The organism is Nodosilinea sp. LEGE 06152 (genome assembly GCF_015207525.1).
GTDB lineage: Bacteria > Cyanobacteriota > Cyanobacteriia > Phormidesmidales > Phormidesmidaceae > Nodosilinea.
In genome coordinates, this window is sequence record NZ_JADEWR010000008.1 from 57,672 (window position 1) to 170,874 (window position 113,203).

The window sequence follows — 113,203 nt, forward strand, 5'->3', positions numbered from 1 at the left end:
CGCCTGGGAGCCGATGCCCGTCAGGAGAATACCGTTTTGCTGAGCCAGTCGGTTCTCAACCAGGGACGGGTTGAAGGCCGAGTTTGGGGTGAAATCGACCTGACCAGCCTGCAGACGATGATGGCCGAAACCGCCACCGCGCTCAATTTTCGGGTGACATTAGTCGATCGCAATCATCGGGTACTGATCAGCACCGATTTAGAAGAACCCTGGGGCACTCTGTTTGACCTCCGCCAAACCGGCGACGTTATTCACCTCAGTGATGACACCTATCAGTGGTTGCCTCGCTTGGGCAGTAACCTCTACGCTGTGCGCTGGCGAAATTCCCTGTTTGTGCAAGAGACACCCCTGCCGGCGATCGCCGACTGGACGTTGATCATCGCGTCAGCGGCCCAGCCTCAGGTCTATCGCGTGCAGCAGGAGCACACCAAAAGCCTGCTGATTTTGATGGGGGTGACGGGGATGGCGCTGGCCATTGCCACCTGGCTCAGCCGGCGGTTTGTCGATCCGATCGTTGAGCTGGCCCAGGTGACCACCAACCTGCCAACCCAGGTACAGGAGCGGCGGGTGGTTCACTGGCCCAGCAGCCCGGTACTGGAGCTGCGATCGCTGGTGCAAAACTTTCAGCAGATGGCCACCACCCTGACCCAAAAATTTCAGGAACTGCAGCAGGCCAAGCAGACAGCCGAAGTGGCTAACCAGGCCAAAAGCGAATTTTTGGCCAACATGAGCCACGAGCTGCGCACGCCCCTCAACGCCGTGCTGGGCTTTACTAACCTGCTGCGCCGCCAGCCCGATTTAGCCCCGCACTATGCCGAGCTAGACCTGATTAAATCGAGCGGCGAACACCTGCTAGAGCTGATTAACGATGTGCTCGACCTGGCCAAAATTGAAGCGGGTCGCCTCACCCTCAACACTACGGCCTTTAGCCTGCCGGATTTGATTGCCAACCTGGAGAGCATTTTTTCGCTGCGGGCCAAGACCAAGGCGATTCACTTCACCATCGAGCGCGGGGCTGACCTGCCGCAGTTTATTCAAACCGATGAGCGCAAGCTGCGCCAGGTGCTCATGAACCTGCTCAACAACGCAATCAAATTTACCGAAGCGGGCCATGTCACCCTGCGAATTTTACAGGCAACTGCCCCCGATCCGCAAACTTACAGACTGCGGTTTGAAGTGATTGACTCTGGCCCTGGCATTGCCCCTGAGGAGCTAGGGCTGTTGTTTCAGGCTTTTTCTCAAACTAAAACCGGGCGGGTTAGTCAGGAGGGCACCGGCCTGGGGCTGCGAATTAGCGATCAGTTTGTGCAGCTGATGGGGGGCACGATCGAGGTGCATAGCCAGCCCGGGCAGGGGTCACAGTTTAGCGTGATGGTGCCGGTGCAGCGGGCTACCGCCGATCAGCTGCCCTCGCTCCCCCTGGTGCGTCAGGCCACGGGGCTGGCCCCTCACCAGCCGCTCTACCGACTGCTGGTGGTCGATGACCAGTTCAGCAATCGCCGGTTGCTGCGGCAGTTTCTAGTCGATTTTGGGTTTGAGGTGCGCGAAGCCTGCAACGGCCAAGAGGCGATCGCCCAGTGGCAAACCTGGCAGCCCCACCTGATCTGGATGGATATGCGCATGCCGGTGATGGATGGCTATGAAGCCACTCGCCAGATTAAAGCGCAGATGCAGGGTCAGGCCACCGCCATTATTGCGCTCACCGCCAGCGTTTTTGATGAAGAAAAATCGCTGGTGCTCTCGGCGGGCTGCGACGACTTCATTCGCAAGCCCTTTCAGCCAGAGGTGATTGTCGATAAGCTGGGGCAGCACCTAGGGGTGGAGTTTACCTATGCCCGGCTCGAGACCGATGTGGTAGTGGACGCACCTGGGGCTGTTGACCTGCCAAAGGGTAGTCTAAATGAGATGCCTGCGGCCTGGCGCGATCGCGTCTACCAGGCCGCTACCCAGGCCGACCAGCAAACTCTACTGCGGCTGATAGAGGCCCTGCCACCCGCTCAAGCGGCCGTTCGTCAAACCCTGCACCGCTGGATCCACAGCTTCCAGTTTGACAAACTTATGACCCTCACCCTCGGGGACGATGAGCACCACCTGCAGCCTTAAGCCCGTTATTCTAATTGTCGATGACATCCCCGACAACCTGCATCTGCTGACGCGGGAGCTATCTGCCCAGGGGTACGAAACGCGGGGTGTGCTCACCGGCACCATGGCGTTAACGGTGGCCCGATCTACCCCCATCGACCTGATTTTGCTCGATATTATGCTGCCCGATATGGACGGCTACACCGTCTGTCAAACCCTCAAGGCAGACCCAGCCACCGAAGCGATTCCGGTCATTTTTCTCAGCGCCCTAGACGAGGCCCTAGACAAGGTCAAAGCGTTTACCGTGGGCGGTGTTGACTACGTAACCAAACCCTTTAAGACCGTTGAGGTGATGGCCAGGGTCAGCACCCAGCTGAGCCTCAGGCAGGCCCAGCTGCAGCTACAGCAGTTTAACCAGGAGCTAGAAAACCAGGTGCAGCAGCGCACCCACGAACTGGGTACCACCAACCAATCGCTGCAGGCAGAAATTCAGGTGCGGCGACAGGTCGAACAAGACCTGCGCAATAGCGAACTGCGCTACCGGCTGATTGCCGACCACATGGGCGACTTAGTCTGTCTGCACGACCCGGCCGGGCAGTTTCTCTACGTCAGCCCGTCGGCTCAAACCCTGCTAGGCTACGCCCCCGAAGCGCTCGTCGGCAAATCGCTCGCCGACTTTTGCCACCCCGACGATATGCAATACGTGCAAATCTACTTCCAAGCGCCCCTAGAATCTGCTCAGGTAATGCCCCTCTGCTACCGATTTCGTCGCCAGTCGGGGCGCTATCTCTGGCTTGAGACCCTGACTAAGCCAGTACTCGACGAAACTGGGCAGATCACAAGCACGGTCACCAGTTCCAGAGATGTTACCCGCCGGGTCAAAATTGAGAAGCAGCTGCGCTACGATTCGCTCCACGACGCGCTCACCCACCTGCCCAACCGTGACTGGCTGGCCAAGCGCCTGGAGCTAGAAATTATGCAGTGCCACCGCTACAGCCAGACCTGCTTTGGCCTGCTGATGATCGACCTCGATCGCTTTAAGGCGGTCAACGACAGCCTGGGGCACCTAACCGGCGACAAATTGCTGATCGCCGTAAGCAGCTTGCTCAAGAGCTGTGTTCGCGATGTCGATATGGTGTCGCGCTGGGGCGGCGATGAATTTGTAATTTTTCTAGACCGAATTACCGATTTAAAAGAAGCGATTCAGGTGGCAGAACGGATTAAAACCGTGCTTGAAAGCCCAATCGAAGTAGACGGCAAAATCATTTTCACCTCGGCTAGCATTGGCATTTTGATGGGCAACAACGCCTACAGAACCAGCAACGAAATTTTTCGCGATGTCGATATTGCGCTGCACCGGGCTAAGGCTTTGGGCCGCAACCGCTACGAAATTTTTGGCCTCGAAATGTATCAAGAAGCGATCGCGCTGCTCAACCTGGAAAACGATCTGCGCCTAGCGATTCGGCAGCAGGACTTTATCACCTATTACCAGCCCATTATTTCGCTATCCGCCCAGGCGCTGCTGGGGTTTGAGGCCCTGGTGCGCTGGCAACACCCCAGTCGGGGGCTGATTATGCCGGGCGATTTCATCGACCTGGCCGAAGACACGGGGCTGATCAAAGCGGTTGGGATCCAAGTTTTGCGCCAGGTGTGCGAAACCATTAAGCAGTGGGAAAACGACTACTCCCTAGACCCGCATTTTCGCATCAGCGTCAATGTGTCGGGGCAGCAGTTTCGCGACGCCAACTTCATCGCCACCCTCGATCAAATTTTGGCTGAAACCGGCGTGCGAGGCGATCGCCTCAAGCTAGAAATTACCGAGCGCGTTTTGCTGGAGCAGTCGGGCAGCATTGCCCAAACCCTGGCCGAAATTACCGCCCGAGGCATGCAGCTCAGCATTGACGATTTTGGCACCGGCTACTCGTCGCTGCGCTACCTCAGCCAGTTTGCCGTCCAAACCCTCAAGATCGATCGCTCTTTTATCCACCAAATGCAGCCCCGCCGTCAGGGCATTGTGCAGGCCATTGTCGACCTGGCCCACAACCTGGAGATGGACTGCATCGCTGAAGGGGTGGAGACAGAAGAGCAGCGATCGCAGCTGCTGCAGCTCGGCTGCGAAGCCGCCCAGGGCTACCTATTCTCTCGCCCTCTGCCGCTGGCGGCGGCCAGCGAAACGCTTCAGCGCTGGCTCTATCCAAAGGGTGAGAGGGGCTTGGCCTGACCGCGCTAGCTGCGCTTGGGCCAGCTGTTGGCGCGAATGTTTTGCGCGGCTAAGTGAACGGTTTCGGCAATGCGGCGATCGCGGGTTTCGGCCCGCTTAGCGCTGGCAATCCACTCCAAAATGCCGCGCTTAGCCGATCGAGGAAACGCCTCAAAATTGGCCTTGGCTGTGGCGTTAGCCGCCAGCGCCGCCGCCAGATCCGCTGGTATCTCCAGCCGCTCGATCGCATCGAGCTTTTCCCACGAGCCGTCTTGCTTTGCCGCCTCAAGTTTAGCTAGCCCAGGGGGCATCATCAGCCCCGCCGCCGTCAAGGCCTCAATGCGCTGTTTATTCAGCGCCGACCAGCCGGTACCCGGCTGGCGCGGGGCCATCCACAGCATGGTGCGCTCGTCGTCGAGCCTGTTGGGCTTGCTGTCAATCCAGCCAAAGCACAGCGCCTCCTCGACCACATCGTTGTACGAGACGTAGGGTTGGCCGGGCTGTTTTTTATAGGTAATCAGCCAGATTCCCTTGCTGCGGGTGTGGTTTGCCGCCAGCCAGTCGCGCCACTGGGTACGGCTTTCAACCTGAACGGCATTTTCGAGTGGTTCAGCGACCATGACGGCAACGGAAAATCGGGTTTTCCCTATTCTAGGGCCACCCTTTTCTGACAAGGCCGCTTCACTCCCTCCCGCTGGCTCACCTAGCCCCCACGCTCGGCCATGGTAATGCGATCGCCCAGTTGTCGAATGGTCTGGGCCAGATCTAAATCGCGCTTGAGCAGCTTTTCAATTTTGGTGTAGCTGTAGAGCACGGTGGTGTGGTCTTTACCGCCAAAGGCATCACCAATTTTGGGCAGGCTGAGGTCGGTGTGTCGCCGCATCAGGTACATGCCCACCTGGCGGGCCTGGCTGATCTCGCGTCGCCGAGACGAGCCTTTGAGGTCGTCTACCGAGACGCCAAAATGCTCGGCGACGGCGGCCACCACGGCCCCAGGAGACGCCTCGATCTTATCGGCGGGCGGGTTGAGCACCGCCATCAGATTCTCCACAGTCATGGGCAGGCCCGAAATCGAGGTGTAGGCGATCGCGCGAATCAGCGCTCCCTCCAGCTCGCGAATGTTGGAGGTGTAGCTGGCGGCAATGTACTCGATCGCCTCGCGGGGAATCTGCACCTGCTCGTACTCTGCCTTCTTTTGCAGAATGGCGATGCGAGTTTCGTAGTCGGGGGCCTGAATATCGGCAATTAGCCCCATCGAGAAACGCGAGATCAGTCGGTCCTGCAGGCGCAAAATTTGGTTGGGGGGGCGATCGGAGGCCAGCACAATCTGCTTGCCCGCTTCGTGCAGCGTATTGAAGGTGTGGAAAAACTCCTCCTGGGTGTACTCCTTGCCCTCAATAAACTGAATGTCATCCACCAGCAGAATATCCACATCCCGGTAGTGGGAGCGAAAGTGCTGCATACTGTCGCGGCGAATGGCGGTAATCAAGTCATTGGTGAACTGCTCGGTAGACACGTAGGCCACCCGCGCCTGGGGGGCAATTTCCTGGCGGTAGTGGCCAATCGACTGCATCAGGTGGGTTTTGCCCAAGCCCACCCCGCCGCACAAAAACAGCGGGTTAAACTCGCGCCCCGGCGCTTCGGCCACGGCCAGGGCCGCCGCGTGGGCCATCCGGTTGTTGGCCCCCACCACAAACCGCGAAAACACCGCTTTGGGGTTGAGGTCGTTGTAGTTTTCCTGGGCGGGGGCCGGCTCAACTACCGCAGCCTGGCGAGCGGGCGGTGCGGGCCGCGTTGGCAGGGATGGCGACTGGGTGGGCCAGTTGACTTCGGCCATGGGCAGCAGGGCAGCGGAGGCATTCTCCCCCTCGGGCACCACGGTGACCTGAAGCTCAATGGCCTTGCCCAAAATATTGTTGACCACTTGGGTAATGGTGCCCGCGTAGTGCTTTTGCACCCAGTTGCGGGCAAAGGGGTTGGGGGTTGAAATCACCAGGGCGCGATCGCTCAGCGTTTGAGCCTGGGCGGGCTTGATCCAGGTTTCAAAGGTGGGGCGGCTCAGCTCCACCTGAAGCTGGCTCAGCACCTCTTCCCACAACCGATTTAGGGCCTGATCCACGGTTTACCTCTTAAAGAACCGCTGCCCAAGGGCAGACATATCGCAGGGTTAGTCAATCGGGCCACCACCTCCAGCCCGTTAGCATTCTGACACCAGAACTGGGCACCAGAATTGGGTTTTCCAAGAGGTGTAGCCGCTCTCCCGAAACCTGACCTCAAACTGGAGCAGCCCAGCCGTGGCGGCATCGGGGATCTTTAGGGTACTAGATATATGGCTAAAAAATGTCCCTGATTCCACATATAGCGTTTTGACAAAAATCGGATCCCGTTGTGCTCCAATTGAGTCAGACGCCAGAGGCATCCTGCTGGTCTATTGAAGCACAGGTCTCCAGCCCGCGGGGCGCATGTATACAATGACTACAGTATTTATAACTGCCCCCAACTCATTCTCCTTACTCTGCGAGGGCCGAGACCATGCCAGACCCCTCCCAACCGCCCCAGCCCCAGCCCTCAGGGCCTGCGACCCAGGTGTTAACCCTGGGGCATCCGGTGCTGCGCCAGGTAGCTCAACCCGTGGAGTCATGGGCTGACCCACTGCAGCAGCTCATCGATTGTCTGCTGCAGACCATGCAAGCGGCCAACGGCGTCGGCATTGCCGCCCCCCAGCTGGGCCACTCGCTGCGGGTTCTGGTGGTGGCTTCGCGCCCTAACCTGCGCTATCCCCACGCCCCCCTGATGGAGCCTGTGGTGATGATCAATCCCCGATTGGTAGCTGCCAGCGATGAGCTAGAGCTGGGCTGGGAAGGCTGCCTCAGCGTACCGGGGGTGCGCGGCCGGGTGCCCCGCCATCGAGTCATTGAGGTGGAGTACTGCGATCGCTACGGGCAACCCCAGCGCCAGGTGTGGGAAGGCTTTGTGGCCCGCATTTTTCAGCACGAGGCCGACCATCTAGAGGGCAAGGTATTTCTCGACCGGGTGCAGGCAGAGACCGATCTGATCTCGGAGGAGGCCTACCAGGCGATAGAAATTGCTGAACTGGGTTGATGCAGCGGTTTTAGCTCATTTCTGAAGACTATCCAATAGAACCAGGACTATCCTCAATCGTTCAATTACCCTGGTACCTCTGGCTAGACAACCCTGGCTAGATATGCTGGCTAAGCCAAGGCCAAAGGAGGCAGCTTGAGTTCTGATTTTCAACCCCGGATCGTCCGGATCGATATGCTGGACACCGACTACGCCAAAATCGCGGCGGGGGAAGCCATTCCCGACGACAAAAAACAGCGGCTCTCCCAGGACAGCTACGACTTCAACCGCCTGGGTAAACACATTGCCCGCTATCGCTACGGCAACCTTGACCAGCAGGGCCAGGACGACGTTCTCTGCACCCTGGGCACCACCGCTGGGCTGTTCACCCTGGCCGATACCGAAGCCATGAACGATCGCCTCCGCCAGACGGGCCGCTTCTACCTCACTCCCGGCGAACGCCAGCAGGTAATCAACTGGCTCGTCGACGAGTTAGGCGTCGATTTAGAGGCCGAATAAGCCCATCTCCTCAGACTATGAGCCTGCGGCGCGTAAGCTGTCCGTCTGCTTACCCATGCCCAAGTAGGAGGAATGCCGTGGCAGCAAAGGTGGACGCCAAAATTTTGGAGAACCCTTCTCCTCTATCTCCCTCACCCCACCACATCCATAGAATTTTCTCTAGCAAGAGAATAGGTCGGTGCCCGATGGGGATAACTCAATGTAAACGAGTGTTTCAATCAAGTTACAACCCGTGAGGGTGGCCCAAAATGCCCAAAATCCCGTGATACGATTCATCCGTAGCTTTTTGCAATAGTGGAGTAGGCACCCTTGGTACTTCGGGTAGCAGTAGTAGGATCAGGTCCGGCAGGCTCCTCGGCAGCCGAGACATTAGTTAAAGCCGGTATTGAAACGTACCTTTTCGAGCGCAAGCTCGATAACGCTAAGCCCTGTGGTGGGGCTATTCCCCTGTGCATGGTTGACGAGTTTGACCTGCCGCCTGAAATCATCGATCGCCGCGTGCGCAAGATGAAGATGATTTCTCCCTCCAATGTGGAGGTCAACATTGGCAGCACCCTCAAGGATGAGGAATACATCGGCATGTGCCGCCGCGAAGTGCTGGATGGGTTTCTGCGCGATCGCGCCGCCCAGCACGGAGCCAAGCTGATCAACGGCACCGTTCACACCCTCGAAATTCCCACCACCGAGAATGGGGCCTATACCCTGCACTACACCGAGCACCGCGAGGACGGGCTGGTGGGCGACAACCGCTCGCTCCAGGTGGATCTGGTGATTGGGGCCGACGGGGCCAACTCGCGGGTGGCCAAGGCGATCAAGGCCGGGGATTATAACTATGCGATCGCCTTTCAGGAGCGCATTCGCCTGCCCGACGACAAAATGGCCTACTACGAAGACCTGGCTGAGATGTACGTGGGCAACGATGTCTCCCCCGACTTCTACGCCTGGGTGTTCCCCAAGTATGACCACGTCGCGGTTGGCACCGGCACTATGCGCGTCAACCAGGCCAAGATCAAAGGCCTCCAGGCGGGCATTCGCGCCCGCGCCGCCAAGCGCCTAGAGGGCGGCGAAATCATCAAAGTCGAAGCCCACCCCATCCCCGAGCACCCCAGACCCCGCCGCGTCGTCGGTCGGGTAGCCCTGGTAGGCGATGCCGCCGGTACCGTCACCAAATCCTCCGGCGAGGGCATCTACTTCGCTGCCAAGTCGGCCCGCATGTGCGCCGAAACCATTGTGGAATTTTCCAATAGTGGTGCTCGCATTCCTACCGAAGCCGACCTCAAGGTCTACCTCCAGCGCTGGGATAAGCAGTACGGCATTACCTACAAAGTGCTCGACCTGCTGCAGACGGTGTTCTACCGCTCCGACGCCACCCGCGAGGCCTTTGTCGAAATGTGCTCTGACATGGATGTGCAGAAGCTCACCTTCGACAGCTACCTCTACAAGACCGTAGTGCCCGCCAACCCCCTGGTGCAGATGAAAATCACCGCCAAAACCGTGGGCAGCCTAATTCGCGGTCATGCGCTAGCGCCAACTCGGAGCTGGTAGCGCCCCAGTAGATCGCGATCGTTCGGTTCCTTTCTAACCCCTTGAGAGATTGGCTTTGACAAATATTTGTCAAAGCCAATTTTTTTGGTGGCGGTCTCATTCGGTCTGCCATTCTTGCTCAGTGCTAGAAACCAGCCTCAAGATCTGCTACGGCTCTAGCACCGCCCTGTTTGGGGTGCTAGCCACCCACCGCCCCTAGATCGACCCAAAGTAGCGAGGCCAAGAAACCGGGTTTCTAGGGTGTCTGCCAGAGTTGACTGGCGATCGCCTAAAAGAAACCCGGTTTCTCTTTCGGCGTCTTAGCCTCTCTCATGCCAGTCCCAGGCTTTGCCGCACGGCCTGCCGCACCTCGGCACACAGTTCGTACATTTCTTCTGCCACCTCTTGGTCAGCGGCGAAACCTGGATAACGAACTTCAACAGCGAAGTCAGTTAGCAGTGCTAAGGCTGGGCGAAAACGCTCCCACTCAGGCTCTGCAGGATTAAGTAGCGTTAGCAGAGCCGTCAGGTCATGGATTTTAGGGAAGGGAATGTCAGCGGCCAGCAGCCTTGCTTTGAGATATTTTTCGACACACTGCTGGGTGTGGAAACAAACGGCATCGTAATTTGGCATTTGCTTAACCTGCAATTCTCGGCTAGCTGTGCCAAAATCTCCCTCTGCCTTGTCAATCCACTCTTGTAATGTTGCTGTCATACAGCACTTTACCGTTGTTAACGATATCTTCTAAAAAAAAGTCCTGCATGGCCAAACGCTGAGTCAAGTATTCAGGAGTTCGCACCAACAAATCAAGTGCAAACCCCGGTCTAACCTGACAACGGATCTCTGCTGCTTTGCGAGCCGGATAGCCATCAAAGGGCAAAACTACTAGTAGATCGACATCGGAGTCGGCAGTGGGTTCGCCGTAGGCATAGGAGCCAAACAGAATGATGCGATCGGGGTTGAACTGCTCGGCGATTTGCCGACCCAGTGCTTCGATCTGCTGCATATCAACCATGGGTGATCTCCAGCTCCTTCACCAATTCTGCCATAGCTGCCAATGCCAAAACCTGGGGAGAGACCCTAGAGACCATACGAATAATGGCTTTGGTGAATCTAGATTCACCAAAGCCATCTCTTAACTATTAAGTCTCTGCCAGATCTACTTATTTACCCATGCCCAGCTGCTGGGCTTTTTGGTAAACCTTGCCTTCGGTCAGCAGCGAAGGGGCAATCACCACCTCTACCTGCTGCATTTCTTTGAGATCTTTGGCTCCCAGGGTGCCCATGCTGGTTTGCAGCGCCCCTAGAAAGTTGTGGGTGCCGTCGTCGAGCTGAGCCGGGCCGCGCAAAATTTGCTCTAGGCTGCCGGTAGTGCCTACCTTAATGCGGGTGCCCCGAGGCAGCACCGGGCTGGGAGTCGCCATCCCCCAATGGAAACCGCGACCCGGCGCTTCGGCGGCGCGGGCAAAGGGTGAGCCAATCATCACGCCATCGGCCCCACAGGCGATACATTTACAGATGTCGCCGCCGGTGACTAGACCACCATCGGCTACGATCGCCACATAGCGGCCAGTTTCGGCAAAAAAGTCGTCGCGTGCAGCGGCGCAGTCAGCCACCGCTGTCGCTTGGGGAATGCCAATACCCAGCACCCCCCGCGAGGTGCATGCGGCCCCTGGGCCAATGCCAACCATCACGGCAGCGGCTCCGGCTTTCATCAAATTGAGGGCGACCTCGTAGGTAACGCAGTTGCCCAAGATCACCGGCATGGGCATTTCGGCGCAGAAGGCGGCCAGATCAAGGGGGCTGATTTCGGCGGGCGACAGGTGGGCCGTAGAGACCACCGTGGCCTGTACAAACACCAGGTCAGCCCCCGCCTCGGCCACGGTAGCGCCAAAGCGGGCGGCTCCGGCCGGGGTTAGGCTCACCGCAGCAATGCCGCCGCCCGACTTAATTGCCTGAATGCGCTGAGTAATCAGCTCGGGCTTAATCGGTTCAGAATAGAGAGACTGCATCAGCCCCACAAACTCGTCTTTGCCCACCGAGGCAATTTGATCGAGAATGGGGTTGGGATCATCGTAGCGGGTTTGAATGCCCTCCAGGTTCAGCACCCCCAGCGCCCCTAGTTCCGACAGGCGAATCGCCATGTCTACATCGACAACTCCGTCCATGGCGCTGGCAATGATTGGAATCTCGCGCTCAATGCCGCCAATCTGCCAACGGGTGTTGGCCAGGCTTGGGTCCAGGGTTCTTGGCCCTGGTACCAGGGCAATTTCATCAATGCCGTATGCTCTGCGGACTACTTTGCCGCGACCAAGTTGTATATTCACGTCCCTCTTTACCCTCTGGGCCAAAACCATTAGGTTAGCCTAGCAAAAAAGATTTCTCGCCGTATAGTGATTGGGCTAGAACCCAGCTAGCAGTGGGGATACAGCGACGGGTGATAAGATTGTTCAGACTCGGGCCAGAGCACTACTGAGAGCACTATTTTTAGCGGGGAAAAAGGGTTGTGAATCTGTCGTCGCTGACGTTTTTGCGCAAGATGCGATCGCCCAATCGCCAGTTTGCCGTCATTGGCCTGGGCCGCTTTGGGCGGGCGGTGTGCGGCACCCTCAACAACCTGGGCTACGAGGTGCTGGCCGCCGATACCGACGAACGCCGGGTCAGCCAAGCCCTTACTGACCAGATTGCCGCCCACGCCCTGCAGCTCGACACCACCCAGCCCTCGGCTCTGCGCGAGGCGGGCATCACCGACTTCGACACCGTGATTGTGGCGATCGGTAACTATGTTGAAGAAAGCATTATCACCACCCTCAACCTCAAGGAGGCCGGGGTTAAGAATGTCGTCGCCAAGGCATCGTCAGAGATCCACGGCAAGCTGCTCGATCGCGTTGGGGCCGACCATGTAGTCTTTCCTGAGCACGAAATGGGTTGCGAACTGGCGCGATCGCTCACCACTCCCGGCATTCTCGATCGCTTTGAAATCGACCCCAACCACTGCATTGCCGAAGTGATTGTGCCCAAGGCTTTCGACCAAAAGACTATTGTTGACCTCGACCTGCGCAACCGCTTTGAGCTCACCCTGCTGGCCATCAGCCAGGACAATGACCCCGACCAGTTTGAGATCAACCCCAGCCCGGTTACCCGGCTGAAGGCGGGCGGGCTCATGGTGGTGATCGGCAGCAACAAAGGTTTAGAACGTCTACCGGTATAGCCCATGCGAGTAATTGGTTTAATTAGCGGTACCTCCGTCGACGGCATCGACGCTGCTTTGGTAGACGTGAGTGGGGAGGGATACGAACTTACCCTTACCTTAATCGACGGGCTGACCTGGCCTTACCCCGCCGAGCTGCAGCAGCAGATTTTAGCCCTCTGCTCTGGGGAAGCCGTCAGCCTAGAGAACCTAGCTCGTTTAGATGATGCCGTGGCCCACAGTTTTGCCGATGCGGCTCAGGCGCTAATGGCCCAGGCTGGCCCCGCTGAACTGGTGGCCTCCCACGGGCAAACGGTATTTCACCGCCCAGTGGGTCGTCCGGCCCTGATGCACCAGGGGCCAATTCAGCTAGGTTATACGCTGCAGCTGGGGCGTGGTGCTGTGCTTGCTCAAACCCTAGGCCTACCGACAGTCAGCGACTTTCGCCAGGCCGACATTGAGGCCGGTGGCGAAGGAGCCCCCCTAGCTCCGGTGTTAGACCTCTGTCTGCTTAGCCACCCTACCGAGCGGCGCTGCGTGCAAAACTTGGGCGGTATTGGCAATGTCGCCTACCTGCCCCCATGGGATCGCCAGGGCAAGCCGCCCAAGGTGCTGGGCTGGGATACTGGGCCGGCCAATTCTCTCATCGACATTGCCATGCACACCTTATCTGAAGGCACGCTCACCTACGATGCTGACGGAGCCTGGGCCGCTCAGGGGACACCTTGTCTGGCGCTAGTCGACGACTGGCTTGAGCACCCCTACTTCCTGCAGCCACCGCCAAAATCTACCGGGCGCGAGCTATTCGGCTGGGAGTTTTTTCAGCGGTGTCACCAGGCAGCTCAGCGGCAGGGCCTGAGTGCCGTAGACATCATAGCGACGCTAACGGAGTTTACCGCCGCTTCGGTAGCCCGTGAATATCGCGCCTTTTTGCCGGCTCTGCCCGATCGCGTGCTGGTGGGCGGCGGCGGCAGCCACAACCCGGTGTTGATGGCTCGTCTCCAGGCCCGGCTGCCGGAGTGCCCTGTGCAAACCACTGACGAGGTGGGGCTGTCGGCCAGCTACAAAGAGGCGATCGCCTTTGCCGTGCTGGGCTACTGGCAGCGCCAGGGCTTCCCTGGTAACCTGCCCACCGTTACCGGAGCCAGTGGTCCCAGAGTCCTTGGACGCCTTAGCGATCCCCTGCAGAATCCTTAAGCCCTGGGGTTATCCAGGCTCCGTGCCTCAGTCTGAACAATAGGGCGTATGCTTGAGAAGCACAGAACCAATGAACAGTGGGCCAGGCTGCCAAACAGTATCAGGGGGACGTTAATGGCTGGGGGAGCGGTGTGTGGTGCATAGCTTTTTAATTGAGCCTGGCCGGTGGACCCTGCAAGGCAGCTGGATGGAGCGCGATCGGCTGCCTACCCCAGTCAAGGGCAAGATCTTGATCGCCTGGAGTCGCGACGACTGGTTCACCATGATTATGAAGCTGGCCATACCCGATGCCCAGCCCGACGAAATGGCGCTTCAGTACCGGGGCCGACTGACCAGTGGCGACTGCCAATATACCTTCGTGCTGCAGCACAGCCTGCTGGGCCGGGTCGAGGGGGAGGGCTGGGTCGCCCCCGACTCTATTATTCAGCGGTACTGGGCGCTGGGCGATCGCCAGCGCCGCACTGGGTTTGAGACCCTCTACCGCCTCGATAGCGATCGCTACCACCTCTCCAGCGGCATTATGACCGGGCACTACCTGACCAGCGCCATGGAAGCAACTCTACACCTGCAAAGCACGCCTCCCCTGGGGCTCTAGCCCAGATTGCCACTATCGTCGCCTGGGTTAATACCCGCAATAGAATGTACTACATTGGAAACAATGTCTTTTGGCTGTAGCTGGGCATATTAACTCTATCCCAGGGCTGAGAAGTTAACCTAACCCTGGAAAGAGATCGGGGTGTACAGAGCGTTGGTAGATGGGTCGCCATTGGCTTACAGGTCGAGTTTAGGGGAGGCGAGGGATCTTGTCCTACCGTCAGCGGAGGCTCGTCGCTGCGGTTGGGTAACTTGGCTGCGTCAGCCTTTAACCAGTCCATCCCAAGAGCGAACTCTGTTCTGCCCGTTAGTTGTCTATCAATATTGTTTCGCCCACTGACCCGCCCGCGACTATTGGCTAGTACCGTTTTATGGCTGACTCAAATCTGGGCTGTAAATTAGCAAACCGCTACGAACTGCTAGAACCCATTGGTCAGGGGTCGATGGGTCGCGTGTATTTGGCCGAAGATTTGCTGTTGGGCAGCGTTAAGGTAGCTGTAAAGCTGCTGTCCCAAACCATGCCCGGCGAAAAAATGCGCGATCGCTTCATGCAGGAGGCGATGACCTGCGCTCAGCTGGGCCAAAAGAGCATTCACGTGGTGCGCGTTACCGACTACGGCGTTAGCGACGAAGGGGTGCCCTTCTATGTTATGGAGTACCTGCAAGGGCAAAGCCTGAGCCAGCTAATCAACCTTCAGCCCCTGCCCGTGCCTCGATTTTTGGGCTTAATTCGGCAAATTTGCCTGGGTCTTCAGGCTGCTCACGACGGCATTATTCTAAAAACCCAGCCCGATCCGGTGCCCATCATCCACCGCGATATCAAGCCCAGCAATATCATGATTGTGCAGGACCCCACCCTGGGGGAGCTGGCCAAGATTTTAGACTTCGGCATCGCCAAGCTCATGCAGATCGACAGCGACCAAACCAACTGCTTTATGGGTACTCTGGCCTACGCCTCCCCCGAGCAAATGGAAGGTCGCGACCTAGACAGCCGATCTGACATCTACAGCCTCGGAGTGATGATGTTTCAGATGCTCACCGGCCATCTGCCCCTGCGGGCCAGCAGCCACACCTTTGGCGGCTGGTATAAGGTACACCAAACCCAGTCGCCAAAGCGCATGGTCGAGGTGGCCAGCAACATAAAAATTCCTAAGCTGCTCGAAGACCTAGTCATGAGCTGCATGGCTAAGCCACCGGAGGACCGCCCCCAGAATACCCAAGACCTTTTGCAGTCCCTGGAGCCGCTCCAGTCACGCTACGTCAACGGTTTTCGCATTAGTCAGCGGATTGGTACGACCCTCAATCGGGTTCCCGTTACCCGTCAGCCTGCCCCCGCTGAGGTGGTTAAAGAGGACCAAGTGTGCAAGCTGACCGTATGGCCTGCCGCTAAGCCCATTGCTGAAATTGTCTTTCCCCACCCGCTGCCCACCAGCAATGGCGCTTTAGCAACCCTTTGGGCCATGATGCCCGACGCCGAGATCAATCGGCGGTTGGTGAGCACTCGCTACAACACGTTTATCTGCACCATGGCCCCCCACCCCATGATTCTGTGGCTCACCGTTCTCTACAGCAGTGCCCATGGAGCCCGCTGGCTGCCCTGCTATCTCGACCTCAAAACCTCCCTGGGACAAGATATAACCGGTTTGCTGGGTCAAACCGGGGCCTACAAGCTGCTGCTGTTTGCCCTCGAAAATCCGCGCCGCTGCGCCCACGTGTTGAGCTGTAACGTCTCTGAGCCCCAGCGCAGCTTGCTACAGGAGTGGGCGTTAACCGCGCGCAGTCGGCCTTCTACCGGGGCCATTACTACCAGCCGTGACCTGTTGCGCAACGAGCTGCAAACCAAGCTCAAAGCCAAGGTGCTGCAAAAGCTAGAGTCTATCTATGTCGATACCGGCTCCAGTCTCTCCGATTGACTGGCCCCACGGACTTTTAAGCCCTCCTAATTGGGAAAAAACAACACCGGATGCCAGCTGCACCGCAGAATCTCGCGAGTGAGACTGGGAGACGACCACCGGAGAATACCGTCAATGTTGCGAGAGCAGGTGGCGATCGCGCTAATGTCGTGGGTTTCGGCGGCTTTCATGATTTCTTCTAAGGGGCTGCCCTCCACGACTGTGGTGTTGACCACCAGATTGAGCTCCGCCAGCTTCGCCTGCAGCTGGTCAAGCTCCTGCTGGGCTTGCTCAACGGGGCGATCGCCCCTCAGCTCACGGCGCATGTGGTCGTCAATTACCCACAGCAGCCGCACCCGCTCCAGCACCGACTCAGGATTGTTCTTGACCTGATGGTGAATTTTCTGAATTATCTTTTTCCCCCCCTCGGTACCGTTGTAGGGTATCAGCAGGTAGCGAAACAGGTGGGCACAGCGCAGCTCTAGCTCAGCCGTCGTGTAGGTAGACACCAGCTGGGGCCGCAAAATGATCATTGGCACGCTCGTTTTTTCGGCCAAGGCAGCGGTGGTGCTGCCAAACAGCTTCTCCTCCAGCAGCGTGCGGGTTGGGGAACCCAAAAAGATCACATCAGCCCGGTGCTGCTTGGCTAAACGCAGAATACAGTCGCTGGCACGGCCTAGCTGCACCTCGACGGTGACCTCAATGCCGACAGGAGCCTCCCGCAGCAGTTCCTGCAGGCGCTGCCGAACCGGCTCCAGCTTTGCCGAGTCCTGCCGCGGAATTCCTGGCCCGCTCTCCACCGACACGCAGTGTACAAACACCAGCGACTTAAACCCTCCAGCGGCCAAACTCGGCACAAACTGCGCCAGCCGGTACATGCCATCGGTAAAGTCGGTACAGATGAGCGCGCGCTGAAACATAGTTCCCCCGTTCAGGTGCAACAAAACTGGTCAAGTCTGCAATAGTCAACAGCTGGTCTCCTTAAGGCCACCACCTAGCTCAACCCTTGAGCTCGACGATTGAGAGGGGGTGTCGCTTCCCAGCCCATCACTAGCGGTGAGGCAGTCCCTCCCTCTTAACCATAGCGTTTGACCGAAGCGTTTTAACCCCGCTGAGCAACCTGAAACGCTGCTACCAAAGCGCACCAGTCTCCTCATCCATAGCCAGCAGCAGACTGGGGCAAAGAACGCTGAGGTTTAGCTTGGACTGGGTGCCGTTGGTCAAAGGCCACTGCTGTGGAGAAGGCGCTGACCAACCTTGACCACAGGTGAGTTTGCCTACAGTCTGGCGTCAAGTTGAGGGGCAGGGCCACTTAGCCCTGGTGCCCTAAAGGGCTGAGTTTTTCAAATACTGGCCAGCATTGTCTGGAGTATGACTCGACAGACTATCTAAGCTGTGAGGGCTATCTGAGAAGGTGCCTAAAGTTGTATCGCTTTAGCTGTTGCCAGGCTCAATGCCTGAGCCGCTGGTTGAGAGCATTGAAGCTGACGCCCCGACATCCCCGGCCTGATTTAAGGTAACCCTGCGAGAGAGGGAGGTCGTCGTCTTCATGCTGTTTCATGAGACTGTGAACAGGTTTAGAGACTAAATTTGAGGATTTGGCCCAATGCCCCATTCATGCTTGAGAAAGTGTTTATACATACTTTCTCGCATCATCATCTGCTCGTACAGCTTGACTAGAAACTGCTGAGCTTGCTCACGACTCATTTTGTCAACCTGAGTCTCGAACGATCGCAGACTAAACTGTTGCTCCAAAGAGAGTTGCATCGGTTCGTTCATGGATTTACTCCAGAGAGAGAGAACAACACCCCAGTTGAAATCGGTAGCCCAGACTCAGCGCCTGAGTCACTTCACCCCAAGCCTTCAGCCAGCCTTCCACGCTGGGAAACCAAGCTGAATGAATGAGGATTCTTGACTGGAATGGGTTTAACCACAACGCCAACCGCGATCAATGCGCGATGGTTTACAAATTATAACGATCATTTGACAAAGATCCAGTTGTTGGCGTTATGAGCGAATATAACAATTCATCCCCGTACCGTCATCTACCGGCAGAGAATTTATAACTTGTAGCAATGAAGGCTGAGTAAAAATGCTCAGGGCAAACTTCTTAATATATTCTTCGTTTGAGCAGATATTGCCTAGGCCTGGGGTTAACCTATCGACACATCTACGCAAAATCAACGGTTTGGGCGGCCAGCAGCGCTAGCCGCCTGCACCATTTCAAGTGCAGCAGCCTGAGCCTGAGGGCAGATCTGTCAACCTCAAAAGATTTACCCCTAGAAAGAGGGATATTAAGGGGCACAACCGAGCGATCGCCCTAAATTTCGGTACTGAGATTGGCCTTGGCCTCGACGCTGCTTAACGATGGCGTTACATTTACCACCACCACCGTAATGTTGTCGCGCCCCCCCCGCTGCTTGGCGGAGTTGACAAGTGCTGTGGCCGCTGCCTCGCAGGCGCGAATAGACTTCAGGTGTGAGGCAATCAGGTGGTCCGACAGTTCTTCGGTTAGCCCATCGCTGCACAGCAGCAGGCGATCGCCCCCCTGCACCTCAATGGGCTGAATATCAATTTCACTCAGGTCATCGCGCCCCAGGCATTGAGAGAGCACGTGCCGCCAGGGATGACTGCGCGACTGGGCCGGGGTTACCTCGCCGGCCCGAATGGCCTTAGCAATCCAGGTGTGGTCTTCGGTCAGCTGCTCTAGGTGATGGCCTCGCAGGCGATAGAGGCGGGAATCGCCCACGTGGGCACACCAGGGCTGGGGATCACTGTCGCGAAAGGTAACCAGCACCACCGTGGTGCCCATGTCGGCCCGCTCTGGGTGTCGCCGCTGATCGTCAAGAATAGCGTTGTTGGCCTGCTTTAGGGCCTGCTCCAGCAGCAGAGCTGTGGCAGTTTCGATATGCCAGTGTTGGTCTAAAAATGTCTTGATGGCGGCGGTGGCCAGGCGGCTGGCCTCCTGGCCACCGGCGTGGCCCCCCATGCCATCAGCGACGATAAAAAAACGCCCCTTGGGGTCAATATAGTAATCGTCCTGGTTGCTGGTGCGCAGCAGCCCTGGGTCGGATAGTCCTGAAAAAATGCAGTCCACCATGGCAATCTCGGACTAAACCATTAGGGCAGGCGATCGGCCCGGTTAATCTTGAACACCGATCGCAGAAACGCAATACCGGTGCCCACCGCCAGCACCCCGGGTATTACCGCTAGCCAGATAAACTCTGACAGCAGCAGGCCCGTAGCCGAGAGGGTAAATGCGCCCAGCAAAATGGCGTAGTTGTTGGCCATCGATACGCCGCTGATTCGACGCAGAGCGCGATCGGTCTCAATGGAGCGCACCCGCACACGAATATCACCGCGCTCTAGCTTGTCAAGGGTGTCTTCAATACGCCGGGGGAGGCCCAGGGCAGAGGTGCTTACCTGGGCGGCCTGGCGGCTCAGCTCACCCAGCAGACTGTTAGCACCATCGGTCGAATTGCCATTAGACATAAGCTGTGCAGCAAACGGCTTAGCCGCTTCCATAAAGTTGAACTCGGGGTCGAGCCCTTTGCCTACCCCTTCCAGGGTAGAAAAAGCCCGCATCACAAAGGTAAAGGTGGCCGGAAAGCGAAAGGGCTGATCGTAAGCGACCGCATACAGGTCGTCACTGATGGCATTGATGGACTGCTCCTCAAAGGGCTTGTCCATGAAGTTATCCAAAATATACTGGATAGAGCGGCGCACCGGGCTCATATCCTCGATCTCAGCCAGCGCTCCCAGCTCCACCAGCGAATTCATCACCTGCTCAGCGTTACGCTGGGCTATGCCCATAAATGTATTCATCAACCGCTGGCGGGTCAGGGGCTGCACCTGACCCATCATGCCAAAGTCATAGAAAATGAGCGACCCGTCGAGGCTGACGGCAATGTTGCCGGGGTGGGGGTCGGCATGGAAAAAGCCGTTGTTTAGCAGCTGGTGTAGGTAGGCCTGAGCCCCTAGGCGGGCCAGGCGGCTGCGATCGAGTCCGGCCGCTTCTAGGGCATCGTAGTGGCTGATTTTAATGCCCGGCATGTACTCCAGTGTGACCACCCGCGAGGAGGTCAGTCGCCAAAAGACCCGGGGCACGTTGACCCAGTCTTCGCCTCGAAAGTTGCGGCGAAACGTGTCGGCATTGCGCCCTTCGTTGAGGTAGTCAATTTCTTCCCACAGAATGCGGCAGCACTCTTCGTAAATACCAAGCCAGTCGCGGCCTTTTCCCCAGCTGGGGTGGTTTTGAAAATAGTGGGCAATGCCTTTAAGAATCGAGAGGTCGATGGTGAAGAGCGATCGCAGCCCCGGTCGCTGCACTTTTACGACCACCTCTTCACCGGTGTGCAGCTGGGCGCGGTGCACCTGACCTAAGCTGGCGGCAGCAAGGGGAATGGGGTCGAAGGTGCGATAGAGAGTGTGGATGGGCTTACCCAGGTCAGCCTCAATAATGTCGCGGGCCTGCTCATAGCTAAAGGCGGGCACCCGGTCCTGTAGCTTAGACAGCTCCTCTACAAACTCGATCGGAAAAATATCGGCACGGGTTGAGAAGAGCTGACCCACCTTGATGAACGTCGGTCCTAAATCAAGCAGCGTTTCGCGAATCCACACGGCGAGCTGATGTCGCCGGGCCGCCTGAGCATCGGGGGTCATAGCGCCGCCATAGCTCCAGGCTTTGCCGTAGAGCCAGCGGGCCCACAGCAGCCGCAGCACAAAGCCCCAGATATCGACAAAGCGGCGCTGACGCGAGTAGCGACCCTGGTTCCAGCGGTAAGCCTTCTGACTAAAGGGCAAACCCTTCTCGTCGAGAGACGACTCAATGCCAATTGCACTAGCTAGGGGCAGCGGCGATGCTGCTGCACCCCCAACCACAGGCTCGGGAGGCAGCGGGTTTAGAGCCTCACCATTGACCTCCAAACCATGCCCCAAACTGCCCTCCCCACCAACTTGGGGGGAAGGTAGCTTGGGCGACGCAGACGAATCGGAAACAGCAGACACTCAGGCTCCTAGGCAAGGAAAACGGGGCGACAGCAGCGGCCTCAAATCTCTATCTCGGCACAGGGCAGCGGCTCGGGGCGATTGAATCCCCGACGGGGCTTGGGGTAGTTCTAAACCTGGGTAGTTCGATACTGCTGCAGGGCGACCCGTACCTGAGCAATTTCGGCCCGTAATGTATCGATGGTGGCCTGCAAATCGGTCGCCGCAGCACCCGGAGCAGCGCTGGAGTAGGTGACTCCGGCTTCGGCCTCAGCCTGCTGGGCTCGAACCATCACATCTTCGGTGAACTGCCGAAAGTATTCCCGCTGCTCGGCGTCAAACTTGCCTACCAGGCTGAGGCCATCGGTCAATAACCGCTCGGCTCGCTCATTGATGGCATCGGCCAGAGCGCGACCGACGTAAAACGCGTGCAGCACAGGGCTACTCATGGTAAACCTCAGGGAAACGGGTCATGTAACGGAAATATTAACTGTAGAGAATTATAACGTTCTTATTCATCTAACATCGGGCAGATATCCATGTAAATTCTGGCTSMSTKACNNNCYGWWCKYTTWGCTNGANNCCGGGNCWGNGGGCSGNRGGTKRCCSAGGNTNSKCKCGSTGNAGWGNNGMGCCGSKGYCRCNCCSKCCKTNCSGASCMGTCNANRKGSAGNNSCCTMKAGSSGAGGCGGGGGAGCCAGCGGCGCTGGTGCTGGAGCCGGTTCGGCACTGGGTAGAGGGGCTGGACTAGCCGGTAGCTCTGGGGCAGGCACCGGCTGAGTCCAGGGCTCGACCGGTGCCTGCCAGGGTTCTTCCCAGGATTCTTCGGGTTCGGCAACCGGGTCGGGAGTGGCCTGAGGTTGAGGCACGGCAGGCGGGGGCGCAGCAGGTTCCTGCGGATTGGGGGCAAAGTCGGGAGCAGGCTCAGACCCGGGGGGCGGTGTATTGCCGTAGTCGGGGCGATCGCGCAGAGCTGGAGCATCGTTCCAGGGTTGCCAGAGTTCGCCGCTATTCCAATCGGGTAGGGGTGGAAAAGACTGATTGGGGTTGAGCCGCTCTGGGCTGGCAGAGCTGGCTGGCTGCAGCCGGGCATAGAGACCGAGACCAAGGCCGCTGGCGGTAGCCACCAGTCCAGTTAAGACCAGGGCGGTGGCGGTGGCAGATCGCTGCCGGGCGGGGAAGCCAGCGGTGCTTGCCGGAGGCCGATCGCCGTGCCAAGGCTGCGGCGCTAGCTGGCTAACGGGAGCTGGGTGGCCAGACACAACCACAGTTGCTTGCCCAGTTGAGGTCGGAGCCGGCACCTCCTGGGGGAGAGCGGGGAGTGGGGCAGTGGGCGGTGGGTCGGCAGGCAGCTGAGCATCGGCGGGCAGCAGCGCCTTCCAGTCGGTCAGAGAAATGCTGGGTAATTGGGGAGCGGTGGGGCTACCGGCCTCTAGGGCTGCATTTAGACTGGTCGGCAAGGCCGGGTGACAGCGGCGCAGCTCTACAGCGAGAGGAGCCTGGGTAACCTCGGCCCGCTGCCCGGTCAGCAAAAAGTACAGCAAGTAACTGAGCCCTCGTACCAGGGCCGATTCTGCGAGAGAGATGGAATGACTCGCTGCTGAGCTAGCGTCAGGCAGGGTCGATTGAACTAGGTCAAACCCTGTAAAGGTAATGGTTTGCGCTTCCAAGACATACCAGACCTGATCGGGGGTGAGCCGCAACCCAGCCCAGCCCAGGGGCCGCAGAGCCTCAAGTACCTCGATGAGCTGACGCAGGATAGCTAGGCTGGCCCGAGGCGGTAGGGGAGCCTGGCCGGTGATGAGGCGATCGAGCGGCACACCGGCCGGGTTGGCCAGGGTTTGGTAGCAGACACCCTCTTCTTCAAACCCACTCAGGTGCTGCGGTAGAGCTGCGTGTTTAAGCCCACTCACCTGATCGAGGTAACGGTAGAAGGTCTGCCGCTCAGAGGTATCGGGTAAACGTTCTGGATTGCGGCTGCCCAACACGCGCAGCTGTACCCACTGCCCCCGAGACACATCCATAGCCAGGTACAGGGGGCCAACGGCGTCATCAGCTACCCACGCGTCGATTACGTAGGTACCATTTTGCAGGGCGGTGCCCACGGCTAGGGTCATAAAAACAGGAGCGGTCAATTTCTTTGCCACTGTAACCCGTTCTGTAGTGAGTTGGCCCCCTAAGTGAATCGTCTACACCCACAAGACGATCGCAGGGGGGCCGACGAGCGAAGGAATGGGTTACCGCGCGCGAAAAAAATGCCCCCGGCGGGTAGCCGGGGGCGGTGTGGTGCTCTCATTATTGAGTGGGCCTATAGACCGGCTAGCAGCGCCCGGTAGAGGTCTTTGACGACCCGGCCCACTGTCTTCATGACCTTCTGCTTGTGAGCCATTTTGGTCGGTAGGCTGTGGTAGAAGTCGGCGTGCTGCTTCAGGTAGTGAGGGCCGCAGATAAAGCCCTTGCCCGAGGGGATGACGATTTTAGACTTGACGTGCAGGAATAACGCTGACCTGGGCTGAGACGGCCCGGCGGGCTTACGTTTTTCGAGCTGGCCAGACTGGTAAAGGCGGGTGCCATTGCCCAGGGCCAGGCGGAAGGCATTGAGCGATTTGTTTCGCCGGTGGCGTCGATCTGACTTGGTGGAGGGAACCACCAGACGGATGGGCTTACCGTCGACGTCAAGGAACTGGTGGAAGGGGAAGACGCGGGCCAGGATGCTGGCGCGAGTCATGACGCCAAAGCCAAACAGCTCAAAGACCTTGTGATAGGGCTCAAATTCAGGTTTCTCCAACAGCTGGGAAATGCGCTGCTCGATGGGGTATTGGCGGCGCTCCATCTCGCAGACCTGGGCGGCTAGGGTACGCGACAATTCCGACAGCCCGCAGCCGATAGATTCCGACAGCTGCGCTTCGCGTTCGGCCTGAAAGCGGGGGGCGATGTCCTCTCCGGCGATGAACCGCCACAGGCCAGTAGGCTGTGACGCTAAAAACTTGCGGTTCTGCTGGGGCTTGGTACCGTTGGCCGTGCGGCAGGCCTCGGGCCACTCACGGGCGAGCAGCTGCCACAGGCGGCGCTGATGGTTGCCCGCCATACGTGAAATGAAACTATGGTCTAGAACGGCCTCTCTAAGATCTTCGGCGTACTCACTCAAAAAAGCTTCAGGGTTGGTGTAGTTGATGGCTCCGTAGAGAGCCAGAAACGCGCCGTCATAGCGGTCGGTTTTGCTGGTGATGCCCGAGAGCATTTTCAGCGCGGCCATACGCCTGGGGTTAACCCGCAGAACGGTTTTCTCATTGGCCTGCAGGAGGTCTATCCAGATTTTGGAGTAGTCACCGGTAGGCTCAATGACATAGTGACTGCCAAGCTCTAGCAGCGTTTGAAGGCCGCTGATGTTGCTGAGCAAAGTCACCGGAGTGTAGGACCGGGCAAATTTGGCCAGGTCGCTGGGGAGCTGCGAACTGTCAACAGTGCAGCAGAGAATAGAGGTCTTAGCAACCTCGACTCCAACAATATTAGGCATGGTCAAACTACCTGTGGCGTTGTTCGTTTAGGCTCCGGGCCATGGGCCGCGTCTAGCACGTCATTCTTAGCCTGGTGAGTGTTGATCAACCTGTGGTTGGGCTAAGGGCCGTGTAGCAACATTCTTAGAGCTGAAAAAACAGCAACGGGTTACAAGCTCCGGCCCAGAGACGGAAAGTAACCAGGGTGCTGGGGTTGGAAGCCAGCACCGGGCAGTTACCCCGCGACGGCCAACAGGCCGTTTCGTCCTTCAGGACTCGTCAGGCGGGGAAAATAGGCTCGATTTTGGCCTTGGCTAGGGCGTCTTGCCACTGCTGGAAGGTGGCCTGTGGGTCGGGGGTCTGCTGCATGAGCATCGCCAGGGCCTGGCCGATTGCCTCAAGGTCTGCACCCTCGGCCAGGTCGAGGGAGAGATTTAGCGAGCGCTCGGGCCTGGGCCGTTGCCCAAAGTATTCGTCGGCTTCCTCGTCGGTGAGGTCAAACTCGGGGTGGTAGCCCTGGGCCACCAGCGTGATTACTTCGAGGGTGTCGGTGACGGTGGCGATCGCCGTGGCCAGGTTGGCGATCATGTCCCTGACAAACTCGGTGCTGGGGCCATGGTTGTCGGGGTGGCGCAGAGCGAGCTGTAGGTTGGCGATGAGCATGAAGGCGCGGGCCGGGGTGGTGGCAAACTCGATTAGCTCCTGAGAGTGAGCTACTCGATCGATGATTTCTTCAGGTGTCATGGGTTGGGGGGGTGGGGGCTTAGAGTACGTCGGGTGTCCAGTTGTCGCTGACATCGTCGTCGTCGGGAGGGTCGAGGTCGCCGGCAGTGGGGGTGTCGTCGGGGTCGCCTTCAAAAAACTGCCTCAGCATGCTCTTGCCCAGCTCCCACACCTCAGGGCTGACGCTACGGCCATCGTCGGGAGTGAGCCAGGCGGGAAAAGGGGGCGTGCCGCCGGCGGCCGCCGGCGAGTAGACAATGTGGGGCACCGAATGATGCTGCTCGGCCCGCAGCTGCGCCAGGCGGGACAGGGTGCCGGTGATGAGGTCGCGGAGCTGGTCGCCGGGGGTGCTGCTGACGGTGTCTATCGCGGCCTTCGTCCAGCGCTCGAAGGTGGCGGCGTGGTCCTGTGGGTAGGGATGATATAGAGCAGCTTCGTTGGCAGCCAGCTGCAGGGCGATATAGAGGACGGCGATCGCGTCGAGCAGCTGGGGCGTGTTGTCGGCAAATTCGTCGGGGTCGAGCACCAGGCGCACGCTCTCAGCAGTGGCGTGCAGGCAATCACTCAGGTCTTTAGGGTTCTCATATAGGCCGTTGTTGAGGCAGTTGAGGGTATCGAGCAGCTCGCGGATAGCGTCGGTGCTCCAGGGCGGTAGAGAGTAGGGGCGTCCGGTCATAGATAGAGGGTTTCCTTTTGGGTTACGTTGGGAGTGGCCCCCCGAGGGGGGCCATGGTTCGGTGGTTCCTTTGGTGCTGCTGAGTCTATTGGTGGCAGGGCGGGGGAGTTGTAGGCTGGAATCTCATGCTCCCTGGCTCGGCCTATAGGCGGGTGCGTCTGCTGCGGGCGAGGTTTTCCCTGCGCGAGGGTTGGCCTGGGGCCGTGCAGCTGCTATCCGACTTCTACCTATGCGGAGGGGGTGTTGCCCTGGCCCCTGGTCCGTGGCCCTCGCCGGTGGTCTATTCAGTAGTGGGCGATCTCCTTGATTTCAAATTGGTCGCGGGCGTCGGGGTTGGTGGCCTGCAGCTGCCGGATGAGCGCGCCGGCGTGCGATTTATACAGGAAGGTGGCCACCGGGGTGAGCTGGTTGGTGCGCGGGTTGCGGTGGACCACCACGTAGGGGAATCTGGGTATCTTTGAACTATCAATTTGCACTCTCGTGGGCTCCGCTACGGCGGGGCTTTTTTGTTGGGTCGGCATAGAGGAAGCGAGGGCGATCGCCCGCGGCGAAACTCTGACTGACAGGGGTGGCCAGGGCAGGAGTTACACCTACCGCCGCCTTCTATCGGCGGCCCGCTCGGCTGACCAGGGAAACCGGGGTAATGCTGTAAACCCCCGGCGCAGTTCTCCGGCGACGCTGACGCATCACACGGGCTATTGTATATCCAATAAATCAAGATGTATAGTCAATGTGTGAGGAGAATCAGTATCTTGATTGCCTTTTATTGGCTATACAATGGAGCTTAGTTAAGTCATGGCCTACGACAATGCCCAAAGCCAAGCACTCCAAGTGGGGGGAGATGAAGACAGATCGCCTACCTCCACAACGCATGACCCCAACGGGATTGGAGAAGTTGAAGGCGAACGCGGCCCAACAGGGACTATCAGTGGCGGACTACCTGGAAGTGATAGCCCGCTCGAATCAACAGTTGTCGGGGGAATCATCGCCCGGCTGATTCAAGACGCTAGGGAGCGGCTGGGCGAAATGGAGGAATGCGTAACCTGGTATAGGCGAGAGGTCGCCAAAGCCCAGAAGCGCCTTGACGAACTCGAAGACCTAGCTAAACAGCTATCAGGAGAAATTCCGCCCGAGGAATAGACAATAAGAAGCCCCAGGGGTGCGATCGCATCTCTGGGGCTTCGTTGTATGCATGTATGCAGGGTTGCTCAGTAGCGATCGCGCTCAATATCCCACAGGGCCTTTTCAGCGCACCAGTGACCATCTTTGCCGGGGTTGTTGTTGGCCACCTTCAGCACCAGGCGGTTCGAGATTTCCCGGTCGTAGGTGTAGCGATCGAGCTTCAGTAGCAGGGCCGTAGGTACATCCAATGCCCTGCGCGGCGGTTCTATCGGCCTGGGCCTGGTCGAGGCCTTCGGCAGGGGCATAATCGACGGCGGCGGCGGTTGGTTAGGGTTTGCCTGAGATGGAGTGGACGGGGAAGCTTCAATCCCTATCGTTGTCAATGGCTCTGCCGGGGGTTTTGGTGTAGTTTTCCAGCTTACGGCGTCGGGGGCCAAAGGCGTCGGGGGGCGATCGCTCCGGTAAGCAGCCTTGCCGCCGATGACCGTTACCCCAGTGGGCAGCTCTGTTCTAAAAACGGGCGTTCTAACGTGCTTGGGACGTGGCGTGGATTTTGTAGCAGCTTTTGGTTTTGGCGTACTGCCCGATCCAAAGAAGGGTCTGCTTACCCGGCCTTCTAAATAGGCCTGTCGATGCCATGCCCACCAACCGCAGAAGCCGTAAACCACGGCCTGCATCGTTATTAATTTCCAGTCCATTTCATCAACTTGCACTCGGTAGTCTCAAAATGCCCATTATTCGAGAACGCTACTCCGATGACTGGCCACAGCGGGCCAGAGTGCTGAAAGATGCGGCCGGGTGGACCTGCCAGCAATGCGATCGCCCCTGCCGCAGGCCTGAAGAGAGCTGGGCGGAGCTGGAGCAGCGGGCGATTGCACTGGGATGGGGCCTGGAGTTGCATCGGCCTGGGCGCTTCGTGCTGACGACAGCCCACATTGACCAAAACCCGGCGAACAATGACCCGGCCAACCTGGCGGCGCTCTGTTCGTCCTGTCACCTGCGCCACGACACACCCCACCGTACGGGCAACCGGCAGCGGAAGCGGGAGTATTTCGGCCAGCTGCCCCTACTGGGAAACGATGATGGCTAAGCAGTACCACCAGACCAACCTACTCGTCGAAGGCCTGGCCGATCGCATGGTCGACGACATCATTAGCAAAATGACCGAGCTGGGGATGAGCCATGAGCAGCAGCGCCACGCGGCGATCGCGCTGATGGTGCAGCACACCCTACAGCAGCTGCAGCACATTCCCCAGCGCTACCGGGAGTTATTTCTAGTCCTTCTCACCGAAGCGGTGCTAAAGGATGATTTACCAGCAGATGCACCCACGCCCCTCGGGGATGGGAGCCCCTGAAACTACCGCCCAGGCCGCCGCGCCAAAGACCAAAACTAAAAACGCAGCAGACATCACAGCTGCCACTAAGCCGACGCCAATCAGCACCCGCTCTAACCAATCGATTACGTCCATGCCGCCCGACTGCCCAAACATCGTCCCCAGCTTAGACCATCCCACCGGGTGGTACTGCGCAGCCAGCTGCGGGGGCAACTGTCACAAGGGAACCGATTCATCAACGACCGCAGAGAAGTTTAAAGAGCACGCCCGGCCAGCGCCGCCGAAGCCCTTCCCCGGTTCCACAATTGACTACCTTGGGGCCAAGATGACGGTGTACCACTCGGGTACTACGGATGATTCCATTTGGCTCATGCCGCCGGGGAGCACCACGGCGCTGGTCTACCAATGGCCACCGATCGCGCCCGATTTCGACAGCAGTTTCGACAGCGTTTCCGACAGTGCGAATCCTCGCGGTTTCAGCGATTCTGAGATAGAGGAAGGAGCGATCGCGCCATTTTCCGACAGCAGCTTCGACAGCGTTTCCGACAGTGCGAGATTTCGCACTGTCGGAAAGATTTGGCAGGAGTGCGGGCCATACCCTAGCAAGGGATATACCTACTACCGCTATCGGTGGGGCAAGGGCGATCGCATTGAGGGCGTGCGTCACATCCCAGGCGGTGCGCTCACTCGGTTAGTAGTGGCTAACCGGGCCTACCGGGTGCACCAGGCGGTGCACGTCGAAGGGCGATCACACGCTGAGGTGTTGGCGATGATCGACAGCTGGCGAGCTGGTAAAAAATATGCTCATTGAAGTTCAAAAGCAGGTTCCCATCTACGGCGGTTGGCGGGGTGTAATAAATGGTTTAGTCGGCGAAACGGTTGCCCAGGGGAGAGCCTATAGCGTCTCGATTGCCCCTCCTCCGTTTACAGATGAACCCGTGGAAGTTTACCTACCCGCCGCCTGGCTCAAGCCGGTGGATGAGAAGCGTAAATGATGCGCTTGAGGTCGTTGATTTGGCCCTCGGTCATTCGGGTGCGATGGGCCTTGAGGGTGGCGATCGCGGCTTCAATGGCGGCCCTGGCGCGGAAGGCCTCGGCGAGGGTATCTCGTTCGGGGTTGGGGTTGCTGCTAGTCATGACCTGTACCGGGGCGGGTTCCGTTCCGCATCTGGAAGGGGTGCGGCCAGTCGCCGCAGCTGGCCAGCTGCAGGTAGCGCTCGATGTCGTCTAGGCGCTGCTCAAGCTGGCGATCGCGGCTGATTTGCTCAGTATCGACCATGCGCAATGCTTCGATACCGACCAAACATATCTCTACCTTCTCTTTGAGCTGGGCGAGCAGCACAACGGCTTTCGCGCCGTTGGTTACAACAGCCCGCACTGCCACGATCGCAGCCGTCAGCAGGGATAGAAATAGCGGGATAGCGACTTCAAGCGGCATGGCTCAAAAGGTGAGGGGGATATGGTTCGCGTCGGCGATCGCCTGCCATTCAGCAGCAGCTGTGCCATCGGGGGAGGATTGCTCAACCAGCAGGTTGTAGATGCCCTGCAGCGCTTCCTCATTAGCGGCGATCGCTGCCAATTTGAGGTCTTCGCGCCAGGTCGCGGGCAGTGCCTCAGACCAGGCGCGGAACGTGGCCGACTTCAGCAGCGCCAGGCGGAAGGCGGGCCAGTCGGGGAGCGCTGCTGAAATCGGCTCCGGTGCTAGCTCAGGCGGGGTGTAGGGTTCCCAGCGTCCCGCAGCGTATTCCTCTAGTAGCGTCGCTTGCCCAGCCGGAGGGTAGCCGCTAACGTCTGGGCCGTCTTCAGTAAGTGGAATGACGTGCTCGTAGCCGTTGATTGTGATGAGAATTTGAGCCATCAGACTTTTCTCACTCGCTTATAGAGCACTGATACTGTGATACGAACCGCCCCGGGTGAGCCCGTGGCAGCAACCCACAGGCGGAAGCCGATTATTCCGCTTGGCACGTTATGCAAAGACTTAGCCGAGCTAGCCACAGTTAAATTAGTGCCTGCTTGATCTAAGTTCTGAGATTGACCTGAGAGGGTAATGAAGGCGGCTCCGTTAGTGGTTGAGTCTGAGGCTGGGTCTCTGATGTTGAGTTGGTTTCGAAGGATGTAGTAGTTGCTGGCGTTGGCCGTGGTGTTGATCCATGCCACACCCTGAAATCCCATCATCAAAATAGGCCCGGTAGGATCGGGTAGGTCAGCCGCTACTGAAACAGCCGTGAAAAGGTTGCCAGTTCCCGAAACGCTAAACGGCCTGCTGTTGGTCTTTATGCCTACCCAGCGCAAAACGTCGGCGTCCCATTCCCATTGCTCAACGGAAGCTCCAGAAGATGTCACTTCCCACCACTTGAAGCCAGCGTGAGGGGTAAGGGGTTCTGTCGAGCCAACATAATGCCAAGGTCGATCGATGGCCGCATTCAGAACGGCGATCGCCTGGGCCTGGGCCGCGTCGCTGGTGGCGAGGGTGGCGATCGCGGCGGCCTGGTTGCCGGTGGCAGTGCCCAGAGCGGCGATCGCTGTGTCTTGGGTCGCGTTGCTGGTGACGAGGGTAGCCAGGTCGGTGGACAGGGCGGCGATCGCCCCGGCCTGAGATAACTGATTAAGTTGAACTACTGACAGCGATTCCCCCGTTTCTATCAAACCCTGCTCTAGGCCGGCGATCGCACCGCTGTAGTCGGTGGGGGTGCCGTCGAAGGTTGCCGGGGGTTGCTCGGTGTCGGCGCGACCAATGTAAAACTTTTGGTCGGCATCACTATAGGCCATCTCGCCAAACAATAAATTTGGCGGTGGGCCGCTGGCGATCGTTCGTCTGGCCCTTAGCCTAAAGTCCGCCATAGGTGCCCCCGTCAATCAGCTGCGCGGGTTCATCATCTTCGGTGTTATCGACCCATTCGTCGACGCTGACTTGCCAGTTAGCCACGGCATAGACGCGGGTGCGGCTGCTAAACCTGACGGCAAAGCGCCGTACCAAAAAACCGGCGTCGGTTAGCAGCTGGGGCGGGGTGAAAATCACCATACGCGGCTTTGGGTCAGAGTAGATCTGCTCAAAGCCATAGCGCCCGCCGCCATCGTAGAAGATGGCCAGGTTGATGGCCCCGGTGCCAGGCCAATCACCATTCCAGCTCTGGCGAATGCGAAAGAGGTTGCCCAGGGCCTGCTGGGGTAGCTCTCGCCACTCCAGCAGGTCAGGGGCTACGGTGCCCAGGTTACGCCAGGCCATTGGTCATCCTCTCGGGCCATACGGGCCAATTCCAAAACTTCAGCGTCCCAACCCTCACCGCCCCAAACGGGGACAAAATTGCTCTTGCCGGTCTGGGGCGGCTCCTCTGCGGTGGCATTGGAAGGCGGTGGTACCTCGGGGGGCAGCTCAAGGACTACCCCCGTAAGGTGGCCCCACTGGTCATACTCCCAATAGCGGGTCATGCCTCGGGCTTTGGCTCGGGCTTTGGGCGGGTGGTTTTCGCCTCGGGCTTCGGCTCGGGCTGAGCCTCGGGTTGAGATTGGGGGGCATTAGGCCCTCGGTTGAGGTGGCCCATGTACTTGCGTACCGGGCTAAGGCGCTGGCGCAGCTCTCGCCACTCTGGGGTGTTGTAGACCTGGTCAGCGGGAATAGGGGTAAAGTCGTCGGGCATGGTGTCTCCTGAGGGGTTAATGAACGGGCAGCAGTATCCCGGCTTCGTTGCTGGCGAAGGGAATGCCGTTGTCGATGACGTAGTTTAAGTTTTCGGTCGTCACGTCTAACCAATGGTCGGGATTGATGCCCTGCTCTAGCAGGCATTCCAACAGCGCTTCCCCTGGGAGGTCATCCGTTAGGGTGCGCTGCAAAATGTCTTGCCGCTCGGCCAGCATAGCCGCTTCGACTGCCGGGTCTAGGTTCGGGTCTTCCCGAAACCAGGTCATGAAGGGATCTAGAGCATCAATTCCGTTTGCCATGGTTATGCCGCCTCTACGCCCACTTTTTCACGAGACAAGGAGACGCGCTTGACGGCGGAGCCTGCAAACGCGGCCAGTACCGCCGCCTTGATGTCCAAAAAGGCTTCCATTTGGTCATCGGTGTCAACGTCGGCCCCCATGGGGCAACTGGTTCGCGTGCCGCTGTACTTGAGGTATTGCAGGCCGGTAACATCACTGGTTTCAACGTTGACCACGCGGGTGCCGTTGCGGAAAAAGACCAGCCGGGCGGCGCTGAACTTGGGCAGGTTGATCAGGGTTTTTGTACCCAGGGCTTCGGCTACGTTCGCGTGGGTGCTGGCGTTGATGTACTGAGCCAGCGTGCTGTAGCTCTCCTGGCTGCAACGAGCCATACAAACGCCTGTTGCTCCAGCTTCTGCTGTGAAGGGCATCACATAGACCGTTTTACTCAGGTCGCGTGGCCCCTGGGTACCAATTCGGCTGGGCCGGGTGGCTTTGGTCTGGATATAGTTGATGTAGTTGTTCAGGGCGGATTGAAGCTGTGCGCCCCGTTTGATGTCGGAAAAGCGATTGGCCATGGTTAGGGTTCATAAACTGCGGTGATTCAAAGCTACCCAGCTATAACCGGATAATTTTTTGGTGGATAGCTGTCAGCTTTCCAGAAAATTTCAGCCAATAGGAAGCAAGCGCCGAGGAACCAGGCCAAGCGCTAGGCAACCAGGGCAGACGGCCACAGGGAGGTGCGGTCTACCAGTGGAATCGGGTGCCTCAAACCCCACACATGAAGCAGAGCATATTGAAACCGCACGTCTGCGATCGGGCGCTTGCGCGGCAGTCGTCGTGAATCACCGTAGATGTAGTCCAATGGCGGAATAGTCGGGAATGCCGCTGCTGGAGCTTTGTTCTCCTTCACGTTGCATTTATCAGCGTCATAAGCATCGGTGTTGATATCGAGTACTTGGTTCACTAACTGAATGCCTTCGGCTTCAGTGCGGCAATATAGGCAAAGTTGATACCCTTTTGACTTGTCGGTGTAGCTTACGGTTACTTTCCCTTTTCTCCAAATATAACCAGAGCCTAAAGCGAAATTAGAGTTAATTCGAGTAGCAAGGGCTTGGGCAATCGCTGGGGTGATTTGGTCATAGTTGTATTGCATTAAGCGAAACGAAATTTCGCCTGAAACAGGGGTATAACCTGACTCAACATCGGCCAAATCTTCTTGAAAGTAGAGAAATATTTGAGGCTTGTACTCACGTCTTTCTACAGCGTCGCCTGCGGGAATGCCGGTGATAGGAACTTGGATGCGTTGGAGTCGCACGCGCTCAAACAGTAGCCAGCGGAGCTGGGTCATGATTAAGCTGTCGGTGTCTTTGTGTTTACATGCCCAGGCCAAATGGCTTTCAGAGGTGGCCAAATCGTCATCTAAATCGCTTTGGTCAGCGCCTCTAAAGTGCGTCACAATTTCACGATTCATCCAGCGACGAACTACCCCCTGAAGGTGCTCTTGTTCACTGAAGTCAGCGGGTAGTGGCATTAGTTTGGCCTCTCTGCATTGGCGGCGGTGATGGCGGGCGCAGCACTGGCGGCGGCTTCGGTGGCCAGCTGAGTTTCTACAGGTTCATTGGCTAGCCAGGGGTCTGGAATAAAGTCAACCACTGACTCTCGTAGGTGTCCGAAGTTCTCAAAAGCTTCGCCGGTTTCCTGCTGAATCTCTAGAACATTGGACGTGGCCATAGTGGCAGAGCTAACAATATCATCGGCTCTCTCCATCGTTCCGGTGAGTTTGTCAAAGCGGCGACGCATCCGATGTTGCGCCTGGGCACGTTCACTCATTGGTTTATAAGCACGTTCTCCAACTACACCGAAACGGAGTAAGGCGTTACCGATTTTTCCGGTATTTTCAGCCACCCATTCAAGTAAATCCTGCGTAGCATCTGAGATGCTGCGAATCGACCAGATGACCATAGAAGTGCTTTGCACAATGCGGTTGGCCTTGCGGTAGCTGTCGATCGCGCCATCGACAAAGGCATCGCCGAAGAAACGGCGCACATAATTGTTTACGCTGGTTCCAACGATTGAACCTATATCTAATTGGTTGCCTTCTTCGTCATCAATTCCGACAATATTTAAGCCCTGACCTATTAAGTAGAAAAACGTTTCTCCAATGTCGCGAGACAACATTGAAACGTTGTGCATAACACCGATGAATGTCAGCACATCAAGCACTTTTTGCATTTGTGTAGCCTTCCAGGCCTTCTCGGCAAAGTCACCGATCGCCCCTAACTTGGTACGCATTTCGACCAGGAAAGCGTAGAGACCTGCAAACCCTTGGGGGCCGGTTTGGTTCCCCTCAATGCGTACCAGGCGCTGAGTTAGATCGGCAATCTCGGCGGTTTGGGCCGCTTGACCTGCCAAAATGGGGCCGTTACACCGGCAGCCAGTCTCGGGGGGCAGCGGTTTTGGTGGCGTTGGCTCAGCCGGTGGCGTTTGAATAAAGCCACCTGGCTTCGTGGGGTCTTTAATGAGCTGCCCCGCTGGCACAGCCAGAAAGGGCACGGCCCACCAGGGGAACGACGCGGTTTCTTCTTCGGTGACGGTAGAGGTTTCACCCGGCCTCAGATAGTCGCCGTTTGGCAGCTTGATGGTGTTAGGGTTGTCGGTCGGCGTTGAGATTTCATAGCCCCGCTCCGTGCCGGTGATGGTTGTACCACTGGGCAGCTTGATAGTTTCACCGGGCTTGAGCTTGGTCAGGCGATCGCGGGCGGGAGTCGCTGACGGTGTGCTCGCTGGGGTGTTGTCAGGAGTCGCTGTCGGCGCGGCGGTGGGGTCGGGGTTGGCCGTGGGGTTCTGTTGCGGAGCTGGTGACTGTAGCGGGTCGCCAGCTGGTAATGAGGGGCCAGGCGCGGGCGCTGCGGGGGCAGCAGTCGGCGCTGCCTTGGGACGAATGGCCGGAGCTTGGCTAGCGTTGTTGTTGGGGGCCGGGGCCGTCGCTGGGGGCGTATTCGTCGGGCTGGCCGCAGGGGGGATATTGTCGAGAGGGTTATACGGGCGGGGACGAGGCGCTGTGGGCTGTGTAATAGGCGGGCCTAGTGGATCGCCTCCGGTGTCTGGTTCACCATTCCAAGGTGTGACGGTTAAGCCTGTGACGGAAAACGCGCTTTCTCCGTTGACAGAGTTGATCCATTGGAATGAACTTCCGCCCAAATTCAAAAAAACTTGGACAGAATTTCCAGCAGAATTTCTTACTGTGCCAGGGTAGCTAACGCCATAAGATTCGCCAAAAGGTCCAGGGCCGGGTGTTACTTGCCGTGTTAGGCCGGAGACAGGGCCGTAGACATCCATAGAGGGAATTACCCCTTCGCGTGGACTTCCTCCCACGCTGTAGCGGATTCGATAGTTGACGCCCGGACTTTGGCCGCCTGTGAAAGGGGGTTCTCCATAGGTGGTCTCAGTAGGAGAAGCAATCGCCCCGCCTGCGACTTCTTCAGGTTGTAAAAAGTCGCGCAGCAGGCCAGCACCAGCGCCAATCAGTCCCGCTCCAGGGATGATCCCTCCGGCTGCTTTTGCTAAAGCGCCGCCGACACCGGGGATGCGGCCTAATACACTCGGCGTTCTACGGCCCAGTTCGGCCCCGATGGCGGCCCCGCCTAACTGCCCTGCAATAGGAGAAGCGGCGGCAATAAACGGGTTTCCAGTACCTAAAGAGCCAGCACCCACGGCCAGGCCACCCGCCAGGCCCACACTAGAACCGACTGCGGCTCCACCTCCGGCAAACGCCGCCTCCGCCCAGCTGCCACCTGTGGCCCTAGTCGCACCAGCAGCCAACACCCCACTCAAACCAGCACCGATCATTGGGGATGCCTGCAACGCGCCACGGGCGACGGTGGTAGGGGTGGCCGCACGGGCGGCGGCGGTGGCCTGGGCGAGGGTACCGCCAGCGGCAGCGGCCGCATTTTTGGCAGTAATGGCGCTAGGGGGGCGATATCCTCCGCTCAATCTTTGGCTAAGCGATACCGGAGCCGTTGCGCCAGCCGCTGGCGGGGTATATCCCCTGACCGCAGGCTGACTCGCAGCCCCGGCCCTAACTCCTTCGCTTAAAGCTTGGCTACGAGACGTTGTACCCGGATCGACATAGCCTCCGGTGGGTAACGGGCGGCCACGATTGATCGGAGGGCTGGCCGTTGGGATGGTGTTAACTCGGTAGACAGGGCTAGCTTGTGGGGTTGCACTGGCAGGCGTATGCGTTTGAGCCGTAGGCACACCCATCCCGGTTGTGGCCTGCAACCAGTTGTACATGGAGCTGACGCTCATCAGTCAACCTTATACGCAGCGGGGATGGGAGCTTCTTGGAATTCTTTAACGTAGGTCCACAGCTTGCCCGTGCCAGTCACATAGGCAGGGTCTAGGATGAGTGAGACCCGACCGATCAGGCGGATCGTGCCATCAGCGGCAGTCACCACGTTGACGTCGCAGACCCGCTCTAGCAGCGCCCCAGGCAGCTCCTGATAAGTAAGGGCTGAAAATAAGTTGTTGAGCGTCAGCAGGCCGTGAGCAACGTATGCCTCTAACGTGCCGATCGCCGGGGGCATATCGGTGCTGCGGATGAAATCGACCATGATGTTTGCTACGAGAAACTAGACCAGTTCTAGGCCCATCGCACGCGCGACGACAAGATGAGCTTTTGGGTAAAAGTCATTAATAATAAAAACTGCTGTGATAGCCATCCTTAAAGGGTTGTGGGCATAATCACAAGTAGTTTATGAGGCGGTCTTTTGATGCTTTTCCTGTTAGCCAGGTAATTCATCAAAAGATTGAATCTGAAAAATTGGCAAAAAATAATCGCCACGGCAAAGCTTCAATTTTTACCGACGCTGATTTAGTTAAGCTACGTAAACAAATAGAAAATCCTAAGCACCGGCTGATGTTCGACATCGCCCGATGGACCGGGGAACGAATGGGGGCCGTGCGCCAGCTGGATGTGGCAGACGTTTATGATCTCTACGGCAGGCCCAGGACGTTTATCACCTTCAGAGCCCGCACGAGGAAGGCCACGCCGGGGGGTGTACGCAGGACCAGGGAGTGTCCGACCCATCCAACCTTAGGGGAGCTCCTGACGGCCTATGAGCAGCCGATCGATGGTCCACTCTTCCCCGGTGAACTTGGGCCGATGTCATTTCAGGCCTGCGACAACTTTTTGAGGCGAGCACTGGAGCGAGCTGGGCTAGACCATAAGGGCTACAGCACCCACAGCTTTAGGCGCACGCTGATCACGCGGCTGTCTGAAAAGGGGGTCGACCTGAAGACCTTGCAGTCGATTACAGGGCATCAGGATTTAAAGGTTTTGGTCGGGTACGTGGAAGCAAACCCACGGCGGGCGCAGAGGGCGATCGCACTGCTATGAGCAAGGATGACTGGCTACATTTTTTGGTGATGGTGGGTCTGGTGCTGACTTTCTATGGATCGCTGGCGTTCATCCTGATCGCCCTACAGCCAGCCTCATAGGGGTCAACTGTACCCAGCTGGAAAATTGCACTCACTAGAATAACGTTCTTAACCCGTTCAGAGGTGGGGTGTGACAATATCTTGTGCCCTGGCTAAGACTGGGGATAACGCTGAGCCAGCAAGGCTTCGGCCTCGGCTGGAGTGGCAATGTCGCCGTTGAGCTGAGCCGCAAACAGGGCCTCTAGCATGGGTCGAAACTGAGGCCCCGGCCGGTAGCCCAAGGCTTTGAGTCGGTTGCCGTCGATCAGGGCCGGAGTGACAGACCACTGCATCAAGTGACGCCAAATTGCCGGACCCAGGCAGCGGGGGTGGCGGGCACTGGCCAGCAGCAGGGTGGCGGTATCGGCTTGACTAAACGCGGCATAGAGATCGCTGGGGGCTGGGGCATTGGCAACCAGGGCCTGCCAATGCTGTTCTCGCTCGTCGAGGTGGGCGAGGCGCTCCAGGCTGCGATCGCTCAGGTGTAAGTCAGCGGCCAGGGGCGATCGCGCCTCAGCGGGCACCGCCGCCAGCAGCCCCTCCAGCCGCAGCAGCCAGGGTGGCTCCATCTCGGTCCAGTCGAAGCGCTCTAGCCAGCGGCTGAGGCGGCGCAGCTGCTGCCACAGGACCGGGGTCATCGCCAGGTCGTCGTGCAGACAGCGCAGGGCCTGAAGCTGGTCGAGCAGGGCCAGGGCCGTCTGCCAGTAGGGGGCTTCGAGAATGTACTTCAGCTCGTTTTTAAGCCGCGCCTGGAGGGCGGGGGCGCGCCTGACCTGGCGCTGCATCTGGGTATAGGCACCGCTGGCCAGGGCGTGGCGAATGTAGCCCTCGGTTTGGCTGTCGAGGCTGAACCCAAGGCGTACCGCAAACCGCACGGCTCGGTAGATACGGGTTGGATCTTCAATAAAGCTGTTGGCGTGCAGAACGCGGACGATGCCCTGCCGCAGGTCCATCAGCCCGCCAAAGTAGTCGAGCAGCTGCCCGGCACCGGGTGGGGTCAGCCGCAGGGCCAGGGCGTTGATGGTGAAGTCGCGGCGGTACAGGTCTTGCTGAATGGAGCTGGCCTCGACCTCGGGGTTGGCCGCTGGGTAGGGGTAAAACTCGGTGCGGGCCGTGGCGATGTCAATCATCAGCCCGGCCAGGCTGTGGTTGAGATCTTTGCGCCACACTAAAGATGCCGTTTGAAACCGCCCGTGCACCTGCACATCGACTTCGGGAAAGTGCTGCTCGATCACGGCGGCCAGCTCAACACCAGCCCCCACCTGGACAGCGTTGAAGCCACCATCAACCACCAGATCGAGATCAGGTAAGACGGTCGAGGCGCGATCGCTACAGATCAGCAGATCGCGCACCGCACCGCCTACCAGGTAGAGGTGCCAGCCTCGCTCCTGGGCGGCGGCGGCAATCTGCCGCAAAATATCCTGCAAAGCAGGGGACAAACTAGTTTCTAGCGTGTGCTGCAGGGTGGCCGCTGTAGGCCGCTTCGGTAGCGCCTGTTCGGCGGTGGTAGCTGACTCCTGGTGGAGGTGGCGCAGCAAATCGGTGCGGGTAACAATGCCGACTAAGGCCTCCTCGCGCAGCACCGGCAGTCGGCCAATGTCGTAGGTCACCATCAGGTGTTCGATCTCGGCTAGGGGAGTGTCGGGGGCGATGGTTTTGAGGTTAGTGGCCATGTAGCCCTTCACTGGGGCATGGCTAAAGCCATGGTGGAGAGCCAGATCGAGATCCCGACGGGAGATCACGCCGACCAGGCGATCGCCCTCATCCACCACCGACAGGCCCGAGTGGCCGTAGCGCAGCAAAATGCGCTGCGCCTCGCGAATCGTGGTCTCGGGGCGAATGGTGCGCACCGGCGACGACATTAAATCGCGGGCGGTGGGCTGGGGGGGCAGCTGCGATCGCGCCTGCGCCAGCAGCCGCTGCACCACCGCCTCCGGTTCAGCCGTGGTTAACGCCGCCGAGGCCGCCGCCGGGTGCCCACCGCCGCCCAGGGAGGTCAGCAGCGCGCCCCAGTCCAAGCGATCGCCCAGACGCCCTCGAGCCCGAGCAATCAGAGTCAGCTTTTGAGGGATAGACTCCTCCGCAGCCCGGCTGGAAACTGGTTCTTGTCCCCGGCCTGACGACGTAGAAGACCCGTTTTGCTGGTCTAAACTGGACGGCTTAGCGCCGGGATAGTAGGCCCCAAACAGCAGGGCGTCAGCCTCGGCCAGCGACATCAGCTGCTCAGCTAGCCCCGATAGCCCCGGCAGGTAGCGATCGATTTTAAGCAGCACCCAGGCTAAGCTATGGCCCTCCACCGTCTCTACCCGGAGCGCCGCCAACGCCTCTGCCAATAAATCCTGCAGGGTTGGGCTGAGCCCCGGCTCTACAAAGTCGGCAATTACCGAGAGGCTGGCCCCATGGCTCATCAACCAGGCTAAAGCGGCGGCATCGCGGGCAGTGGCGGTTTCGTACAGCAGCGAGCCGGTATCGACATGAATGCCCAGGGCCATGACCGTAGCCTCGGCCACGGTTGGCTCAACATTCTGCTGCCGTAGCGCTTCTACGACCAGCGTAGTCGCGGCCCCTACGGCCTCAATAATTTTTTCCTGGGCGTTTTCCTGCGCCACTGTACCCTTTGTTCTATTCGGCTCACCAGCGGCGGGATGATGGTCATATACGACGATGGGCACCTGATTTTTTGCGGCCTGGGTAATCCAGCCTGCTGCTGGGCCAAACCGCTCGGGCTGCTGTGCATCGACCAGGGTGAGGTGGCGAATCTGGCTGGGGTCAACCGCCCGTCGCTCAATCAGCGGATACTCATCGCGGTGAAGGGCTAAAAACCGCTGCACCGTGGGATGACTGCCCCCGGTCAGCACGATCCGCCGCCCCGGCTGCAGCCGTGCTAACCCCACGGCCGCCCCCAGGGTATCGAAGTCGGCGGTGGCGTGACAAAGGACTATGTCCATGCTTTTGGGGCCATATCTTTTCGAGCCATACTTTTCGCAGGGGCCTCTTTCTGATAGCGTACTGGTTAGGGTAGTGTGGCTATTAACCTGGTCTTGGGCTGTTTGCCGGGTTGCTTACCGCCGTCTCCGCTGCTGTGTTTGAGAGAGTAAAGATAAACCAATGGTAATTCTGTTTCAACTCGCGCTGTTTGCCCTGGTGCTAATGTCTTTTGTGCTGGTGGTGTACGTGCCGGTGGCCTACGCCTCCCCCCAAGACTGGGATCAGTCTAAAAGATTGATTCTGTTTGGCTCTATTATTTGGGGCGTGCTGGTGGTCGTAGTTGGCGGCCTCAACTACTTTGTGGTGTAGATACTAATTACTTATGGCGGTATTTGAGGGCACGTTAGTTTCTGCAGGGTCTCCCCGATTTGCCATCGTGCTGGGCCGGTTCAACGATTTAGTCACAGGCAAACTGCTGGAGGGCTGCCAAGACTGCCTCAAGCGCCACGGTATCGACGTAAACCCCGAGGGTACCCAGGTGGACTACGCCTGGGTACCGGGCAGTTTTGAGATTCCGCTGGTGGCGCGACAGCTGGCGCTCAGCGGGCGCTACAACGCCATTATTTGCCTAGGGGCCGTCATTCGCGGCTCTACTCCTCACTTTGACTATGTGGCGGCAGAAGTGGCCAAGGGCGTGGCTGCCGCCGGGTTTCAAACTGGGGTACCCATCATTTTTGGGGTACTCACGACCGACACCCTGCAGCAGGCCCTAGAGCGGGCTGGCATTAAGGCCAACCACGGTTGGGACTATGCCATGAGCGCCCTGGAAATGGCCAGCTTAATGGGGCAAATTCACTCGGTGATGGGCAGTGGTGACGGCAACGGCATAGCCCGCCTGGGGCCTGGAGTTACCGTATCGGCTCAGCCGATTATCGCTCCAGATGCTGGCTCGGTCTAGGCCCAGAAAAATTTCAAGAAATTGTTGACATAGTCACAGTTTTTTGAGATTCTAGTCAAAGTCAAAACCAGCGAACGAGAACTTCCAACTCTGGTTTTTATGCGGGTATAGCTCAGTGGTAGAGCGTCACCTTGCCAAGGTGAATGTCGCGCGTTCGAATCGCGTTACCCGCTTATCTAGTCTTGATTTCCAGATTTGAGTCACGGCCATAGCACGATTCTGACTCAGTGTAAAAATCATAGATGGTTGCAACGAACTATACTTCCACAAGCTCATCGGTGGTAAGCAACACAGAAGGGATTAGGACCGAGCAGCACTCCAGATCTGACACAGTATTTTGAAGGTTTAAGTGTACAATAAAGCAATGCGGGTATAGCTCAGTGGTAGAGCGTCACCTTGCCAAGGTGAATGTCGCGCGTTCGAATCGCGTTACCCGCTTGTTAAATTCCTAGCGCCGTCAATTGCTTCTATAGCTTTGATTTAAGCGATGCGAAATCCGATTTAGTAGACCTCAATTCACGCTCAGGAAAACTGTAGGGGCGTAGCATGCTACGCCCCTACGAATCGGATTATTCATTCAAAATTTGTTTTACGTGATAGCCGTTCCCTGAGCGAAGTCGAAGGGAGAAGTCGACGGGAACGGCTATAGCTATGCTAAAGTCCTGGGCCGACACTATTACCCATGGCCCGCAGTGGGCAGAACAGTGCCTCAGGACGGTGTCCCCGCAGCCAGTAGGTTTCCATCTCGCCTCGGCCTTTGATTGAGATACAGCCTCGCTTTTCAAGCCGGTAGTGGTCTTTGAGGCGATCGTAGGTGGCGGCGGTAACCTGAATCTGGCCCGGCTCGCTCGACGACTCCATGCGGCTGGCCACGTTGACAGCGTCGCCCCACAGGTCGTAGATGAATTTTTTGGTGCCAATCACCCCAGCGACCACAACGCCTGTGTTAATGCCAATGCGAATCTCGATTGGCTCCCCCGACTCGGCCTGAAACGACGCGGTGACCTGCTGCATGGCCAGAGCCATTTCGGCGATCGCCTCCGCGTGGTCTTCTTTAGGCGTGGGCAGCCCTGCCGCCACCATGTAGGCATCGCCAATGGTCTTGATTTTTTCGAGCCCCAGCTGCTCGGCTAGGCTGTCGAAAGCGGAGAAAATTTGGTTGAGCAAATCGACCAGCCGAATCGGCGACAGTCGGTTGGAGAGGCTGGTAAAGCCCACAATATCGGCAAATAAAATAGTCACTTCGTCGAAGTGCTGGGGAACAGAAGCTTTGGTCTGCATGAGTTCCCCAGCGATCGCGGCGGGCAGAATATTCAACAGCAGCTGCTCGGCCTTTTGTTGTTCGGCAGTCAGCTTTTCGTTGCTAACCTGCAACTCACCCAGCATGTCATTGATCTGCTGGCCCAGATGGCTGAGTTCATCGGTGCCGGGCACCGCTACCCGCTGGGTGAGGTCGTTCGAGCGGCCAATCTGCTGCACCTGCTGGCTTAACCCCAATAGCCGTCGCAGAATGACGCGATCGAGCAGCAGCAGCATGCCGCCCGTGAACACCAGGCACGAGCCCAGCAGCGACCAGCCCAGGTAGTGGCGGCTCACCTGCCCCTGGTAGTAAATATCGCGGGGAAGCTTAACCTCCAGCAGCGCCTGGGGCTGGCCGTAAACGTTGGGCCAGAGGGCGTACCCTGCCAGGGTATCGGCTGACTGAATGCGCACCAGGGTAGGAAAGTTGGCCAGGTCGGTCGAACTATTGAGTGTTGCCAGAATGGGTCGCAGGGCCTCTGGTAGCTCACTTTCCGAGGGCGAAGCCTCAGCGACGGGGTACAGGCGCAGATCAAGGCGGGTGCGCAGAGCTAAAGACTCCACCACAGCGGGGCTTAAGTAGCGCCCCATTAGCAGGGCACCTCGGGCAGGGCCCGTGGCATCGCTGCGCAAAATCGGCTCTACCGTCACCAGAACGAGCTTGCCATCTACCGTCATTAGCCCCTGATGGTGAGCGGCTAAGTGCTGGAACTGCATGAGCGGGCTGGCAGGCGTAAGCTGCGAGGTCAAATCGGCTGGAAGGGATGAAAAAGACCGGTTTTCTAGGTCGTAGCTGGTGCCGTAGACAATCGACCCGTCGCGGTTCACCACCGCTACCAGGTTGAGCTGCAGGCTCTCAAGGGCATATTTGCTCAGGTTTGACTGGATGTAGTCTGGATCGCCATCCAAAACGAAGTCATAGGTATCGTTCCAGGCGGCCCAATCCTCGGTGAGGCTTTGCAGCTGAGCTAGGTCGCCTGCTAGTACTTCGTCAACCCGCTGGAGGTTGCGTTGGGCATCTTGCTGCTCTAGACGGCCATAGCTACGCTGCAAAATGGTCGAAAAACTGCCAAACAAAATTACCATTAGCCCCAGCAGGGGCAGGGTAGTCAGGAGCAACGTTTTATGGCGCAGGTTCATGGAGGGGCCGTGGGGTGGGGGGTGGCACCCCTCAAAAGTACCTATAGGGTGCCCAGCACAGCGCAGCGGAACGCTGTCCCTTACCAATGCTTTGAAATAAATGGAGGTTTTTAGCTGTCTTTGTGAGGCTGAGTGAGCTATAGCGTTACCGAACTTAATTTGCGGCTATTGAAGTAAATTCTGTAGGGTTATGGGGTATTGCTGGCTGGTGGGGAAAGGAGCGATCGCGCCCCCAAAGATGCGTAAAAATCTTTCCCCTGGGGGTCTGGGCGTACCACCGCCCCGAAACGGCGTTAAATTTTAGAAAATCTCTCAGGCGACCCCATGCCCATTGTTCTGCCGCTGTTTGCTAAGGCTTTTTTTACCCTGTTCGTCGTGATCGACCCGGTGGGGCTAACGCCTTTGTACCTGGCCTTGGTGAGCGATCGCACCGAGGCTGAGCAAACTCAAATCGCCACCCGCGCCGTGGTGGTATCGGCGATCATCCTGCTGGTCTTTGGGCTGACGGGGGCCTACGTGTTGCACAATCTGGGCATTAGCCTGCAGGCGTTTCAAATTGCGGCGGGGTTTCTGCTGTTTAAGATTGCCCTCGACATGATTTTTGTGCACCAGGAGCGCGAAACCGAGGCCGAAGCCCAGGAGGCCGAAGTGCGGCAGGACGTAAGCGTGTTTCCCCTAGCGATTCCGCTGATTGCTGGGCCGGGCAGTTTGGCCAGCATTTTGGTCCTGTCTCGGGAGTCAACCAACTACTATCTGGGGCTGAGCGTGGTGCTGGCGGCGGCTGGGGTTGTAATTTTGTTGTGCTACGTCTTCTTGCTGCTGTCCCAGCCTTTGGGTAAGGCCCTGGGCCAAATTGGCATTAACGTCGTCACCCGCGTGCTGGGGGTGCTGCTGGCGGCGCTAGCAGTGCAGTACATGCTCGATGGGATACTCAGCGTGCTACAGCTGCCGCCCGCCCAGGCCTTTGGCCTTGATACTGAGCTGCCAAAGCTGTAAATGACAAGACCCCGAGATTTTGGCCAAAATCTCGGGGTCTACACCTGCACCTAGCCAGTGGGTCGCTAGGCTAGCAGCACCTGCCCAGCGGCATTGACCCCAGCACCGGGGGTGAACTGGTCGTAGCCCAGGTGGGTCAGCGTGGCCTCTAGGGCGGCGACAGCGGTGAGAATATCGCGATCGCCCACAAAGCCTAAGTGGCCAATCCGAAAGATCTTGCCCTTCAGGTGGTCTTGCCCCCCAGCCAGAACAATATCAAACTGCTTTTTCATCACTGAGCGAATTTGCTCGGCATCTACCCCCTGGGGCATGACGGCGGTGATGGCCGGGCTGGCGCAGTCGTCGGCCCCAAACAGCGGCAGGTTGAGGGCGGTCATGGCGGCACGGGTAGCTCGCTTTTGGCGATCGTGGCGGGCAAAGATCGCCTCTAGCCCCTCTTTCTGCATCATGTTCAGAGCTACTTGCAGGGCAAAGAACATATTGACGGGCGGCGTAAAGGGCGTGGTGTTCTTGGCCGCGTTTTTGCTGTAGGGCTTGAGATCGAGGTAGTACTTGGGCAGGGTCGCCGTCTCGTAGGCCTCCCATGCCTTGGCGCTGACGCTGACAAACGCCAAACCGGGCGGAATCATATAGCCCTTCTGGGAACCCGAAGCCACCACATCTAGACCCCACTCATCCACCGGCACTGAGGTCGCCCCTAGGCTGGTCACCGCATCCACCATAATCAGCGCGCCGTGGGCCTTGACGTGGCGGTTAATGGTCTCCACATCGTTGAGCACCCCGGTGGAGGTTTCGCTGTGGGTAACAATTACCGCTTTGATGTCTTTGGCGGTGTCGGCCTCAAGAGCCGCTTTGAAGTCGTCAGGATTTAACGGCTTGCCCCACTCGGCGGTGATTTCATGGGCATCGAGGCCGTAGGCGCGGGCTACCTCACCCCAGCGTTCGCCAAACTTGCCATTGTTGCCCACCAGCACCTTGTCGCCCGCGCTGAGAAAGTTGATGATGCCCGCTTCCATAGCCCCAGTGCCGCTAGCCGCCAGCACCAGCACATCGTTTTGGGTCTGGTGCAGCCACTTGAGGTTCTCGGTGACCTCCGCCATAATCGCGCTAAACTCACCGCTGCGGTGACCCATGGGGTGTTTGGCCATAGCCAACAGCACCTGCTCGGGTACAGGGGTCGGCCCCGGAATCATCAGCATCAACTTGTTATCCATGCCTTACTACCCAACTCTGCGATCGACGAAACAAACCTTCAGCTTACCAAGTAAGGATGGGAGGTTTTGCATTTCTTCGCGGCATTGTAAGAGTGTTAGAGAATTTTGGTTTTTTGAATTTAGAGCAAATGGAGGCTTGAGAGGCGAAGTCTTCCGGAAAGGGGTAGTTATCTTTGTGGTATATCAACGAGCTTAAGACTGAATCTAGTCGGGGCTCGATTGCACAGCCACGGGAAATGCTAAAGCTGCACGGTCAGATCCTCCGGGTCGATTCGCGGGAGATGACTGGCGGCAATGACCTGGAAGCCACGATTGAAGCCAGCATTCGCACAGCCCGCTGTTTCTTGGTGGTAGGCAGCATCGATGCTCTGAGTTCTCAATGGGTGCAGCGAGAACTAGGTATTGCCCACGCTACAGCCCAACAGCGTACCGACGGCTATAAAGTCATCTCTATAGTGCTGTCCGGAACGCCGCTGGGGTCGCTCAAGCCCTTTTTCCCTGGCGACCCGTGCACATTGAAGTAAGCGATCGCCCCAACGGTCTGGCCGAGGCGATGCCGCAAATCTCGGCGGCGCTGGGCCTAGAGCTACTTGTCGATCGCAAGCCCGGACCAACGCACTAGTGAGGAGAACGATTTATGGAGTCTTGCCCATGGGTTTTGTGGTTGCGCATCACGCTATGGGCTCAGGGGGTGAGGGTATGCTGTTAGCAGGGCAGGCGGGTAGAGTCGCCACCGACGGTATCGTCCCCGGTCCAACATTACGTCAACGATATCCCTATGAATTTTTCTGCCCTTAACCGTCCCCTATTTTTGGCCGCCAATTATCCTCCTCACAGGGCCTGGAAGTTCTGTTCCCTCTGGGTTGGCCTGACGGTTTTGGGCTGTGGATTAGCCATGATTAGCGTTCCCGCTGAGCCAACCCGAATCACTCCCTATGTTCTGGGAGCTGCAGTCGGTCTCTTACAGGGCTCAATGCTGCGTTTGGGGGCTTCGGGGACGGTGCGATGGACTCTGGCCACTGTGTTAGGGGTAGTGCTGAGCAGCATGGTGCGGCCTTACATTGCCTTTCACAGCAGCTTAATCATGAGTGGAGCCGTTGGGGGAATAATAATTGGTGGTATTCAGGGGCTAGTATTTTATACCCAGATTCCTGGTATGGCCTGGTGGGTTTTAATTCAAATCATTAGCGGTGCGGTTAGTTGGGGGCTGGGCTGGTTTATTTTGGGTTCTGTTACCCGAGCTATCGGCCACACAACCACTGGGTTGATTTTGACGAGCTCTGTTGCGATCGCCATGATGTGGGGTATTTCTGCCACCATGACAAGCATGGTGATGTATCGGTTGCTGGCTCTACGCCATGGTCGCCGTGCGCCATTGCCACCCCCTAAATCATGATGGGTCCGGGCGTTGCTGTTGTCTCCCTCGGCCCGATGCAGGTAAGCGTGAATCAGGCAGGAGTTGCGATCGCAATAGAGCTAAACCAACTCGTGGGCGGCATCCCGCTCCCCTGCTTTGGCGAGGGCTAACGCTTTGGTATGGTCACGGGTCATAACGTGTCCCCTTCCTCGGTGCTCCCGATAGGCTAGCGCTCTAGGGAAACCACAAACGCCTGATGCTTTAAGGACTGAAGCCCTAGCTGCGATACCGTTAACACCTGAGCCATATCTCCCTGAAGAATGGCCTTTGCCGCAAACCACAGCCTCGGAAAGCGGCGACTATGAATCACCCCGTCAGCCCCAACTGGCAACGTTTGATAATCGCCATCGTTGAGCGCATACCAGTCAATTTTGTTCTCAAACACCTGCCAGACCAGGTACTCTGCCACCCCGTTGCGCCGATAGGCCTGTTTCTTATCGCCCAGATCAATGGCCGCACTGCTGGCGGCAATCTCAATCACCAGCTCCGGCGAACCTTCTAAGTAGCCATCTTCGCTGAGCCGAGCCTGTCCGTCCGCCAGTTCATCTACCAGCAGCACAATGTCGGGCTGGGGCTCATTATCTAGATCAAGGCGCACCGTGGGTTCAATGCCTGAGCGAGTGCCAGGGGTAAACGCAACGTAGGTGCCCAACCAGGTATCTAACCGACTGTGGGGCTCGGCGTGCTGTTGAAACCGCAGGGGCGAGGCCACATAGACGACTCCTTCTATCAGCTCGGCTTTGGTCACAGCAGCGGCGGCATAGCGGCNYKTMWMYTMKRSRCRRKYKMSGWGMYCRCNMGMYWTCTMAKGRKSKMGYMTGMSRWCTTNNSKGCTGGCGGGTAAGCGAGGAGCCGTCATAGCGATGAACCAGAGGCAGTAGTTTTATCGTAGGGGTATAACCAATGGCCTTGGCTACACCCTTTACAATTAAATCTGTTGTCGGGGGAGAAAGAGCCGTGGCTGTCGGCTTCTAGCGGTGTGAAACAACCTCACGGCGCGGGCTGCCTGATAGCAGCACAAAGCTTCTGTCCTCTGCCCATGCAAAGCAAGGTTCATTATGACCTTACCCCTGACCCTCTACCAGCTCTCTGCTCAACCCATTACTGCGGAAAACTTTACCCCCTTTGGCCAAGTCATCTTCCCCAGCCCCGATGAGGCTACCTTTGGCCCCGCCGATGCCCAACTCAAGCTGGATGCTGGCATTCCCCGCTTCTACATCATGACCCTAATGAATAGAGGTATGCGGTTTCGCACCATTACTCGGCACCAGCGCTGTACTCAGTGCCTGGGGGCGCTGGAAGGCAAGGACTGGCTGATAGCGGTGGCCCCACCGGGGGCGGCTGAGCAGCCCGACCCGCAAGCAATCCGCGCTTTTCACATCCCCGGTAACTGTTTTATCAAGCTGGAGGTAGGCACCTGGCACGCGGGGCCATACTTTCGCCATTCCGCCGTCAGCTTCTACAACCTAGAGCTGAGCGATACGAATGAGGTTGATCACCAGACCTGTAATCTGGCGGGGGAGTTTGGGTTGGAGTTTGAGATTATGGATGGGTAGGGGGTAGACGAGTGGATGGAGCTTGAACTACCCATCTACCCATCTACCCGCCTACCTATCCACTACCGAGCGATTTGCGAAGCAATCCGTCCCGGAATCGCAGCCTCAACCGCCTCAGCTACCAGGGGTGGCAGCACGTAGGCGGTAGCCTGCTTGATGACGGGCGATCGCAGCCCGTAAGGCACCTTACCCAAGTCAGCTTCGGCGTACTGGCGGCAAAATTCTGCCAGGTCGGGGGCGGCTTGGCTAGGCGAGAGATCATTAAAAATAAAGGTGAGCTTGCCGGGGGCGGATAGAGCAGCATTGCAGGCGCGATCGCAGGCGGCCATGCAGCGCACTGGCTGAAGGTTAACAGCACCGTCCTCTAGCTCGGACGCTAGCTGGTCGATCAGGTGCTGGCCCCCGGTGGTGTCTTTCGCCCCGGCCTCAGCGGCGGGGAATTTGCACAGGGCACAGACAAACAAGGTGGGTTGGGTCATAGGTGTTGGCAAAAGATACTAATGGACTGCGCCAGCCATCGCTACGGCCTCGGCGCTGATGAAATAGGGCAGTTAGGGCTGAGGAGCCAGGTTAAACTCGGCGGCGCGATTCCGGGACGGATCGCTTCGCGAATCGCCCAGCTGGCGAAAGCACTCCGGCGGCGGCACTGCCCATCCCTGTAGGTAGGTGATGTAGGGCGGCGAGTCGGCCAGCAGCAGCAAGATTACGTCCTGGGCGGGGTCGTAGGTGGCAACGGCCTCGTCTAGGGGTAGCTGCTGGTCAGCAGCCAGCGACAAGTCGCGCCAGTAGCTGGCCAGACCAGCCTGGGCGACAAAGCGTAGGGTGTAGGCTACGGCGGTGCGGCTCCAGTCTACTGTGGCGGTGACGTCTGCCACCTCGCACACCACCATGCCTCGGCCCTGGTTCAGAAACCCCTGCCAGGCGGTATGGCCAATGGGCAACCAGTACTCGCGAATAAACAGCGGCTGCCAGTTACCGAAGCAGCCCTGCCACACACTGTCATGACTACGCATCGGCCTAACCCGTGGGAAGTTGGGTTAGAGCCGTAGCTAAAAAGAGTCCTGGGCTACAACACTCCAGGACAGACAAAACTTTACAAGCAGTCATCTGTACCTCGCAGATGGAAAGGAAGGGGAGATCCATCGGCGGGCATTCTGACTCACTCAATTTTGGATTCGCGATTGTTAGATTTTTGGTGTCACGGTCCGCCAAAATCTAAAAATCCGCAATTCAAATTGGCTCACAGCTGCGGGACAGTGGCAGCTTTTCACTGCGCTTTCCCCGTTTCCTTTAGCGGCTGATCCCCGCTAAAACCGACAGAGTTGCATAGTAGCACTTTGGCGACAGACCCTGTGCAGCCGGTCTAGATTTTTGACCGGCGACAACAAACCCTGTAAGCTCTGGCACTAACGGCCCTGAGGAGCTTGGCGGCGACGGTAGGCGGCCATATAGACCACATTGTCACCAGCGCGGTGATCGCTGTGGGCGGCAACCAGCCCAGCCGCTTTGACCTGCTTGGCCAGGGCCACAGGCAGACTAGAGCCTGGTTCGGGAGGAACCCACAGCTGTTTGAAGCTGACAATGAGTTCCGCCTCAGGAGCCCAGTCCTGCTGGCGCACCCAGCAGCGATCGCGATCGCATCGAACAACTACAAAGTCTGGCACATGGTCATCTTGCCCCTTGAGGCGCACCCGTGACCCTGGCCGAATTGTTAAGGAAGCCATAGCGCTGCACCTAAAGTAGGCTAGCCGTTATAGATCCAACAATAGTTCATTTGAACTGATTTTTGAACGGGAGATATACAAAAAAATAATTATTGAGTTCATTCTAAAAGATAGTGCTGAGATTTGGGGTTAACGGCCAGCACCACGGTATTAACTCCAGGTTTAGAACCCTCCGAGGCTAACGTTTCCAGGGCTAGTGTTTGTGCCAGACTAAAGAAGTCGTCGGCTTTGGTTGTCTATGCCCTTTCAGACTGCCCCGCTACCGCTGGCCAACGTGCTTCAACAGCGCCGCGATCGCCTGGCCGAGCTGCATCCCAAGCCGGTACTGCTGTGGTCAGGGCAGTCGGTGGCCCGCAATTTTCCGGCCAACGTTTATCCGTTTCGGGCCAACAGCCACTTTTTGTACTTTGCTGGTCTGCCCCTGGCTAACGCTGCTATTCATCTGGAGGGGGGGCGATTGACCTTGTTTATGGATAACACCTCCCCGGAAGCGGCTCTATGGCATGGTCCAACTCCCAGCCGAGACACCCTTGCCGCCGAAATTGGGGCTGCTGCGGCTTATCCCTACAGGCATGTAGAGCGCTATCTGGCCGAGTCTGCAACGCTGCCATCCCAGGCCGCGTCTGACCCCGACTTTAGCCAAGCTTTGATAGAAGCCCTGGTTGCCCTCAGGCTGTACCACGACGACGAGGCTCTGGCGCAGATTAAACGTGCCGCTGCCGTGTCGGTAGCGGCCCACCGGGCTGGCATGGCCGCTACCCCCCAGGCCACCACCGAAGCCGAGGTGCGAGCCGCCATGGAGCAGGTGATTATGGCTGAGGGCATGACCTGCGCCTACAACAGCATTGTCACCGTCCACGGCGAAGTGCTGCACAACGAGCAGTACCACCATGCCCTGACGGCGGGCGATCTGCTGCTGGCCGATGTCGGGGCCGAAGCCCCCAGCGGTTGGGCCTCAGACATCACCCGCACCTGGCCGGTATCGGGCCGGTTCACCGCCCCCCAGCGGGATATTTACGACGTAGTGCTGGCGGCCCACGATGCCTGCATTGCCGCCGCTCGGCCGGGGGTAGAATACCGCGATCTGCATCTGCTCGCCTGCCGCACCCTGGCCGCAGGGCTGGTCGATTTGGGCCTGCTCAAGGGCCACCCCGACAGCCTGGTTGAACAAAACGTCCACGCTCTGTTCTTTCCCCACGGGGTGGGGCACCTGCTGGGACTAGACGTGCACGATATGGAAGATCTGGGTGACGCGGCGGGCTATGCCACCGGACGGGTACGCAGCGATCGCTTTGGGCTCAAGTTTCTGCGGCTCGATCGGCCCCTGGCGACTAACATGGTGGTCACCATTGAACCAGGGTTTTACCAGGTGCCCGGCCTTCTAGACCCGGCCCGGCAGTCGGGCCAGTACAACGACACCATCGATTGGGGCCGCCTGGACGATTTTCAGCAGGTGCGCGGCATTCGTATTGAAAACGACGTGCAGATTACCGCGACTGGCTGCACCGTCTTAACCGCCGCACTACCAACCCAAGCCGCCGCCGTCGAGGCTTTGGTAGGCGGCGTGTAGAGACTTTGATGAATGTTGGCTAGCCGGTTGCTAGGGCCAGAGGTAGACTGACTTTATAAAGGCTTAGCTTTTCTGATGCTATTCCATCCCTCTAACGGCTGATATGATTGCAATGAGCAGTTTTTAACCGTTCCCTATGAATTCTGTAAATCTCACGGCCCAGTCCCAGCCTAACCTCAGGGTTGGTTTAGGTCGGGTGCTAGTTGTCGAAGACGAAGAGCTAATTCGAGAGACGGTAGCCCTGGGGTTGGCCGAAGAGGGGTTCGACATTTTGCTGGCTGAAGATGGTCTAGCCGCCCTCGATATGCTGGGAGGCACCTCGGTGTCGAGCCGCACAGACCGACCGGAAATTAACCTGGTAGTGCTCGACCTGATGCTGCCCGGCATGAATGGGCTAGACCTGTGCCGACTGCTGCGTCACCAGGGCATCGATGTGCCCATTCTGGTGCTCAGCGCCAAGGGCACCGAAACTGACCGAGTGGTGGGGCTTGAAATTGGTGCTGACGACTATCTCACCAAGCCCTTTGGCATGCGAGAACTGGTTGCCCGCTGTCGGGCACTGCTGCGGCGGCAGCGGGGCAAGTCTACTGCCGAAAAAGACAACGTGCTCAAATTTGAAGACATTACGCTGCATCCCCAGGAGTGTCGCGTTTTTCTCCAGGGCGCAGAAATTAATCTTTCTCCCAAGGAGTTTCGAATTTTAGAGCTATTTATGGGTCAGCCTCGGCGGGTCTGGTCACGCGATCAGATTATTGACCAGGTGTGGGGGCACGACTTTATGGGCGACAACAAAACTGTAGACGTGCACATTCGCTGGATTCGCGAAAAGCTGGAGGTTGACCCCAGCCATCCCCAGTACCTCAAAACGGTGCGCGGCTTTGGCTATCGCCTGGGCTAGGGCTCAGAACCTAACGTTTTATTAAGTAAGGCTGAGTGATTACTCCGAGGCAATTTAACTTCAGCAACAAATAAACCCGCAACCTAAATTCTCGTTTAGGCTATGTAGGCAGGGGTGCATAATCGGGCTGCGTGCCAGGGTCTAAGTCATGGCCGTTGGCCGTCCAGGTTTACCTGCCAATGCTTTAGACTTGGTGTAACGTCATGCCGCTCACGATTTTAATTGCGGAAGACGACGAGGGCACTCGCCTTTCGCTGTGTGACTATTTGGAGCTTGAGGGCTATTCCGTACTGATGGCCAGCCACGGTGAAATGGCGCTACAGCAGGTGTTTAGCCATCAGCCTCAGCTAATTATTACCGACGTCGGTATGCCTGGGCTAGACGGCTACGCTTTAGTGCAAAAGGTGCGTCAGTTTCCGGCCTTTCGGCTGCTGCCGGTTATTTTTCTAACTGCCCACAACCAAATTCAGGATCGCATCAAGGGCTACCAACTAGGCTGCGATCTATACCTGCCCAAACCCTTTGAACTGCAGGAGATTGGGGCCATTGTGCGCAATTTGCTGGAGCGATCGCAGCTGATTCAGTCGGCGTGGATTCAGCAGGTAGCGCTGAGCACTGCTCAGCAGCGCGCCCTACAGACCAGCGACACGCCTTCCGAGGTGCTCACGCAGGCTGTTCCGGAGGTGGCCGTTGCCTGGTCGCCCCCCTCGGCCAACCTGGTAACTGACTTTACCGCTCGCGAGCAAGATGTTTTGGCGCTGCTGTCGGACGGGTTGTCGAATGCCCAAATAGGCGATCGCCTGTTTTTAAGCCCCAGAACCGTCGAGAAGTACGTCAGCAGCCTGCTGCGCAAGACTGAAACCAGCAATCGCTCGGAGCTGCTGCGGTTTGCCATCAGCCACCACCTGGTGCCCTAGGCTTCAAGGGTTCATCCTATGGAATAGTCGTCCTGGCTGTCCAAAGGTGACCAGAATGCCTACCGGCAAGTGGATTGAGCAAAATCCCTGCTCCTAGTAGCCGACATACCGCAGGCGCACCAGCTCCAGCTCGTGCTAATCATTCGTATAACGCTTTAACTGTGGCGCGTTTTTTAACCCCAGTTCTGCTGTTGCTGCTGCCGCTGGCTAGCTGCCGCCTGCTAGCCAGCCCCAATTCCTCTGCGGCTCGGCCATCTGCCGACGTGGTTGAGTCGGCTCAAACCGCTGCCGATACCCTGGTGGTGCCGGGGCGGCGAGTTGGCCCTGTAACCGCTGAAACCAGTCGGGCCGAACTGGCCGCTCGCTACGGCGAGGCCGCCCTTGAAGATGCTTCTATTTCCGTAGGAGAGGGCACCACAGCCGCTGGGACTGTAGTAACCCCTGGCCCCGACCAGCAGTTTGCAGTGGTGTGGCAAGACGTCAGCCAAACTCGGCCTCAGCTAATTAGAGACTTTGGCCCCGCCTGGCAAACCCCAGAAGGGCTAGGGATTGGCATTCCCTACTCAGAGGTGGAAGCTATTTTGGGCAACTTTCAGCTCTACGGCTTCGCCTGGGACTACAGCGGCACTGTGATACTGGAAGGAAGTCAGCTAGACCAGTACGACGGGTACCTGCTGCTACGGCTTGAACCAGCGGCAACAGCCATCGAGCAGCACCCTGAGGCTTACCAGGCGGTGATGGGCGACCAGCTGTTTGCCAGCGACGACCCTAGCCTAGACAGACTAGAACCCTCAATTTCTGAGATGATCGTGTACTTTGACGCCCTGCCCTAGCTCAACAGCCCCTAGCCCGACAGACCGCTGCGGGTGGGGTAGCGGCGCAGCAGTGCGAAAAACCCCTGCCCGTTGAAGCTGCGCGGATCCATACGGTTGCCGGAGCGATCGATAGCTTGGTGGGTAGTAATGCGGCTGTCGGGAATAGTGGTTTGAGCCAGCAGCCAAGCCAGGGAAGCATACTGGGCCTGGGTGTAACCGCTGTGGCTGCGGCGGTTGTTCATGCCGTCGCCTGGGGTTTCTAAAGAAATATGGTAAGCAAAGTTGTTGACTGAGGGGGGAAAGGCCGCGTTGGTGCGCACGGTTTCTGGCCCGTTGGGGCCGTTAAAGACCGAGTTGCCGGCCCCGAAGGCTCGTTTCTCAGGGGGCACGATGTAGTAGATCGTGCCGTCGCGGCCAATCAGGGCGTGGTAGCTGACCTGATCTTGGTCGCGAGGGTGATGGGTGCGAAACAGGTTAATGGCGCTCTGGGCTGAACCTACGGTCTCGTGCAGCACGGCAATAAAATCGTTTTGCAGAATGCGCCCGTCAATGTCGGTGGCATAGCGATCGCCGTAGTTAGAGGGGTCAGCCAGGGCCGTAACCTGACGCGGTGGAGCCGCCTGAGCTTGCAGGTCGGATTGGGTCAAGTCGCTGTCGCCCGGCGGCAATGACTTGATAAGCTGTAGCGATGTCCCCGCTGGGGTCTGGATGGGGGACAGACGGCTGACCGTTAGTTGGGATGGCAGCGGTTTCGCCGCCTGGGCCGAGGCCAGCCCCACACTCAGCAGCGCTATTAAAAATCCTGCCAAACCAATCCAAATCCAGCGACGAGCCACGGCGGCTTCCCCCAGTGCAGTGAGCTAGTTTCTTTTGTAGCGCGAAATGAGCTAAATGAAAGCCTCTCCCCCAGTCGAATCGCCAGCAGGCTCAGTGCCGATTTAAGATGCCCAGCGATCGAGGGCGCGCTTGCCGCCCCAGCGGGCCACAATTTCGTCGTCGTAGTTGTCGGCAATGCGGATGACGGTGGTGACGGAGTGGTTCAACCCTCGGCGATCGCAGGTTTCGCCGACCAGACTGTGTTCAAACACAATGTCATCTTCGGCGTCGTAGGCAAAGCGGCCAAAGTAAATGCCGTTGTTTTCGCGCAGCAGGTAGTAGCTCAGTTCGGCGGTGAGCTGAATATTAGTCACAACGTAGGACCGAGTTGTGATCAGGGTTTCATCCTGATGCCAGGGCACAACCCGAGTAGACGCGACGGCTGAGCCCAAATTGACAATGAACAGGGGCTCATCTTCAAAGACCACCAGCGATTCGCCAAACAGCTCGTGCATCCAAGGCAAAATACGATGGTAAACCGCCTCCTGGCCGGGGGTTCTAAACTCCATAACACTCATAGCGAGGGCGAACAGCAAGACCTCAGCCGTAGGCTAAAGCCTTAACAGATTATCCTTAGAGCAGCCCTAAAGAAAAGCCATCTAGGTATTGTCTTACCGTTGCTTTAGAAAGGGAAAGCCAGAAAAATCTGAGGAAATGCCCCGCGATCGCCCCAAAGCGGCCAAAAGCAGGGCAGGACTAGCTCTGCGGTAGGCTTTGAGTGGTTTTACCCGGGTTATTTCTTAACGTATTGGTAGCGCCGCCCCCCGGCCCTCACGCTGTTATACCTACCTGTACCTCTACTTCGTCACCCCTATGGCCTGCATTGTGTTTACCGACCTCGACGGCACCTTGCTCAACGGTGAAACCTACGCCTACCAGGCGGCCCTGCCCACCCTGGACAAACTCGCGGCCCTGGGCATTCCGGTGGTGCCCGTGACCAGCAAAACTCGCCAGGAAGTCGCTCAGCTGCGCCAGGATGTGGGGTTGCGCGACCCGTTTGTGGTTGAAAACGGCAGCGCCGTCTATATTCCCACCGACCATACTCGCTTTGCCCTGCCGCCGGGTGACGATGTGGACGGCTACCGAGTGCTACAACTGGGCTGCAACTACGTCACCGCTCGGGCCGGGCTAAAGGCGATCGCTCAAGATTTGGGTCGTCCCCTCAAGGGCTTTGGCGATTGGAACGTTGACCAGGTGGTACAGCTGACGGGGCTGTCACCCAGCGAAGCGAAACAGGCCAAGGCCCGTGAGTTTACCGAGCCCTTTATGACCCCCAAGAATGTACCTGCCGATCAGCTGCGGGAGGCGGTTGAGGCGATGGGCTTTCGGGTGGTGATTGGCGATCGCTTTTCGCACCTGATTGGGGCCGAGGCGGGCAAGGGCAACGCCGTCCACCAGCTGGTGCAGCTCTTTAAGACCAAAAATCCCGAGGCCCAAACCATTGCCACCATTGGCCTAGGCAACAGCCCCAACGACCTCGACATGCTCGAAAACGTCGACTACCCGATTGTGCTGCCCGGTGCCCACGGCCCCCACCCACAGCTGGCCGACCGGGGCTGGCCGGTGGCCCTCGCCCCTGCCCCCGAGGGCTGGGCAATGGCCGTGGAGGATGCTTTGACTCAGATTGCCTCCTAGCTTCAAAGGTTTGGCCACCACAGCTATACGTTTTTTTGAAGCTCCTGTAAACCTAGTGCTGCAGTGAGGCTGCGATCGCCCCAGTTCGGTAGGGTAGCTAAAAACGGGTTAGGGCCATTGCTAGTCCGCGTAATCTGGCGCGGCAATCTGGCACAACAGTTCGGGCAATCTGAAATCAACGATTTACTGGGGAAGATTGGCAGCTATGAACGTAAGTTGGAGCGATTTGCTCACCGCAGCCCTAGCCATTGTGCCGCTGCTGCTGCTGGCAACCTCAGCCTTTTTGGCCCTGGAGTGCCTGTTTGCCCTGCTCAGCCGCACTTCCGGTGCGACCCTACCCTCACCGACTGCCGATCGCTCTCTGGCAGTGCTAGTGCCCGCCCACAATGAAGCAGGCGGCATTGGGGCAACTCTGGCCACCATTACCCCTCAGCTGCGGCCCGGCGATCGCCTGGTAGTCATTGCCGATAACTGTACCGACACCACCGCTGCTGAGGCTCGTGAAGCAGGGGCCACCGTAATCGAGCGGCAGGACTCGACCCAGCGCGGCAAGGGCTATGCCCTCGACTTTGGCCTCCGCTACCTAGCCGCCGATGCGCCCAATGTCGTAGTTTTTGTCGATGCCGACTGCACTCTGCATCCCGGCGCATTGGCCGCCTTGGCTAACCAAGCCCAGCAGGCCAACCGCCCCGTACAAGCCGTTTATCTCATGGAGAAGCCCACCAATCCTGGGCTTAAGGACGGTATTTCGGCCTTTGCCTTTAAGGTCAAAAACTGGGTGCGCCCGCTGGGGCTATACGGCCTGGGGCAGCCCTGCCTGCTGACGGGCACCGGCATCGCCATGCCCTGGTCAGCGGCGACCTCGGTGAGCATCGCCAGCGGCCACATCGTCGAAGACATGAAGCTGGGTCTCGATCTGGCCCTGGCTGGCCATGCGCCTCAGTTTTGCCAGTCGGCCTGGGTGACCAGCCGCCTGCCCAGTGGCGACCAGGCCGCCACCACCCAGCGCACCCGTTGGGAGCACGGCCACCTGCAAATCTTCACCGAGTACGTGCCCAGGCTGCTGGGCCAGGCTATCAGGCAAAGACGCCTGGATCTACTAGCCCTGGCCCTGGAGCTATCGGTGCTGCCGATTACGCTTCAGGTGGTGGCTGTGGTCGCGATCGCCCTCTTGAGCCTGGTCATCGCCCTGGCTGGCCTCAGCTGGCTGCCCGCCTCCCTGGCCCTGGCGGCCCTGGCCTGCCTAGTCATTGGCATTGGACTGGCCTGGGTGGGCTACGGCCGCGCCGACCTATCGCTGCAAGACATCCTGGGGGTGCCTGCCTACATGCTGAGCAAGTTTTCTATCTTCTCTAAGTTTTTGACCAAGCCCGAGCAAACCTGGATTCGCACTGAGCGCGACGGGTAGAGCGGCTAAATGACCTGACGCAGGTTAGCGAGACGATTAAAGCTGCCCGGACCGCATTCTTTCTCAAACTCCTGCACAATCCAGTCCTGGCGCTTGCCGATGCGCTTGGCGCTTTTTTGCAGGTACTCAAAATACTCCAGCATTTGGGTAGGGGTGGGCCGAGGGCCAAAGATGGAGCCAAAGCACCAGGCATCCTTGGGTCGGCGACCGCAGTGCTCCCAGAACGATCGCTCGGCCCAGGTCGGTGCGTTGCGGCGCATGTAGGCCCGGCGGCGATGGCTGTGAAACAGCTCCACCAGGGTAGGAATATCGTTGATCTGGTGGGCCTGGTCAGCGGAATAGATCTCCACCATGTCTTCCAGGTTGAGCGGACGCTCGGTGATCCACTGGTGGCCGCAGTCGGGACACTTGGCGATAAACGACAGCACAATCCGCCCACACTGGGGGCAGGGCTTTGTCGGTGGGGGCTTGCTCTCGCCACCGCCGTCTTTTTTCACAGGCAGGTGGTAGTCTTTGATGTCTTCGGGAAAGCCGAGGCGCTCCAGGTTGCCCGCCTGGTCGAGAATCATGCCGTACAGCTTGCCCGTTTGGGGCGAAATCCGCATTACTCGGCCAATCTGCTGCAGGTGCAGGGCGCTCGACTGGGTAGGCCGCAGCATTAGCCCCACCTCTACGCTGGGCTCATCAAAGCCGATGCTGATGACGTTGCAGGAGGTAAGCACCAAAATTTTTTCTTCCCGCAGGTCGCTGTACATGCGCTTGCGGTCTTTAATTGGGGTACCGCCCTCGACTGTGTCGGCGGTGATCCCGGCGGCTTTAAAGGCATCGGCGACGTGGCGGGCGTGCTCAATATCCACACAGAAAGCAATCGTGCGCTTGCCGGGGCAGAGGCGCTGCCACTCGCGCACGATTTTTTCGATTAGCTCGGGGCGATCGCAGGCATTCTTCAGTCCGGCTTCGTCGTAGTCGCCCCGCACAGTCTTGACTTCCTTCAGGTTGGCCACTCCGTCGGGGGGCATGCTGTAGTACTTCATGGGGGCCAGAAATCCCCGCTGCTGCAGGTCGCTGGGCACCGGAGAGGCCACCAGAGTATCCATGTAGTCGCCCAGCTGTTCTTTACCCAGGCGCTCGGGGGTGGCCGTCATCACCAGATGCACCGCATTGGGAAAGGTCTTGAGTACCTTCTTGCCGACCTGGCTAAACAGGGTAATGTGGCCCTCGTCGTAAAACACCACGTCGGGGTTTAACTGCTTCCACCACTGCCGCTTCGACATGGTTTGAATACTGGCGATCTGAATGGGGGCCTCGCGGTTTTCCTCCCATCCCGCTTTAATGAACCCACAGTGCAAACCGAAAGACTGCATTTTTTCGTAGGTCTGGCCCACTAGCACGTCTAAGTGCACCAAAAACATTAGCCGCTTGCCTGCCCCTTCCGCATGGGCACAGATCTGCCCGCTGATAACGGTCTTGCCCGCCCCGGTACCCGCCACGATCGCCACTCGCTTGTGCCCCTCGTTGAGCTTGCGGTAGAGGTCGTTGATCAGATCAACCTGGTAGGGGCGGAGTTGGGGCGGCATTGGGAACGTTTTTGGATTTTGAATTCTGAATTTCGGATGGAGACCAGCGACCAAAATCGCCAATCTAAAATCTAAAATCCATAATAAACCAGTACTATCACCCGGCCCCGTAATCAAGCGCTACTGGGCCAGAGCGTTATTATGCAGGTAACGAAATTCAGCAACGGCGCTTGAGGATGGAAACTCGCAGGCTGGGCAACACCGATATTGAGATTACGCCGCTGATCTTTGGCACCTGGCAGGCGGGCAAGAGCGGCTGGGTTGATATCGAAGACCAGGCCGTCATCGATGCCATGCAGGCGGCCCTGGATGCGGGCATTACCACCTTCGACACGGCGGAGGTCTACGGCAAGGGCTATTCTGAAGAACTGGTGGGCAAGGCTTTGAGCGATCGCCGCGACCGGGTAGTGCTCGCCACCAAAGTCTTTGCCAACCACTTGAAGCACGACCAGGTGATCGAGTCCTGCGAAAATTCGCTCAGGCGGATGCAGACGGAGGTAATCGACCTGTACCAGATTCACTGGCCCGCCGGAGCCTTCAATAGCGACGTGGTGCCCATTGGTGAGACCATGGGGGCGCTGAACCAGCTGAAGGAACAGGGCAAGATTCGGGCAATCGGGGTGTCAAACTTTTCGCGATCGCAGCTTGAAGAGGCGATGACCCATGGCCGCATTGATAGCCTGCAGCCGCCCTACTCCCTCTTCTGGCGTGGGGTCGAGACCGAACTGGTGCCCTACTGTGCCGAGAACAGGCTCACCGTTCTGGCCTACTCGTCGCTGGCCCAGGGGTTGCTGACGGGCAAGTTTGGCCCCGACCAGCAGTTTCCCAAAGAGGATGTTCGCAGCAAAAACAAGCTGTTTCAGCCCCCGCTCTATGACAAAGCCCAGGCGGCCTTAGATCGCCTGCGACCAATCGCCGATCGCCACCACACCACCCTGGGCAACCTGGCCCTAGCCTGGCTGATCGCTCAGCCGCAGACCACCGCGATCGTTGGGGCACGTAATGCCTCCCAGGCGAAGGAGAATGCCCAGGCGACTGCGGTATCGCTCTCCGCCGATGATCTGGCTGAAATCGATGCCATCAGTCGCACTGTGACCGAGCACCTGCCCTCCGACCCAGTGATGTGGAACTTTGGGTGAGGCTATTTCTGTCCCTCGCGGTTGACCCAGCCAACTCCTAAGTTCGGCTAAAAAGCGCCAAATGTTTCTTAGCCCGTCGATGGCTAGGCGGACTACAGCGGCTAGACTAACAACATCCGCCTCTGCTAACCCAGACCTGGCTGCTTGCCCCGCCAAACCACGCAAATTCCTGTCTTTGGCCGCGTTTACAGCGCTTTGCTCAATGGCTGAACAAAACGATGTGCAGGCCTTATCCATTGACTCTGAGATACCGTAATGGACTGGCTACTCAACCCGTTGAACTACGACTTTATGCGTCAGGCATTGTTGGCCAGCCTGTTGGTGGGTATTCTCTGCCCGGTGGTGGGCACTTATCTGATTGTGCAGCGCATGGCCATGCTGGGGGATGTGGTGGCCCATGGGGTGCTGCCGGGGCTTGCGATCGCTAGCTTCCTCAACCTTCCTATTTTGCTGGGGGCTTTTGCTATGGGCCTGTTTAGCACAGCCGTCATCGCCTGGATTCGCACCCAATCGCGCATCAAGGTCGATACCGCGATGGCGATCACCTTTTCCACTTTTTTTTCCCTGGGCATTACGCTGCTGACGGTGTTTCGCAGTCGGGTTTCCCTAGAGCAGCTGCTGTTTGGCGATATTCTCAGCATCAACGCCGCCGATGTTTGGCAAATTGCTGCGATCGCCGGGCTGGTGCTGGTCGGGGTCGGCCTATTTTACAAAGAGCTGCTGTTCTTTACCTTCGACCCCCTTGGAGCCGAAGCCCTGGGGCTACCCGTCAACCGCATCAACTTGGGCCTGATGGCGGGCATTACCCTCGCCATTATCGCCGGCATCAAAACCGTAGGTGTGATCCTCGTTGTGGCCCTGATGGTGGGCCCCGCCGCCACCGCCTACCTACTGGTCAAAGAGCTGCACTGGATGATGGGCTTAGGTGCTACCCTGGGCGTGCTATTTAGTGTGGTGGGTATGTACAGCAGCTATTATTTGGATATACCCTCAGGACCTGCGATCGGCTTGACCGTGTTTATTGGGTTCCTGCTGGCCCTGCTCTTTAGCTCCCATCAGGCTATTTTGGTGCGCAATTTCTATCGCAAGAACTAATGCTGCGTTTCTTTCCTACCCTTGATTCTCCTACCCTTGATACAGGAAACTCTTAATTCCTCTTTTGTCACTTCTAGAGAAATCCCTCGCACACACTGCTGTCGTCCTCTTCTTACGTCATTTATGTCATTGTTGTGCCAATTCCAATAGCCTCTAACAGTTGTTTGGCACTTTGCTCCCAACTTATAAAGCTTATTCCTCCAGGGCTCAAACTGTCTGGATTAGCATCAAAAACTTCTAACCACTCTTGAATTAAGTGAGCTAACGATTCGGGGGTTCCTTTAGAAAAGTAGTAAGCGTTCTCCCCTGCAACCTCGCGAAAAACAGGTATGTCGTTAGCAATAAGGGGAAGGCCATGACGGGCGGCTTCAATGATTGGCAAACCATAACCTTCGTCCTCAGAAGCCGCTATTAGTGCTGAGCTTTCACAATAAATTTTCTCTAAAAACTCATCGCTTACTTCTTTTAACCAAAATAGGTGCGTATTGAGCTTTGAATGACTAGACAGGAGACTTACAAAAGTTTCCATCAACCACCCCTGCTTGCCAACAATCACAAGATTCACCTCTAGCCCCTGATTCCATAAAGTTTCAAAGGCGTTAAGAACAAAAGGATGATTTTTTCGTGGTTCTATAGTACCTACCATTAGGAAGGTCTTTCTAGACTTTAAACATTGAATAATCTCTTTAAAGTTTGTTGGCAAGCCTAGGGTAGGAGCCGACTTAGAAATATCAGCTCCGAGACTAAAAGAAGAAACATCAAAGGGAAGACAGCGCTTCTCCCCAAAAGCTTCTTGCCAATTAATTAGATCATGTGATACCGAGCGAGAAATACACACGGGGTTATTGAACATAGTTATAGTTAACAGCCAGTTTTTGTATACCTCTTCAGCGCCTTTCGGAAAACAATTAGATAACTTTACGGGCAAAAGATCATAGACTACAAAATGTATCTTAATTCCTCTTCTATAAAGTGTTTTTAAGTAGCTAGCCTGCGCTGGAATTACAAAAGGTTGCAGATCAAGACCAAGAAACACATCGCCAACTTGAAACTCAATTAATTCATCGCATAAAATTTCTTGAGGACACTTCAAAAAACGCATTGTGAAATTTCGAGCATATCGGTATCCTCGATCACCTATAGTTGAGTAGACGGGTTCAACACGATATTGTGGAGGAGGGTTTAGAAGAAGTTCAGACAGAATGCTACGAGTCACGCGTTGAATTCCGGTCTTAGCATCCTGCTGCACAAGCTCAGAGATATCAACAAAAAGCTGACGTGCTGATTTCTTACTAGGAAGGGATTGCGAGATCGACTCCGCTATAAAAAACAAATTATGTTTTGGAAGAGTAGAGATATCTAACTGAGCAATTGAATCAATAAGACTATACCTACTTACTTTTGCATCAAGGTAGAATCTTTCAATGGTTTCATAATACTTTTTGGCACACATTTCCGGAGAGTGATTGTGTGAAACGACCTCTTGCGCCCTAGAAGCGATTTCCCCTCTTAGATTTGAATTCTTCCAAAGCGTCTCAATGGCATTTTTGAGTTCGCTTTCGTTAAACTCATCCTCTAGCATCCACACAGCATCTCTAGGAATCTCAGCCATCGAGCCATGGGCATTGACAATAGTAGGAATACCGTGGTTCATGCAGTCAAGAACGGCTGCCGATGTTTCACCTCGAGACAAAGTACGAAGCTGTACTGCAAGATCACTAAGATTCAAATAATCTTGAAAGGTTTGTCTATCTACCCAACCCGTGATATGAATTCTGTTCCGCAAGCCACTTTCGTTGATCCTTTTAAGTAAACTATTGCTATAGCTATCTGACTGAATCTCCCCAACAAAAACGAGATGACAGTTTTTGTCATCAGACAAAGCAGAGGCTAGCCAAGCCTGTAATAAACAGTGATTTTGTTTTATTTTGCCTAGTACACCGAAACAGGAAACGACAAAATCATCTGCACTAAAACCCAGCTTAAGCTTTTTAAGATAATGTTCACTTTTTTGAACTGGAGCACGAAGTAGCGGGATTACGCTCCAGCCTTTTATAATACTCGAACCATACCAACATTGCGCTAGACCAGACGAAAACTCAGAGTGTGTAATTATACCTAATGAATCTTTTAAGACACTAAAGTTGCAGGGATACTTATAAACTACATCCGCAGAATCTTTAGAATGAAAGCGAGATTTAACAGCGTTATAGCCATGGGAATAGTAGAGTTCTTGAACCCATCTACCCACCCCAGCTTTTGTTACTTCTCGGTGAGCTTGAATACCACTGAGAAAGAAGTCGTGCAAAACAACGACTCCAGGAAAATTCTCTAGAAGATCAAACATGTGACCATGAAATTCCGAATTTCCAAAATGGTAAAGCACACGATCGTACGAACAAAAATTTTGAGTGAACCAATTAATGTCTCTAATCGCTAAGCTTTCTAAAACCCAAGGATCTGAGACATTTTTTTGAGAAACAATTACTTCTATTTCATAATATTTGGAGAGTTCGCAAAGCAGCTCTGCACTATAGTCGGAAATTCCGCTACGTTCTGGAGGTAATGGTGATAGGTAAGCGAGCTTTAGTAGAGATTTGGTCTCAGTTTCATTTTGAGTAAAAGTTGGGTTTTCGTAAACCAACTTCTCTAAAGCAAGAACCGCCTTCTTCCCAGTCTCATCCCAAGAAAACCTCTGAGCTTGTTTAAGACTATGCTCAATAAGTTCTTCTCTAAAGTTAGTATCAGTGAGTACCTGAGAAATTTTTGTAGCTATAGCCTTATCATCGAATGGATCAAATAGGGCCGCTTCAAGTCCAACTACCTCGGGTAAGCTAGATGTATTAGATGCTATGACAGGTGCTCCACACATCATCGCCTCTAAAGCTGGTAGCCCAAAACCTTCATGTAGCGAAGGAAAAACAAAAACTCTACATAAGTTGTAGAGGTTGATCAAATCATCTTCAGAAACGTAGCCGGTGAAGACAACAGCGTTTAACTTCACCCTGTTCTGTTTGATCAAGTTCTCAAGACGAACTTTGCTCTCTGGTTGTATTGAGCAAACAATAGCTAATTGGTGTGAATCTCTAATAGAGTCAGGCAGGATTGCAAAAGCACGAATCAACCCTTCTATATTTTTACGATAATCAATACCACCTGTGTATAGGATGAAGGGTTTATCAAGAGAATACCTTTCACGAATACCATTTACAATTTCTTCACTTAATTGCTTGCTTTTAAATTGCCTATCGGCAGCTGTAGAAACATTAACTATCTTTGTAGGTTCAAAGTTAAGGCGTTCAATACATTCTGTGCGAGAAGCTTCAGATATAGATAAACATAAATCGGCGCTTTTAAGTTCTTCAACCTTGTTGAAATACCAGTTACGCATAAGAGAGTCCTTCAAATACAAGTCCTCTCGAACCAGCGGAATTAGATCAAATAAAGTTACTACAGTTGGAATTTTTCTGAATTTGCACCTTACCTTTGTAATTGCGTTGTCAATGAATCCTTCAAATAAACTTGTAATATAGATTACATCGGGGTTCAAGTTAGCGATGAAGACTTCGCGAATTAGTTCTGCTGCTTGTAACCGCCATTGCTCATCTAGATGATTTTCATTTGTTGGTTCTACAGCATCCCATACGCGAATGTTGTCTTGAGGCAGTAGGCTATCAAAGACACCACGAATGGGCTCAATAGTTTCAGGGAAATGTCCGTTGAGGACAATGATGACTTCATGATCTCTGCGATTTTGTATTATGGCTTGAGAAATCGCTAGTGAATACCGCTCTATACCGCGACCGTGTGATGCAGTTGATTGCGCACCTTGAAGATCAATCACAATTCTCATTAGTACTTATCCCTATGATATTTATCGATAGCCTGTCTTAATTGGGTATGGACTTGACGGGCGGTAGATGATAAGTCCGAAACCTCTGTAGCTTTAGTTTTTTTATCTTGAAAGGATAGTGAGTAAATAACTGAACTATATGTGCGCCTAATTCTTGAGTCTAGTCCGGGCATACGGCAGAGTAAATACTTCGCAATTTTATTGATGCTCTGGTTTCTTTTGAGCAATAAAACAAACGAAACAAAAACTTTCGACACTTTTTTTTTGACAGCTATCACCAAATCAGTGTTTCTTAGAGATCCAATTATTTGACCAGAGATAAATTTGAGCTTGTGATTACCTACAGCGTAGGCACGAAAGCTAAGCTTTATCTTTCTTGTAAAATTGCCAGCAGAACGCAAAGGAGCTGTCAACCTCATTGAGCGGCTGTTGTTTAGTATATGAAGTGCGATCTTGAGTTGATCAATCTCTTCCCTTAGCCGATCATTGTCCTTTTTAAGACTAAAACTATTTTGTTGGATAGCTGTAATTTTTCCTTCAAGCTGATGATTCAGAGCCTGAATCTCGTGCAGTTGAACTTCTGCTTTATGTTGGTCAACTAGTTTGAAGCCATCAAATATGTTAGGAGGATATGCAAAATATGATGCTAGGCTAGAATGTTCATTGGCCAAATAAAAGCGATTAAGTCCATCAGCGTAGACAAAAGTATAATTGGCTTTTAGTAAATATGATTGCCAAGTCTGATAATTCTCAATTTGCGAGGAAGGTAAAGTAGATTCAACTATCACAACCCAAGGACGATTTTCCAACCAATCATTGCTTTCTATGACTGTTTTCTCAAAACCTTCAACATCAAGCTTTAGAAAATGTACTTCCTGTCCTTGAGGAACGTATGTTCTCCACACTGAAGATAAAGTTTTTGCTTGTACAATAATTTGAGTACATGACCATCCTTCGTCAACATGATGTTCAGCAATATCTTTGCTGAGTGTTGAAAGACCGGTATCCTTGATGAGATTAATTTCAGCCTCGCCGTCTTGATTAGATACGGCTAGTTCTAAATTAGTATCTTGAGGCCTTTCAGAAACAAGATGTGCGAAAAATTCTGGGTTTGGCTCGATATTAATACCGCGCCATCCCCTTTCATAAAAAGCCTTTGTGACAGAGTGTTCGTCTGGCCAAGCGGCACCTATATCTATATAAAATCCAGGGGTTAGATGTTTTAAGGCGCGCCAAAGAATCACATCTTCATAATTCTGGGCGTAAGAAATAAAGGTCATAGTATCGAGTCTTGCAGTTTAACTTCTATATACGGATCCAACCATGCACTGCCGCCAAAATGAGTTTTATCAACGTTTATTACAGTAAAAACATGCGCCAAATCTCGCCATTCATAATTATTATCGAGATGTGTATCAGTGCTTACCAAGGCCGTGGAAATAGAATAGGTTCCAGGCCCTAAATTCATAAGAAATTTGATGTTATACGTTAAGATAGAACCCTTAGATACATCGCTTATTACTTGTCCTGTATGCCACGTATTAGTACCATACATTGTTTGTCCTAAGCGATCTTTTATCATGTAGCCAAGCACAAGTTTTGGTAAGTTATTTTCAGCTTTTACCTTGACTGACAATGTTACTTCTTCTCCAACGCCAATAAGCTCAGCAACTTCTTTTTTAGCATTTGTTAGTATGAGTTCAACTACCTGTGCTTCGCCAGTGCCAGAAATGGTTTGCGTTTTACCATTTTCAAGTTGTCTAGTTTGAACTCTACTATTTTCCTTGTCAGCGATCAAAGCATTGTAATAATCCATAACTGCTTCTGGTTCACCGTCCTTAATAACCGAGCCTTTATCCAGCAGGATGACCCGATCACACAGACCTTGAATTGCGCTCCGGTCGTGGGAAACCAGTAATAAAGTAGTGCCTTTTTCCTGAAACTCACGGATTCGGTTAAAGCTTTTGTGCTGAAAATAAGTGTCGCCTACTGACAAGGCTTCATCTACAATTAAGATTTCTGGGCGAAATGCGGTTACTACAGAAAATGCTACCCGCATTTGCATGCCGCTAGAATAGGTGCCGACAATTTGGTCAAAGTAGTCGCCAACCTCAGCAAATTCCTCCACTGCTAGCACTACGCTGTCAATCTCGCTCTTGCTAAAGCCCATTAATCCAGCAGAGTGATAGACATTTTGCCGACCAGTGAACTCCGGGTTGAACCCCATGCCCAGCTCTAAAATAGCGGCGATCCGACCATTGACTGAAATAGTACCTTCCGTCGGCCGCTGGGTTCCGGTAATAAGTTTGAGTAATGTACTTTTGCCAGCTCCGTTTTGCCCAACAATGCCCACTGCCTGACCGGCAGCGATCGCAAAAGAGACATTTCGCAACACCCAAGTCTCTGTGGCGGGCTTAGTCGATAGACCAAACCAGTTCAGAACTCTGGCCAGTTCTGAACTATACTGCCGGTACGCCTTGCCGACATTAGAAACTTGTAAAACGGGTTGCATCATAAAACATCGACAATTTCGCTATTGGCACGTCGAAAGATTACAAACGATAACCCCAGCGATACAACTGCTATTGCTGAAATCACACTGAGCGCTGTCCATGATGGTGGCGCGTTGTATAAGATAGCATTTTGATACCCCTGAATAATCCAGTACATAGGGTTAAGCTGCAGCAATCGTGCTATGCGTTCCGGCAAAATGTTTGGAGCATAGACAATGGGAGTAAACCAAAAACCCAGCTGTAAAACAATGGGCACAATTTGACCGATATCGCGGATAAAAACGTTAAGAGTACCTAAAATCAAGCCTAAACCCAGACTCAGGCCTAAATTGATCAGCGTTAAGAGCGGAATCCAAACTAGATGCACTCCTGGAACGAAGCCCAGCAGCAAAAAAATTAAGACTATGGCTGCAAACAACAACATGTTGTTGACCAGAGCTGAGCCTGCCACGATCAGGGGTAAACAAGTGCGTGGAAAAACCAATTTTTTGAGCAGGTTGGCATTGTCAATGAATACGGTCAGGCAGCGGGAAATCACCTCTGAGAAGAGGTTCCAGCCGAGGGTGCCAGCTAATAAATAAATGGGATACGCCAGCCTGTTATCGGCCATGTCGGGTAGTCTGCCCGATAGTAGTTGACCCAAAATAAGGGCAAAAATAGCAGCTTGAACCAGAGGATGAATAATCATCCACAATCCACCTAGTCGACTGCGAATAAATCGGCTGCGAAACTCAACTTTAATAGAAGAGACAATGAAATAGCGGTACCGCCAAGTCGACAAAACCAAACCCTGCATGGCAGCAGACTACACAGTAAGGGAACAAAGGGGAACAAAGGGGAACAAAACCAGACACCGATTGTACCTGATATTGTTTGCCCCGCATATTCTAGCCAGTTGGAACCAGATGACATCCCTCAAGCGGAGTGGCATACTAGCTAAGCTAGCCAGACCCAGTCTGCGCTTTTAAGGTCTCAGAGAAGAGTTATGCCTAAGAAAGCACTTATCACTGGCTTAACAGGTCAAGACGGATCGTACCTGGCCGAGTTCCTGTTGGCCAAAGGGTATCAGGTCTGTGGCATGGTGCGGCGCTCTAGCTCCAGCAGTTTTGAGCGCATCAGCCATTTTTCGAACCAGATTGAAGTCATTTCCGGGGATCTGCTCGATCAGTTCTCGCTGATTGATGCCATTGAACAGACGCAGCCCGATGAGATCTATAACCTGGCCTCCCAGAGCTATGTGCCCCTGTCTTGGACTCAGCCCGCTCTGACGGCTGAGTACACGGCGCTAGGGGTGTCTCGGTTGCTGGAGGCCATTCGGCGCTGCAAGCCGAGTACTCGCTTCTATCAGGCGTCGAGCAGCGAAGTGTTTGGCCAACCCGATGAGTCTCCCCAAACTGAACGTACGGCCTTCAGGCCCCGAAACCCTTATGGGGTAGCCAAAGCCTATGCCCACTGGATGACGGTCAACTACCGGCAGAAGTATGACTTGTACGCCTGCTGCGGCATTACCTATACCCACGAGTCTCCCCGTCGAGGAGCTGAGTTTGTCTTTCGTAAAATTACCCGGGGGGCAGTGCAAATTAAGCTTGGTATGGCGAATGAACTGCGACTGGGCAATCTAGATGCCCAGCGAGACTGGTGCCACGCCCAGGACGTGGTAACGGCTATGTGGCTGATGCTGCAGCAGGAAAGCCCTGATGACTACATTATTGCCAGTGGCGAGACCCACTCCGTGCGTGAACTGGTAGATTGTGCGTTTAGCTACCTGGGCCTTGACTACCAACAGTACGTCAGCGTCGATCCAACGTTTTATCGCCCCGATGAGGATGTGCAGCTAGTTGGGGCGATTGACAAAATCAAAACTCAGCTCAATTGGCAGCCTCAGTACTCGTTTCAGCAGCTAGTAGAATCGATGGTTGATTACGATCTCAAAATGCTGGCTGAGTAAACAGTTAAGCCGATCGCAGGCAGGCACACCATTAAACGGCTACTGAATGACTGAGGCGGCACTGCTGATTAATCTGGCGTTTGTACCCACCAAACCGACCGGGCTGGGGGTGTACGCGCTCAACCTAGTTCAGCATCTTTCTACCAAGGACAGCTGTATTTTGAGCGATCGCGCGATCGCCGGGCATCGCCATCAGCCCTCTCCCCAGGGAGCCACTACTGATGCTGGCAAAAAAGGACATGCCCGGCGGCTGTGGTGGACCCAGTTTCAGGTACCCCAGATTTACCGGCGGCTAAAGGCGAAACTGTTCTTTTCTCCCGTTCCTGAAGCACCGCTCTGGTCATCGTGCCGAACGGTCGTCACGGTGCATGATTTAATTCCGCTGCACTTTCCCCAGCCGAGATCGCCGCTCACGCTGTACTCCCGCTACTACCTACCTCAGGTTATTCGCCAGGCCGAACACATCATTTGCGATTCTGAGTCGACCCTACGGGATATTCACCACTTTTTTGGTCCGCCAACCGGGGCCACAACGGTAATTCCTCTGGCCTACGATGAGAGCCATTACCGGTTGCTAGATTTGCCCCGGCAGCCGTATTTTCTCTACGTGGGCAGCCACTACACCTACAAAAATTTAGGGCGACTGATTCAGGCCTTTGCTCAGACCAAATTACCCGACTTCAAACTTCTAGTCGCTGGAGTGCCTGACCCTCGCTATACGCCGTTGCTGCAGACTCAGGTGGAGGAGATGAAACTCAGCGATCGCATTCAGTTTTTATCCTACGTGCCCTACAGCGAGTTGCCTCGGCTGATCAACCAGGCGATCGCGCTGGTGTTTCCCAGCCTGTGGGAGGGGTTTGGTCTGCCGGTGCTAGAGGCGATGGCCTGCGGTACTCCGGTGATTACCTCGAAGATTTCGTCGCTGCCCGAGGTGGCAGGGGACGCGGCGTTGTTAATTGACCCCTATAGCGTGGATGAACTGGCTGAGGCCATGATGGCCGTGGCCCGCGATAGCAGCCTTTGGGCTCAACTACAGAGCGCCGGGCTGGCGCGAGCCACGGCCTTTAGCTGGCAGAAAACCGGGCAGCAGACTAGCGCCGTGCTGCAACAGTATTTGTGATGTTGTTTGTAATTGTTCGATCGCCCCTCAATTACAAAAAAGCGCTGCCTAGAGGCAGCGCTTAGGAGAGGTTGTAACCGACCTAAAGCCAGCCTACTGAGGCGGATTCAGAAAGCGACCGGCAAATTTCATCACGGTGCCTAAATCGGTGGTGCTGGGTGAGCCGGAGTTGAGAAAGCTATTTAGTAGCGGGTTGCCGCCGCTAGCCGCACCGGGTTTGGTGGCACCCATGCCGAGCAGACCCAGGGCCACAGGCAGCAGCTTGGGCAGCATGGTTTGAATCATGCCTGCGTTGAGACCGCTCTTTTGGGCGACAGCCTGAATCAACTGCTGCTGCATCTGAGGCGGAATGGCCGAGGCTAGACCCGCAGCTCCCCCAGCTCCGGCCAGCTGGCCGAGCATGCCGTCAAGCTGGCCTAGTCCAACGGTAGACGCCTGCTGCTGGAGGGCGGGTTGCAGCGCTCCGCCTAGGGCGTTGAGCAGCGAGCCGACCTGATCGCTATTGAGACCCTGGCTACCGGCCAGATTTTGTACCGAGGTCATGACTGAGCTGAGTTGGTCAATGCTGCCCTGCTGGTTTGGGTTGTTGATTGAGCTAAGCACATCGAAGAAGAGAGACATGGCGTTTCCTTACAGTGAGTTGAAATGGCGGATCAATGACGTTGCCCTGGGGTAGAAGCATGGGTGGCCCCAGAGCTTGTGGGGGTTAGGTTAGGCGGCGGGTACGCGCACGTGGAGCGATCGCACTAGCTGTAGCCACTGGCCCTCGTCGGTGAGGTAGCCCAGTTCGGCTACATAGTCGCGATCGGGTACCGGAATGGGCACGTGGCGATCGGTATCGCTTGCCTGCAGAATGTACTCCTGGGTGGCGTGGGCGGGCTGGTTGTCAAGCTCTAGACTGGTCGCATCGTGGATGCGCAGGGCCAGTATGCGTCCTCCCTCCTGCTGCAGAGCCTCTTGGTGGACCGGGGCAACTTCCCAGTAGGCGTAGGCGGCAGCGGCGGAGCGCGGCACCAAAATGATCTTGCTCTCGACTCCCATGTCGGTGCGTCGCCCTATCCCGACAGCGGGGCTCGGTTCAGAATCGACGACGGGGGCCGCAATCGGGTCGGCGGTGCGTTTCGACAGGATGGCCGTGCCCAATGCGGCTCCAGCGGCAGCGCCCGCAAGCGCAGCAGGAACCGGGGCTGGTTCTGTCGGGGCAACCTGGCCCCCATCGACTAGGCTAGCGGCCCCGCCCAGGGAAGCACCAAGGGAGGTGCCCACGGCGGCGGCGGCAGTGGGGCAGGCGGGCACCCGTACCGCCTCAGACTTGGCTAAAACCTGCCACTGGTAGTTGGCGTCGACGTAGCCAATTTCGACCAGGTAGTCGCGATCGTCGATCGCTATGGGCAGGTGCAGGTCACCGGGGGTTTCGAGGGGAGCGTTGAATTCTTGCAGGCTGTTAAGGCCGTGGCCGTTACCGGGTAGTTCAGTCACGTCGTAGAGCCTTGCCTTGAGGGCGCGGGAACCCGTTTTAAGATCGTCTACGGTACTCTGGGGCAGTTCCCAGTAGGCGTAGGCCGTTTTGCAGTCGCGGGGGGTGAGAATGACCCGCGTGGGGGCCACGGTTTGAGCTGGACGGGCCACCGCAGCAGCACCCAACTCCGCCGCCCCTAGGCTCGCCGCTGCTACCCCAGCAGCGGCGGCAGCGGCCCCAATGCCTGGTGCAGCCTGGGTAACGGTGCTGGGGCAAGCGGGCACGCGCACGTGGGCCGAGCGAGCCAGGGCATGCCAAGTATCATCGCGGCCTATGTAGCCCAGCTCAACCAGGTAGTCGCGGTTGTCGACATCGACAGGCAGATGCAGGTCGCCTACGGCCGCCGTGTTGCAGTCAAATCGGTAGGTGCTGTGGGGGGGCTGGCGATCGACATCGGCGATGTCGGTGACATCGTGGAGCTTGAGCGCCAGCGAGCAGTTTTGCTGGCGCAGGGCCTCGACCTCGGCCTCGGGCAGTTCCCAGTAGGCGTAGGCGTCGCGGCAGCTGCGGGGGGTCAGAATAATGCGGCGATCGGTAGCAGCTAGGGGGGCCGCAGCCAAGGGAACTGCGATCGGGGTGCGGTCTTTAAGCAGCCACCAGAGCAGGCCGCCCAGCAGAGGCAGGGCCAGCAGCCAGGGCCACCAGGGTAACCCGCGAGCTGGAGCCACAGCCACCGAATCGGCGGGTTCGAGGGTAGCTTCTGGGGCGGCTTCTGAAGTAGCGTCTGGAGCCGCCCCAGCCGTCGGGGCTGGAGCATCGGTCTCAGCGGTGGGGGTAGTTGCGCCGTCAGGGGAGGCGATCGCCGCCCGAGCCGCCTCAATCAGCCCCTCGTTGTTGGGGTTGACGGCAAAGCCCAAAAAGGCCAGCGCTGCCGGAGTAGCCGTCTCGGCGTTGTAGACGTAGGACAGCGGCTGCGAGAAGGGATAGCGCTGGTCGTCGGGCAGCGTGTCGTGCATGGGCACGATTTTGACCGCCGGGTTGTTGAAGGCCTGCTCGGCCACGACGTAGCTAATGCCGTTTTCGCCGAGGGTTGTGGCAATTTCCTCAATGCTGGGCTCGCTTAGGGTGAGGGCATCGGGGGCCGCCTCAAAGGGGGCCGCCTCAAACACTGGGTAGTTGCGAAAAGCCTGGCGGGTGTCGCTGGTTTCGGGGTGGTCAACAACCACGATGGGGGCATCTGAACCGCCTACCTCAGACCAGTTGGTAATTTCGCCGCGAAAGATTTGGGCAAATTGGTCAATAGTCAGACTGCCCGCAAAGGAATTGCTGGGGCTGATTAAAATGGCAATCTTCTGGCGCGACACGGGCACTTCACGCAACCCGGCACTGGTTTCGGCGTCGGTTAAGGGTCGGCCTACGGCGGCTAAATCGGTGCCGCCGTCGATTACCGACTGCACGGCATCGTCGGCGCTTTCATAGGCCACCTCCACGTCGGCATCGCCGTAGAGGCTAGAGAAGCGCGATCGCAGGGCATCGTTGACCAACCGCATTGCCTCCGAGCTGTCGATGTTGAGCTGGCTACCGGGCTCTAAAGACGTGGGTATTTCGACGCCCTCTAGGGGGCTGGCGGTTTGAGCCCAAAGAGAACCATCCCGCTCAAGCACAGCGGTAACAGCAACTAGCAGGGGAGCGGTTACCAGCCAAAGCAGGGGGCGTCTCCAGAATGTAGTAGCGCGGGGAACGTTAGCGCCGTGGCGTTTAAACATAAGCAGGCACCAGGAAATCAATACGTAAAAGGAGACCGTAAAAACCAGTTACAAAACCTTGACCACAAAGCCCTGCAACAAACCTATGCAGGACAATTAAAATCTGTGTTAAGCCGAACCAGGGATTTCTTGAACCAGCACAACTGTCCTCCAAATGCGCTGCCGCACCAAAAGAAATCTGGCTAGAACAGCACACTCTCTCTGCCATTGCACCGTTGGTCAATAGCAGACGTTGAGTCTAAACTTGTGGCTCAGACTGTGAGGAAAAACCAGTTGTTTTTTGTACCCGGAGCTTAAATCACAAACATAAGAAATTCATAAACGCTCGCCCGACTAAGCGTTTAAATCCGCGCTACATCAAAGGTATTGCACTGATTAATATCGCCTGTTTCAATGCCGCGATAAAACCATTCGGCCCGCTGCTGAGACGATCCGTGGGTAAATGAGTCGGGAGTAACGTAGCCCTGAGACTCCATTTGTAGGCGATCGTCGCCAATTTGGCTGGCGGCATTGAGGGCTTCTTCAATGTCGCCCTCCTCTAGAATTTGGCTCGCTACCTGAGCATTGTGGGCCCAGACCCCGGCAAAACAATCGGCCTGTAGTTCTAGTCGCACCGACAGATCGTTGGCCTCGGTACGGCTGACCCGCTGCTGCGCGCGCTGCACCTGACTAGACACCCCCAGCAGGTTTTGCACGTGGTGGCCAACTTCGTGGGCAATGACGTAAGCCTGGGCAAAGTCGCCCGGTGCGCCAAGGCGAGACGATAGGTCTTGAAAAAAGCTGGTGTCGAGGTAAACCTTTTGGTCGGCGGGGCAGTAAAACGGCCCCATAGCCGATTGCCCTAGCCCGCAGGCCGACTGTGTAGCCCCCGAGTACAGCACCAGGCTGGGTTCCTGGTAGTCGGCACCAAACTCAGAGCGAAAAATAGTTTGCCAGATATCCTCGGTTTCGCCCAATACCGCCGAGACAAACTCGGCTGAGCGATCGGCTTCGGCTTGGGAGACCTGGGGCGCGTTGTCGTAGGGGCTAATGCCCGGCCCTTGCTCAAGCACTACCGAGGGGTCGCCGCCTAAAAAGGCCACCAGCAGCGCCAGCAGCAGCGATCCAATTCCGCCTGTCGCTGCCAGGCCAGGCCCTCCCGCGCCCCGGCGGTCTTCAATATTTATGCTGCGCCGACTCGACTGCCATTTCATGGGTTTACCTCGTTTTGCCCTGCCCAGGCGGTGATGCTTTAGGTGACTCGATGACAAACACTGACTTATAGATAATAAGTAGCGATCGCCCGACTGGCTATAGCAACCGTCGGTTCGATCAGGGCGCTTGCACACCGGGTGGCGTCTTGGCATTGTGCCTGTAGCTAATGTTCCAAGCTGCTCGGCCAGCGCAATACTTTAAAAATGGCGGCGCTTCTAAATATTGCGCTGCAGCATTTCTGGGTACTTTAATTAAGAAAAATTTAAATTATTTTGAGATAGAACAACGCTTCAGATTGAGCTAAAAGACAACGGCTGTTGACCGTTCTTCAATGACATCAATAAACCCCAACCCTCCTAGGAGAGCTGGGGTGAAATGGTCGTTCCATTTATGGTCGTTGGTCTAACAATAGAATTTAAAAATAAGAAAGTCATAAGATTAAGGCTCTAAAAGTCCTGCTGGAGGGTCAATTTCGAGGTAGCCCTGGACTAAATTTACTACCGGCACAATGGCGGTGACAAAGGGCACCAGCACAGTGCGAGGCTTGGGTTTGGGTGAATTTTCTTCGCCCGAAGAATAGTAGGTAACTTCTAAGAGATCGTTGCCAGCGGCAAAAATATCGGTCACCGTGCCGATCGCTGTGCCAGTAGCCTGCACAATCACCCGCAGCCCCACCAGGTCGGCCACATAAAACTCATCATCGTCGAGGCTGGGGCGATCGCCCGCTGCTACCAACAGCACCGCATCTCGCAGGGCTTCGGCCGCCTCACGACTGTCTACGCCAGCAAATTGCACCACGTAGAGTCCTTTGCCGTCGATATAGCGCCCTCGAACCAGCTTGACCTGCTCGGGGGTGAGGCTGCGGGGGCGCTTAAGCCAGCGATCGCCCGGTTCCAAAAACCGCTCGGGAAAGTCGCTGCTAGGGTATACCCGCACCTCGCCCTTGACCCCCTGGGGGGCGACAATGCGGCCAATTTCAACCCAGTCGTCGGTGGTTACAGAATTGACTGCCATTACACCGGCACCGCCACGGCGGCTGTCTGGTACACCTCAGCCACCAGCGCGCCCAGGCGGGTGGCCGCCTCAGCCAGGTCTTCGCGACTGGCGGTCAAACTCAGGCGCAGGCACTGACGGGTGTGGGGCCACTCTTCGCGCAGGCCGGGGAAGAAGGGGTTGCCCGGCACCACAATCACGCCCCGCTGCTTGAGCTGCTGGTATAGCTCCTGGTCAGTGATGGGCAGCTGGTCGAACCACAGCCAGGCAAAGATCGCCCCCTCGCCCCGGTGCAGGTACCAGGGCAGATTCGGGGGCATGGCCTGGTCGAGGGCGGTTTCAAGCACCGCAAACTTGTCTTGGTAGTAGGGGCGAATGATTTGCTCAGACAGGCGAGCGAGTTCGCCTGAGGCAATGGCACGGGCCGCGATCGCCTGACCGTAGCGCGACGAGTGAATGCAGAAGTTGGTCTGAAAGCACTCCAGCACTCGAATTATGGCCGGATCGCCGATCGCCACCCCCAGCCGTTCGCCCGGTAGCCCCGCCTTGGAGAGGCTCATGCAGTGCAGAATGTTGTCGCCAAATACCGGCTCCATGGCGGTGAAATTTAGCGCTGGGTAGGGCGGCGCGTAGGCCGAGTCCACCAGCACAGGCACGTTGTGGGCGGCGGCGAGGCTGGCAATGTGCTCGACATCTTCAGTCGTAAGAACATTGCCCGAGGGGTTGCAGGGCCGCGAAAACAGCACAAACCCGGTATTCTCGTCGATCGCAAGCTGGCTAAAGTCGGGGCGATAGCGAAACCGATGGGCCGCCTCATCGGCCACGATGGTGGGACGGTAGGCCCGCACCGCCTCTGGCACCAGCGAAATGCCGCCGTAGCCGGTGTAGTCGGGGCTAAGGGGCAGCACAATGTCTTTTCTGCGCCCGCTGGCCTGGTAGCCGCCAAAGGCATTGGCCGCCAAAAAATACAGCGACTGACTGCCGGGGGTAATCAAAATGTGGCGATCGCTCAGCGCCAGCCCGTAGCGCTGGTTAAAGTCGTTCTTGATGGCTTCCACCAGCGGCTCGTAGCCCTGACTGTTGCCGTAGCGGCATACCACGTTGCCGTACTCAGCGCTGGCCAGCAGCTCCTGAGTGCAGTCGCGCCAGAGCTGCTCAATTTCGGGCAAAATCACCGGATTGCCCGCGCTCAGGTTAATAAACGGCTGCCCCTGCCCCGCCTGCAGCGTCTCAATAATGTCTTTCATAATGGCGCGCACGCCMKKTMKSTKAKACAYWTNCTNGMCGNWRYYGRSKMAGYTNAGRRGTNRTAGNRWSTSSGGGGTSRSMGKWKSATKRRWRWRMMMWRMRRRMRRRRWARAWRSGTAGATGGGTAGCCCTGCGGGCGGGTGGATAGGTGCCAGCTTGAACGGGGACGCTACAACCCCAGGATTGGCATGGCCATAGGTGAAAGACGGGATAACTATAGTCACTATGGTCAGACTAGTATAGTAGCCTCGCCAAGCCACCCACCATCCATCCACCCGCCTACCCATCTACCCGCCCACCCATCCACCCCTTCACCCCATGAATCCCCTCGCCTCCGGATTTCTCGCGAGTCTCTTCGCTGGCCTGAGTACGAGCATTGGTGCGCTGCCGGTGCTGCTGCCCTTCGACCCGTCAGAGCGCACCCAGGGCGTTTTGCTAGGCATTGGCGGCGGCATGATGCTGGCGGCGACCTCGTTCTCGCTGATTCTGCCCGGCACCGATGCGGCGATCGCCTTGGGCTACTCCGGCCCGATCGCGGCGGTGGTCATGGTCGCTGGCGTTTTGCTCGGCGGCGCATTTTTGTGGGGAGCGCACAACCTGTTTCCCCACGAGCACTTCTTTAAGGGGCAGGAGGGACCAGAGACCCAAAATGTGAAGCGCATCTGGCTGTTTGTAATCGCGATCGCTCTGCACAATTTTCCGGAAGGGCTGGCGGTCGGGGTGGGCTTTGGCGGCGGCGAACAGGCCGGGGCTCTGGCTCTGGCGGTGGGCATTGCGCTGCAAAATATTCCCGAGGGGCTGGTGGTGGCGATCGCCCTGCGCAATATTGGCTACAACCCTCGCTATGCCTTTGCGATCGCCTCCCTCACCGGCCTGATTGAGCCCATCGGCGGTTTGTTTGGCGCTGCTGTAGTCACCCTCGCCCAGACCGCGCTGCCCTGGGCCATGGGCTTTGCCGCCGGGTCAATGCTGTTTGTAATCGTGGATGACATCATCCCCGACATCGACCAAAAATCCTTCGGGCAGCTCGGCACCGTCGGCCTCATGGGCGGCTTTGTCACCATGATGTTTTTAGATATTGCCCTGGGCTAGATTGCTCTCCCACGGTTGGCTCTGCCACGCTTGAACATTTGAACATTCCGATAGACATTGCGAAGATCGGCATCACAGCCTGGTCGCTCCATCGCTGCGCAGATGCACCGACGGGAACTGCTTACACTGGAGAGAGTTTTTTACCCATTCACGGCCCTATGACTGTCGATGCCCCCCTTTTAGACCTGCTGTTTAGCGGTGCCAACCTGTTTGTGCTGCCCTTCTGGACGCTGATGGTGCTGGTGCCCAACACCAAACTCACCCGCACCGTTATGGCGTCTTTTCTGCCCTTCGCCGCCCTGGCCGGGCTGTACCTGTTTCTGTTTGTCACCAGCTTTAGCAACGTGCAGGGTATCGAAGCCCTCTCCGACCCCAACCTCAGCCTCCGCGACCTGGCCGCCCTCTTTGCCAACCCTCACGTCACCGCCACCGGCTGGGTGCATTTCGTGGTGTTTGACCTATTCGTGGGCCGCTGGATCTACTGGCAAGGGCAAGAAAGCGGCGTCTTTACCCGGCACTCCCTGGCGCTGTGCCTGTTCGCCGGCCCCCTGGGGCTGCTGTCGCACCTGGTGACTGATGCCCTATGGCGGCGATTTGCCGGGGGGAAGGTGGAGGAGGCGGTGGGGTAGATGGGTGGATGGGTAGGCGGGTAGGCGGGTAGATGAGGAAGGGGGAGTGCAAAGTGCAAAATTGAGAATTCAAAATTTTGCACTTTGAATTCATCCACCCATCTACCCTCCCACCCATCCACTCTCCAACTTTCCCACCCGCCCACTCCCCCACTCCCCCTCGTCCCCAAAGGGTGATACAACTATGCCAATGTTGGCCCGTTAGATAACTAGCTAGATAAAACGTGATGACTTCTTTGGTGTCGTGGTTTGAGAATCGTCAGCGCCCCTGGGCCGATCGCCAGTGGCGACGGGTGGCCCAGTTTGTGGGGCTGTTTGGCTTGTGTTTTGCGATCGCGATCGGCTGTGCGGGCAACGATCAGCCCGTCGCTGAGGATGGAGCGGGGGCGGCTGGGGACGGGCGCATTACCATTGGCACCACCCTCACCGCGCGCACGCTCGACCCCGCCGACGCCTACGAGACCTTCCCCGGCATTTTGCTCTACAACCTGGGCGATCGCCTCTACACCTACGAGCCCGGCACCACCGACCTGGTACCCCAGCTAGCCACCGAACTGCCCACCGTCAGCGACGACGGACTCACCTACACCATTCCCCTGCGGGAGGATGTCACCCTCCACGACGGCACCCCCTTCAATGCCGAGGTGATGGCCTTTTCGATTCAGCGGTTTATGGAAAACGGCGGCCGCCCGGCCTACCTGCTGTCGGACAAAATTGCTACCGCCGAGGCCACCGGCGAGCACGAGCTGACGCTGACGCTGAAATCCCCCTTTGCGGCGTTTCCAGCCCTGCTCAGCTTTTCTGGCGTCACCCCGGTTTCGCCCGAGAGCTACGAGATTGGTACCGGCAGCTTTAAGCCCGACCAGTTTGTGGGCACTGGCCCCTACAAGCTCGCCGCCTTCACCAGCGACTCAATCAAGCTCGATATCAACGAAGACTACTGGGGCGATGCCCCCGCCAACGACGGCATCGACATTCAAATTTTTACCAGCCCCGCCAACCTCTACAACACCTTTAGAACCGGCGGGCTAGACGTGGCCTACCAAACCCTCGACCCCGAACAGGTGGCGGCCCTGGAGCGCGAAGAAAGCTCCGGCGGCTGGCAGGTGATCGAGGCGGGCACCAACGTAATCAACTACATGGCGCTCAACCAAAAGATCGAGCCGCTAAATGACGTCAAGGTGCGCCAGGCGATCGCGGCTATGGTCGATCGCCCCCTGCTCAACGATCGCGTGTTTCAGGGCCAGGCTGAGCCGCTCTACAGCCTCATTCCCGCCAGCTTCGACATTGCCGAGCCCGTGTTCAAAGAGGCCTACGGCGACGGCGATTTTGCCAAGGCCGAGACCCTGCTCACCGAAGCCGGTTTCTCCGAGGCCAACCCCCTCACCGTGGAAGTTTGGTACCCCTCCGCCTCTACCACCCGCAGCATTGTCGCCAATACCCTGAAAGAATCGATTGAGGCCGGGTTACCGGGTCTAGTCACCGTGAACGTGCAAAACACCGAAGGCGCTACCCTCTGGGAAAACGTCGGCAAGGGCATCTACCCGATCATTTTGGCCAACTGGTACCCCGACTACTACGACCCCGACACCTTCATTCAGCCCTTTTTGAGCTGCGAAACCGGCAGCAATAACCTCTGTGAAGAAGGCCCCTCCCAGGCCAACGGCTCGTTTTACTACAGCCCCAAAGCCAACGAGCTAGTCGCCCAGCAGCAGGCCGAGCAAGACCCCGCCACCCGCCAGCAGCTGATTGCCGACCTCCAGCAGATGATGGTCGATGACGTACCCTACATTCCCCTGTGGCAAAACAAAGACTATGTCTTTGCCCAGGACGGTGTGGAAGGCGTTGCCGTAGAGCCGACTCAGCAGTTTCTGCTCTGGCAGATCAGTCGAGGGTAATCCTATGTCCTCTCGCTCTGCCGCTCTGCGCTACTACGTTTTCACCCGGCTGCTGCTGGCCCCGCTGATGATCTTGACGATCACGACGGTGGTGTTTTTGCTGCTGCGGGCCACGCCCGGTGACCCAGTGGATGCGCTGTTGGGGGCACGGGCTCCGGCGGCGGCTAAGGAGGCGATGCGGGTTCAGCTCGGCCTCGATCAGCCCTTGTTGATCCAATACTTGAACTATCTAGGCGACTTGCTACGCCTGGATCTGGGGTCTTCGCTGGCCACCCAGGGGCAAACGGTGTGGCAAATTATTCGGGCTCACTTTCCCGCGACGGTAGAGCTGACGGTGTGCGGCATGATTGTGGCCACGCTGGTGGGCGTGGGTGTGGGGGCGCTTGCGGCCTCGCGGCCCAACTCATCGCTCGATGCGGGGGGACGGCTGTTTGGCATTATTACCTACGCCATTCCAATGTACTGGTTTGGCATGATTTTGCAGCTCATTTTTGCGGTGCAGCTGCGCTGGTTTCCCATTGGTACTCGCTACCCGCTGCGGGCCACTCCGCCCTCGGGGCCGACGGGGCTGTACTTGCTCGACAGTTTGCTAACGCTGGATATTGGCGCTTTTTTGACTACGCTCTACTACCTGGCGCTGCCCAGCCTGACTTTAGGCATTCTTATTAGCGGCGTGTTTGAGCGCATGGTGCGGGTCAACCTGAAGCAGACCCTGGCGGCAGACTACGTGGAGGCGGCACGGGCACGGGGCATTCCAGAGCGGCGCATTGTGCTGGTACACGCGCTGAAGAATGCGATGATTCCGGTGATTACCATTTTGGGACTGACCTTTGCCTCAATGCTGGGCGGGGCGGTGCTAACGGAGGTAACGTTTTCGTGGCCGGGATTGGCCAACCGCCTGTACGAAGCGATCTCCCAACGCGATTACCCAGTGGTGCAGGGACTCATGGTGTTTTTTGCCATGATCGTGGCGGTGATTAGCATTGCGATCGACATCCTGAACGCCTATATCGATCCCCGCATTCGCTATTAGAAAAGCTGCCCCCGATAGGTTGAGTGCAGCCGACCGTTTGCCTCTAGGGGATATCTGTTGTGATCCAGGGCTTTTGAACTCAGATCTGGTACTAGGCGCTATTTTTTCTATGACCCTTACGCTTGCTACCAGGGACGTTGAGCGACTGGATTGGTTTATTTTTTAGCTGCTTAAAGATAACCCGATCGCAGCGATCGAGTGCGCCTGCTACAGCCTAATGGTCAAGGCTATTTTTGTGGTGCCTGCCCATTCGGCGGTTGGCGGTGTAGCCTAGAGAGTGTGCCTGGGCAGGGCGTGCTTGGCAAACAAGTTTTGGCAGCAATGCCGTAGCGTTTTGTGGGCAATTGTTGAGAAAAACTACGATGGCTAACGTCTTTTGAATATGAGGTTGGGGCATCGGTTTAGGTTTCTGTTGCCCTTTAGCGGTTGGGAATGCTAGGGCAACAGATAACGCAATGCTGGAGTACAGGGGTAGACCATGTCAGCGGATGTGTTAAGGCGCAACAACGTGACGGTAATTGGTCAAGGGCAGCAGCCCCTGATGCTGGCCCACGGGTTCGGCTGTGACCAGAACATGTGGCGGTTTATTACCCCTGCCTTTGAGGCGGAGTACCGGCTCGTTCTATTTGATTACGTTGGGGCGGGCAAGTCAGAGACCGAGGCCTACGATTTGCGGCGATACAGCCAGCTCGACGGCTATGCCCAGGATGTCTTGGAGATTTGTGCGGCACTGGAACTAGAAAAGATTGTTTTTGTCGGCCATTCTGTTAGCAGCATGATTGGTTTGCTGGCGGCGATCGCAGCCCCCGATTATTTTGAGCGGCTGATCATGATTGGCCCGTCGCCCCGCTACATCAACGACGACGGCTACATTGGCGGCTTTGAGCGCCAGGACATTGACCAACTGCTCGACATCATGGAGAAAAACTACATTGGCTGGGCCCACTTTCTGGCCCCGCTGGTGATGCAAAACCCCGATCGCCCCGAGCTGGGCCAGGAGCTAGAGGAAAGCTTTTGCTCCACCGACCCCACGATGGCCACCCGCTTTGCTAAGACCACCTTCTACGGCGACAACCGCAGCGATTTGGCCAAGGTAACGGTGCCCTCCCTAATTTTGCAGTGTGCTGAGGACGCGATCGCCCCCACCGAGGTGGGCCGCTACCTGCACCGACACCTGCCCCACAGCACCCTGACGCTGATGGCAGCTACCGGTCACTGCCCCCACATGAGCCACCCCGAAGAAACGGTTCAGCACATCAAAACCTATCTGGAGGCGGCCAGCCTGACCTCAACCTATGGTTAATCTTGGTTCTAACCCCACGTCGGCATCCCAGAACGTAGACCCCATGCTTGAGCAGGCTCCCTGCGGGTTTCTGTCGGTGCGGGACGACGGCATCATCGAGTACGTCAATGGCACTCTGTGCCAGCTGCTGGGCTGGGAACCGGGGACGCTACATGGGCAGAACGTTATCGCCATTTTGCCCATGGCCAGCCGCATTTTTTACCAGACTCACGTGTTCCCTATGCTGCGGATGCAGGAATCGGCCAGTGAGCTTTACTTTTCGCTGCGATCGCGATCGGGTCAGGATATTCCCATTCTGGCCAACGGTGTGCGGCAGCAGCGCCACGGCGAGCTGATCAACGACTACGTGGTGATTCCCATTCGCCAGCGAATGCAGTACGAAGATCAAATTCTCAGGGCCAAACGAATGGCCGAGGCTGCGATTGGGGCCCAAAAGCAGGCCGAAGCCACCCTCAAGCAGCAGTACGAACGGGCCGTAGCGCTGGGGCAAATTACCCAGCACATCCGCGAATCGCTCGATCTGCCCCAAATTTTTGCCGTCGCCGCCCAGGAAACCCGCCAGGGCCTAGGGGCCGATCGGGTTGGCATTTTTCGGTTTACCCAGGCCAATGAGGGGGCTGATGAGGCCGTCGGCGGCGGGTTTGTCTCCGAGGCGGTGACTCCGGGAGTCGACGCTGTGATGGCGGCGCAGGTACCGCACCACGGCTTTGGCGACCACTACCGGAGCATTCGTGCCCGGGGGGGCACCCTGGCCATTCGCGACCTACACGACCTAGACGAGATGCCTCCACCGGCTGAGGTCACCCAGCTGTTTAGCCAGTTTCAGGTGCAGGCCACCCTGGTCGTCCCCCTGCACAAGGGGCCTGAGCTGTGGGGACTGATTGTCATTCACCACTGCCAGGGGCCGCGCTACTGGCAAGGGGTCGAAGTCGAGCTGGTCGAAGACATTGCCGTGCAGCTAGCGATCGCCATTCAGCAGGCCGATCTGGTCAAACAGCTCCAGGTCGAGCTGCTAGAGCGCCAGCGTGCCGAGGCCCGCCTGACCGAGATCAACCGTGAACTCCAGCACGCGACGGGGCTGCTAGAGCAGCTGGCTCACATCGACCCGCTGACCCAGATTGCCAACCGCCGCCGCTTTAGCGATCGCCTAGACGAAGAATGGAACCGCCTCAGCCGCGATCGCCTGCCCCTGTCGCTGCTGCTGTTTGACCTCGACTATTTCAAACAGTACAACGACACCTACGGCCACCAGCTGGGGGATGACTGCCTCTACACAATTGCTCAGGCGGCGCAGGGGGTGGTCGGCCGCCCCACCGACCTGCTGGCTCGCTACGGCGGCGAAGAATTTGCGGTGATTTTGCCCAACACCCATCGCCAGGGGGCGATCGCGGTGGCCCAGCACATTCACCAGGCGATCGCGGCGCGGGCTATCCTCCATCGGGCCTCGGCGGTGAGCAATCAGGTGACCCTCAGCCTGGGTCTCAGCACCCTCACCCCCAGCCGCGAGCTAACCTCGACGGTGCTGATTCAGCAGGCCGACCAGGCCCTCTACCGAGCCAAGCAGCAGGGACGCAATCGAACGGTGGTGTTTGACCCGGCCGTGTTTGACTCAGGATATGACCCCGACCCGCTGCCGCCAGCCCTCTAATGCCAGCCAGATCAGTTATCCAGCTCTATCATTTATATAGGCATTTGTATGGGGCGTACCCAGGACGTCGTAACAGCTTGTGCCTCGGGCGCTGACCCTCAGCAACAGCGACGGCTGTGCCCCCTGGGAATTTGGAGACTAGTGTTGGATAGCGAACCGTTTGCGGCGGTCGGGCCGCCTATGCTCTACCCAGGCGCTACGGCCGCCGCCCCAGCGCCCAACTGATATACTGAACGTCCAACCGTTACAAAAAGCAAAGCGCACGCCTGCCTGCCCACGGAGATTATGCAGCCAACCGATCCCGATAAGTTTACCGCCAAAGCCTGGGATGCCATCGTTGAGGCCCAGGACGTGGCCCGCCGCTGCAAGCATCAGTATATGGAGGTGGAGCACGTCATTATTGCTCTGCTCGACCAGGAGGAAGACGGGCTGGCCCACAAAGTGTTGGACAAGGCCAATCTCGACAGTGACCTGATTCTTGACGAGCTAGAAACCTTTGCCAAACGCCAGGCGCGGGTGCGGCCCGGCCTCGACAGCAACCTGTACCTGGGTCAAAGCCTCGATCGCATGCTCGATCAGTCCGAGGCGGCGCGGCAAACCCTCAAAGACAAATATATCTCCGTCGAGCACCTGCTGCTGGGTTTTCAGGAAGACGAGCGCATCGGTCGACGGCTGCTGCGGGGCTTTAACGTCGAAGGCCCGGAGCTAATGGCGGCGGTGCAGGCGGTGCGCGGTAGCCAGAAGGTCACCGACCAAAACCCCGAGTCGCAGTACGACGCGCTGGAGAAATTTGGCATCGACCTCACCCAGCTGGCCCGCGACGGCAAGCTCGACCCCGTGATTGGCCGCGACGACGAGATCCGCCGGGTGATTCAGGTGCTGTCGCGCCGCACCAAAAATAACCCGGTGGTGATTGGCGAACCGGGGGTGGGCAAAACTGCGATCGCCGAAGCCCTGGCCCAGCGCATTATCAATGGCGAAGTGCCCGAGTCGCTGAAGGGGCGCACGCTAATTTCCCTCGACATTGGCGGGCTGATTGCCGGAGCTAAGTTTCGCGGCGAGTTTGAGGAACGGCTGCGGCTGGTGCTGCGTGAAGTCACCGACTCCGCCGGGCAGGTGGTGCTGTTCATTGACGAGCTGCACACCGTGGTGGGGGCCGGGGCGGGCCAGGGCACCATGGATGCCAGCAACCTGCTCAAGCCCATGCTGGCGCGGGGCGAGCTGCGCTGCATAGGGGCCACCACCCTAGACGAGTACCGCAAGCACATCGAAAAAGACGCCGCCCTGGAGCGCCGCTTTCAGCAGGTGTACGTGGGCCAGCCAAGCGCCGAAGACACCATCTCTATTCTGCGGGGGCTGAAAAAGCGCTACGAGTCGTACCACGGCGTCGAGATTGCCGACAGCGCCCTGGTGGCGGCGGCAGTGCTCTCCGATCGCTACATTGCCGATCGCTTTTTGCCCGACAAGGCCATTGACTTGGTAGACGAAGCCGCCGCCAAGCTCAAGATGGAGATCACCTCCAAGCCCGAGGAGCTAGAGGGCATCGAGCGCCGCCTGATGCAGCTGGAGATGGAAAAGCTCTCCCTAGAAGCCGAGAATGGGGCCGCCACCAAAGCGTCGCGGGCACGACTGGGCCGTATTGAGCAGGAAATTGCCGAACTCCAGGCCAAGCAGCGGTCGCTCAGCGGCCAGTGGCAGGGCGAAAAGCAGGCCCTCGACGCCATCAACGCTCTCAAAGAAGAAGAAGATCAGATTCGCCTCCAGATTCAGCAGGCCGAGCGCGCCTATGACCTCAACAAAGCCGCCCAGCTCAAGTACGGCAGGCTGGAGGCAATTCAGCGCGATCGCGAAGATCTAGAGGCCCAGCTGCTCGAAGTGCAGGCCCAGGGCAACACCCTACTGCGCGAGCAGGTCACTGAAGCCGATATCGCCGAAATCGTCGGCAAGTGGACGGGCATCCCGGTCAACCGGCTGATGGAGTCGGAGCGGCAAAAGCTGCTCCAGCTCGAAGGCCACCTGCACGAGCGGGTGATCGGCCAGGACGAAGCCGTCGAGGCCGTCGCCGCCGCCATTCGCCGCGCCCGCGCCGGCATGAACGACCAGGGCCGTCCCCTGGGCTCGTTCCTGTTTATGGGGCCGACGGGGGTGGGCAAGACCGAGCTGGCCCGCGCTCTGGCCGAGTTTCTGTTCGACACCGAAGACGCGCTGATTCGCATCGATATGTCGGAGTACATGGAGAAGAACGCGGTATCGCGGCTGGTGGGAGCCCCTCCTGGCTACGTCGGCTACGAAGACGGTGGCCAGCTCTCGGAGGCGGTGCGCCGTCACCCCTACTCAGTGGTGCTGCTCGACGAGGTCGAAAAAGCCCACCCCGACGTGTTCAACATTCTCCTGCAGGTGCTGGACGATGGCCGCATTACCGACTCCCAGGGCCACCGGGTCGATTTTCGCAACACCGTGGTGATCATGACCAGCAACCTGGGCAGCGACCACATTCTAGAGCTGGCGGGCGACGACGATCGCTACGACGAAATGCGCACCCAGGTGCTCAAGGCGCTGCAAAAGCAGTTTCGCCCCGAGTTTCTCAACCGAGTGGACGACTTAATTCTCTTCCACTCGCTGCGCAAGAGTGAGCTGCGCAAGATCGTGGCCCTGCAAATTCGTCGGGTGCAGCGCCGCCTGGCCGACCAGGCGATCGGGCTAGATATTAGCGACGGGGCGATCGACTTCATCGCCGAGAGCGGCTATGACCCTGTGTATGGCGCACGGCCCCTGAAGCGGGCGATTCAGCGACTGCTCGAGAACCCGATCGCCACCAAAATTCTGGAGACGACCTTTGCCCAGGGAGCCACAATCGCGGTGGATTTGGAGGATGGCGCGCTGGTGTTTAGCCACCAGGAACCCGCCGCTTCTGAGCTGCCAGAGGCGGTGGAGGCTGAATCAGCCAAAGTAGAGTCGGTGGTCGGGGGTTAGTCCCTCAGTCGATATCCTGGCGTGGTCGTACCCTTCGACTCCGCTCAGGGTACGACCGGCGCGCCCGCGGTGGCTGAGCGGAGTCGAAGCCACCGCAGGCCTAGTGTTCTTTACGCAGCAAAATCACGTCCTGCCCCAGAATGGTGAGGTTGGCCTGCCAACGGGCCGCTAGCCACTCGAAGGTCTGGCGCGAAAAAAAGCAGATGTGGGTGCGATCGCTCTTGTAGTGCCAGCCAGCAAAGGCCGCATCGTCGCGGGAAAGTTTGGTCATCAGGCCCAAAACACCGCCGGGCCGGAGGCAGCGCCACAGTCGCTCCAGTTCTAGGCGCGGCTGGCGCAGGTGCTCGACCACTTCGGTGGCGGTGATGAAATCGTACTGACGGTCAAAAACGGCGGCGTTGTCGGCGTAAAATAGGTCGTAGAGCGCAACCCTGTGGCCCGCATCCTCGAGCATGACCGAGAGGGTTGGCCCAGGGCCAGAGCCGAAGTCAAGCCCCTGGCTTTGTGGCTGGAGGCAATCTATTAAAGGATTGGTCAGGCGGCTGAGAAAGCGGCGATACCCCAAATCTTGGGAATGGTTTTGGTGCAGATCGTACTCAGCTTTTTCGGCCTGGGGCGAGAGAAAGTGGCCAGGCGGCACAAAGATTAGCTTGCAGCGATCGCAGCGGTAGTAGGCCCGCGGGTTGCAGCTCGCAGAGCCGCGATCGCGGTGCATTTCCTGGGCCTGCTCACCAGTGCACAGGGGGCAGCGGTGGTCGATTGCGGCCGGTTGCTCACTATTGCTCGCCGCGTTCATCGCGTCCTCTGGGTTATTGGTCGTCTATCGGTGACTGCAGCCTACCACCTCAGCCAACCGATCTGGGGCTAGGCGCGGGGTTGGGTCAAAGACCGACATTTTTCACTAAGCAAGGCTAAAAACTTCTGTAACAAATTTGTCAATTTAATATTCATATCAGGACTTCTTAACGTTCTGCGGCCATAATTCTGTCAGCCCTGTAGTGCATTGGTTACGTCAGCGTTTGAAATTCAACTATTAAGTAATCGAAGGTTTTCCCATGCAACTACGTTTTCTTGGTGCCGAGTATGCCTGCCAGTGGCCCACAGTTGAAACCCGCGAAGGGGAAGTTGTCGGCAAGTATCGGGGCGTAGCCTGGAGCACCCGATACCACAGCTCCACAGTGGCGGCTACGGCACCCACTACGCCCGTTACCCTGCGTTTCATGGGCCGCCCCTATCAGGCTCAGGTGTAGTTAACCACTGGCTCATGGTTGGGTTAAATTAACCGCGCCAGCCAGTTTTTTGGGGCCAAATTTTGTCATTTCCGGTGCGGATTGGAGCGGTGCGCTGGGCAATCTAGGGCGTTGGTGAACGATCAAATGCCAGTCCTGATCGCTTTAAACCCATGCCGCCCTCTTCCCTGTCGAAGCCAATTCGCATTGGCCTGTTGCACTCGCTGACCGGCACTATGGCCCTCAGCGAAGTGCCCCTGGTCGATGCAGCTTTAATGGCGATCGCAGAGATTAACCGGGCCGGTGGCGTACTGGGTCGTCCCCTAGAACCCGTGATTCGAGACGGTGGCTCAAACCCCGAGCAGTTTGCGGCCATGGCCCAGGCGCTGATTGAGGTTGACCAGGTGGCGACCGTGTTTGGCTGCTGGACATCGCTCAGCCGCAAGGCCATGCTGCCTGTATTTGCCGCTCACCGGGTGCTGCTGTGGTACCCTGTGCAGTACGAAGGACTAGAGCAGTCGCCCTGGGTATTTTACTCGGGCTCTTGCCCCAACCAGCAGGTAGAACCCGCCCTAGAGTGGCTGCTGGCCCAGGGCAAGCGGCGCATGTACCTGCTGGGGGGAGACTATGTGTTTCCTCGGGTGACCAACAAAATTCTCAAAGGCCAGCTGCACTACCATCAGGGCGAGCTAGCTGGAGAAGCCTACATACCCTTAGGCACTACCGGGTTTGAGGCCGTTATTCAAGATCTGCTGCGCCTGCAGCCCGACGTGGTCTTTAGCACCCTCAACGGCGGTAGCAATCTGGCCTTTTACCAACAGTTTCAGGCGGCGGGGCTCACCCCCGAGCAGATGCCGATTATGGCCATGAGCGTGGCCGAGGCCGAGCTACAGCGCATTGGCCCCGCCGCCGTGGGGCACTACGCCTGCCGCAGCTATTTTCAAAGCTTAAACACGCCCGCCAACCGGCAGTTTGTGACCAACTTCAAGCAGCGCTACGGGGCCGAGCGGGTAACCAGCGCCCCCATTCAAACCGCCTATACCCAGGTTTACCTGTGGCGACAGGCGGTGGAGCAGGCCCAAACGGTGGCCAGTGAAGCGGTGCGAGCGGCAGCTTACGGGCAGCGCTGGCGATCGCCCAGCGGCGAGGTGTGCTGCGAACCCAACCACCATCTGCAAAAAGAGTGCCACATTGGCCAGGCCCAAACCAACAGCCAGTTTCGCATTGTGTACTCTAGCCCCGGTCGCATTCAGCCGCTGCCCTGGCTGGGAGTGGAAGCCGAATCCTTTGCGGCCGCCGATGTCGTGATTGACATGCTGGGGGAGGTCTCGCGCTGTGTGCAGTATAGCTGGGAGCTAGAGCAGCAGTCGCGTCGACTGGAGCAGACCATGGCCCAGCTACACCAGGAGATGGCCCAGCGGCAGCAGGCTGAGGCCGACCTTACCGCCGCCAATGCCAAAATTACCAGCCTCAACCAGGCTTTGGAGGTCGACAACAGCCGCATGAGTGCCGAGCTGAGCGTAGCCCGTCAGCTACAACAGATGATTTTGCCCACGTCTGAGGAACTGGCTGCGATCGCCCACCTAGACATCGCCGGGTTTATGGAAGCCGCCGAAGAGGTAGGGGGCGACTACTACGACGTTTTGCAAGGCAACAGCCGCCGAGTCACCATTGGCATTGGCGATGTGACCGGCCACGGCCTGGAGAGCGGCGTGCTGATGATTATGGCCCAGACGACGGTGCGGATACTGCGAGCCTTCAACGTAACTGACCCAGTAGTCTCCTTTAACACGCTCAATCAGGTGATCTACCAAAACCGTCTGCGGATGGGCTCTTTGCGCAACCTGTCGCTGGCGCTGATCGACTACCAGGACGGCAAACTCGCCATTAGCGGTCAGCATGAGGAGGTGATTGTGGTGCGCGCCAGTGGCACGGTTGAACGCGTCGATACCTTTGATTTGGGTTATCCGGTCGGCATGGTGGAAGATATTTCGGCCTTTGTTGCCCAGCACCATCTCGATCTGGGTGTTGGCGACACCCTGGTGCTCTACACCGACGGCATTACCGAAGCGGAAAATTGCGATCGCAAGTTCTATGGTCTAGATCGCCTAATTGAGGCAGCGCAGCAGCACTCGACCCAGTCAGCCGCCGCCATCCGCGCCGCCATTATTGCCGATGTACGCGCCCACATCGGCGACCACACCATCTACGACGACATCACCCTGGTGGTGCTCAAACGCCAGGTTTAGGAGAATCGACGATCCGGATTGATTAGGTAGTATCGTTAGGCGCGAATCGCTAACCATAATGGGCTAGCGGTGGTGATATCGACGAGGTAGTCTACCGTTTTTCTGGAACAAACACTTTTGTGGCTTGTTTACCACGGCTCCCGATAGGGATAAGCTGCTGACTAACGCTTTTAGCTATGATGAGCAAATGGGTGTAACCTACCGCATTGAGGGACTTGAGTTTGAATGGGACGAAGATAAAGCAGAAAGCAACTTTGAAAAGCATGGTGTTCGCTTTGAAGAGGCTGCTGAGGCTTTTTTTGACCCCTTTTATTAAGTTGGCGATGCGTCGAGGCAAGGTGAAGAGCGCAGTTTTATCTTGGGCTACTCGCTGACTCCCAGATTATTGCTTGCAGTGTATGTTGAAAGAGGGACCCGAACACGCATTATTTCAGCCCGGATAGCTACTCGTTCTGAGCGCGATCTATATGAACAGTCCTGACGAAACGCTTAGCGAAACATTTCAGTTGAAAGTCAATGTCCGTCCTTCTGAAGCGGTGACAGTGACAATACCCATTGATACGCTGGCAGATCTGCGGGCGATCGCAGACAAAAAAGACGTGTCCCTAGAGGGGTTGATCAAGTTCTACATCGGTCAGGGTTTGAGGGCTGATCTAACTCAACTGCGGGCCGACCAAACTCTAAATGCTGCTCAGCAGGTTCTCTCCGAACATCTCAAATCCGGTGAAGCCGCAGCCAAGATCGTTAATGAAATTCGCCAGCGAAGCATAACGGGTACCGCTGGATAGAAATACTCACCATGCCTCTATTTCCCTAGTCAAAAAAGCTCCTTCAGGGACGATTATGGATTTGTCCCTCAAGATTGTGAACCACAAACTGGTGTAGTAAGTTAGCAATCATGGTTTGCAAAGAGGTTTGGGCCTGAGCTGCTAGAGCCTGTAGAAATTGAAGATCTTGAGAAGGGATCTCAATTTTTATTTCCTCTAGCTCTCCCAACTGGGCTTTGGCATAGCTTTGGTAGCGCTTAATTTCTTTCTCACGGTTGGGAACCGACAGCCATCCATCGTTTTTTACCGGTTTTAAAAGTTCCTGTTCTTCTGGCGTTAGCTTAACGTCTTTCATTTACAGCTAACTCCTGCTATTCCGTGACCAGTCAGAAAGTTATATAGTATCGTTAGATTACGTCTCTTTACTTAATTTACTCTGCATTATGGAATTGGCAGTATTTATTACTACTTTTGCCCTTGCAGCCTATTTTTTATGCGAGGAAGTAGGACTAGGAATTAGCACAATATTTGACCGGCTTCCTAAAACTGTCCGAGAGAATAGGAGTACCCTAATTTGGGCTGCTGCCCTCTTAGCTCTTCCTTTCGCATTGTCCAGACTAACTTCCGAGATATTAAAATCTTCAGAATCCCGCCTCCCTGCAAGCACGAGCAGCATTGAAAATCTTGTTATTGGAATTATCACTACTTCAAGTGCAATTTTTGTGGGGAATAGCTTACTAAGAAGAAGTCAACGGAGACAAGATGAAGAAAAAGCTATTTCTCACGTAATCTTCTCTCTGATGAGAATTGCGGGAAACCTCGAAAGCATTGGCACAATAATTATTGATTCATCATCAGGCATTAATCAACCAAGGATTAATAAAAATGCCTCTTTAAGAAGAGGAAGCCTGAGAATAATATCAGGCAAGTGCGATGAAATACTTGAATATGCCCGAAATTCTCTCACTCAAGCATCTAGCATTCATACGTCGCCAAAATGGTATTCCTTTGCCACAAAAATAGATCGAGTAAAAAACAGAGTCTCATTAATGCTAAATCAAGGTTTTTCGCCTGATATCTGCAACCCTGATGAAGGATTAAGCCTCGAAAAGGCCGGCCGCGTTTACTTCCAAATAGTCTTTCCTCTCGAAATAGAAATATATGACTTGCTAGTATCTTCGCAAAAAGATATCAACCAAGAGTATTGGAAGGAGCTAGCTTCGGTCATTAGAGGACGCCTTGAGGACGGAGATAAAAGTGACAGAAATTTTAAAATTGAGAAGTTTGCTCAATCTTTTAGCTCACAGTCAGGCATAAGAAATTTTTCACCAGATTATATTCGCTCAAGTCTTAATGACCAAAGAAATGCAATATTACGAAAGCTTGCGGATTCAAAATAAGTTATATCAATATCTCGTTGAATTAGGCTGTTTGGTTTATCCGGCTTGTATCGAAAGATAAGCTATCGCAGTATTATTAAGAGCCAAAAAACAAGGGTAGACTTATGCCTACCCCTGTCACTTATCCTCTAATTAAGGTTTTATTCTACTCCTTCGATGCGGTCTTCGACTTCCTGGTAAAGCTCTTGCAGCTTTTCCAGGTTTTCGTCGCTGGTTTCCCAGTAGCCGCGCCCGTTCACTTCCAGCAGGGTCGAGACCATGCGACGGAAGGAGTTGGGGTTGAGATCCATCAGACGCTTGCACATCTCTGGATCTTGAATGAAGGTGGTGTTGACATCTTCATAGACCCAGTTGTCCACTGCACCAGCGGTGGCCGACCAGCCCATGGTGTTGACCAGGCGCTTCGACAATTCGCGCACGCCCTCGTAGCCGTGGGAAAGCATCCCTTCGTACCACTTGGGGTTGAGCATCTTGGTGCGGGCGTCGAGCCGTACCGTCTCTGACAGGGTGCGCACCTGGGCGTTGGCGGTAGTGGTGTCAGCGATATAGGCGGCTGGAGCCTTGCCATCTTCGCGCAGAGACGCCACCAGCTTGGTGGGGTCGGAGTCGAAGTAGTGGGAGACGTCGGTGAGGGAGATCTCCGAGGAGTCGAGGTTTTGGAAGGTGGCCTCGGCAGTTTTGAGGGCCGACTCAAACAGGCCCCGGTTGCTGTCCATAACGCCGGGGTTGTCGGAGTTGAAGGCAAAGGACTTGCGCTTCAGGTACATCTCCTGGAGTTCGGCCTCGTTCTCCCAGGTGCTATTTTCCACCGCCAGGTTGATGTTGGAGGAGTAGGAGCCAGAGGCGTTGGAGAAGATGCGGGTGGCGGCTTCTCGCACCGACAGGCCCATCTCCGCCGCCTGCTCAAGGGCGTGCTTGCGCACAAAGTTCATCTCCAGGGGCTCGTCGGCTTCGGCGGCCATTTTGACGGCGCGATCGAGCAGGGCCATCTGGTTAATGAACAGGTCGCGGAATACCCCGGAGCAGTTGACCACGATGTCGATGCGGGGGCGGCCCAGCTCTTCGAGGGACAGCAGCTCCAGTTTATTCACCCGGCCCAGGGAGTCGGGCACGGGTTTGACGCCGACAAACCACATCATCTGGGCGAGGGATTCGCCGTAGGTTTTGATGTTGTCGGTGCCCCAGAGCACGGTGGCAATGGTTTCGGGGTAAGCGCCGCCGTTTTCCTGGCGCTGGCGCTCTAACAACCTATCCACCACGATTTTGGCGGATTGTACTGCCGCCGTCGTGGGAATCGATTGGGGGTCAAGGGCGTGGATGTTTTTGCCAGTGGGCAGCACATCAGGGTTGCGGATGGGGTCGCCGCCGGGGCCGGGGAGCACGTATTCGCCTTCGAGGGCTTGCAGCAGGCCGCCCAGCTCGTTGTCGGCGCAGACCTGCTCCAGGCAGAACTCCAGATACTCCATCAGGGGTTTGATGGCGTCGGCGTCTACGTTCTTGTAGCCCGCCTCATGGAGGGCTTTAATCCAGGGTTCTTTGCGGCCAATGTTGAAGAAGTTGAGCCGCGACACCATGGAGACCCGCCCTTCAGCGTCAATCTGCTCGTGGACGAGGGCGGAGATGGCGGCACGAACGCCCTGGTTAATGTCGTAGAGGAGTTGGACATCGGCTAGGACGCCGCGATCACTGTTCCCATAAATCTCATCGATATCCCGCCCGATGCTCTCGGCAATCAGGCGCTGAAGGCTCTTGATGCCGTCCTCTTCGCGATCGAGGCTGCCGATGTTGACCAGGGTGGCGATCGCCTCTTCAGCCGTGGGCGGCTTGCCCACCACGTGCAGACCGCAGGGCAGCAGCCGCGACTCGATCTCCATCAGCTTGATGTAGATCTTGCCTACCAGATTGTCGCGTTCCTCGTTGGAAAGCTCCCCGGTATCGCCCTCGGGCAGCACCACGTCCCGATCGAGATTACAGATCCGCGCCGTCTCGATGATGGCGTTGACGATCTGCACCGCCCGGCCACTCTCTTTGTTGCCCTGGTAGGAGCCGATTAGCTCACTCAGCTCCTTCAGCCCTTTGTACAGGCCCGCATTTTCAGCGGGGGGCGTTAGGTAGCTGATAGTTTCGGCGTAGCCCCGGCGCTTGGCGATCGTGGCCTCGGAGGGGTTGTTGGCGGCGTAGTAGTAGAGGTTGGGAATGCTGCCAATCAGGTTGTCGGGATAGCAGGTGCCCGACATGCCCATCTGCTTACCGGGCATAAACTCTAGCGACCCGTGGGTGCCAAAGTGTAGCACCGCATCCGCCCCCCAGATTTTGTTCAGGAAGGTGTAGTAGGCGGCGAAGCCGTGGTGGGGACTGGCGGAGCGGGAGAACAACAGCCGCATGGGGTCGCCCTCGTAGCCAAAGGTGGGCTGCACGCCGATGAACACATTGCCAAAGGCCTTGCCGTAGACCAGCATGTTTTCGCCGTCGGTGTTCAGGTTGCCCGGCGGTGGCCCCCAGTTTTCTTCCAGGCGTTCGGCGTAGGGGGTGAGGGCCTGGTACTCGCGCACCGGCATGCGGTAGGCAATGTTCAGCTCGGGGCTGCTGTACTGAGCCTGGGCGTCGTGGATGACCTCTTGCAGCAGGGCTTCGGGCGACTCGGGCAGATCCTGCACGTCGTAGCCGTTTTGCTTCATCGCCTCCAGCACTTTGTAGATGGAGCCAAATACGTCGAGGTAGGCGGCGGTGCCCACGTTGCCCTTGTCGGGGGGGAAGCTGAAGACGGTGATCGCCAGCTTTTTGTCGAGCTTGGGCTTGCGGCGCAGGTTGGCCCACTTCATCGCCCGCTGGGTGATCGATTCAATCCGATCCTGAAGCGAAATTGCCCGTCCGGTCAGACCATCGCGGCCCGAAAGCACAATCGGCTCGATCGCCCCATCCAGCTCGGGGATCGCCATTTGCAGCGCCACCTGAATCGGGTGCAGGCCCAGGTCGCTGTCTTCCCACTCCTCGGTGGTTTGGAAGACCAGGGGCAGCGCCACCATGTAGGGGCGGTTGAGCCGCTTGAGGGTTTCGATCGCCTTGGGGTGATCCTGCCGGGCGGGGCCGCCTACCAGGGCAAAGCCGGTGAGAGACACCACCGCATCGACGATCGCCCGATCCTTGTCCACCGGATCAAAGAAATAGGCATCCACGGGCTTCGAGAAATCTAGACCGCCCGCAAACACGGGGATCACCTTCGCCCCCAGGTACTCAAACTCCTGCACCATGGCAACGTAATGGGCCTCGTCACCAGTCACCAGGTGGGTGCGCTGCAGCACCAGGCCGATGGTGGGAGCCAGGGGATCCCTGAGATCCTCAGAGATATCGCGGCGGGAGGCGTGCCAGTTGAGGTACTCCTTGATGTCCTCAAACATCTGCGGGGCCATGGGGTGCCAGATGCCCATGTCGGGGTAGGTGACGGGCTCTTCGTACTCCAGGCTCTCGGTCTGGGGCGCGCCTTCGATCTGGCTATCGGTGATCACATAGCGATCGGCCAGCATGAGAAAGAAATTTTCTAGGTTCTCGGGGGAACCGCCCAGCCAGTACTGGAAGCTGAGCATGAAGTTGCGGGCGTCCTGGGCCTTTTCGACGGGCAGGTACTTCAGCACCGTGGGCAGGGTGCGCAGCAGCTTTAGCATGGCGTCTTGGAAGCCTGCTCCCGACTTCTCCTTCCGCTTCTTCATGAAGGAGGCGATCATGCTCTTCGACTGGCCAAGCTGGGCCATGGAAAAGCTGCCCATCTTGTTGAGGCGCATCACCTGGGGCATGGAGGGGAAGCACACGGCTACATCCAGGTTGTCGCGCACGGGGGCAACGGCCTCGACCACCTTGTCGGCCAGGTCTTCGATGAAGATCAGCGAGGCGATGAACACGTTGGCCTCGGCCACATCTTGCTTAAAGGCCTCGTAGTTGTTGGCGTCGCGCAGCTCTTCGATCAGGTAGCCGTTGACTTCGAAGGCCACCTGAGAGTTGCTGGCATTGATCGATCGGATGGCGGACGAGAGCGAGCTCTGGTATTGAGGCTCTAGAACCACATAGACCACCTTAACCAGACGCCGCCCGTGGAGATCGTCGGGGGCAATGTGGCGCACAGTGGGCTTGACGTGGGTGAACATGCAGTAAAACTCCTTTCGCGGCTAAGGCTGGGGTAGTGAAAAGCCGTGAGGGCAGGATCAGCAGCACTGACCAAGGCGCACCACAGGCAAACTCTAGGGATTGTATAGGAAATATTTCGTAACGAAAGCAAAATCAAGTATGTCTTTCATGTTTGTATCAGAAAACCTTGCCAGATAAGGCTTAGGGCGATTAGGTGACACAATTTGAAATAAATAAGACTCGACTTTGTTAACAAAATTTACAGGGAGACGCGATCGCTTCTCTCATTCTCGTAACAAAAACTTAATAAATCTGGTCACGTCATCATTTTGTCGGCTCTGGCGCTTTAGCTAGAGGTTTGCCTGCTGGGATGACGGACCAAACCTTTCTCGAAAGGCGATCGCATTCCTTGACTCTCTAGCCCACTGGAGTGTGTACCCTAGATCGGTAACGCGGTTTGGATACTGACTATGCGCCTCAATCGGTCTCTAGCTACGGTTCTTGCCCTTGCTGCGCTGGTGCCTCTAGCGGCTTGCGGTGGCAGCACCATGGACGCTATGCACGACGGTCACTCAGCCGGAGACGTGGCCGACGGCGACGGCATGCACGGTGGCCATGGTGCAGGGGAGCACACTATGAATCTCGGCCCTGCCGATGCCACCTATGACCTGCGCTTTATCGATGGCATGGTGCCCCACCATGAGGGGGCCGTGGTGATGGCCGAAGCCGCCCTGGAAAACTCTCAGCGGCCCGAAATTCGGCAGCTAGCGGAAGATATTATGGCCGCTCAGCAGGTGGAGATTGCCCAGATGCAGGAATGGCGAGCCGAGTGGTACCCCGATGCCCCCGCCGAGCCCGTGATGTACCACGCCGAGATGAAGCACGACATGGCCATGAGCGAAGAAATGCTCAGCGCTATGCGGATGGATGTGGATTTGGGCGGAGCCGACGAGGAGTTCGACCTGCGCTTTATCAACGCCATGATTCCTCACCACGAGGGGGCGGTGGCGATGGCCGAAGATTTGAAGGCAAAGAGCGATCGCCCTGAACTGCTGACCTTAGCGGATGAGATTATTGCTTCCCAGCAGGCCGAAATCGACCAGATGAAGCAGTGGCGACAGGAGTGGTACGGGCAGTAGGTTCGGTTCTAACAAGAAACCGGGTTCCTGCTGCGCTACAAACCAATCAGTTGGCGATCGCAGGGAAGCAACCCGGTTTCTGACGTCAGTAATTCATTCAAGCCACTGCTTGACGCGGCTCAGACTCTTCCAGTCGGGCTTGCGGGTGAGGCCATCGTCGATGCTCTGCATCACTTCGGTACGCAGGTCATCGGCCACAGACATCACCTGCCCAGCGATTTCGACGTGCTCGCGCACGCCAGGTTTACCGGCATCGAGCATGGCCACCGCCAAGTTGACGCGACCCTGAGGGTCTTGGGGGTTGAGCTTGACGGCCTTTTGGGCGGCTTTGAGGCCGGAGTTGGGTTTGTCGGTGAGCAGGTAGAGCCAGGCCAGGCAGGCCCAGGCGGCAGCACTCTTGGGGGCGCGATCGCACACCTCTTTAAACACCGGAATTAGCTCAGCCGGGTCTTCGCCTTTTTTGTAGCGCTCGATGCCCTCATCAAACAGGGCTTCTACAGTTTGAGTCATGGTCTACAGATATCTAAGCCGCTATCTAGCAAAGCACAGAATGTAGCACCGTAGGATGGGCGATGGGCAAAGCCCTCTGCCCATCGCTAGGAGTTTTGTCTAATCTTTGATAGGCAAAGCCTTGCCCATTCTACGCGCCGAAGGATTTGCCGCAGCCGCAGGTCTGTACCGCGTTGGGGTTGGTGAACTGGAAGCCACCGCCAATCAGCGCGTCGCTGTAGTCGAGCATGAGGCCATAGAGGTAGAGCAGGCTCTTTTTGTCGCAAATTACGCGAAAGCCCTCGTAGTCGTAGACTTCGTCGTGCTCGTTGATGTTGGCGGGGTCTTCAAAATCCATGGTGTAGGACATGCCGGAACAGCCCCCCTGGCGCACCCCCACCCGCAGGCAAAGCTCTTTGTCGCCCTGCTGCTGCTGGAGTGCCTTGACGTGCCGAAGGGCCGTCTCTGACATTAAGATTCCTCGGGTTTGTTCAGTGGCTTGGGCCATTGCAACCTTGTAGTTTTAGTACGACAACATAGTCTAATGATAAACAGACTCACCCCTAACCAGAGTAAGACTGCTCAAATTGTTTTGAAATCTAACACTTTCGCAGCCCGGGCTTAGTCGTTACCGCCCAGAATTTCTATAGTTTATAGCAGTCATTGGAGCCGCTGCCGGGCCAGTGGATGGCCCTTAAACTGCCATCTGCCAGACCAAGGAGAGTCAGGCCGAACCTGCGATCGCCCAAAAGCCCTCGGGCAACGCGAGCATTTGGCGATTAAACTTGTCTATGCTGACCACAGCTGCGCCCTGGAGTTAGCTAGCCCCCTGGAGTCAGCAAGCTCACCGCCTGTTTCTACTAGTTTGGTTTCGCGACTGCTGTTTTCGCCCGTTGTTTTTACTACGACCTGGTTACCCTTAGCCCATGACCCGACTGAACCGCATCACCTTAGATCGCCTGAAGCGGCTGCCTCGCGTGGCCAGCGTGTGGGAGGGCGATCGCCGTTCGGTGGGCGGGTTGATGGATGATGACAGCGGCCTCAGGCAGCGCCACACCGAAACCAGTGACTGCATTCTCTGGGTCGACAGCAGCCACGGCGCGGTGCGGGGGCTGACCATTGTGCCCACCACCTGCGGCTACGAACCCGTGGTGCGAACGCTGCTTCAGGCGATCGAGTCGCCCCAGGGCAACCTGGCCCCGGCCCGGCCCCAAAAGATCGTGGTCAGCGATCGCGAAATTCAGTTTTACCTGCGCGGTGCCCTACAGGGGCTCGACATTGCGATCGATTACGCCCCAGAACTGCCCCTAATCGACGAGCTATTTAACGCTCTGCAGCAGTCGGCCGAAATGTCCGAGGCCGAGCTACCCCCCCGCTACGCCGAGGCCATGATCGACAAGGCCATGGAAATTTGGGAGCTGGCTCCCTGGAACATTCTCAACGAGCAGCAGGTGCTGGCGGTCGAACTCAACGCCTGGGACCTCGACACCCTCTACGTATCGATGCTGGGCATGGGGGGCGTCGAGTATGGCCTGCTGATGTACCGCTCCCTCGACTCGCTGAAGCAGTTTCGCCAGCGGGTGCTGATGGGGCAGCAGTCGCCGAAGCAGATGCAGGAGGCCTTTTTAGAGCAAGACTGCCTGTTTCTCAACTTCGAGCTGTTTGACGATGAGCCCTTTGATAACGGGTTTCAGCCTGCGGGCTGGCTGGGGTCTGCCCCGGAAGCCGTGCAGCCTGACTTTGGCAGCATTCATCCCTTAGAAGGCATGCGCAGCCAGCTTGCCGACGAAGAAGGGGCCACTTTTCTGGTGGCGATGGAGGCCATTGGTCGCTTTGTCACCCGCTACCGGGCTCAGCTCGAAAAGCCCCCCCTCAAAACCCTCAAGAGCAGCTACAAAATTGCCAACCCGCAGAAAAATGGCGGTGGGTCGCCGCTCAAAGTGACTGTGCAAACCCTGCCTGAGGTCACTGAAGAACTGGCCGCCGAAACCGACGATGCCTTAGACGAGGCCGTCGGCCCTACCGGCCTGGTCAACTTTCCGGTACTGCGCGACGACTACGTGCCCGAAGGGGCCATTATCATTCTCACCCAGTTTCAGCGGCGGATGGTCGACGATTTACGCCAGACCCCGACTGTAATGTTTCACACCCAGGAGTGGCCAAAGAAAGAGTGGCCAAAAGCCCCGAACGGAGCTACTGCCGATGCCCCCGACCTGCCGATAGTGCTGATTCAAACCTCGCGGCCCAAGGCGAAGACCCTAATTCAACAGCTGCAGCAGGCCCAGGGTGTGCGGGCGGTGTGCTTTAACCCCGGCAGTGACCCCTTTAGCGGCGAGGCCTTTGAGCTGGGCCTGCTGCAGACTGGCGACGGCGAACTGCACCTGTTTGCCGAGTACGAAACCAATGGCAGCACTGATCGCCACCTGCTGGAGCGCTGGAACCAGTGGCAAAGCGACTGTAGCGGGGCCTGCGCCGTGGTCATTGCCAGCGGCATTACCGGCAGCAGCAAGGGCAACCCCGGAGCAAAAGATATTCTGGCGGTCTTTGAGGCTCGCTGTAAGACGCCCAAGGAACTGCATCTGCCGCCGCTGATGCTGCAGTATGCGTCGGAGTGGGAGATGGATTAGGGAGTGGGTGGGTAGGCGGGTGGATGGGTAGGCGGGTGGATGGGTGGATGAGCGGCCCCGTAAGGTGGGCAGTGCCCACCGTGTCATTCCTTATAAGTAGGGTGGGCACTGCCCACCGTCTCATTCTTCCTGCATCGAGCGCACAGCGGTAGAGATGGCTTTGACAACGGGATCTTTGGGTTGCACCAGTGCCTTTGTTACCTTGGCCAGTGAACGGTTTGAAGATATCGTCGCTTTTTACACTGCTCTGTTGGGTCAGGGGGCCGAGCCTTACCAGCGCGATCGCTATGCTGAGTTTTGGCTGCCGGGGCTAAGGCTGGCGATTTTTAGGCCTAAGCCCGATCAGGCCGATCGCTTCCATGCGCCTACGAGCGGGGCTATGAGTCTGTGTCTTGAGGTGGTGGATTTAACGGCGGCGATCGCGTGCCTTACCGATCTCGGCTATCCGCCCCCCGGCCCGGTGCTAACGGCCTCTCACGGGCGCGAGGTCTACGCCTGCGACCCCGACGGCAATCGCCTGATTCTGTACCAGAGGGCTACGGAGCCAGCCAAATAGGAAGTTTCTAGAATTCTGGTTGCAGAGTTCTACCCTAAGATTTTGAGGAAACGTGGCAGTATTGAGAGGGATAGGCCCCTAGGGTCTATTCTGCAGCGTATCGGCACCGTGGCCAGGTGGGCTAACCCATGAGACCCCAAGACTCCAACTTCCCTCCAGAAATTCCGCCCATTCCGCCCCCGCGCCACTCTGGGCAGGCCGATGCAGGAAATGAAGCTGTGTCGCCGCTGCCAGCGGCCAGGGCTGAGGCGGCTGAGGAAGCTAGTGAAACGCCTGATGGGGTTGTTAGGGGTGACGAAGACGTGCCCAGCGCCAGTGGTGACTTAGAGCCAATCGTTGACTACCGCACTTCAAGCGAGGCTGTCCTTGACTCTGGGCGCGAGCCTACGGCCCAGAACGCCGATCGCCCCTACACCCCCGACGCAGAACCCTGGACCGACAGCGACCTGCAGGATGTCGAAGATCCGCTGCCGCTGCCGCTGCCTGAGCCACAACCCACCTATACCGATCGGGGACAGCGACCAAACCGGGCGGCCAACCCAAACGCCCGCCCCATTGCCCCAGCCGAAGATGTTTGGGCCGACACCGGCATTCCCTACCAACCTAAGGAGCTGGGTGTGGTCGATCAACTGCTGCTGCTGTTAGCTGAAGGTGTGAGGCTGTGGAAGAAGGGCTTGCGGTGGGTGCGATCGCAGCTACCCCCCGACCTGCAGCGCCAGCTCTCCGACGGCGTGCTCACCGCCATCGCCCTGGGCCTGCTGATGCTGTTGTTGGCCCTGTGGAACCCGCTGGGTGGGGGCCAGGGAGAACAGCTGGCCGCCGAGCCGCAGCCTGGCACGGTGGCAGAAGAACCGGCCTTGCTGGCCGAACCTTACTCCCTTGAGGAACCAGCGGTGGATTCGGCGTCGAACCCTGCCGCTGAACCCGCACCTGTGGTCGAACCCACCCCTGAGCAAAACCTGATTGCCGACATTCAAAGCCGGGTCAGCCGCATTAGCCGCTCCTACGGGGCGGGGCTAATTCAGTCGGTAGAGGTGAACCTGCCGAAGAACACGTTAGACGTCAATGTGGCGGAGGCCTGGTACGGCCTGCTGACCAGCCAGCAGAATGAGATCGCCCAAGACATCTTTACCCAGGCCCAGGGGCTTAACTTTGGCAACCTCCAGCTGCGCGACCCCGAAGGCGCGGTGGTGGCTCGCAACCCAGTAGTGGGGCCAAATATGGTGGTTTTGCGGCGGCTGCGTTCGGTAGACGCGGATTGGCGGACTCAGTAGGGCGGGAGAGTGGATGCGCGGATGCTGGCCGTATCTTGTTCCTTCGACTTTGCTCAAAGATACAGCGTGGGACTCTTTTAGGGGAAATGGTATGACTCGGCAACGGGTATGGCGGCGGGCACTGGCTCTGGGCGGGCTAAGTCTGGGGGCGTCTCTGCTGGTGGGGCTGCCGGTGCAGGCGGCGGAGGCGATTTTCTTTCGCTATGGCCCGGTGGAGCGATCGGTGAGCACGAGTTCGCTAGAAACGCTAATTGAGTCGGGGCAGCTAACCGACGACCTGGCTTACTACGTCAACCTAGTCAAGCTCAGTGAAGCCGAGGTTGAGCAGCTGCGTCAAAACCTCAATCGTCCCCTGGAGGTCGATGGCGTGCTGCTGTCGCGCTTTCTCTACAGCAACCTGGGCGAAGAACTGCTGGAGCAGGTGGGGGCGATTCTGCAAACTCGGGTGGGCGACAACGGCAAGCTGGCCCTGCGGGCGGCGCTGATTCAGGCGGCGACTTCAGCCGAGGGGCTCTCGCCTATCAACGTGGTGCGATCGCTGCCCACTGACATGCAAATAAACGTCAGCGATGCCATGGCAGTGGCGGGTGCCGTCGAGCGCATCGTCGCCGCCACCAACGACTCGATTGTTCAGCTGGCTGGGCTAACCGCTCAGGCGGCGGCTCAAGAGTCGCCTATTGACTACTCGACCCTGGCCAACTTAACCACCTCCGGCCCAGCCAGGGTGCAAATTCAGCGCTTTAACTTCACCGATACCCAGCGCCAGCGTCAGCTCTATGTGGATGTTGTGCGCCCTCGCCAGTGGCGCGGTCAGGCTCCAGTGATGGTGTTCTCCCACGGGTTGACCTCTAGCCCCGAGTCACGGCACCAGTGGGCCTCCCACCTGGCCTCCCACGGCATTGTGGTAGTGCTGCCCCAGCACCCTGGTAGCGATGCCCAGCAGGTTGCCGAGTTTCAGACGGGCCTGAGCGCCAACCTATTTGAGGTGCAAGAATTCATCGATCGCCCTCTCGACATTACCTTTGTGCTCGACCAGCTAGAGCAGCTCAACCCCACCGAGTTTGAGGGCCGCCTCAACCTGGAGCAGGTGGGAATGGGGGGCCACTCGCTGGGAGGCTATACGGCTCTGGCGGTAGCCGGGGCCGAGCTAAACGTTGACTACCTGCAGACGGTGTGTGACCCGCCCAGAAGTTCGTCCCAAAATCGCAGCTTTGTTCACCTCAACACGTCGCTGCTGCTGCAGTGTCAGGCGCTAGACCTACCCCGGCAGTCGTACACCTTTCGCGACCCGCGCGTCAATTCGGTGCTGCTGGTCAACCCGGTGAACAGCAGCGTGTTTGGCCCCGAGGGGTTAGCTGCCGTAACGGTGCCGGTGATGGTGATCGCGGGCAGCCACGACCCCGCCACCCCAGCGGTGTTTGAGCAGTTTCGCACCTTTCCGTGGTACACCACCGAGAGCCGATCGCTGGCCCTGATCGAAGGGCAGGCCCACGTCGATCTCTCGGCCCTCGACGCCGGGCTATCGCACCTGCTGGCCTCTCTGCCGGGGCTAACCCTAGCCGAACCCGAAGTGATTGACCGCTATCTGAATGCCCTCAGCCTGGCGTTTGTGGGCCGCTACGTGGCCCGCCGCCCCGAATACGGCCTCTACCTGCGATCGCGCTATGCCGAATATCTCAGCCAGGGCGAAACCTTTAATCTATTTATGGTCAATGCTGGAGTCGAGGTAGACCAAGAGCTAGGGGAGACGCTAGAAAATCGCCTTGAACAACTGCAGCTACCCAAGGGTGAAACCATAAAGAATCCATAGAAGTAGGCCAGCCTGGAGATAGGAGCGACAGGAATTCGGCTGATTGCTTGGCTAGTCTGTCTAAGCTGGGCCTTACCGGGCTACCGCAACCCACAGGCCTTGGTCGTTGCGGTGCTGACCCACCATCACCCCCTGCACACCAACCCGAGATCGCTCCAAAACGCGGGTTGGGTGGGCCGAGTTAGCGGGTTCGAGCGTAACTTGGTTGTCACCCTCGTTATAGTAAACACGCTTGAGGGTGGCCCCCTCGCCTTCCAACCAAATCACCGCAATTTGGCCAGGACGAATAGCCCAAACATCTTTGGTAGGGCGCATTACAACAATATCGCCGTCGAGAATGCCGGCACCTACCATGCTGTCGCCGTTAACGGTTAGGGCGTAGTCACCCTCTATGTAGCGGTTGCCGTCTAGGCGCACGCGATCGCAGCACTCAGGATGATCGGTGAGGTAGCCCGCCTGAACAAACCCCTTCAGAGGCAGCTCTCCGTAGAGCAGGCAAAGCGCTCGGGCCACACCCTGCCGTCTGACGATGAATCCCTTCTGCTGCAGTCTATCCAGCAAGTCTTGAATCAAGGAGCTAGACGATTCCTTCAGTGCCTCCTTCATTTCTCGAATTGTAGGGGCATAGCCGTATAGGCTAATCCATTGCCTTAGACAATCGTACAGACGGCGTTCAGACGGTAGGAGAACCATGATTTTGATTAATACATTTGTATTAATTTACCACTCGGTAGTGGATGTATCAATAGGTTCATCTGTACGGAGAGTATGTGATTCAAAAAGCCCGGTTGAGTTTTCTCAACCGGGCCTGGGGGCTAACACACAGCTGTAGCCAATCGCTGAGTTGGGGCTAGATCTCGGCGACGGCGCGCTCGATCAGGCGGCGAGCCAGAGTTTGGGTGCCGGTGTGCTCGTAGTACTTCACCGACATATCGAGAAACGCGCCCAGGTAGTCGAGCTTGCTCCTAGAGCCTTCGATAAAGCCGCCCAGGTTGTCGACTAGCTTGCTCTGGGTAATGTTGTGATCGCTGACAAAGCGATCCATCCAGCCCTTGGTCGACTCAAAGCTCTCGGTCATAAAGGAGAGCTTTGCCTTGTCGTTACCGCCCGGAATTTCGGCTTTAACGCCTTTAAAGGTCTGGTTGTCGTCGAGATCGCTGGCCCCCATGCCCTTGATGGCGTTGAGCGCTTTGGTCGAAAAGTCGGCCCCCAGGGGAATAATGCCATCGAAGCTGACCAGAGCCGCCATCCGCACCAGCGACTCGCTGCTGTAGTCGCCCAGGGCGGCGAGAAAGTCGCTCAGGCTGTCGCCAGGGATGCCGCTAATTTTGCAGAAGGCCACCACTTCGGTTACCAGCTTAACGGCCAGGTCGATGGTTTGAGCTTTTTCGGGCTTGGGGGAAAGGTTTTTGAGAAAACCCAAAAAGGTGTCTTGGCCAATGCGGTTGGCCAGCGCCGCCGCCCCCAGCAACCCCGACGCCGAATCGACGGTGTGGTAGAGCCAGAGGGCGCTTTGATAGCCCTGCTTTTTGTCGTTGAAAAGGGCGATCGCGCGTTCGCCAATCGCCTGTACCATAGCCTCGTCGGTTTCGCCGGTTACGGTTTTGATCGTGTTGTCAAAGCCCACCAGGTTGTTCCACTGGCCGGGTACAAAGGTGTCGAGGGTTTTGAGTGCCCGCACGGTCAGGCCCCCGGTGGGGAGCTTGTCCACAATCTCATAGATTTTTTTGCTCACAATTTACTCCTTGGTTCTGCCCTGGGTTCTGCTGTTGATGTCATCGCTGCTGTGCCGACTCGCTACGAGGCAGGCTGGAGACTGGGAGCAAGGCGCGGCAGCTTCACCCTGGGTAGCTTAAAGCCATCCTTAGGGCGGGCTGGGGCCGCCGGGGTAGCGGCGGTGGGGGCTTCGGGCAGCGCCACACTGGGTTTAGTCACAGAGTTAATGGCCCCTTTGAGCTGGGCTAACCCCTTGAGGTCAAACTTTTGCAGCCAGGCCACCCGGTCTTCTTTGGTAAAGGAGGGGTCGCGGGAGAGCACCTTGACCTGGTAGCGGTCATTTACCAGTACCCCAGTGGCGGTCGTGCCCTGATCTACCGCCGGAAAGCCGCCGACGGTTTCGGTGGCAGCACTATATTTTGATGCCGAGGCAGGAACACTGGTAGTGTCGCTGATGGTGAGCATGGCCAAGGTTTTGCCGTCCTGTTCGAGCTTGTACTCGGCGAAGCCTTTCTTCTCCTGGTAGGGAATCACCTTATAGCCGCCCTGCTCGCCGGGGAAAAAGGCGTTGAAGGTACCGCCCTTTTCGGCTTTTTTATCGACCGCCGCTGGGGAACCAAACCCAGTGGTGTCTTTTTGCGCTTGGTCGTACTTAGAAGGGGCCGACGAACAGGCGGTAACCAGCAGCACCAGACACACCATCAGGGGCGCTAGTCGCCGCAGCCAACGGGTAAAACTCATAACACTCTCCTTCACAGGCAAATTTGTAAGCAAACTATGACACTAGCCAAGGGATTTCCTCGGTCAACGGTAAGACACTCATCTCGACCGTGTCACAGAAACATAAAGCTTCCGTAAGTAGCAATTATCCTTTACAGAAAAGTAATCAAAAGCAAGCGTCCCTGATCCTATGCTGGCTGAGCGAAGTCGAAGCCCTGCCGCCATGCCCTACAGCCATCCTAAATCCCCAAAGCCGCTTTGAACTTAGCCAGGGCAGCGGCTTCCGACGCGCTGACCTTGTTGCTACCCGACCCAAACAGCCCCTCACCAGCGGCAGCGGCTACGGCGGCACCGCAGTCGTAGATGAACTGTTTGTATTCAGCCACTTCGGCATCGCTGGCTTTGCCAGCCACTACGGCCAGGGCGGCGTTGATATCGGCGATCGCCCGATCGATCATGGCCCCAGACTTAACCTCCTCGGGCTTAACGTCGGGTTTGTCGAGCTTGATGTCGCCGCTCTTCATTGCGGTTTCTGAGAAAGCCGCCTGAATCACGGAGTTGGCGGGGTACTTTTCGGCCGCCCCGGCGATCTGCTTTGACATGGCGGCAGCCTCGATCGCCGTAGACACAATGCCCATATCAACCATAGCCACCGACAGCCCGGTCATCATCGGAGCCTGAACCAGGGTTTGCAGCTCTGTGGGGGTGTAATTGCTCATGGCTTACCTCAGAGAAACGAAATATGCATCAACTCCTTAGCAGTCTAAAGGCTAAGCAATAACGCTAAGGGATTCATAAAGGCTCACCACAAGGGCTTGGAAAAGTCAACTCCCCCTAGGGGGGCTTGCTTCCAACGCTAATCCTCTGTAGGGTCTATGTGGACTTTTGGGTGGGGTCTATCCCTATCAGCCCTCAGTATCAGCCCTCGTGTTGGCGATCGCTATGACTCAGCCCAGCAGCCCGCCGCCTAACCCAAACCAGGACAGGCACCCGCGCCGGATCCTGCCGACCCTGCTCAAGGTAGGCGCAGGGCTGGGGGGGGTTGCCCTGGTGGGCGGGGTGGCGGTTCTGGTCTGGGGCGATAACCTCTTCAACGATCGCCTGGTTCCCTGGGTTGAAACCGCCCTGGAAAGAAGTCTCGATCGCCCCTTTGAGCTGGGCAATTTTGAACGGCTGACCTGGAATGGGGTGCGCCTGGGGCCGTCAAGGTTGCCCCCCACCGAGGCGGTGGCATCGGGGGCAACGGCAGAGGCGGTAAATGTCACCTTTAGCTGGCCCGACCTGCTGTTTAGCCGCAGCCTGCGCTACAGCCTGACCTTTATCGAGGCCGATATTGCGCTGGTGCAGGCGGCCGATGGCCGCTGGGTTGACCTCACCCTGCCCGACCCGGAGGAAGACAAAACCAGAGGCCCCGTCGAGCTGGAGCTGGTAGCGGTACGGGTGGAGGGTGGGCGCGCCTCTGTCTTTAGAGATTTGCCCCGCAACGAGGCGGTGGTCGAAGCTGAGGCGATTTTAATTACCGACCTCAGCGCCAGCGCTGAGTTTTTAAGCCCCGCTGAGCAAGACCTGCAGGAGGTTTTATTTGAGGTCAGTGGCCGCATTGATGACGGCGAGTTTGCGGTAGATGGGGAATGGCTGCTGGAGGAGCAGGCCTACAATATCGCCCTGCAATCTACCAATCTGCCCACCGCCGGGTTTAACCTGTTTCTGCCACCGTCGCTGGGCATTGTTGGCGGCACCTTAGACAGCAATCTGGTTCTGGAGCTGCGATCACAGACCGAAAGTTTTCTCACCGAAGCCCGAGGTACCGCCCGGCTGCGCAACGGTGAAGTGCTGGTGGCCCAGCTGCCCGCCCCCATTACCGACATCGACACGACGCTGCGATTTCGAGGCGAGCAGGTGATGGTAGACAGGGCTCAGCTGCAATTGGGAGGTGAGATTCCCCTGACCGCCGCTGGCACGCTCGATCTAGACGAGGGCTATGACCTAGCAGTGGAAATTCCGGCAGTGGCGATCGCCACCGTAACCGACCTGCTGGAACTGAATTTACCCATTGCAGCGGCTGGGGAGTTTGGCTTTGACGGCACCCTGACTGGCGACATCGACCAACCCCGCCTGGCCGGACAGCTGCAAAACCAGGGCCTGGTACAGCTCGATGAAGTAACCCTCGAAACCCTAACCGCTAACTTTGCTGCCACGTCCCAGCAGGTCGATCTGCAAACGCTGCGGATGGTTCCAGTCGAGGGGGGCTTTATCACCGGGGCAGGCCAGGTCGATTTAGCTACCGGGGGCAGCCCTGCCTTTGCGCTTGACCTGCAGGCCGACCTACCGGGAGATGCCCTAGCCGCCAAATACGGACTGTCGCTGCCCAACCAGGCGGTGCTGGGCTCGGTCCTAGCTGAGGGAGACGTTCAGGGCACGGTTGAAAACCCCCTGGCGACGCTCCAGTTTCGGCTGCCCGAGGCCACCTACCCCGGCCGCGGCGAGCTGACCTACCAAGACAATACCCTGGTGGTCGACAACGCCCGGTTTCAGGTTGAGCAGGGCACCCTCGACGCTACCGCCACCGCTCAGCTCGATCGCGGCACCTGGACGGCCCAGATCAATACCACCGATCTGCCGGTGAATCGGTTCACCGACCGGGTGCAGGGGCTGCTGACCGCTGACCTGACCGCCGCTGGCAGCTTAGACAATCTGTCGCTACAGGCGCTGCAGGCCAACGGCACCGCTCAAATTACTGACGCTCAGCTCACCGTGGCCCCCGGTGCCCCTTCGCTGTTAGAACCGGGGGACTGGACAACCGCCTTTCGCTGGGCGGGGAACGGCATTCAGGTGGAGCGGTTTTCGGCCCCTGGGGTGGAGGCTAGCGGGTTTGTGGCCGCCAGTCTGGGGGCAGCCAATCCGATTGGCCCCGTCGATTTGGATGTGCAGGTAAATCGCTACCGGCTCGACCGCCTGGCCCAGCTCGCGCCCGCAAACGTGCGCGATCGCTTTGCCCCGTCCGGGCTGGTCAGCTTTGACGGTCAGATCACTGGCCCCCTGCGCAACCTGCGCCTGGTGGGTAATGCCCAGGTCAACGACCTGGCTCTAGACACCGCTGCCTTTGAGTCTCAGCTGTCGGGGCCGGTAAACATTGCCCGGGCCGAGGGTGGCACGATCGCGCTGCGGGGCAGGGGCGATCGCATTCTCGCCACCCTGGATGAAAATTTGCGGCCCAGTCAGTTTGACATTCGCCTGGGCGATACCATTGCCGTGGGTCA

Annotated in this window: 102 protein-coding genes, 2 tRNA genes, 2 pseudogenes and 1 riboswitch (2 of these 107 only partly in view); of the genes and pseudogenes, 51 read left to right on the plus strand and 55 right to left on the minus strand. The window is 57.2% G+C overall.

The window, feature by feature from the left end:
- Both IQ265_RS12605 and IQ265_RS12610 read left to right on the plus strand, forming a co-directional pair.
- Positions 1–2,103: the 3' portion of an ATP-binding protein gene (locus tag IQ265_RS12605; protein WP_228037851.1), read on the plus strand. 888 nt of this gene lie to the left of the window's left edge; only the last 2,103 of its 2,991 coding nucleotides appear in the window; its start codon lies off the left edge, out of view; its stop codon occupies positions 2,101–2,103.
- Complete coding sequence (locus IQ265_RS12610; protein WP_194054056.1) at positions 2,081–4,303, plus strand: EAL domain-containing protein; 2,223 nt, start codon at positions 2,081–2,083, stop codon at positions 4,301–4,303. Before IQ265_RS12605 ends, IQ265_RS12610 begins: the two co-directional genes overlap by 23 nt.
- Positions 4,304–4,308: 5 nt before the next feature.
- Here IQ265_RS12610 and IQ265_RS12615 read toward each other — a convergent pair whose 3' ends face one another.
- Positions 4,309–4,902, minus strand: coding sequence for a YdeI/OmpD-associated family protein (locus IQ265_RS12615; protein ID WP_194054058.1), 594 nt, complete (start codon positions 4,900–4,902; stop codon positions 4,309–4,311).
- A gap of 83 nt (positions 4,903–4,985) precedes the next feature.
- Positions 4,986–6,401 carry a chromosomal replication initiator protein DnaA gene (gene dnaA, locus IQ265_RS12620; RefSeq protein WP_194054060.1) on the minus strand — a complete coding sequence of 472 codons (1,416 nt, stop codon included), beginning with the start codon at positions 6,399–6,401 and terminating at the stop codon, positions 4,986–4,988.
- A gap of 413 nt (positions 6,402–6,814) precedes the next feature.
- On the opposite strand from dnaA, the gene def reads away from it, so the two are divergent.
- The 3 genes from def to chlP all read left to right on the plus strand — a co-directional run bounded on the left by def (position 6,815) and on the right by chlP (position 9,427).
- A complete protein-coding gene (gene def, locus IQ265_RS12625; protein WP_194054062.1) occupies positions 6,815–7,384 on the plus strand; it encodes a peptide deformylase in 570 nt (189 codons plus the stop codon).
- A 135-nt stretch (positions 7,385–7,519) separates the two neighbouring features.
- Entirely contained in the window at positions 7,520–7,882 is a 363-nt protein-coding gene (locus IQ265_RS12630) for a hypothetical protein (protein ID WP_194054064.1), read from the plus strand.
- A gap of 309 nt (positions 7,883–8,191) precedes the next feature.
- Positions 8,192–9,427 carry a geranylgeranyl reductase gene (gene chlP / locus IQ265_RS12635; protein ID WP_194054066.1) on the plus strand — a complete coding sequence of 412 codons (1,236 nt, stop codon included), beginning with the start codon at positions 8,192–8,194 and terminating at the stop codon, positions 9,425–9,427.
- Between the two features lie 309 nt (positions 9,428–9,736).
- Here chlP and IQ265_RS12640 read toward each other — a convergent pair whose 3' ends face one another.
- The 3 genes from IQ265_RS12640 to IQ265_RS12650 all read right to left on the minus strand — a co-directional run bounded on the left by IQ265_RS12640 (position 9,737) and on the right by IQ265_RS12650 (position 11,733).
- Positions 9,737–10,120: a HEPN domain-containing protein gene (locus IQ265_RS12640; protein ID WP_194054068.1), complete on the minus strand. Its 384-nt coding sequence runs from the start codon at positions 10,118–10,120 to the stop codon at positions 9,737–9,739.
- Positions 10,092–10,421: a nucleotidyltransferase domain-containing protein gene (locus tag IQ265_RS12645; protein ID WP_194054070.1), complete on the minus strand. Its 330-nt coding sequence runs from the start codon at positions 10,419–10,421 to the stop codon at positions 10,092–10,094. The genes IQ265_RS12640 and IQ265_RS12645 overlap by 29 nt, the downstream gene beginning before the upstream one ends.
- A gap of 148 nt (positions 10,422–10,569) precedes the next feature.
- Positions 10,570–11,733 carry a GuaB3 family IMP dehydrogenase-related protein gene (locus IQ265_RS12650; RefSeq protein WP_194054072.1) on the minus strand — a complete coding sequence of 388 codons (1,164 nt, stop codon included), beginning with the start codon at positions 11,731–11,733 and terminating at the stop codon, positions 10,570–10,572.
- 179 nt (positions 11,734–11,912) lie between these two features.
- On the opposite strand from IQ265_RS12650, the gene IQ265_RS12655 reads away from it, so the two are divergent.
- The 4 genes from IQ265_RS12655 to IQ265_RS12670 all read left to right on the plus strand — a co-directional run bounded on the left by IQ265_RS12655 (position 11,913) and on the right by IQ265_RS12670 (position 16,300).
- Positions 11,913–12,617: a TrkA family potassium uptake protein gene (locus IQ265_RS12655; protein WP_194054074.1), complete on the plus strand. Its 705-nt coding sequence runs from the start codon at positions 11,913–11,915 to the stop codon at positions 12,615–12,617.
- Positions 12,618–12,620: 3 nt separating this feature from the next.
- A complete protein-coding gene (locus tag IQ265_RS12660) occupies positions 12,621–13,793 on the plus strand; it encodes an anhydro-N-acetylmuramic acid kinase (protein ID WP_194054076.1) in 1,173 nt (390 codons plus the stop codon).
- 133 nt (positions 13,794–13,926) lie between these two features.
- Positions 13,927–14,388 carry a hypothetical protein gene (locus tag IQ265_RS12665; protein WP_194054078.1) on the plus strand — a complete coding sequence of 154 codons (462 nt, stop codon included), beginning with the start codon at positions 13,927–13,929 and terminating at the stop codon, positions 14,386–14,388.
- Positions 14,389–14,758: 370 nt separating this feature from the next.
- A complete protein-coding gene (locus tag IQ265_RS12670; RefSeq protein ID WP_194054080.1) occupies positions 14,759–16,300 on the plus strand; it encodes a serine/threonine-protein kinase in 1,542 nt (513 codons plus the stop codon).
- A gap of 26 nt (positions 16,301–16,326) precedes the next feature.
- Here the strand turns inward: IQ265_RS12670 and IQ265_RS12675 are convergent, their stop codons facing one another.
- From IQ265_RS12675 to IQ265_RS12720, 9 genes are all read right to left on the minus strand, one after another.
- Positions 16,327–17,199, minus strand: coding sequence for a universal stress protein (locus IQ265_RS12675; RefSeq protein WP_194054082.1), 873 nt, complete (start codon positions 17,197–17,199; stop codon positions 16,327–16,329).
- A 664-nt stretch (positions 17,200–17,863) separates the two neighbouring features.
- Positions 17,864–18,058 (minus strand): NblA/ycf18 family protein, encoded by a 195-nt coding sequence (locus IQ265_RS12680; RefSeq protein WP_106867012.1) that lies wholly within the window; start codon positions 18,056–18,058, stop codon positions 17,864–17,866.
- A gap of 541 nt (positions 18,059–18,599) precedes the next feature.
- A complete protein-coding gene (locus IQ265_RS12685) occupies positions 18,600–19,379 on the minus strand; it encodes a PP2C family serine/threonine-protein phosphatase (protein ID WP_194054084.1) in 780 nt (259 codons plus the stop codon).
- Positions 19,380–19,399: 20 nt separating this feature from the next.
- Positions 19,400–21,115, minus strand: coding sequence for an AarF/ABC1/UbiB kinase family protein (locus IQ265_RS12690; protein ID WP_347404961.1), 1,716 nt, complete (start codon positions 21,113–21,115; stop codon positions 19,400–19,402).
- Positions 21,116–21,396: 281 nt separating this feature from the next.
- The gene (locus tag IQ265_RS12695) at positions 21,397–21,714 is read right to left on the minus strand and encodes a DUF6825 family protein (RefSeq protein ID WP_194054086.1); all 318 of its coding nucleotides are present in this window, start codon (positions 21,712–21,714) and stop codon (positions 21,397–21,399) included.
- Positions 21,715–23,573: 1,859 nt separating this feature from the next.
- On the minus strand, positions 23,574–24,782 hold the full coding sequence (locus IQ265_RS12705; protein ID WP_194054095.1) for a transposase: 1,209 nt from the start codon (positions 24,780–24,782) through the stop codon (positions 23,574–23,576).
- A gap of 259 nt (positions 24,783–25,041) precedes the next feature.
- The gene (locus IQ265_RS12710) at positions 25,042–25,506 is read right to left on the minus strand and encodes a hypothetical protein (RefSeq protein ID WP_194054097.1); all 465 of its coding nucleotides are present in this window, start codon (positions 25,504–25,506) and stop codon (positions 25,042–25,044) included.
- Positions 25,507–25,525: 19 nt separating this feature from the next.
- Positions 25,526–26,161: a hypothetical protein gene (locus tag IQ265_RS12715; RefSeq protein WP_194054099.1), complete on the minus strand. Its 636-nt coding sequence runs from the start codon at positions 26,159–26,161 to the stop codon at positions 25,526–25,528.
- 284 nt (positions 26,162–26,445) lie between these two features.
- A complete protein-coding gene (locus IQ265_RS12720) occupies positions 26,446–26,682 on the minus strand; it encodes a hypothetical protein (RefSeq protein WP_194054101.1) in 237 nt (78 codons plus the stop codon).
- Positions 26,683–26,956: 274 nt separating this feature from the next.
- On the opposite strand from IQ265_RS12720, the gene IQ265_RS12725 reads away from it, so the two are divergent.
- A complete protein-coding gene (locus IQ265_RS12725; protein ID WP_194054103.1) occupies positions 26,957–27,301 on the plus strand; it encodes a hypothetical protein in 345 nt (114 codons plus the stop codon).
- Positions 27,302–27,369: 68 nt separating this feature from the next.
- Here the strand turns inward: IQ265_RS12725 and IQ265_RS12730 are convergent, their stop codons facing one another.
- The gene (locus tag IQ265_RS12730) at positions 27,370–27,531 is read right to left on the minus strand and encodes a hypothetical protein (protein ID WP_194054105.1); all 162 of its coding nucleotides are present in this window, start codon (positions 27,529–27,531) and stop codon (positions 27,370–27,372) included.
- Positions 27,532–28,010: 479 nt separating this feature from the next.
- On the opposite strand from IQ265_RS12730, the gene IQ265_RS12735 reads away from it, so the two are divergent.
- Genes IQ265_RS12735 through IQ265_RS12750 form a run of 4 tightly spaced genes read left to right on the plus strand, consistent with a single transcriptional unit; the run spans position 28,011 to position 29,612 of the window.
- Positions 28,011–28,373 (plus strand): hypothetical protein, encoded by a 363-nt coding sequence (locus IQ265_RS12735; RefSeq protein ID WP_194054107.1) that lies wholly within the window; start codon positions 28,011–28,013, stop codon positions 28,371–28,373.
- Positions 28,366–28,638 (plus strand): hypothetical protein, encoded by a 273-nt coding sequence (locus IQ265_RS12740; protein ID WP_194054109.1) that lies wholly within the window; start codon positions 28,366–28,368, stop codon positions 28,636–28,638. Before IQ265_RS12735 ends, IQ265_RS12740 begins: the two co-directional genes overlap by 8 nt.
- The gene (locus tag IQ265_RS12745; protein ID WP_194054111.1) at positions 28,625–29,428 is read left to right on the plus strand and encodes a hypothetical protein; all 804 of its coding nucleotides are present in this window, start codon (positions 28,625–28,627) and stop codon (positions 29,426–29,428) included. The genes IQ265_RS12740 and IQ265_RS12745 overlap by 14 nt, the downstream gene beginning before the upstream one ends.
- Complete coding sequence (locus tag IQ265_RS12750; protein WP_194054113.1) at positions 29,418–29,612, plus strand: hypothetical protein; 195 nt, start codon at positions 29,418–29,420, stop codon at positions 29,610–29,612. The genes IQ265_RS12745 and IQ265_RS12750 overlap by 11 nt, the downstream gene beginning before the upstream one ends.
- On the opposite strand, the gene IQ265_RS12755 is transcribed toward IQ265_RS12750, so the two are convergent.
- The 12 genes from IQ265_RS12755 to IQ265_RS12810 form a co-directional block, all read right to left on the minus strand.
- Positions 29,584–29,754, minus strand: coding sequence for a hypothetical protein (locus IQ265_RS12755; protein ID WP_194054115.1), 171 nt, complete (start codon positions 29,752–29,754; stop codon positions 29,584–29,586). The genes IQ265_RS12750 and IQ265_RS12755 overlap by 29 nt on opposite strands.
- Positions 29,747–30,055 carry a hypothetical protein gene (locus IQ265_RS12760; RefSeq protein ID WP_194054117.1) on the minus strand — a complete coding sequence of 103 codons (309 nt, stop codon included), beginning with the start codon at positions 30,053–30,055 and terminating at the stop codon, positions 29,747–29,749. The genes IQ265_RS12755 and IQ265_RS12760 overlap by 8 nt, the downstream gene beginning before the upstream one ends.
- 3 nt (positions 30,056–30,058) lie before the next feature.
- A complete protein-coding gene (locus tag IQ265_RS12765; protein ID WP_194054119.1) occupies positions 30,059–30,475 on the minus strand; it encodes a hypothetical protein in 417 nt (138 codons plus the stop codon).
- The gene (locus tag IQ265_RS12770) at positions 30,475–31,458 is read right to left on the minus strand and encodes a hypothetical protein (protein ID WP_194054121.1); all 984 of its coding nucleotides are present in this window, start codon (positions 31,456–31,458) and stop codon (positions 30,475–30,477) included. Before IQ265_RS12770 ends, IQ265_RS12765 begins: the two co-directional genes overlap by 1 nt.
- Positions 31,445–31,843 carry a hypothetical protein gene (locus tag IQ265_RS12775; RefSeq protein WP_194054123.1) on the minus strand — a complete coding sequence of 133 codons (399 nt, stop codon included), beginning with the start codon at positions 31,841–31,843 and terminating at the stop codon, positions 31,445–31,447. The genes IQ265_RS12770 and IQ265_RS12775 overlap by 14 nt, the downstream gene beginning before the upstream one ends.
- The gene (locus IQ265_RS12780) at positions 31,816–32,046 is read right to left on the minus strand and encodes a hypothetical protein (RefSeq protein WP_194054125.1); all 231 of its coding nucleotides are present in this window, start codon (positions 32,044–32,046) and stop codon (positions 31,816–31,818) included. Before IQ265_RS12780 ends, IQ265_RS12775 begins: the two co-directional genes overlap by 28 nt.
- The gene (locus tag IQ265_RS12785) at positions 32,043–32,255 is read right to left on the minus strand and encodes a hypothetical protein (RefSeq protein ID WP_194054127.1); all 213 of its coding nucleotides are present in this window, start codon (positions 32,253–32,255) and stop codon (positions 32,043–32,045) included. The genes IQ265_RS12780 and IQ265_RS12785 overlap by 4 nt, the downstream gene beginning before the upstream one ends.
- Before the next feature lie 16 nt (positions 32,256–32,271).
- The gene (locus IQ265_RS12790; RefSeq protein ID WP_194054129.1) at positions 32,272–32,556 is read right to left on the minus strand and encodes a hypothetical protein; all 285 of its coding nucleotides are present in this window, start codon (positions 32,554–32,556) and stop codon (positions 32,272–32,274) included.
- A 2-nt stretch (positions 32,557–32,558) separates the two neighbouring features.
- Entirely contained in the window at positions 32,559–33,113 is a 555-nt protein-coding gene (locus tag IQ265_RS12795) for a hypothetical protein (protein WP_194054131.1), read from the minus strand.
- 131 nt (positions 33,114–33,244) lie between these two features.
- A complete protein-coding gene (locus IQ265_RS12800) occupies positions 33,245–34,069 on the minus strand; it encodes a hypothetical protein (RefSeq protein ID WP_194054132.1) in 825 nt (274 codons plus the stop codon).
- Positions 34,069–36,846 (minus strand): hypothetical protein, encoded by a 2,778-nt coding sequence (locus tag IQ265_RS12805; RefSeq protein ID WP_194054134.1) that lies wholly within the window; start codon positions 36,844–36,846, stop codon positions 34,069–34,071. The genes IQ265_RS12800 and IQ265_RS12805 overlap by 1 nt, the downstream gene beginning before the upstream one ends.
- A complete protein-coding gene (locus tag IQ265_RS12810) occupies positions 36,846–37,151 on the minus strand; it encodes a hypothetical protein (RefSeq protein WP_194054136.1) in 306 nt (101 codons plus the stop codon). Before IQ265_RS12810 ends, IQ265_RS12805 begins: the two co-directional genes overlap by 1 nt.
- A gap of 143 nt (positions 37,152–37,294) precedes the next feature.
- Between IQ265_RS12810 and IQ265_RS12815 the strand changes: the two genes are divergently transcribed.
- Positions 37,295–37,936: a tyrosine-type recombinase/integrase gene (locus tag IQ265_RS12815; protein WP_194054146.1), complete on the plus strand. Its 642-nt coding sequence runs from the start codon at positions 37,295–37,297 to the stop codon at positions 37,934–37,936.
- A 193-nt stretch (positions 37,937–38,129) separates the two neighbouring features.
- Here the strand turns inward: IQ265_RS12815 and IQ265_RS12820 are convergent, their stop codons facing one another.
- Positions 38,130–40,964: a CBS domain-containing protein gene (locus IQ265_RS12820; protein WP_194054156.1), complete on the minus strand. Its 2,835-nt coding sequence runs from the start codon at positions 40,962–40,964 to the stop codon at positions 38,130–38,132.
- Between the two features lie 160 nt (positions 40,965–41,124).
- Here IQ265_RS12820 and psbZ point away from each other — a divergent pair, with 160 nt between their 5' ends.
- The 4 genes from psbZ (at position 41,125) to IQ265_RS12840 (ending at position 42,340) form a co-directional block, all read left to right on the plus strand.
- Positions 41,125–41,313, plus strand: coding sequence for a photosystem II reaction center protein PsbZ (gene psbZ, locus IQ265_RS12825; protein WP_106867016.1), 189 nt, complete (start codon positions 41,125–41,127; stop codon positions 41,311–41,313).
- 13 nt (positions 41,314–41,326) lie between these two features.
- Positions 41,327–41,902 carry a 6,7-dimethyl-8-ribityllumazine synthase gene (gene ribH / locus IQ265_RS12830; RefSeq protein WP_194054158.1) on the plus strand — a complete coding sequence of 192 codons (576 nt, stop codon included), beginning with the start codon at positions 41,327–41,329 and terminating at the stop codon, positions 41,900–41,902.
- A 101-nt stretch (positions 41,903–42,003) separates the two neighbouring features.
- Positions 42,004–42,075: transfer RNA gene (locus IQ265_RS12835), tRNA-Gly, on the plus strand.
- Positions 42,076–42,268: 193 nt separating this feature from the next.
- Positions 42,269–42,340: transfer RNA gene (locus IQ265_RS12840), tRNA-Gly, on the plus strand.
- Between the two features lie 216 nt (positions 42,341–42,556).
- On the opposite strand, the gene IQ265_RS12845 is transcribed toward IQ265_RS12840, so the two are convergent.
- Positions 42,557–44,341: an adenylate/guanylate cyclase domain-containing protein gene (locus IQ265_RS12845; protein ID WP_228037853.1), complete on the minus strand. Its 1,785-nt coding sequence runs from the start codon at positions 44,339–44,341 to the stop codon at positions 42,557–42,559.
- A 324-nt stretch (positions 44,342–44,665) separates the two neighbouring features.
- Between IQ265_RS12845 and IQ265_RS12850 the strand changes: the two genes are divergently transcribed.
- On the plus strand, positions 44,666–45,337 hold the full coding sequence (locus IQ265_RS12850; protein WP_194054160.1) for a MarC family protein: 672 nt from the start codon (positions 44,666–44,668) through the stop codon (positions 45,335–45,337).
- Positions 45,338–45,402: 65 nt separating this feature from the next.
- Here the strand turns inward: IQ265_RS12850 and IQ265_RS12855 are convergent, their stop codons facing one another.
- Positions 45,403–46,551, minus strand: coding sequence for an alanine--glyoxylate aminotransferase family protein (locus tag IQ265_RS12855; RefSeq protein ID WP_194054162.1), 1,149 nt, complete (start codon positions 46,549–46,551; stop codon positions 45,403–45,405).
- Positions 46,552–46,787: 236 nt separating this feature from the next.
- Between IQ265_RS12855 and IQ265_RS12860 the strand changes: the two genes are divergently transcribed.
- Positions 46,788–47,075: a toll/interleukin-1 receptor domain-containing protein gene (locus IQ265_RS12860; RefSeq protein ID WP_194054164.1), complete on the plus strand. Its 288-nt coding sequence runs from the start codon at positions 46,788–46,790 to the stop codon at positions 47,073–47,075.
- A 254-nt stretch (positions 47,076–47,329) separates the two neighbouring features.
- The gene (locus IQ265_RS12865) at positions 47,330–47,947 is read left to right on the plus strand and encodes a hypothetical protein (protein ID WP_194054166.1); all 618 of its coding nucleotides are present in this window, start codon (positions 47,330–47,332) and stop codon (positions 47,945–47,947) included.
- Positions 47,948–48,134: 187 nt separating this feature from the next.
- Here IQ265_RS12865 and IQ265_RS12870 read toward each other — a convergent pair whose 3' ends face one another.
- The gene (locus tag IQ265_RS12870; protein ID WP_347404959.1) at positions 48,135–48,716 is read right to left on the minus strand and encodes a Uma2 family endonuclease; all 582 of its coding nucleotides are present in this window, start codon (positions 48,714–48,716) and stop codon (positions 48,135–48,137) included.
- 310 nt (positions 48,717–49,026) lie between these two features.
- On the opposite strand from IQ265_RS12870, the gene IQ265_RS12875 reads away from it, so the two are divergent.
- On the plus strand, positions 49,027–49,524 hold the full coding sequence (locus tag IQ265_RS12875; RefSeq protein ID WP_194054168.1) for an ureidoglycolate lyase: 498 nt from the start codon (positions 49,027–49,029) through the stop codon (positions 49,522–49,524).
- Between the two features lie 62 nt (positions 49,525–49,586).
- Here IQ265_RS12875 and IQ265_RS12880 read toward each other — a convergent pair whose 3' ends face one another.
- The 3 genes from IQ265_RS12880 to IQ265_RS12890 form a co-directional block, all read right to left on the minus strand.
- Positions 49,587–50,003: a DUF1636 domain-containing protein gene (locus tag IQ265_RS12880; protein WP_194054170.1), complete on the minus strand. Its 417-nt coding sequence runs from the start codon at positions 50,001–50,003 to the stop codon at positions 49,587–49,589.
- Between the two features lie 72 nt (positions 50,004–50,075).
- Positions 50,076–50,537, minus strand: coding sequence for a hypothetical protein (locus IQ265_RS12885; RefSeq protein ID WP_194054172.1), 462 nt, complete (start codon positions 50,535–50,537; stop codon positions 50,076–50,078).
- A 113-nt stretch (positions 50,538–50,650) separates the two neighbouring features.
- Positions 50,651–50,857, minus strand: a riboswitch (cobalamin riboswitch).
- Between the two features lie 73 nt (positions 50,858–50,930).
- Positions 50,931–51,248, minus strand: coding sequence for a hypothetical protein (locus IQ265_RS12890; protein WP_194054174.1), 318 nt, complete (start codon positions 51,246–51,248; stop codon positions 50,931–50,933).
- Between the two features lie 238 nt (positions 51,249–51,486).
- Between IQ265_RS12890 and IQ265_RS12895 the strand changes: the two genes are divergently transcribed.
- The 4 genes from IQ265_RS12895 to IQ265_RS12910 all read left to right on the plus strand — a co-directional run bounded on the left by IQ265_RS12895 (position 51,487) and on the right by IQ265_RS12910 (position 55,466).
- Positions 51,487–52,818, plus strand: coding sequence for an aminopeptidase P family protein (locus IQ265_RS12895; RefSeq protein WP_194054176.1), 1,332 nt, complete (start codon positions 51,487–51,489; stop codon positions 52,816–52,818).
- A 136-nt stretch (positions 52,819–52,954) separates the two neighbouring features.
- Positions 52,955–53,716 (plus strand): response regulator transcription factor, encoded by a 762-nt coding sequence (locus IQ265_RS12900; protein WP_194054178.1) that lies wholly within the window; start codon positions 52,955–52,957, stop codon positions 53,714–53,716.
- A 203-nt stretch (positions 53,717–53,919) separates the two neighbouring features.
- Entirely contained in the window at positions 53,920–54,633 is a 714-nt protein-coding gene (locus IQ265_RS12905; protein WP_194054180.1) for a response regulator transcription factor, read from the plus strand.
- A gap of 161 nt (positions 54,634–54,794) precedes the next feature.
- Positions 54,795–55,466 (plus strand): hypothetical protein, encoded by a 672-nt coding sequence (locus tag IQ265_RS12910; RefSeq protein ID WP_194054182.1) that lies wholly within the window; start codon positions 54,795–54,797, stop codon positions 55,464–55,466.
- 11 nt (positions 55,467–55,477) lie between these two features.
- On the opposite strand, the gene IQ265_RS12915 is transcribed toward IQ265_RS12910, so the two are convergent.
- Both IQ265_RS12915 and IQ265_RS12920 read right to left on the minus strand, forming a co-directional pair.
- Positions 55,478–56,284, minus strand: a complete 807-nt coding sequence (locus tag IQ265_RS12915) for a peptidoglycan recognition family protein (RefSeq protein ID WP_347404960.1) — start codon at positions 56,282–56,284, stop codon at positions 55,478–55,480.
- A gap of 102 nt (positions 56,285–56,386) precedes the next feature.
- A complete protein-coding gene (locus IQ265_RS12920; protein WP_106920606.1) occupies positions 56,387–56,833 on the minus strand; it encodes a YbjN domain-containing protein in 447 nt (148 codons plus the stop codon).
- Between the two features lie 304 nt (positions 56,834–57,137).
- Here IQ265_RS12920 and IQ265_RS12925 point away from each other — a divergent pair, with 304 nt between their 5' ends.
- Positions 57,138–57,959, plus strand: coding sequence for an HAD-IIB family hydrolase (locus IQ265_RS12925; RefSeq protein ID WP_194054184.1), 822 nt, complete (start codon positions 57,138–57,140; stop codon positions 57,957–57,959).
- Positions 57,960–58,164: 205 nt separating this feature from the next.
- Positions 58,165–59,367, plus strand: coding sequence for a glycosyltransferase family 2 protein (locus tag IQ265_RS12930; protein WP_194054186.1), 1,203 nt, complete (start codon positions 58,165–58,167; stop codon positions 59,365–59,367).
- Between the two features lie 5 nt (positions 59,368–59,372).
- Here the strand turns inward: IQ265_RS12930 and IQ265_RS12935 are convergent, their stop codons facing one another.
- Entirely contained in the window at positions 59,373–60,944 is a 1,572-nt protein-coding gene (locus IQ265_RS12935) for a DEAD/DEAH box helicase (RefSeq protein WP_194054188.1), read from the minus strand.
- 176 nt (positions 60,945–61,120) lie between these two features.
- On the opposite strand from IQ265_RS12935, the gene IQ265_RS12940 reads away from it, so the two are divergent.
- A complete protein-coding gene (locus IQ265_RS12940; protein WP_194054190.1) occupies positions 61,121–62,083 on the plus strand; it encodes an aldo/keto reductase in 963 nt (320 codons plus the stop codon).
- A 255-nt stretch (positions 62,084–62,338) separates the two neighbouring features.
- Positions 62,339–63,178, plus strand: a complete 840-nt coding sequence (locus IQ265_RS12945) for a metal ABC transporter permease (protein WP_194054192.1) — start codon at positions 62,339–62,341, stop codon at positions 63,176–63,178.
- A 121-nt stretch (positions 63,179–63,299) separates the two neighbouring features.
- On the opposite strand, the gene IQ265_RS12950 is transcribed toward IQ265_RS12945, so the two are convergent.
- The 4 genes from IQ265_RS12950 to IQ265_RS12965 are packed head-to-tail and all read right to left on the minus strand — an operon-like array spanning position 63,300 to position 70,340.
- Complete coding sequence (locus IQ265_RS12950; RefSeq protein WP_194054193.1) at positions 63,300–67,031, minus strand: glycosyltransferase; 3,732 nt, start codon at positions 67,029–67,031, stop codon at positions 63,300–63,302.
- The gene (locus IQ265_RS12955) at positions 67,031–68,311 is read right to left on the minus strand and encodes an FkbM family methyltransferase (protein ID WP_194054194.1); all 1,281 of its coding nucleotides are present in this window, start codon (positions 68,309–68,311) and stop codon (positions 67,031–67,033) included. The genes IQ265_RS12950 and IQ265_RS12955 overlap by 1 nt, the downstream gene beginning before the upstream one ends.
- Complete coding sequence (locus tag IQ265_RS12960; RefSeq protein WP_194054325.1) at positions 68,308–69,543, minus strand: ABC transporter ATP-binding protein; 1,236 nt, start codon at positions 69,541–69,543, stop codon at positions 68,308–68,310. The genes IQ265_RS12955 and IQ265_RS12960 overlap by 4 nt, the downstream gene beginning before the upstream one ends.
- The gene (locus IQ265_RS12965) at positions 69,543–70,340 is read right to left on the minus strand and encodes an ABC transporter permease (RefSeq protein WP_194054195.1); all 798 of its coding nucleotides are present in this window, start codon (positions 70,338–70,340) and stop codon (positions 69,543–69,545) included. Before IQ265_RS12965 ends, IQ265_RS12960 begins: the two co-directional genes overlap by 1 nt.
- A gap of 189 nt (positions 70,341–70,529) precedes the next feature.
- Here IQ265_RS12965 and IQ265_RS12970 point away from each other — a divergent pair, with 189 nt between their 5' ends.
- Both IQ265_RS12970 and IQ265_RS12975 read left to right on the plus strand, forming a co-directional pair.
- Positions 70,530–71,492, plus strand: a complete 963-nt coding sequence (locus tag IQ265_RS12970; RefSeq protein WP_194054196.1) for a GDP-mannose 4,6-dehydratase — start codon at positions 70,530–70,532, stop codon at positions 71,490–71,492.
- Positions 71,493–71,538: 46 nt separating this feature from the next.
- Positions 71,539–72,612 carry a glycosyltransferase family 1 protein gene (locus IQ265_RS12975; RefSeq protein ID WP_194054197.1) on the plus strand — a complete coding sequence of 358 codons (1,074 nt, stop codon included), beginning with the start codon at positions 71,539–71,541 and terminating at the stop codon, positions 72,610–72,612.
- 93 nt (positions 72,613–72,705) lie between these two features.
- Here IQ265_RS12975 and IQ265_RS12980 read toward each other — a convergent pair whose 3' ends face one another.
- From IQ265_RS12980 to IQ265_RS13000, 5 genes and pseudogenes are all read right to left on the minus strand, one after another.
- Complete coding sequence (locus tag IQ265_RS12980) at positions 72,706–73,233, minus strand: DUF937 domain-containing protein (protein ID WP_194054198.1); 528 nt, start codon at positions 73,231–73,233, stop codon at positions 72,706–72,708.
- A gap of 90 nt (positions 73,234–73,323) precedes the next feature.
- On the minus strand, positions 73,324–75,837 hold the full coding sequence (locus IQ265_RS12985) for a DUF4912 domain-containing protein (protein WP_194054199.1): 2,514 nt from the start codon (positions 75,835–75,837) through the stop codon (positions 73,324–73,326).
- Positions 75,838–76,178: 341 nt separating this feature from the next.
- Entirely contained in the window at positions 76,179–77,030 is an 852-nt protein-coding gene (locus tag IQ265_RS12990; RefSeq protein ID WP_194054200.1) for a neutral zinc metallopeptidase, read from the minus strand.
- A gap of 439 nt (positions 77,031–77,469) precedes the next feature.
- Complete coding sequence (gene rimM / locus IQ265_RS12995; RefSeq protein ID WP_194054202.1) at positions 77,470–78,045, minus strand: ribosome maturation factor RimM; 576 nt, start codon at positions 78,043–78,045, stop codon at positions 77,470–77,472.
- Positions 78,045–79,301 (minus strand): annotated as a pseudogene (locus IQ265_RS13000) (valine--pyruvate transaminase). The gene rimM and the pseudogene IQ265_RS13000 overlap by 1 nt, the downstream one beginning before the upstream one ends.
- Positions 79,302–79,590: 289 nt before the next feature.
- Here IQ265_RS13000 and IQ265_RS13005 point away from each other — a divergent pair.
- The 7 genes from IQ265_RS13005 (at position 79,591) to clpB (ending at position 89,848) form a co-directional block, all read left to right on the plus strand.
- Complete coding sequence (locus IQ265_RS13005; protein ID WP_194054204.1) at positions 79,591–80,364, plus strand: ZIP family metal transporter; 774 nt, start codon at positions 79,591–79,593, stop codon at positions 80,362–80,364.
- Positions 80,365–80,522: 158 nt separating this feature from the next.
- Positions 80,523–80,993 (plus strand): ABA4-like family protein, encoded by a 471-nt coding sequence (locus IQ265_RS13010; RefSeq protein WP_194054206.1) that lies wholly within the window; start codon positions 80,523–80,525, stop codon positions 80,991–80,993.
- Positions 80,994–81,220: 227 nt separating this feature from the next.
- On the plus strand, positions 81,221–82,891 hold the full coding sequence (locus IQ265_RS13015; RefSeq protein ID WP_194054208.1) for an ABC transporter substrate-binding protein: 1,671 nt from the start codon (positions 81,221–81,223) through the stop codon (positions 82,889–82,891).
- A gap of 4 nt (positions 82,892–82,895) precedes the next feature.
- Entirely contained in the window at positions 82,896–83,924 is a 1,029-nt protein-coding gene (locus tag IQ265_RS13020; RefSeq protein WP_194054210.1) for an ABC transporter permease, read from the plus strand.
- 478 nt (positions 83,925–84,402) lie between these two features.
- Positions 84,403–85,227: an alpha/beta hydrolase gene (locus IQ265_RS13025; protein ID WP_194054212.1), complete on the plus strand. Its 825-nt coding sequence runs from the start codon at positions 84,403–84,405 to the stop codon at positions 85,225–85,227.
- The gene (locus tag IQ265_RS13030; protein ID WP_194054220.1) at positions 85,220–86,875 is read left to right on the plus strand and encodes a diguanylate cyclase; all 1,656 of its coding nucleotides are present in this window, start codon (positions 85,220–85,222) and stop codon (positions 86,873–86,875) included. The genes IQ265_RS13025 and IQ265_RS13030 overlap by 8 nt, the downstream gene beginning before the upstream one ends.
- Before the next feature lie 285 nt (positions 86,876–87,160).
- Positions 87,161–89,848 (plus strand): ATP-dependent chaperone ClpB, encoded by a 2,688-nt coding sequence (gene clpB / locus IQ265_RS13035; protein WP_194054222.1) that lies wholly within the window; start codon positions 87,161–87,163, stop codon positions 89,846–89,848.
- A 100-nt stretch (positions 89,849–89,948) separates the two neighbouring features.
- Here clpB and IQ265_RS13040 read toward each other — a convergent pair whose 3' ends face one another.
- Positions 89,949–90,563 (minus strand): class I SAM-dependent methyltransferase, encoded by a 615-nt coding sequence (locus IQ265_RS13040; protein WP_194054326.1) that lies wholly within the window; start codon positions 90,561–90,563, stop codon positions 89,949–89,951.
- A gap of 340 nt (positions 90,564–90,903) precedes the next feature.
- Between IQ265_RS13040 and IQ265_RS13045 the strand changes: the two genes are divergently transcribed.
- The 4 genes and pseudogenes from IQ265_RS13045 to IQ265_RS13060 all read left to right on the plus strand — a co-directional run bounded on the left by IQ265_RS13045 (position 90,904) and on the right by IQ265_RS13060 (position 94,114).
- Positions 90,904–91,098 carry a DUF4278 domain-containing protein gene (locus tag IQ265_RS13045; protein ID WP_194054224.1) on the plus strand — a complete coding sequence of 65 codons (195 nt, stop codon included), beginning with the start codon at positions 90,904–90,906 and terminating at the stop codon, positions 91,096–91,098.
- Between the two features lie 152 nt (positions 91,099–91,250).
- Entirely contained in the window at positions 91,251–93,326 is a 2,076-nt protein-coding gene (locus IQ265_RS13050; RefSeq protein ID WP_194054226.1) for a transporter substrate-binding protein, read from the plus strand.
- Between the two features lie 187 nt (positions 93,327–93,513).
- Positions 93,514–93,807, plus strand: a pseudogene (locus IQ265_RS13055) (BrnT family toxin).
- Positions 93,794–94,114 carry a hypothetical protein gene (locus IQ265_RS13060; protein ID WP_194054228.1) on the plus strand — a complete coding sequence of 107 codons (321 nt, stop codon included), beginning with the start codon at positions 93,794–93,796 and terminating at the stop codon, positions 94,112–94,114. The pseudogene IQ265_RS13055 and the gene IQ265_RS13060 overlap by 14 nt, the downstream one beginning before the upstream one ends.
- Before the next feature lie 43 nt (positions 94,115–94,157).
- On the opposite strand, the gene IQ265_RS13065 is transcribed toward IQ265_RS13060, so the two are convergent.
- On the minus strand, positions 94,158–94,448 hold the full coding sequence (locus tag IQ265_RS13065) for an antitoxin (RefSeq protein ID WP_194054230.1): 291 nt from the start codon (positions 94,446–94,448) through the stop codon (positions 94,158–94,160).
- Between the two features lie 88 nt (positions 94,449–94,536).
- Here IQ265_RS13065 and IQ265_RS13070 point away from each other — a divergent pair, with 88 nt between their 5' ends.
- Complete coding sequence (locus IQ265_RS13070; RefSeq protein WP_194054232.1) at positions 94,537–95,493, plus strand: hypothetical protein; 957 nt, start codon at positions 94,537–94,539, stop codon at positions 95,491–95,493.
- Positions 95,494–95,633: 140 nt separating this feature from the next.
- Here IQ265_RS13070 and IQ265_RS13075 read toward each other — a convergent pair whose 3' ends face one another.
- A complete protein-coding gene (locus tag IQ265_RS13075) occupies positions 95,634–99,632 on the minus strand; it encodes a magnesium chelatase subunit H (RefSeq protein WP_194054234.1) in 3,999 nt (1,332 codons plus the stop codon).
- A gap of 582 nt (positions 99,633–100,214) precedes the next feature.
- On the opposite strand from IQ265_RS13075, the gene IQ265_RS13080 reads away from it, so the two are divergent.
- Entirely contained in the window at positions 100,215–100,751 is a 537-nt protein-coding gene (locus IQ265_RS13080) for a DUF305 domain-containing protein (RefSeq protein WP_278002749.1), read from the plus strand.
- Between the two features lie 93 nt (positions 100,752–100,844).
- On the opposite strand, the gene IQ265_RS13085 is transcribed toward IQ265_RS13080, so the two are convergent.
- On the minus strand, positions 100,845–101,261 hold the full coding sequence (locus IQ265_RS13085) for a hypothetical protein (RefSeq protein WP_194054237.1): 417 nt from the start codon (positions 101,259–101,261) through the stop codon (positions 100,845–100,847).
- A gap of 130 nt (positions 101,262–101,391) precedes the next feature.
- A complete protein-coding gene (locus IQ265_RS13090) occupies positions 101,392–101,748 on the minus strand; it encodes an iron-sulfur cluster assembly accessory protein (protein WP_194054240.1) in 357 nt (118 codons plus the stop codon).
- A gap of 418 nt (positions 101,749–102,166) precedes the next feature.
- Here IQ265_RS13090 and IQ265_RS13095 point away from each other — a divergent pair, with 418 nt between their 5' ends.
- The 4 genes from IQ265_RS13095 to IQ265_RS13110 all read left to right on the plus strand — a co-directional run bounded on the left by IQ265_RS13095 (position 102,167) and on the right by IQ265_RS13110 (position 107,507).
- Positions 102,167–103,867: a hypothetical protein gene (locus IQ265_RS13095; RefSeq protein WP_194054242.1), complete on the plus strand. Its 1,701-nt coding sequence runs from the start codon at positions 102,167–102,169 to the stop codon at positions 103,865–103,867.
- A 160-nt stretch (positions 103,868–104,027) separates the two neighbouring features.
- Positions 104,028–104,423: a glyoxalase gene (locus IQ265_RS13100; RefSeq protein WP_228037857.1), complete on the plus strand. Its 396-nt coding sequence runs from the start codon at positions 104,028–104,030 to the stop codon at positions 104,421–104,423.
- 128 nt (positions 104,424–104,551) lie between these two features.
- Positions 104,552–105,697, plus strand: coding sequence for a hypothetical protein (locus IQ265_RS13105; protein ID WP_194054246.1), 1,146 nt, complete (start codon positions 104,552–104,554; stop codon positions 105,695–105,697).
- 91 nt (positions 105,698–105,788) lie between these two features.
- Entirely contained in the window at positions 105,789–107,507 is a 1,719-nt protein-coding gene (locus tag IQ265_RS13110) for an alpha/beta hydrolase (RefSeq protein ID WP_194054248.1), read from the plus strand.
- Between the two features lie 72 nt (positions 107,508–107,579).
- Here the strand turns inward: IQ265_RS13110 and IQ265_RS13115 are convergent, their stop codons facing one another.
- The 4 genes from IQ265_RS13115 to IQ265_RS13130 form a co-directional block, all read right to left on the minus strand.
- Positions 107,580–108,200, minus strand: a complete 621-nt coding sequence (locus IQ265_RS13115; protein ID WP_194054251.1) for a LexA family transcriptional regulator — start codon at positions 108,198–108,200, stop codon at positions 107,580–107,582.
- A 157-nt stretch (positions 108,201–108,357) separates the two neighbouring features.
- Positions 108,358–109,242: a hypothetical protein gene (locus IQ265_RS13120; RefSeq protein ID WP_194054253.1), complete on the minus strand. Its 885-nt coding sequence runs from the start codon at positions 109,240–109,242 to the stop codon at positions 108,358–108,360.
- Positions 109,243–109,304: 62 nt separating this feature from the next.
- Entirely contained in the window at positions 109,305–109,964 is a 660-nt protein-coding gene (locus IQ265_RS13125) for a hypothetical protein (RefSeq protein ID WP_194054255.1), read from the minus strand.
- 218 nt (positions 109,965–110,182) lie between these two features.
- Positions 110,183–110,662: a hypothetical protein gene (locus tag IQ265_RS13130; RefSeq protein WP_194054257.1), complete on the minus strand. Its 480-nt coding sequence runs from the start codon at positions 110,660–110,662 to the stop codon at positions 110,183–110,185.
- Between the two features lie 223 nt (positions 110,663–110,885).
- Here IQ265_RS13130 and IQ265_RS13135 point away from each other — a divergent pair, with 223 nt between their 5' ends.
- On the plus strand, positions 110,886–113,203 hold the 5' end (the start) of the coding sequence (locus IQ265_RS13135) for a translocation/assembly module TamB domain-containing protein (RefSeq protein WP_194054267.1). It continues 2,785 nt past the right edge of the window; only the first 2,318 of its 5,103 coding nucleotides appear in the window; the start codon lies at positions 110,886–110,888; its stop codon lies beyond the right edge, outside the window.

What these genes read in the sequence shown, in the direction of transcription:
- IQ265_RS12610 (WP_194054056.1), top strand. Translation starts at nt 2,081, where the DNA reads ATGAGCACCACCTGCAGCCTTAAGCCCGTTATTCTAATTGTCGATGAC.
- IQ265_RS12615 (WP_194054058.1), bottom strand. Translation starts at nt 4,902, where the DNA reads ATGGTCGCTGAACCACTCGAAAATGCCGTTCAGGTTGAAAGCCGTACC.
- def (WP_194054062.1), top strand. Translation starts at nt 6,815, where the DNA reads ATGCCAGACCCCTCCCAACCGCCCCAGCCCCAGCCCTCAGGGCCTGCG.
- IQ265_RS12640 (WP_194054068.1), bottom strand. Translation starts at nt 10,120, where the DNA reads ATGACAGCAACATTACAAGAGTGGATTGACAAGGCAGAGGGAGATTTT.
- IQ265_RS12645 (WP_194054070.1), bottom strand. Translation starts at nt 10,421, where the DNA reads ATGGTTGATATGCAGCAGATCGAAGCACTGGGTCGGCAAATCGCCGAG.
- IQ265_RS12660 (WP_194054076.1), top strand. Translation starts at nt 12,621, where the DNA reads ATGCGAGTAATTGGTTTAATTAGCGGTACCTCCGTCGACGGCATCGAC.
- IQ265_RS12670 (WP_194054080.1), top strand. Translation starts at nt 14,759, where the DNA reads ATGGCTGACTCAAATCTGGGCTGTAAATTAGCAAACCGCTACGAACTG.
- IQ265_RS12675 (WP_194054082.1), bottom strand. Translation starts at nt 17,199, where the DNA reads ATGTTTCAGCGCGCGCTCATCTGTACCGACTTTACCGATGGCATGTAC.
- IQ265_RS12680 (WP_106867012.1), bottom strand. Translation starts at nt 18,058, where the DNA reads ATGAACGAACCGATGCAACTCTCTTTGGAGCAACAGTTTAGTCTGCGA.
- IQ265_RS12685 (WP_194054084.1), bottom strand. Translation starts at nt 19,379, where the DNA reads ATGGTGGACTGCATTTTTTCAGGACTATCCGACCCAGGGCTGCTGCGC.
- IQ265_RS12695 (WP_194054086.1), bottom strand. Translation starts at nt 21,714, where the DNA reads ATGAGTAGCCCTGTGCTGCACGCGTTTTACGTCGGTCGCGCTCTGGCC.
- IQ265_RS12705 (WP_194054095.1), bottom strand. Translation starts at nt 24,782, where the DNA reads ATGCCTAATATTGTTGGAGTCGAGGTTGCTAAGACCTCTATTCTCTGC.
- IQ265_RS12710 (WP_194054097.1), bottom strand. Translation starts at nt 25,506, where the DNA reads ATGACACCTGAAGAAATCATCGATCGAGTAGCTCACTCTCAGGAGCTA.
- IQ265_RS12715 (WP_194054099.1), bottom strand. Translation starts at nt 26,161, where the DNA reads ATGACCGGACGCCCCTACTCTCTACCGCCCTGGAGCACCGACGCTATC.
- IQ265_RS12720 (WP_194054101.1), bottom strand. Translation starts at nt 26,682, where the DNA reads ATGCCGACCCAACAAAAAAGCCCCGCCGTAGCGGAGCCCACGAGAGTG.
- IQ265_RS12725 (WP_194054103.1), top strand. Translation starts at nt 26,957, where the DNA reads ATGGCCTACGACAATGCCCAAAGCCAAGCACTCCAAGTGGGGGGAGAT.
- IQ265_RS12735 (WP_194054107.1), top strand. Translation starts at nt 28,011, where the DNA reads ATGCCCATTATTCGAGAACGCTACTCCGATGACTGGCCACAGCGGGCC.
- IQ265_RS12740 (WP_194054109.1), top strand. Translation starts at nt 28,366, where the DNA reads ATGGCTAAGCAGTACCACCAGACCAACCTACTCGTCGAAGGCCTGGCC.
- IQ265_RS12745 (WP_194054111.1), top strand. Translation starts at nt 28,625, where the DNA reads ATGGGAGCCCCTGAAACTACCGCCCAGGCCGCCGCGCCAAAGACCAAA.
- IQ265_RS12750 (WP_194054113.1), top strand. Translation starts at nt 29,418, where the DNA reads ATGCTCATTGAAGTTCAAAAGCAGGTTCCCATCTACGGCGGTTGGCGG.
- IQ265_RS12755 (WP_194054115.1), bottom strand. Translation starts at nt 29,754, where the DNA reads ATGACTAGCAGCAACCCCAACCCCGAACGAGATACCCTCGCCGAGGCC.
- IQ265_RS12760 (WP_194054117.1), bottom strand. Translation starts at nt 30,055, where the DNA reads ATGCCGCTTGAAGTCGCTATCCCGCTATTTCTATCCCTGCTGACGGCT.
- IQ265_RS12765 (WP_194054119.1), bottom strand. Translation starts at nt 30,475, where the DNA reads ATGGCTCAAATTCTCATCACAATCAACGGCTACGAGCACGTCATTCCA.
- IQ265_RS12770 (WP_194054121.1), bottom strand. Translation starts at nt 31,458, where the DNA reads ATGGCGGACTTTAGGCTAAGGGCCAGACGAACGATCGCCAGCGGCCCA.
- IQ265_RS12775 (WP_194054123.1), bottom strand. Translation starts at nt 31,843, where the DNA reads ATGGCCTGGCGTAACCTGGGCACCGTAGCCCCTGACCTGCTGGAGTGG.
- IQ265_RS12780 (WP_194054125.1), bottom strand. Translation starts at nt 32,046, where the DNA reads ATGACCCGCTATTGGGAGTATGACCAGTGGGGCCACCTTACGGGGGTA.
- IQ265_RS12785 (WP_194054127.1), bottom strand. Translation starts at nt 32,255, where the DNA reads ATGCCCGACGACTTTACCCCTATTCCCGCTGACCAGGTCTACAACACC.
- IQ265_RS12790 (WP_194054129.1), bottom strand. Translation starts at nt 32,556, where the DNA reads ATGGCAAACGGAATTGATGCTCTAGATCCCTTCATGACCTGGTTTCGG.
- IQ265_RS12795 (WP_194054131.1), bottom strand. Translation starts at nt 33,113, where the DNA reads ATGGCCAATCGCTTTTCCGACATCAAACGGGGCGCACAGCTTCAATCC.
- IQ265_RS12800 (WP_194054132.1), bottom strand. Translation starts at nt 34,069, where the DNA reads ATGCCACTACCCGCTGACTTCAGTGAACAAGAGCACCTTCAGGGGGTA.
- IQ265_RS12805 (WP_194054134.1), bottom strand. Translation starts at nt 36,846, where the DNA reads ATGAGCGTCAGCTCCATGTACAACTGGTTGCAGGCCACAACCGGGATG.
- IQ265_RS12810 (WP_194054136.1), bottom strand. Translation starts at nt 37,151, where the DNA reads ATGGTCGATTTCATCCGCAGCACCGATATGCCCCCGGCGATCGGCACG.
- IQ265_RS12815 (WP_194054146.1), top strand. Translation starts at nt 37,295, where the DNA reads ATGAGGCGGTCTTTTGATGCTTTTCCTGTTAGCCAGGTAATTCATCAA.
- IQ265_RS12820 (WP_194054156.1), bottom strand. Translation starts at nt 40,964, where the DNA reads ATGGACATAGTCCTTTGTCACGCCACCGCCGACTTCGATACCCTGGGG.
- psbZ (WP_106867016.1), top strand. Translation starts at nt 41,125, where the DNA reads ATGGTAATTCTGTTTCAACTCGCGCTGTTTGCCCTGGTGCTAATGTCT.
- ribH (WP_194054158.1), top strand. Translation starts at nt 41,327, where the DNA reads ATGGCGGTATTTGAGGGCACGTTAGTTTCTGCAGGGTCTCCCCGATTT.
- IQ265_RS12845 (WP_228037853.1), bottom strand. Translation starts at nt 44,341, where the DNA reads ATGAACCTGCGCCATAAAACGTTGCTCCTGACTACCCTGCCCCTGCTG.
- IQ265_RS12850 (WP_194054160.1), top strand. Translation starts at nt 44,666, where the DNA reads ATGCCCATTGTTCTGCCGCTGTTTGCTAAGGCTTTTTTTACCCTGTTC.
- IQ265_RS12855 (WP_194054162.1), bottom strand. Translation starts at nt 46,551, where the DNA reads ATGGATAACAAGTTGATGCTGATGATTCCGGGGCCGACCCCTGTACCC.
- IQ265_RS12860 (WP_194054164.1), top strand. Translation starts at nt 46,788, where the DNA reads ATGCTAAAGCTGCACGGTCAGATCCTCCGGGTCGATTCGCGGGAGATG.
- IQ265_RS12865 (WP_194054166.1), top strand. Translation starts at nt 47,330, where the DNA reads ATGAATTTTTCTGCCCTTAACCGTCCCCTATTTTTGGCCGCCAATTAT.
- IQ265_RS12875 (WP_194054168.1), top strand. Translation starts at nt 49,027, where the DNA reads ATGACCTTACCCCTGACCCTCTACCAGCTCTCTGCTCAACCCATTACT.
- IQ265_RS12880 (WP_194054170.1), bottom strand. Translation starts at nt 50,003, where the DNA reads ATGACCCAACCCACCTTGTTTGTCTGTGCCCTGTGCAAATTCCCCGCC.
- IQ265_RS12885 (WP_194054172.1), bottom strand. Translation starts at nt 50,537, where the DNA reads ATGCGTAGTCATGACAGTGTGTGGCAGGGCTGCTTCGGTAACTGGCAG.
- IQ265_RS12890 (WP_194054174.1), bottom strand. Translation starts at nt 51,248, where the DNA reads ATGGCTTCCTTAACAATTCGGCCAGGGTCACGGGTGCGCCTCAAGGGG.
- IQ265_RS12895 (WP_194054176.1), top strand. Translation starts at nt 51,487, where the DNA reads ATGCCCTTTCAGACTGCCCCGCTACCGCTGGCCAACGTGCTTCAACAG.
- IQ265_RS12900 (WP_194054178.1), top strand. Translation starts at nt 52,955, where the DNA reads ATGAATTCTGTAAATCTCACGGCCCAGTCCCAGCCTAACCTCAGGGTT.
- IQ265_RS12905 (WP_194054180.1), top strand. Translation starts at nt 53,920, where the DNA reads ATGCCGCTCACGATTTTAATTGCGGAAGACGACGAGGGCACTCGCCTT.
- IQ265_RS12920 (WP_106920606.1), bottom strand. Translation starts at nt 56,833, where the DNA reads ATGGAGTTTAGAACCCCCGGCCAGGAGGCGGTTTACCATCGTATTTTG.
- IQ265_RS12925 (WP_194054184.1), top strand. Translation starts at nt 57,138, where the DNA reads ATGGCCTGCATTGTGTTTACCGACCTCGACGGCACCTTGCTCAACGGT.
- IQ265_RS12930 (WP_194054186.1), top strand. Translation starts at nt 58,165, where the DNA reads ATGAACGTAAGTTGGAGCGATTTGCTCACCGCAGCCCTAGCCATTGTG.
- IQ265_RS12935 (WP_194054188.1), bottom strand. Translation starts at nt 60,944, where the DNA reads ATGCCGCCCCAACTCCGCCCCTACCAGGTTGATCTGATCAACGACCTC.
- IQ265_RS12940 (WP_194054190.1), top strand. Translation starts at nt 61,121, where the DNA reads ATGGAAACTCGCAGGCTGGGCAACACCGATATTGAGATTACGCCGCTG.
- IQ265_RS12945 (WP_194054192.1), top strand. Translation starts at nt 62,339, where the DNA reads ATGGACTGGCTACTCAACCCGTTGAACTACGACTTTATGCGTCAGGCA.
- IQ265_RS12950 (WP_194054193.1), bottom strand. Translation starts at nt 67,031, where the DNA reads ATGAGAATTGTGATTGATCTTCAAGGTGCGCAATCAACTGCATCACAC.
- IQ265_RS12955 (WP_194054194.1), bottom strand. Translation starts at nt 68,311, where the DNA reads ATGACCTTTATTTCTTACGCCCAGAATTATGAAGATGTGATTCTTTGG.
- IQ265_RS12960 (WP_194054325.1), bottom strand. Translation starts at nt 69,543, where the DNA reads ATGCAACCCGTTTTACAAGTTTCTAATGTCGGCAAGGCGTACCGGCAG.
- IQ265_RS12965 (WP_194054195.1), bottom strand. Translation starts at nt 70,340, where the DNA reads ATGCAGGGTTTGGTTTTGTCGACTTGGCGGTACCGCTATTTCATTGTC.
- IQ265_RS12970 (WP_194054196.1), top strand. Translation starts at nt 70,530, where the DNA reads ATGCCTAAGAAAGCACTTATCACTGGCTTAACAGGTCAAGACGGATCG.
- IQ265_RS12975 (WP_194054197.1), top strand. Translation starts at nt 71,539, where the DNA reads ATGACTGAGGCGGCACTGCTGATTAATCTGGCGTTTGTACCCACCAAA.
- IQ265_RS12980 (WP_194054198.1), bottom strand. Translation starts at nt 73,233, where the DNA reads ATGTCTCTCTTCTTCGATGTGCTTAGCTCAATCAACAACCCAAACCAG.
- IQ265_RS12985 (WP_194054199.1), bottom strand. Translation starts at nt 75,837, where the DNA reads ATGTTTAAACGCCACGGCGCTAACGTTCCCCGCGCTACTACATTCTGG.
- IQ265_RS12990 (WP_194054200.1), bottom strand. Translation starts at nt 77,030, where the DNA reads ATGAAATGGCAGTCGAGTCGGCGCAGCATAAATATTGAAGACCGCCGG.
- rimM (WP_194054202.1), bottom strand. Translation starts at nt 78,045, where the DNA reads ATGGCAGTCAATTCTGTAACCACCGACGACTGGGTTGAAATTGGCCGC.
- IQ265_RS13005 (WP_194054204.1), top strand. Translation starts at nt 79,591, where the DNA reads ATGAATCCCCTCGCCTCCGGATTTCTCGCGAGTCTCTTCGCTGGCCTG.
- IQ265_RS13010 (WP_194054206.1), top strand. Translation starts at nt 80,523, where the DNA reads ATGACTGTCGATGCCCCCCTTTTAGACCTGCTGTTTAGCGGTGCCAAC.
- IQ265_RS13015 (WP_194054208.1), top strand. Translation starts at nt 81,221, where the DNA reads ATGACTTCTTTGGTGTCGTGGTTTGAGAATCGTCAGCGCCCCTGGGCC.
- IQ265_RS13020 (WP_194054210.1), top strand. Translation starts at nt 82,896, where the DNA reads ATGTCCTCTCGCTCTGCCGCTCTGCGCTACTACGTTTTCACCCGGCTG.
- IQ265_RS13025 (WP_194054212.1), top strand. Translation starts at nt 84,403, where the DNA reads ATGTCAGCGGATGTGTTAAGGCGCAACAACGTGACGGTAATTGGTCAA.
- IQ265_RS13030 (WP_194054220.1), top strand. Translation starts at nt 85,220, where the DNA reads ATGGTTAATCTTGGTTCTAACCCCACGTCGGCATCCCAGAACGTAGAC.
- clpB (WP_194054222.1), top strand. Translation starts at nt 87,161, where the DNA reads ATGCAGCCAACCGATCCCGATAAGTTTACCGCCAAAGCCTGGGATGCC.
- IQ265_RS13040 (WP_194054326.1), bottom strand. Translation starts at nt 90,563, where the DNA reads ATGCACCGCGATCGCGGCTCTGCGAGCTGCAACCCGCGGGCCTACTAC.
- IQ265_RS13045 (WP_194054224.1), top strand. Translation starts at nt 90,904, where the DNA reads ATGCAACTACGTTTTCTTGGTGCCGAGTATGCCTGCCAGTGGCCCACA.
- IQ265_RS13050 (WP_194054226.1), top strand. Translation starts at nt 91,251, where the DNA reads ATGCCGCCCTCTTCCCTGTCGAAGCCAATTCGCATTGGCCTGTTGCAC.
- IQ265_RS13060 (WP_194054228.1), top strand. Translation starts at nt 93,794, where the DNA reads ATGAACAGTCCTGACGAAACGCTTAGCGAAACATTTCAGTTGAAAGTC.
- IQ265_RS13065 (WP_194054230.1), bottom strand. Translation starts at nt 94,448, where the DNA reads ATGAAAGACGTTAAGCTAACGCCAGAAGAACAGGAACTTTTAAAACCG.
- IQ265_RS13070 (WP_194054232.1), top strand. Translation starts at nt 94,537, where the DNA reads ATGGAATTGGCAGTATTTATTACTACTTTTGCCCTTGCAGCCTATTTT.
- IQ265_RS13075 (WP_194054234.1), bottom strand. Translation starts at nt 99,632, where the DNA reads ATGTTCACCCACGTCAAGCCCACTGTGCGCCACATTGCCCCCGACGAT.
- IQ265_RS13080 (WP_278002749.1), top strand. Translation starts at nt 100,215, where the DNA reads ATGCACGGTGGCCATGGTGCAGGGGAGCACACTATGAATCTCGGCCCT.
- IQ265_RS13085 (WP_194054237.1), bottom strand. Translation starts at nt 101,261, where the DNA reads ATGACTCAAACTGTAGAAGCCCTGTTTGATGAGGGCATCGAGCGCTAC.
- IQ265_RS13090 (WP_194054240.1), bottom strand. Translation starts at nt 101,748, where the DNA reads ATGGCCCAAGCCACTGAACAAACCCGAGGAATCTTAATGTCAGAGACG.
- IQ265_RS13095 (WP_194054242.1), top strand. Translation starts at nt 102,167, where the DNA reads ATGACCCGACTGAACCGCATCACCTTAGATCGCCTGAAGCGGCTGCCT.
- IQ265_RS13105 (WP_194054246.1), top strand. Translation starts at nt 104,552, where the DNA reads ATGAGACCCCAAGACTCCAACTTCCCTCCAGAAATTCCGCCCATTCCG.
- IQ265_RS13110 (WP_194054248.1), top strand. Translation starts at nt 105,789, where the DNA reads ATGACTCGGCAACGGGTATGGCGGCGGGCACTGGCTCTGGGCGGGCTA.
- IQ265_RS13115 (WP_194054251.1), bottom strand. Translation starts at nt 108,200, where the DNA reads ATGGTTCTCCTACCGTCTGAACGCCGTCTGTACGATTGTCTAAGGCAA.
- IQ265_RS13125 (WP_194054255.1), bottom strand. Translation starts at nt 109,964, where the DNA reads ATGAGTTTTACCCGTTGGCTGCGGCGACTAGCGCCCCTGATGGTGTGT.
- IQ265_RS13130 (WP_194054257.1), bottom strand. Translation starts at nt 110,662, where the DNA reads ATGAGCAATTACACCCCCACAGAGCTGCAAACCCTGGTTCAGGCTCCG.